The organism is Arthrobacter sp. ov118 (assembly GCF_900116495.1).
GTDB lineage: Bacteria > Actinomycetota > Actinomycetes > Actinomycetales > Micrococcaceae > Arthrobacter.
Window position 1 is genome coordinate 115343 of sequence record NZ_FPAY01000001.1, and the last position, 113877, is coordinate 229219.

General features: G+C 67.2%; 100 protein-coding genes, 2 tRNA genes, 4 pseudogenes and 1 riboswitch (1 of these 107 running past the window's edge). Of the genes and pseudogenes, 44 read left to right on the forward strand and 62 right to left on the reverse strand.

From position 1 onward, the window contains the following. A protein-coding gene (locus BM372_RS00490) for a DMT family transporter (protein ID WP_090950448.1) crosses the window boundary here: on the forward strand, positions 1-55 show its 3' portion. Its footprint begins 854 nt before the window's first position; 55 of the gene's 909 nt are visible here — the last part of the coding sequence; the start codon falls outside the window, past its left edge; the stop codon is at positions 53-55. A gap of 20 nt (positions 56-75) precedes the next feature. On the opposite strand, the gene BM372_RS00495 is transcribed toward BM372_RS00490, so the two are convergent. Then, positions 76-852, reverse strand: a complete 777-nt coding sequence (locus BM372_RS00495) for a helix-turn-helix transcriptional regulator (protein WP_090950451.1) — start codon at positions 850-852, stop codon at positions 76-78. Between the two features lie 94 nt (positions 853-946). Between BM372_RS00495 and BM372_RS00500 the strand changes: the two genes are divergently transcribed. The 5 genes from BM372_RS00500 to BM372_RS00520 all read left to right on the forward strand — a co-directional run bounded on the left by BM372_RS00500 (position 947) and on the right by BM372_RS00520 (position 4814). Further along, positions 947-1390 carry a hypothetical protein gene (locus BM372_RS00500; protein WP_090950454.1) on the forward strand — a complete coding sequence of 148 codons (444 nt, stop codon included), beginning with the start codon at positions 947-949 and terminating at the stop codon, positions 1388-1390. A 208-nt stretch (positions 1391-1598) separates the two neighbouring features. Further along, positions 1599-2579 (forward strand): J domain-containing protein, encoded by a 981-nt coding sequence (locus tag BM372_RS00505; RefSeq protein WP_090950457.1) that lies wholly within the window; start codon positions 1599-1601, stop codon positions 2577-2579. A 29-nt stretch (positions 2580-2608) separates the two neighbouring features. Continuing rightward, complete coding sequence (locus tag BM372_RS00510) at positions 2609-3076, forward strand: tRNA (cytidine(34)-2'-O)-methyltransferase (RefSeq protein WP_090950459.1); 468 nt, start codon at positions 2609-2611, stop codon at positions 3074-3076. A gap of 237 nt (positions 3077-3313) precedes the next feature. After that, complete coding sequence (gene sigK / locus BM372_RS00515; RefSeq protein ID WP_090950462.1) at positions 3314-3919, forward strand: ECF RNA polymerase sigma factor SigK; 606 nt, start codon at positions 3314-3316, stop codon at positions 3917-3919. 10 nt (positions 3920-3929) lie between these two features. After that, a complete protein-coding gene (locus tag BM372_RS00520; RefSeq protein ID WP_090952797.1) occupies positions 3930-4814 on the forward strand; it encodes an anti-sigma factor in 885 nt (294 codons plus the stop codon). A 159-nt stretch (positions 4815-4973) separates the two neighbouring features. On the opposite strand, the gene BM372_RS00525 is transcribed toward BM372_RS00520, so the two are convergent. The 6 genes from BM372_RS00525 to BM372_RS00550 form a co-directional block, all read right to left on the reverse strand. Continuing rightward, on the reverse strand, positions 4974-6377 hold the full coding sequence (locus BM372_RS00525; protein ID WP_090952799.1) for a GntT/GntP/DsdX family permease: 1404 nt from the start codon (positions 6375-6377) through the stop codon (positions 4974-4976). Positions 6378-6419: 42 nt separating this feature from the next. Then, positions 6420-6950: a gluconokinase gene (locus BM372_RS00530; RefSeq protein ID WP_090950466.1), complete on the reverse strand. Its 531-nt coding sequence runs from the start codon at positions 6948-6950 to the stop codon at positions 6420-6422. A 75-nt stretch (positions 6951-7025) separates the two neighbouring features. Further along, on the reverse strand, positions 7026-7787 hold the full coding sequence (locus tag BM372_RS00535) for a PIG-L deacetylase family protein (RefSeq protein WP_090952801.1): 762 nt from the start codon (positions 7785-7787) through the stop codon (positions 7026-7028). Between the two features lie 22 nt (positions 7788-7809). Next, positions 7810-8763, reverse strand: a complete 954-nt coding sequence (locus BM372_RS00540; RefSeq protein WP_090950468.1) for an electron transfer flavoprotein subunit alpha/FixB family protein — start codon at positions 8761-8763, stop codon at positions 7810-7812. 15 nt (positions 8764-8778) lie between these two features. Next, positions 8779-9579 (reverse strand): electron transfer flavoprotein subunit beta/FixA family protein, encoded by an 801-nt coding sequence (locus tag BM372_RS00545; protein WP_090952803.1) that lies wholly within the window; start codon positions 9577-9579, stop codon positions 8779-8781. A gap of 221 nt (positions 9580-9800) precedes the next feature. Next, a complete protein-coding gene (locus BM372_RS00550) occupies positions 9801-11381 on the reverse strand; it encodes a S1C family serine protease (protein WP_090950471.1) in 1581 nt (526 codons plus the stop codon). A 298-nt stretch (positions 11382-11679) separates the two neighbouring features. On the opposite strand from BM372_RS00550, the gene BM372_RS00555 reads away from it, so the two are divergent. The 3 genes from BM372_RS00555 to BM372_RS00565 all read left to right on the forward strand — a co-directional run bounded on the left by BM372_RS00555 (position 11680) and on the right by BM372_RS00565 (position 16283). Next, positions 11680-13752: a TPM domain-containing protein gene (locus tag BM372_RS00555; RefSeq protein ID WP_090950474.1), complete on the forward strand. Its 2073-nt coding sequence runs from the start codon at positions 11680-11682 to the stop codon at positions 13750-13752. Between the two features lie 125 nt (positions 13753-13877). Continuing rightward, a complete protein-coding gene (locus BM372_RS00560) occupies positions 13878-14669 on the forward strand; it encodes a PspA/IM30 family protein (protein WP_090950477.1) in 792 nt (263 codons plus the stop codon). A gap of 189 nt (positions 14670-14858) precedes the next feature. Further along, complete coding sequence (locus tag BM372_RS00565) at positions 14859-16283, forward strand: cryptochrome/photolyase family protein (protein WP_090950479.1); 1425 nt, start codon at positions 14859-14861, stop codon at positions 16281-16283. Positions 16284-16340: 57 nt separating this feature from the next. Here the strand turns inward: BM372_RS00565 and BM372_RS00570 are convergent. The 4 genes from BM372_RS00570 to BM372_RS00585 all read right to left on the reverse strand — a co-directional run bounded on the left by BM372_RS00570 (position 16341) and on the right by BM372_RS00585 (position 21109). Further along, positions 16341-16417, reverse strand: a tRNA-Met gene (locus BM372_RS00570). 168 nt (positions 16418-16585) lie between these two features. Then, positions 16586-16659: transfer RNA gene (locus BM372_RS00575), tRNA-Met, on the reverse strand. A gap of 195 nt (positions 16660-16854) precedes the next feature. Beyond that, positions 16855-19863, reverse strand: a complete 3009-nt coding sequence (locus BM372_RS00580; protein ID WP_090950482.1) for a UPF0182 family membrane protein — start codon at positions 19861-19863, stop codon at positions 16855-16857. Positions 19864-19960: 97 nt separating this feature from the next. After that, a complete protein-coding gene (locus BM372_RS00585; protein WP_090950484.1) occupies positions 19961-21109 on the reverse strand; it encodes a YlbL family protein in 1149 nt (382 codons plus the stop codon). A 158-nt stretch (positions 21110-21267) separates the two neighbouring features. Here BM372_RS00585 and BM372_RS00590 point away from each other — a divergent pair, with 158 nt between their 5' ends. Beyond that, a complete protein-coding gene (locus tag BM372_RS00590; RefSeq protein WP_090950487.1) occupies positions 21268-22743 on the forward strand; it encodes a zinc-dependent metalloprotease in 1476 nt (491 codons plus the stop codon). A gap of 44 nt (positions 22744-22787) precedes the next feature. On the opposite strand, the gene BM372_RS00595 is transcribed toward BM372_RS00590, so the two are convergent. The 3 genes from BM372_RS00595 to nudC form a co-directional block, all read right to left on the reverse strand. Continuing rightward, the gene (locus BM372_RS00595; RefSeq protein WP_256213969.1) at positions 22788-23498 is read right to left on the reverse strand and encodes a M48 metallopeptidase family protein; all 711 of its coding nucleotides are present in this window, start codon (positions 23496-23498) and stop codon (positions 22788-22790) included. Continuing rightward, a complete protein-coding gene (locus BM372_RS00600; RefSeq protein ID WP_090952807.1) occupies positions 23498-25636 on the reverse strand; it encodes an ATP-dependent DNA helicase UvrD2 in 2139 nt (712 codons plus the stop codon). The genes BM372_RS00595 and BM372_RS00600 overlap by 1 nt, the downstream gene beginning before the upstream one ends. 128 nt (positions 25637-25764) lie before the next feature. Continuing rightward, positions 25765-26838, reverse strand: coding sequence for an NAD(+) diphosphatase (gene nudC / locus BM372_RS00605; RefSeq protein ID WP_256213970.1), 1074 nt, complete (start codon positions 26836-26838; stop codon positions 25765-25767). 176 nt (positions 26839-27014) lie between these two features. Between nudC and BM372_RS00610 the strand changes: the two are divergent. Next, a pseudogene (locus BM372_RS00610) lies at positions 27015-27986 on the forward strand (macrolide 2'-phosphotransferase); the annotation flags it as partial. A 639-nt stretch (positions 27987-28625) separates the two neighbouring features. Here the strand turns inward: BM372_RS00610 and BM372_RS00615 are convergent. The 3 genes from BM372_RS00615 to BM372_RS00625 are packed head-to-tail and all read right to left on the reverse strand — an operon-like array spanning position 28626 to position 36000. Next, positions 28626-32153 (reverse strand): ATP-dependent helicase, encoded by a 3528-nt coding sequence (locus BM372_RS00615; RefSeq protein ID WP_090950493.1) that lies wholly within the window; start codon positions 32151-32153, stop codon positions 28626-28628. After that, positions 32150-35560, reverse strand: a complete 3411-nt coding sequence (locus tag BM372_RS00620; RefSeq protein ID WP_371261699.1) for an ATP-dependent helicase — start codon at positions 35558-35560, stop codon at positions 32150-32152. The genes BM372_RS00615 and BM372_RS00620 overlap by 4 nt, the downstream gene beginning before the upstream one ends. Positions 35561-35583: 23 nt before the next feature. Continuing rightward, positions 35584-36000 (reverse strand): MGMT family protein, encoded by a 417-nt coding sequence (locus BM372_RS00625; RefSeq protein ID WP_090950495.1) that lies wholly within the window; start codon positions 35998-36000, stop codon positions 35584-35586. Between the two features lie 139 nt (positions 36001-36139). Between BM372_RS00625 and BM372_RS00630 the strand changes: the two genes are divergently transcribed. The 4 genes from BM372_RS00630 (at position 36140) to BM372_RS00645 (ending at position 39714) form a co-directional block, all read left to right on the forward strand. Further along, the gene (locus tag BM372_RS00630) at positions 36140-36850 is read left to right on the forward strand and encodes a 3'-5' exonuclease (protein WP_090950497.1); all 711 of its coding nucleotides are present in this window, start codon (positions 36140-36142) and stop codon (positions 36848-36850) included. Positions 36851-37276: 426 nt separating this feature from the next. After that, complete coding sequence (locus tag BM372_RS00635) at positions 37277-38212, forward strand: ABC transporter substrate-binding protein (RefSeq protein ID WP_090950498.1); 936 nt, start codon at positions 37277-37279, stop codon at positions 38210-38212. A gap of 3 nt (positions 38213-38215) precedes the next feature. Further along, entirely contained in the window at positions 38216-38980 is a 765-nt protein-coding gene (locus tag BM372_RS00640; protein WP_090950501.1) for an amino acid ABC transporter permease, read from the forward strand. Further along, complete coding sequence (locus tag BM372_RS00645) at positions 38977-39714, forward strand: amino acid ABC transporter ATP-binding protein (protein WP_090950504.1); 738 nt, start codon at positions 38977-38979, stop codon at positions 39712-39714. Before BM372_RS00640 ends, BM372_RS00645 begins: the two co-directional genes overlap by 4 nt. Positions 39715-39792: 78 nt before the next feature. On the opposite strand, the gene hemL is transcribed toward BM372_RS00645, so the two are convergent. From hemL to hemQ, 7 genes are read right to left on the reverse strand one after another with little or no spacing between them, the layout of a single operon-like run. Next, on the reverse strand, positions 39793-41124 hold the full coding sequence (hemL, locus tag BM372_RS00650) for a glutamate-1-semialdehyde 2,1-aminomutase (protein WP_090950506.1): 1332 nt from the start codon (positions 41122-41124) through the stop codon (positions 39793-39795). A 29-nt stretch (positions 41125-41153) separates the two neighbouring features. Then, positions 41154-42242 (reverse strand): LLM class flavin-dependent oxidoreductase, encoded by a 1089-nt coding sequence (locus tag BM372_RS00655; protein ID WP_090950514.1) that lies wholly within the window; start codon positions 42240-42242, stop codon positions 41154-41156. Continuing rightward, the gene (gene hemB, locus BM372_RS00660; protein WP_090950517.1) at positions 42239-43222 is read right to left on the reverse strand and encodes a porphobilinogen synthase; all 984 of its coding nucleotides are present in this window, start codon (positions 43220-43222) and stop codon (positions 42239-42241) included. The genes BM372_RS00655 and hemB overlap by 4 nt, the downstream gene beginning before the upstream one ends. Further along, positions 43219-44319 carry a uroporphyrinogen-III synthase gene (locus tag BM372_RS00665; protein ID WP_256213971.1) on the reverse strand — a complete coding sequence of 367 codons (1101 nt, stop codon included), beginning with the start codon at positions 44317-44319 and terminating at the stop codon, positions 43219-43221. The genes hemB and BM372_RS00665 overlap by 4 nt, the downstream gene beginning before the upstream one ends. A 19-nt stretch (positions 44320-44338) precedes the next feature. Continuing rightward, entirely contained in the window at positions 44339-45337 is a 999-nt protein-coding gene (gene hemC / locus BM372_RS00670) for a hydroxymethylbilane synthase (protein ID WP_090950519.1), read from the reverse strand. Beyond that, complete coding sequence (locus BM372_RS00675) at positions 45334-46620, reverse strand: ferrochelatase (RefSeq protein WP_090950521.1); 1287 nt, start codon at positions 46618-46620, stop codon at positions 45334-45336. Before BM372_RS00675 ends, hemC begins: the two co-directional genes overlap by 4 nt. Beyond that, positions 46617-47363: a hydrogen peroxide-dependent heme synthase gene (gene hemQ, locus BM372_RS00680; protein ID WP_090950523.1), complete on the reverse strand. Its 747-nt coding sequence runs from the start codon at positions 47361-47363 to the stop codon at positions 46617-46619. Before hemQ ends, BM372_RS00675 begins: the two co-directional genes overlap by 4 nt. A gap of 167 nt (positions 47364-47530) precedes the next feature. Here hemQ and BM372_RS00685 point away from each other — a divergent pair, with 167 nt between their 5' ends. Next, positions 47531-48079, forward strand: a complete 549-nt coding sequence (locus tag BM372_RS00685; protein ID WP_143111404.1) for a hypothetical protein — start codon at positions 47531-47533, stop codon at positions 48077-48079. A 495-nt stretch (positions 48080-48574) separates the two neighbouring features. Here BM372_RS00685 and hemG read toward each other — a convergent pair whose 3' ends face one another. Beyond that, on the reverse strand, positions 48575-50101 hold the full coding sequence (gene hemG / locus BM372_RS00690) for a protoporphyrinogen oxidase (protein WP_090950526.1): 1527 nt from the start codon (positions 50099-50101) through the stop codon (positions 48575-48577). Between the two features lie 4 nt (positions 50102-50105). Then, positions 50106-51254, reverse strand: a complete 1149-nt coding sequence (gene hemE, locus BM372_RS00695) for a uroporphyrinogen decarboxylase (protein WP_090950528.1) — start codon at positions 51252-51254, stop codon at positions 50106-50108. 158 nt (positions 51255-51412) lie between these two features. Here hemE and BM372_RS00700 point away from each other — a divergent pair, with 158 nt between their 5' ends. After that, positions 51413-52774, forward strand: coding sequence for a glutamyl-tRNA reductase (locus BM372_RS00700; RefSeq protein WP_090950529.1), 1362 nt, complete (start codon positions 51413-51415; stop codon positions 52772-52774). 48 nt (positions 52775-52822) lie between these two features. Here the strand turns inward: BM372_RS00700 and moeB are convergent, their stop codons facing one another. Continuing rightward, on the reverse strand, positions 52823-54046 hold the full coding sequence (gene moeB / locus BM372_RS00705; protein WP_256213972.1) for a molybdopterin-synthase adenylyltransferase MoeB: 1224 nt from the start codon (positions 54044-54046) through the stop codon (positions 52823-52825). A gap of 246 nt (positions 54047-54292) precedes the next feature. Here moeB and BM372_RS00710 point away from each other — a divergent pair, with 246 nt between their 5' ends. The 3 genes from BM372_RS00710 to BM372_RS00720 all read left to right on the forward strand — a co-directional run bounded on the left by BM372_RS00710 (position 54293) and on the right by BM372_RS00720 (position 55594). Continuing rightward, positions 54293-54940, forward strand: coding sequence for a TetR/AcrR family transcriptional regulator (locus BM372_RS00710; protein ID WP_090952816.1), 648 nt, complete (start codon positions 54293-54295; stop codon positions 54938-54940). 58 nt (positions 54941-54998) lie between these two features. Beyond that, positions 54999-55223, forward strand: a complete 225-nt coding sequence (locus BM372_RS00715) for a DUF3107 domain-containing protein (protein WP_090950532.1) — start codon at positions 54999-55001, stop codon at positions 55221-55223. Between the two features lie 68 nt (positions 55224-55291). Continuing rightward, positions 55292-55594, forward strand: a complete 303-nt coding sequence (locus BM372_RS00720) for a hypothetical protein (protein ID WP_090950536.1) — start codon at positions 55292-55294, stop codon at positions 55592-55594. A gap of 20 nt (positions 55595-55614) precedes the next feature. Here the strand turns inward: BM372_RS00720 and BM372_RS00725 are convergent, their stop codons facing one another. The 4 genes from BM372_RS00725 to thiO form a co-directional block, all read right to left on the reverse strand. Beyond that, positions 55615-56301, reverse strand: a complete 687-nt coding sequence (locus BM372_RS00725) for a 4a-hydroxytetrahydrobiopterin dehydratase (protein WP_090950538.1) — start codon at positions 56299-56301, stop codon at positions 55615-55617. 81 nt (positions 56302-56382) lie between these two features. Further along, complete coding sequence (locus BM372_RS00730) at positions 56383-57222, reverse strand: thiazole synthase (protein WP_256213973.1); 840 nt, start codon at positions 57220-57222, stop codon at positions 56383-56385. A 5-nt stretch (positions 57223-57227) separates the two neighbouring features. Next, positions 57228-57464, reverse strand: a complete 237-nt coding sequence (thiS, locus tag BM372_RS00735; protein WP_090950541.1) for a sulfur carrier protein ThiS — start codon at positions 57462-57464, stop codon at positions 57228-57230. Beyond that, positions 57461-58810 carry a glycine oxidase ThiO gene (gene thiO, locus BM372_RS00740; protein WP_090950542.1) on the reverse strand — a complete coding sequence of 450 codons (1350 nt, stop codon included), beginning with the start codon at positions 58808-58810 and terminating at the stop codon, positions 57461-57463. The genes thiS and thiO overlap by 4 nt, the downstream gene beginning before the upstream one ends. Further along, positions 58804-58926: riboswitch (TPP riboswitch) on the reverse strand. Its footprint overlaps the gene before it by 7 nt. A gap of 26 nt (positions 58927-58952) precedes the next feature. Here thiO and thiE point away from each other — a divergent pair. The 4 genes from thiE (at position 58953) to BM372_RS00760 (ending at position 64165) form a co-directional block, all read left to right on the forward strand. After that, on the forward strand, positions 58953-59648 hold the full coding sequence (gene thiE, locus BM372_RS00745; RefSeq protein ID WP_090950544.1) for a thiamine phosphate synthase: 696 nt from the start codon (positions 58953-58955) through the stop codon (positions 59646-59648). Between the two features lie 77 nt (positions 59649-59725). Further along, positions 59726-61234 (forward strand): RNB domain-containing ribonuclease, encoded by a 1509-nt coding sequence (locus tag BM372_RS00750; protein ID WP_090950547.1) that lies wholly within the window; start codon positions 59726-59728, stop codon positions 61232-61234. Positions 61235-61537: 303 nt separating this feature from the next. Further along, on the forward strand, positions 61538-63283 hold the full coding sequence (locus BM372_RS00755) for a DEAD/DEAH box helicase (RefSeq protein ID WP_090950549.1): 1746 nt from the start codon (positions 61538-61540) through the stop codon (positions 63281-63283). A 9-nt stretch (positions 63284-63292) separates the two neighbouring features. After that, positions 63293-64165 (forward strand): DNA-methyltransferase, encoded by an 873-nt coding sequence (locus BM372_RS00760; RefSeq protein ID WP_090950552.1) that lies wholly within the window; start codon positions 63293-63295, stop codon positions 64163-64165. A gap of 107 nt (positions 64166-64272) precedes the next feature. Here BM372_RS00760 and BM372_RS00765 read toward each other — a convergent pair whose 3' ends face one another. Then, positions 64273-65118: a PHP domain-containing protein gene (locus BM372_RS00765; protein WP_090950554.1), complete on the reverse strand. Its 846-nt coding sequence runs from the start codon at positions 65116-65118 to the stop codon at positions 64273-64275. A gap of 124 nt (positions 65119-65242) precedes the next feature. Between BM372_RS00765 and BM372_RS00770 the strand changes: the two genes are divergently transcribed. After that, complete coding sequence (locus BM372_RS00770) at positions 65243-66826, forward strand: aminopeptidase P family protein (protein WP_090950557.1); 1584 nt, start codon at positions 65243-65245, stop codon at positions 66824-66826. Between the two features lie 120 nt (positions 66827-66946). Here the strand turns inward: BM372_RS00770 and BM372_RS00775 are convergent, their stop codons facing one another. Next, entirely contained in the window at positions 66947-67831 is an 885-nt protein-coding gene (locus BM372_RS00775) for a YflT domain-containing protein (protein WP_090950559.1), read from the reverse strand. Positions 67832-67908: 77 nt separating this feature from the next. Here BM372_RS00775 and BM372_RS00780 point away from each other — a divergent pair, with 77 nt between their 5' ends. From BM372_RS00780 to BM372_RS00790, 3 genes are read left to right on the forward strand one after another with little or no spacing between them, the layout of a single operon-like run. Next, positions 67909-69192, forward strand: coding sequence for a magnesium transporter MgtE N-terminal domain-containing protein (locus tag BM372_RS00780; RefSeq protein WP_090950561.1), 1284 nt, complete (start codon positions 67909-67911; stop codon positions 69190-69192). A 1-nt stretch (position 69193) separates the two neighbouring features. Continuing rightward, positions 69194-69949 (forward strand): DUF1003 domain-containing protein, encoded by a 756-nt coding sequence (locus BM372_RS00785; protein ID WP_090950563.1) that lies wholly within the window; start codon positions 69194-69196, stop codon positions 69947-69949. Between the two features lie 11 nt (positions 69950-69960). Beyond that, complete coding sequence (locus BM372_RS00790) at positions 69961-71088, forward strand: Mrp/NBP35 family ATP-binding protein (RefSeq protein WP_090950564.1); 1128 nt, start codon at positions 69961-69963, stop codon at positions 71086-71088. A gap of 2 nt (positions 71089-71090) precedes the next feature. On the opposite strand, the gene BM372_RS00795 is transcribed toward BM372_RS00790, so the two are convergent. The 3 genes from BM372_RS00795 to sigE all read right to left on the reverse strand — a co-directional run bounded on the left by BM372_RS00795 (position 71091) and on the right by sigE (position 73441). After that, positions 71091-71501, reverse strand: a complete 411-nt coding sequence (locus tag BM372_RS00795) for a twin-arginine translocase TatA/TatE family subunit (protein WP_090950568.1) — start codon at positions 71499-71501, stop codon at positions 71091-71093. 81 nt (positions 71502-71582) lie between these two features. Next, on the reverse strand, positions 71583-72701 hold the full coding sequence (locus BM372_RS20575; RefSeq protein ID WP_090950571.1) for a hypothetical protein: 1119 nt from the start codon (positions 72699-72701) through the stop codon (positions 71583-71585). 86 nt (positions 72702-72787) lie between these two features. Next, on the reverse strand, positions 72788-73441 hold the full coding sequence (sigE, locus tag BM372_RS00805) for an RNA polymerase sigma factor SigE (protein ID WP_090950573.1): 654 nt from the start codon (positions 73439-73441) through the stop codon (positions 72788-72790). 283 nt (positions 73442-73724) lie between these two features. Here sigE and BM372_RS00810 point away from each other — a divergent pair, with 283 nt between their 5' ends. Continuing rightward, positions 73725-74357, forward strand: a complete 633-nt coding sequence (locus BM372_RS00810) for an O-methyltransferase (protein ID WP_090950576.1) — start codon at positions 73725-73727, stop codon at positions 74355-74357. 122 nt (positions 74358-74479) lie between these two features. Here BM372_RS00810 and BM372_RS00815 read toward each other — a convergent pair whose 3' ends face one another. The 4 genes from BM372_RS00815 to BM372_RS00830 all read right to left on the reverse strand — a co-directional run bounded on the left by BM372_RS00815 (position 74480) and on the right by BM372_RS00830 (position 77441). After that, positions 74480-74647, reverse strand: a complete 168-nt coding sequence (locus BM372_RS00815; protein ID WP_081710118.1) for a DUF3117 domain-containing protein — start codon at positions 74645-74647, stop codon at positions 74480-74482. A gap of 261 nt (positions 74648-74908) precedes the next feature. Beyond that, positions 74909-76141 carry a glycosyltransferase family 39 protein gene (locus BM372_RS00820; RefSeq protein WP_090952821.1) on the reverse strand — a complete coding sequence of 411 codons (1233 nt, stop codon included), beginning with the start codon at positions 76139-76141 and terminating at the stop codon, positions 74909-74911. Positions 76142-76191: 50 nt separating this feature from the next. Beyond that, complete coding sequence (locus BM372_RS00825; RefSeq protein WP_090950579.1) at positions 76192-76548, reverse strand: DivIVA domain-containing protein; 357 nt, start codon at positions 76546-76548, stop codon at positions 76192-76194. Between the two features lie 35 nt (positions 76549-76583). After that, complete coding sequence (locus BM372_RS00830) at positions 76584-77441, reverse strand: LOG family protein (protein WP_371261681.1); 858 nt, start codon at positions 77439-77441, stop codon at positions 76584-76586. Positions 77442-77653: 212 nt separating this feature from the next. Here BM372_RS00830 and BM372_RS00835 point away from each other — a divergent pair, with 212 nt between their 5' ends. The 4 genes from BM372_RS00835 (at position 77654) to BM372_RS00850 (ending at position 80934) form a co-directional block, all read left to right on the forward strand. Beyond that, entirely contained in the window at positions 77654-78409 is a 756-nt protein-coding gene (locus BM372_RS00835) for an amino acid ABC transporter ATP-binding protein (RefSeq protein WP_090950582.1), read from the forward strand. Between the two features lie 58 nt (positions 78410-78467). After that, complete coding sequence (locus BM372_RS00840; RefSeq protein ID WP_090950585.1) at positions 78468-79352, forward strand: glutamate ABC transporter substrate-binding protein; 885 nt, start codon at positions 78468-78470, stop codon at positions 79350-79352. A 98-nt stretch (positions 79353-79450) separates the two neighbouring features. Continuing rightward, positions 79451-80101 carry an amino acid ABC transporter permease gene (locus BM372_RS00845; protein WP_090950588.1) on the forward strand — a complete coding sequence of 217 codons (651 nt, stop codon included), beginning with the start codon at positions 79451-79453 and terminating at the stop codon, positions 80099-80101. Continuing rightward, the gene (locus BM372_RS00850; RefSeq protein ID WP_090950590.1) at positions 80098-80934 is read left to right on the forward strand and encodes an amino acid ABC transporter permease; all 837 of its coding nucleotides are present in this window, start codon (positions 80098-80100) and stop codon (positions 80932-80934) included. Before BM372_RS00845 ends, BM372_RS00850 begins: the two co-directional genes overlap by 4 nt. 86 nt (positions 80935-81020) lie before the next feature. On the opposite strand, the gene dapE is transcribed toward BM372_RS00850, so the two are convergent. Beyond that, on the reverse strand, positions 81021-82223 hold the full coding sequence (gene dapE, locus BM372_RS00855; RefSeq protein WP_256213976.1) for a succinyl-diaminopimelate desuccinylase: 1203 nt from the start codon (positions 82221-82223) through the stop codon (positions 81021-81023). 129 nt (positions 82224-82352) lie between these two features. Here dapE and dapD point away from each other — a divergent pair, with 129 nt between their 5' ends. Both dapD and BM372_RS00865 read left to right on the forward strand, forming a co-directional pair. Then, entirely contained in the window at positions 82353-83375 is a 1023-nt protein-coding gene (dapD, locus tag BM372_RS00860) for a 2,3,4,5-tetrahydropyridine-2,6-dicarboxylate N-succinyltransferase (RefSeq protein WP_090950593.1), read from the forward strand. Positions 83376-83474: 99 nt separating this feature from the next. Beyond that, positions 83475-84326: a hypothetical protein gene (locus tag BM372_RS00865; RefSeq protein WP_371261682.1), complete on the forward strand. Its 852-nt coding sequence runs from the start codon at positions 83475-83477 to the stop codon at positions 84324-84326. Between the two features lie 58 nt (positions 84327-84384). Here BM372_RS00865 and BM372_RS00870 read toward each other — a convergent pair whose 3' ends face one another. The 5 genes from BM372_RS00870 to fdxA form a co-directional block, all read right to left on the reverse strand. Next, positions 84385-84996, reverse strand: coding sequence for a hypothetical protein (locus BM372_RS00870; protein WP_090950596.1), 612 nt, complete (start codon positions 84994-84996; stop codon positions 84385-84387). Between the two features lie 58 nt (positions 84997-85054). Continuing rightward, on the reverse strand, positions 85055-85720 hold the full coding sequence (locus tag BM372_RS00875) for a TetR/AcrR family transcriptional regulator (protein ID WP_090950598.1): 666 nt from the start codon (positions 85718-85720) through the stop codon (positions 85055-85057). Between the two features lie 172 nt (positions 85721-85892). Next, a complete protein-coding gene (locus BM372_RS00880; protein ID WP_090950600.1) occupies positions 85893-87176 on the reverse strand; it encodes a citrate synthase in 1284 nt (427 codons plus the stop codon). A 228-nt stretch (positions 87177-87404) separates the two neighbouring features. Then, on the reverse strand, positions 87405-88553 hold the full coding sequence (gene dapC, locus BM372_RS00885; protein WP_090950603.1) for a succinyldiaminopimelate transaminase: 1149 nt from the start codon (positions 88551-88553) through the stop codon (positions 87405-87407). A gap of 11 nt (positions 88554-88564) precedes the next feature. Then, positions 88565-88891, reverse strand: a complete 327-nt coding sequence (gene fdxA, locus BM372_RS00890; RefSeq protein ID WP_090950606.1) for a ferredoxin — start codon at positions 88889-88891, stop codon at positions 88565-88567. A gap of 151 nt (positions 88892-89042) precedes the next feature. On the opposite strand from fdxA, the gene BM372_RS00895 reads away from it, so the two are divergent. Then, entirely contained in the window at positions 89043-89291 is a 249-nt protein-coding gene (locus BM372_RS00895; protein ID WP_090950608.1) for a putative acetyltransferase, read from the forward strand. A 510-nt stretch (positions 89292-89801) separates the two neighbouring features. Here BM372_RS00895 and BM372_RS00900 read toward each other — a convergent pair. From BM372_RS00900 to typA, 3 genes are all read right to left on the reverse strand, one after another. Further along, positions 89802-90611 carry a type IV toxin-antitoxin system AbiEi family antitoxin domain-containing protein gene (locus BM372_RS00900; protein WP_090950611.1) on the reverse strand — a complete coding sequence of 270 codons (810 nt, stop codon included), beginning with the start codon at positions 90609-90611 and terminating at the stop codon, positions 89802-89804. 284 nt (positions 90612-90895) lie between these two features. Further along, positions 90896-91273, reverse strand: a complete 378-nt coding sequence (locus tag BM372_RS00905) for a hypothetical protein (protein WP_256213977.1) — start codon at positions 91271-91273, stop codon at positions 90896-90898. Between the two features lie 28 nt (positions 91274-91301). Next, positions 91302-93230, reverse strand: coding sequence for a translational GTPase TypA (gene typA / locus BM372_RS00910; RefSeq protein ID WP_090950615.1), 1929 nt, complete (start codon positions 93228-93230; stop codon positions 91302-91304). A 292-nt stretch (positions 93231-93522) separates the two neighbouring features. On the opposite strand from typA, the gene BM372_RS00915 reads away from it, so the two are divergent. Beyond that, positions 93523-94416, forward strand: coding sequence for an SGNH/GDSL hydrolase family protein (locus BM372_RS00915; protein ID WP_090950618.1), 894 nt, complete (start codon positions 93523-93525; stop codon positions 94414-94416). 191 nt (positions 94417-94607) lie between these two features. Here BM372_RS00915 and BM372_RS00920 read toward each other — a convergent pair whose 3' ends face one another. The 5 genes from BM372_RS00920 to BM372_RS00940 form a co-directional block, all read right to left on the reverse strand. Next, a complete protein-coding gene (locus BM372_RS00920) occupies positions 94608-96323 on the reverse strand; it encodes an ABC transporter ATP-binding protein (protein ID WP_177235842.1) in 1716 nt (571 codons plus the stop codon). An 11-nt stretch (positions 96324-96334) separates the two neighbouring features. Beyond that, on the reverse strand, positions 96335-97330 hold the full coding sequence (locus BM372_RS00925; RefSeq protein ID WP_090950626.1) for an ABC transporter permease: 996 nt from the start codon (positions 97328-97330) through the stop codon (positions 96335-96337). Continuing rightward, positions 97320-98249 carry an ABC transporter permease gene (locus tag BM372_RS00930; protein WP_090950629.1) on the reverse strand — a complete coding sequence of 310 codons (930 nt, stop codon included), beginning with the start codon at positions 98247-98249 and terminating at the stop codon, positions 97320-97322. Before BM372_RS00930 ends, BM372_RS00925 begins: the two co-directional genes overlap by 11 nt. Positions 98250-98466: 217 nt before the next feature. After that, positions 98467-100107 carry a peptide ABC transporter substrate-binding protein gene (locus tag BM372_RS00935; RefSeq protein WP_090950631.1) on the reverse strand — a complete coding sequence of 547 codons (1641 nt, stop codon included), beginning with the start codon at positions 100105-100107 and terminating at the stop codon, positions 98467-98469. A gap of 313 nt (positions 100108-100420) precedes the next feature. After that, positions 100421-102247 carry an ABC transporter ATP-binding protein gene (locus tag BM372_RS00940; protein ID WP_090950634.1) on the reverse strand — a complete coding sequence of 609 codons (1827 nt, stop codon included), beginning with the start codon at positions 102245-102247 and terminating at the stop codon, positions 100421-100423. 79 nt (positions 102248-102326) lie between these two features. Between BM372_RS00940 and BM372_RS00945 the strand changes: the two genes are divergently transcribed. Then, positions 102327-102956 carry a PH domain-containing protein gene (locus BM372_RS00945; RefSeq protein ID WP_090950637.1) on the forward strand — a complete coding sequence of 210 codons (630 nt, stop codon included), beginning with the start codon at positions 102327-102329 and terminating at the stop codon, positions 102954-102956. A gap of 24 nt (positions 102957-102980) precedes the next feature. On the opposite strand, the gene BM372_RS00950 is transcribed toward BM372_RS00945, so the two are convergent. The 4 genes from BM372_RS00950 to BM372_RS00965 form a co-directional block, all read right to left on the reverse strand. Further along, the gene (locus tag BM372_RS00950; RefSeq protein ID WP_256214048.1) at positions 102981-104138 is read right to left on the reverse strand and encodes an ABC transporter permease; all 1158 of its coding nucleotides are present in this window, start codon (positions 104136-104138) and stop codon (positions 102981-102983) included. Between the two features lie 26 nt (positions 104139-104164). Next, a complete protein-coding gene (locus BM372_RS00955) occupies positions 104165-105706 on the reverse strand; it encodes an ABC transporter permease (RefSeq protein ID WP_090952827.1) in 1542 nt (513 codons plus the stop codon). A gap of 179 nt (positions 105707-105885) precedes the next feature. Next, positions 105886-107667: an ABC transporter family substrate-binding protein gene (locus BM372_RS00960; protein ID WP_090950640.1), complete on the reverse strand. Its 1782-nt coding sequence runs from the start codon at positions 107665-107667 to the stop codon at positions 105886-105888. Between the two features lie 314 nt (positions 107668-107981). Beyond that, a complete protein-coding gene (locus BM372_RS00965; protein ID WP_090950643.1) occupies positions 107982-108587 on the reverse strand; it encodes a TetR/AcrR family transcriptional regulator in 606 nt (201 codons plus the stop codon). Between the two features lie 54 nt (positions 108588-108641). Between BM372_RS00965 and BM372_RS00970 the strand changes: the two genes are divergently transcribed. Then, positions 108642-109145 (forward strand): DUF4188 domain-containing protein, encoded by a 504-nt coding sequence (locus BM372_RS00970; protein WP_090950646.1) that lies wholly within the window; start codon positions 108642-108644, stop codon positions 109143-109145. 234 nt (positions 109146-109379) lie between these two features. Here the strand turns inward: BM372_RS00970 and BM372_RS00975 are convergent, their stop codons facing one another. From BM372_RS00975 to BM372_RS00985, 3 genes are all read right to left on the reverse strand, one after another. Beyond that, complete coding sequence (locus BM372_RS00975) at positions 109380-109835, reverse strand: SRPBCC family protein (RefSeq protein WP_090950649.1); 456 nt, start codon at positions 109833-109835, stop codon at positions 109380-109382. Between the two features lie 153 nt (positions 109836-109988). After that, entirely contained in the window at positions 109989-110261 is a 273-nt protein-coding gene (locus BM372_RS00980; protein WP_090950652.1) for a DNA gyrase subunit A, read from the reverse strand. A gap of 70 nt (positions 110262-110331) precedes the next feature. Continuing rightward, positions 110332-110586: a hypothetical protein gene (locus BM372_RS00985; RefSeq protein WP_090950655.1), complete on the reverse strand. Its 255-nt coding sequence runs from the start codon at positions 110584-110586 to the stop codon at positions 110332-110334. 134 nt (positions 110587-110720) lie between these two features. Between BM372_RS00985 and BM372_RS00990 the strand changes: the two genes are divergently transcribed. Then, positions 110721-111023 (forward strand): antibiotic biosynthesis monooxygenase family protein, encoded by a 303-nt coding sequence (locus tag BM372_RS00990; RefSeq protein WP_090950658.1) that lies wholly within the window; start codon positions 110721-110723, stop codon positions 111021-111023. A gap of 63 nt (positions 111024-111086) precedes the next feature. Here the strand turns inward: BM372_RS00990 and BM372_RS21185 are convergent, their stop codons facing one another. Then, a complete protein-coding gene (locus BM372_RS21185; protein WP_371261683.1) occupies positions 111087-111395 on the reverse strand; it encodes a nuclease-related domain-containing protein in 309 nt (102 codons plus the stop codon). A gap of 484 nt (positions 111396-111879) precedes the next feature. Between BM372_RS21185 and BM372_RS20920 the strand changes: the two are divergent. From BM372_RS20920 to BM372_RS01010, 4 genes and pseudogenes are all read left to right on the forward strand, one after another. Then, positions 111880-112027, forward strand: a pseudogene (locus BM372_RS20920) (IS110 family transposase); the annotation flags it as partial. Between the two features lie 493 nt (positions 112028-112520). Continuing rightward, positions 112521-113015, forward strand: a pseudogene (locus BM372_RS01000) (MSMEG_4193 family putative phosphomutase); the annotation flags it as partial. Positions 113016-113024: 9 nt separating this feature from the next. Further along, entirely contained in the window at positions 113025-113579 is a 555-nt protein-coding gene (locus BM372_RS01005) for a DUF3090 domain-containing protein (RefSeq protein ID WP_090950662.1), read from the forward strand. Beyond that, positions 113579-113827, forward strand: a pseudogene (locus BM372_RS01010) (phosphatidylinositol kinase); the annotation flags it as partial. The gene BM372_RS01005 and the pseudogene BM372_RS01010, both read left to right, overlap by 1 nt. Positions 113828-113877 lie beyond the last annotated feature (50 nt).

Consider the following 113877-nt stretch of genomic DNA (forward strand, 5'->3'; position numbering starts at 1 on the left):
GCCCAGGCCCGCGCCGCCGGCCACCTTTTGGGCAGCGCCCGGGCGGGGCCGGTAGCCCAACCCAGAGCCGCCCGGTCAGGGTCGCGAAGGCAGGATCCGGGCGCAGCACTGTCCGGCCCGCGCACTCCCCTGCTCCCTGAGCGCTTCAATGTCGAGCGCTTCCACCCGCCCCGGGTCGACCCCCAAAGCGGCCGAAGCCCCGCCGAGGAAGGCCCCGTTCATGGCGCAAACCACGTCCGCGTGGCCGGCGGCGAGGCGGTGGAAGGGGCAGTTCAGCAGCAGCAGGCCGCCGCCGCCGTCGTCGGCCGGGCAGTAGCCCTGGCCGGCCAGGAAGTCCGCAAAGGGGGCCGTCCCGTCCGCGCCGCCGGCGGTTCCGGGGGCCGCCGGCCCGGCAGTTTCGGCCTGGGCCCGTCCGGTTCCGCGGACTGCCGCCTCAGCCGCCGAGCGCCCCTTGGCACGGGCGGCGAGGAGCAGGGCATCGCGGGGCGAGCCGCCGTCTGCGGACGCAGCTTCGATTGCGGAAACCAGCAGTTCGCCGGCGAGATCGTAATGGCGCTCTGGGACCGATGCGGCCACCTCGTCCATAGCCGTCCGGTACAACTTGGCCGGCCGGCCCGAGCCCGGGCCCTCCCGGCCGCCCAGCTTGCGGAACTCCACGGCCAGCAGGCCGTCCTTCACGAGCCTGTCCAGATGGAACGAGGCCGTGCTCCGCGCCAGGCCCAGGGCGCCGGCCGCGTCGTCCCTGCCGACGGCGCCTGCCGCGGACGCAACGAAGTCGAACAGCTTCCTGCGGTTCTCATCGCCCAGCGACGCGACCGCCGCGAGCCGCCGGTTCCACGCAACTTTGGTCATGAGCCAAGGATATCTCTAAAAACAAGAACCATTGCTTAATCCTCGGGACCGGTTCTAAAATTTGATTATCCATTTTTAGAAACAGGAGCGTGCCATGAAAGCTTCCCCAGTCCTCTCCACTCCGGCACCACAGCTCGAGGCCGCCCGGCACCGCCAGGCCTTCCTGCTGCTGCGGACCGTCTTTGTGGTTGCGCCGATCCTTTTCGGCCTGGACAAGTTCACCAACCTGCTGACCGACTGGACCATGTATCTCGCCCCCGTGGCGACCTCGGTGGTCCCGCTGCCGGCCCAGACCATCATGTACATCGTCGGCGTGGTGGAAATCGGCGCCGGCGTGGTGGTGGCAGTGCGTCCCCGCATTGGGTCGGCAATCGTCGCCCTCTGGCTGCTGGGCATCATCATTAACCTGATCGTCCTGGGCAGCTTCTACGACGTCGCGCTGCGTGACTTCGGACTGCTCGTGGGCGCCCTGGCGCTCAACAGGCTCTGCCCGGTGCGGCTGTCCCCGAACGTACCGGCACCGCGCAAGGCCGCGTAGGCCGCTACCCCCGTCCGCTGCCAGTCCGCCGGCAGGCGAACTGGCAGCGGACGCCTTGCCCGTATTCGCCGCAGAATCCTCCCTCCAGCCGGGAACCATCCAGGCCACGGCAGTCGTTATTGCTTCAGCCGGTTAAACTGGCCACACCGGGCGCCCGCGAACGGTCCGGCCCTTCACGGCCGGCACTTTCGACGAAAAGGATTTCTGTTTGACGCAGGGCAGCAGCTCGCATTACCAGGTCCTCAGGATCCCTGTGACGGCGACGGAGAAGGAAATCAAGGTGGCGTACCGCAAGGCCGCCCGGCTTGCCCACCCGGACCACGGCGGCGATCCTGCGGCGTTTCGGCGTGTCACCCTCGCCTACGAGACACTCATTGACGCAAAGCGCCGCGCGGACTACGACCGCTCCTACGGCAGCGCCTCCGGCGCCCCGTACTCGACTCCCGCCGACGGCGGCGCCCACTTCGACGCCCCGCCCGCCGGCAGCCGGGCCTCGGCCAACGTGCGCCGCCCGAACACGCCACGGAACACTGCCGCGGACGCGCCCGTCTACGTGCCGCCTTTCGAGCAGTTCGACGGCGGCGCCGGGGTGCCGCTGATTCCCGCCGACGTCGCCCGACAGCAGGTCCACGGCATGCCCCGCAAACGCGGGATCTTCGGGGCCGAGGCCCGGATCCAGCGCGAAATGCGCACCGTGCAGCTGATCAGCAGGCAGATCCTCACGGCGATTCCTGCCGCACGGCTGGTCAACGGGCTGCAGTCCCCGGCGGACAACAGCCACATCGACCACGCACTCCTTGCCGGGTACCGGCTTGCCATCGTCGGCTCCATGCTGTTGCCGCCGGGCGCCTATGCCTGGAACGGCAGCACGTTGACGCACGGCGGGCGCTCCGTCGCCCCGCCCCAGCTGGCCCACGTTGTGCGCCGCATGCAGGACATCTTTCCCGAGCTCAATGTCACCGGCTGGGTTGTTGTCCACAGCACGGACGGCAACCTGCACCAACCCGTCATCGACCGGCACCGCCGCCCGGCCGGTGCGGGCCGTGGGGACGGCGAGGGCTCCGGACTGGTTGAGGTGGTCAACGCCGTCGGCCTGGTCCGCGGCCTCAAACTATTTCTCGGAACAGGTCCCGCCCCCAACACCGTCAACGTTCCCGTGCTCGCCCGGCTGCTGCGCGGAATGCATTAGGCTGCCGGCCGGCTCGCTAGGATGGCATAGTGTTCCGCATCCTCTTCCACACCCCCGAGATTCCCGGCAATACGGGAAACGCCATCCGGCTGGCAGCCATCACGGGCGCCGAACTGCATCTGGTGGAGCCCCTCGGCTTTGATTTTTCCGACGCCAAGCTCAAGCGGGCCGGCCTGGATTACCACGACCTCGCCGTCGTCACCGTCCACCCGGACATCAACGCGGCCTGGGCGGCCCTGAAACCGGAGCGGGTGTTTGCCTTCACCTCCGACGGCGAGACCACCTATACGGACATCAGCTACCGGGCGGGGGACGTCCTGCTGTTTGGTCCTGAATCCGTCGGCCTGCCGGAGGACATCAAACATGCTCCCCAGGTAACGTCGCGTGTCCGGCTGCCGATGCTGCCGGCCCTGCGGTCGCTGAACCTGGCCAACGCAGCGTCCATAGCCGTCTACGAGGCCTGGCGGCAGAACGGGTTCGCCGGAGCCAAGCTGTAGGAATCCAGCAATTGCGCCCATCCAGCTTGCCGTTTGCGCCGAATCCCTTCTGAAAGGCGGGCCCATTGGGTCGCCGCCTCAAGCCATCACGGCCAGAAAACGGAAGGGAGCGAGGAGCGGCGGGTGAGCACAGCAGATCTGGATAGGCGCCCCGCCCAAGCCGAAGGCGCTGGTTTCGCGCCGCGTGCAGGGCCCCATGGCCCGCGTCCGGCGGCAGGCGCCCTATGCTTGGGAGTGATGGAAACTCCCAATGCCCCGAACCCCGGGAGCGCCGCCCCCGCAGGCACCGCAGCCGACGTCAACGGCCGGCTCGGCAGTCTGCTCGGACTGATAGCCCAGGGCGATCAGGCAGCTTTCGCAGAATTTTACAGTCTGACCTCGAGGCGGGTCTTCGGCATGGCCCGCCGGGTCCTGATTGATGCCGAGCTGAGTGAGGACACCACCCAGGAAGTCTTCCTGCAGGTGTGGCAGAACGCCGCCAAGTTCGATGCCGCGGCCGGCAGCCCGCTCGCCTGGCTCATGACCATCTCCCACCGCCGCGCCGTGGACAGGGTCCGGTCCTCCCAATCCGCCACTGACCGCGAAGCCAAGTACGGCGCCAGCAGCCAGGAGATCGACCACGATTCCGTCTCGGACGAGGTCGGCAGCCGGCTCGAGGCCGAGGCCGTGGTCCGGTGCCTGGCGACGCTGACCGAAACACAACAGGAGTCCGTTCGGCTGGCATACTACGGCGGCCTCACGTACCGGGAAGTGGCCGAGCGGCTCAATGCCGCCGTGCCCACCATCAAGTCCCGCATCCGCGATGGACTGATCCGACTGAAGACCTGCCTGGGGGTGAGCTGAATTGACCGACATGAACGCACCTGAGAACAGCCGCCTGCCCGGCGGCTTCACGGCAGACATCGCCGCCGACCTCGCGTCGGGCAGGGTCGTGGACCTTGCGGAGGTGTACGCGCTCAACGCCGTCGACGACGTCGAACGTGCCGCGATCGAGCACTTCCTGGCCTCAGCACCCGTCTCAGATCGGAACGCTTTCAATGAGCGCGTCCGGCAGGCCCGGGAAACGCTGGCCATGAGCTTCACCGCCGAGGAAGAGCCACCCGCCGGGCTGTTGGACCGGATCATGTCCTCCCTGCCGGCCCAGGCGGCCGGGCAGCCCCCGGCCGCCGTGCCGCTCCCCAGCAGCGGGCAGCAGATCGCACCGGACCTGGCCCCACCGGCCCGCGAAGGCACCGAGCCCGTGGCCACCGACGAGCTTGCCGCGGCCCGCATGCGCAAGGAAGAACGGCGCCGCCCGCACGGCACGCGGAACTGGCTTGTCGGCGTCGCCGCGGCGGCCGTCATCGCCCTGGGCGGCGTGGGTGTCGGCGCGTACGTGGCAAACCAGAACGACCCCCTGAACCAGGTAATGCAGGCCGGCGACGTCCGGCGGGCCACCGTCGACGTCACTGGTGGCGGCACGGCCACCGTGACGGTCTCCCAGGCCAGGGACGCCGCCGTCGTCCAGATGAACGGCGTCCCGGCGCCGCCGCCGGGCAAGGTCTACCAGATGTGGCTGATCCCCAAGGACGGCTCGGCGCCGGTGTCCCAAGGCCTGATGGACGCCGAAGCCCTGTCCAAGCCGGCAGTGGTCAAGGGCATCGACTCCGCCGCGGCCCTGGGCATCACGGTGGAACCGACAGGCGGGTCGGCGTCACCGACCCTGCCGACAGTCGCCGCGGCGCCGCTGGGCGCCTAGCCGTCCAGGACCGGCGCCCGGGAATGCTTTGTCCGCAGGCAAAAGCGCAAGCAAAAAAGCCGCCCGGCCTTGCCTCCTTCTCGTTGAAGGGGACAAAGGCCGGGCGGCTTCCTGCGTTGAGCGCGGCAGCACACTGACCGCACCGGGTTTTTCTCCGCGCTATATGACGAGCGAGAGCAGCATGACCAGGCCGAAGCTCACCACGGAGATCAGTGTCTCCATGACGGACCAGGTCTTGAACGTCTGGCCCACGGTCAGTCCGAACAGCTCCTTGACGAGCCAGAAGCCGGCGTCGTTCACGTGCGAGAGGAACAGCGAGCCTGCGCCGATGGCGAGGGCCAGCAGTGCGGCGTGGGTCGGCGTCAGCGAGCTGGCGAGCGGTGCCACGATGCCGGCGGCAGTCACGGTGGCGACTGTGGCCGATCCGGTCGCCAGGCGCAGGGCGACGGCCACGATGAAGCCGAGCACCAGGACGGACATGTTGGTGCTCTCGGCCCAGGACTTCACGGAGTCGCCCACGCCGGCACCGATCAGCGTCTGCTTGAAGCCGCCGCCGGCGCCGACGATCAGCAGGATGGCGGCGATCGGGCCCAGGCTGACACCGAGTTTCTTCGTAATCAAGGCGCCGTTGAGCCCCACGGTGTAGCCGAAGGTCACCATGGCCAGCAGGACCGCGAGCGTCATGGCGACCAGCGGCTGCCCGACGAAGTCGAAGAACGTGCGGATGGCCGGGGCTGTCTTGGGGTCGGGCCAGATGATGTCCATGACGGCCTTGAGCAGCATGAGCACCACCGGGAAAAGAATGGTCATCAGCGTGACAATGAAGCTTGGCGGGCGCTTGACGCCCTCCAGGTCAGCACCGTGCACGGTGTCGACGCCGCCGGCCACGGCGGGAGCGCCCACGGGCACCCACCGGGCTGCCAGGCGCGAGAAGAGCGGGCCACAGATGATGACTGTGGGGATGGCGACCAGGATGCCGAGGGCCAGGGTGGTGCCTAGTTCGGCCTTGACGGCGCTGATCGCGATCAGCGGGCCGGGGTGCGGCGGCACGAGTCCGTGCAGCACGGACAGGCCGGCCAGCGCCGGGATTGCGATGCGCATGAGCGGCATCTTGGAGCGCTGGGTGACCAGGACGATCACCGGCAGCAGCAGGACAAGCCCGATCTCGAAGAACATCGGCAGGCCGATGATCACGGCGACGAGCGTGATGGACCAGACCAGCTTGTTTCCGGTGGCTTTGGCCAGCAGGGTGTCGACCACCTTGTTGGCGCCGCCGGAGTCCGCGAGCAGTTTGCCCAGCATGGCGCCGAGGGCGATCAGCAGGCCGACTTCCTTCAGGACGCCGCCCACCCCGTCCTCGAAGTTGGTGATCACCTTCGCTGGTTCCACGCCGGCGGCGAGGCCCACGAACCCGGAGCCCAAGATGAGGGCCAGGAACGGGTGGAACTTGAACTTGGCGATCAGTACCACGATCAGGGCGATGCCCAGGCCGGCCACGATCAGCAGCTGGGTGTTGACGCCGTCGGTGGCCTCAGCGGCAGCTGGAAGCTGCGTTGCTATCAGAGAATTCAAAACGTTTTCCTTGGTGCGCTACGGTTCGCGGGCTCAGGGCCGGGCGTCGGTGGCGACGAGACTAAGTCGATCGATGATTTCTTGTGCTTCTTCCGACGGCGACGCGGAGACACACAGGCTTATGAAGTTTTCGTCCTCGGTGGGCGCTTCGAGCGCCTCGAACTGGGACTCCAGCAGGGCCGGGGGCATGAAGTGTCCGTGACGGGATGCCAGCCGGTCGGAGATGCGGTCCTTGCTGCCCTCAAGGAACACAAACACCACGCCTTCGCCGCGGAGGATGTCCCGGTAGCGCTTCTTCAGCGCCGAACAGGTCACGATACCCGGGGTCCCTGCGGCCGTGTGGGCCCGGATCCAGTCGGCGATGCTCTCAAGCCAGGGCCACCGGTCCTCGTCGGTCAGCGGCAGGCCCGCGTGCATCTTCGCCACGTTGGACTCGGGGTGCAGGTCGTCGCCTTCGGCAAGGTCCCAGCCCAGGCGGCCGGCCAGTAGCCCGGCCACGGTCGATTTGCCGGAGCCGGACACGCCCATGATCACCAGGACGGGGTGCTGCGCAGTCTTCGCCATCAAAGTCTGCCTTTCATAAAATAAATATGATTTAAACAGACTCCAGCATATGACACGGGTTACATCACGGCAACATCAGAAGCCCGCGATGGTGCCCGGCCCGTTCACCGCCACGACATGAAAGGCCTCAGCACTGCGCCCGGCAGGCAGCCCGGCACGTTCCCCGACCTCCAGCATGAGTCCGCGGACGGTGCGGTCCATGGCCGCCACATCGGGATGCTGGCTGGTGTGGATGTGGATGGCGGCGAGCTTGCTTCCGACGTGGTCCGTCACGTCCACGAAGTGGTTCTCGCGTTCCTCCGGCCCGGCGAAGAGCCAGAGCCACCGAAGCTTGTAGGCGGCCAGTCCGGCCGCGGCCAGTTCCGGGTAGGCAAAGGGGTTCTCCAGCGCCGGATACACCGCACGGGTCACCGCCTCCCCCACCGCGAGGTGGTCCGGATGGCTCTTCTGGATCCGGTTCCAGTTCCGTTCCGGATGCATGGACAGCACGACGTCGGGGCGCAGTTGCCGGATCAGCCGCACGACGTCACGCATCACCTCGTGCGAGGGTTCGAGATACCCGTCGCGCTGGTGCAGATAGTGGATCTCGGTCACGCCGACGAGCGCGGCGGCGCGCTGCTGTTCGGCGGTGCGCAGCCGCACGATCTCCTCGCGCTGCGCGGGATCGAAGCCGCCGGCGTCGCCATCGGTCATGATGCAGTAGCTGACCTGCACCCCGGCGCGGGTCCAGGCCGCAACGGTGCCGGCGGCGCCGAAATCGATGTCGTCGGGGTGGGCGGTGAAACAAAGCACCCGCTCGATCCGGGACGTTTCCGGATCGAACGGGCTTTGCGCCATGGGGGCGTCGGTGCTCACGCGGTCAGCCTCTGCGTTTCTTGATCTCTTCAGTTGCCTGCGGCAGCACCTTGAAGAGGTCGCCCACAATGCCGAAGTCCGCGATCTCGAAAACCGGCGACTCGGCGTCCTTGTTCACCGCGACAATGACCTTGGCCGTCTGCATGCCGGCCTTTTGCTGGATGGCGCCGGAGATCCCGGCGGAAATGAACAGCTGGGGCGAGACCGTCTTGCCGGTCTGGCCCACCTGGGCGTCATGGCCGATCCAGCCGGCGTCGGTGGCCGCCCGCGAGGCGCCGACGGCCGCTCCCAGGACGTCGGCGAGTTCCTCGAGCGGGCCGAAGTCACCATCCACGCCGCGGCCGCCGGCTACGACGATCCTCGCCTCGGTCAGGTCCGGACGCCCGCTGGCAGGCTTGTCGTTGCGGGCCGTAATGCGCGCAGAGGCGGCGGTGGCCGTCTCCGGGACCTCGATCGTGGTGGTCGCCGGCGCCGTGCCGGTAACGGCTGGTTCCGGTGTGATGCTGTTGGGCTTGACGGTGAGTACCGCCACGGGCGTGGTGGCCTTCGCCGTGCTGGTGTACGAGCCAGCGAGGACGGATTTGTGCGCCGTTCCGTCCGGCTCCACGCCTACGACGTCGGTGATGACGCCCGCGCCAAGCTTGATGCCGAGCCGGGCGGCGATTTCCTTGCCCTCGGCCGAATTTTCGGCGAGGACGACGGTGGCTCCGGAGGTCTGCACCGCGGCCGCCAAATAGGACGCCTTGGGGCCGACGAGGTAGTCGTCGAGGTCGTCGGCCGAGGGGCGGTAGAGTGCCTGCGCGCCGTATTCACCCAGGGAGCGGGCGACGTCGTCGTGCAGTTCGCCATTGAAGGCGACGGCCGGTTCCCCGAGGGAACGGGCGATGGTCAGCAGCTCCAGGCTGGACTTCTTCAGCACCTGGCCGGGGTTGTCGATGAAAACAAGTACTTTTGGCATGTTCGGATAATCCCCTTAGAGCAGCTTCTGGGCGGCCAGGAACTCGACCAGCTGGATGCCGGCGTCGCCTTCGTCGGTGATGATGGTGCCGGCCGTGCGCGGCGGGCGGGCCTCTGCGGTTTCGACCGCGGTCCAGGAACCGGCCCTGCCCACCTGCGAGGCGTCCACGCCGATGTCGGCGAGGGACAGCGTGGTGATGGTCTTCTTCTTGGCCGCCATGATGCCCTTGAAGTTGGGGTACCGGGGGTCGTTGATCTGGTCGGTGACCGAGACGACGGCCGGCAGCGGGGCCTCGATGGTGTCCGAGTGGGAGTCGCCGTCGCGGCGGGCGGTGAGCTTGCCGCCGTCGAGCTCCAGCGACGCCGCGAACGTCACCTGCGGAAGACCCAGGCGTTCGGCGAGTTGTGCCGGGACCAGGGAGGTCTCGCCGTCGGTGGAGGCCATGCCGGTGAGGATCAGGTCCGCGGGGGTCTCCGCGCCGAGGTGCCTGATCGCCGCGGCCAGTGCCAGGGATGTTGCTGCGGCGTCCGAACCGGCCAGGGCGTCGTCGCTGAGGTGCACGCCTTCCGTGGCGCCGATCTGCAGGGATTTCTTCACCGCGTTGACTGCCCCGGCCGGGCCCATGCTCAGGGCAATGACTTTGTTGCCGGCCGCTTCTCCGCCGCGGGCCTCGATCAGTTGCAGGGCCGCTTCCAAGGCGTATTCATCCAGTTCGGAGAGGATGCTTTCGGAGCGGTCCGTGGTGTGGCCCTCGCCAGTGAGATGGCGGTCGAACTGCGCATCCGGGACGTGCTTGACCAGCACAATGATTTTCAGAGTCTCTTCCACTGTGTCTACAGCAGCCTTCCATGCGGGTGGATAGCCGCCCCTGGCGGGGTCATGGCCACGGAACGCCCGTAGCCGGGCTGTTCCTAGCTAACCATATAGCCGCCACGGGACGCGGCCTGGGTTAACGCCTGTGTCAGGGCCCTGTCCCGGGCACGGCAAAGGCCGGGCCGCACCGGTTGGTGCTGCCCGGCCTTGCTACTGCACTGCTTCTACTGTTCGGCAGCAGTGCCGAGGGTTACATCGACTTCCTTCTGCTGGCCGCCGCGAAGGACCGTGACCTTGACCGTGGACCCGGCGGCCCGTTCCCGCACCGCGGCGGTCAACTGGTTGGGATCACTGATGGTCAGATCCTGGAACTTCGTGACGACGTCGCCGACCTTGATGCCGGCCTTGTCAGCGGCGGAACCGGACTCGACAGTTGCGACCTCGGCGCCCACCGAGAATCCGGAGGTCGAGGAGCCTGCGGCCTTGGGCTTGACGCTGACGCCGAACTGCGCGTGCGTGGCCTTGCCGCTGGCGATGATCTCCTGGGCCACACGCTTGGCGTGGTTGATCGGGATGCTGAAGCCCACACCGATGTTGCCGCTGCTGCTGCCGGTGGCCGAGTCTCCTCCGGCGGAGGCGATGGCGACGTTGACGCCGATGATTTCGCCCTTCGTGTTGACCAGCGCGCCGCCGGAGTTGCCCGGGTTGATGGCCGCGTCGGTCTGGATGACGTTGATGGAGATGGATCCCTGGTCCGCCGTGCTCTGGGCCTGGCCGCCGCCGGGGGGCGCGAACTGGAAGCCCTGGTCACCGCCCTGCGAGTTGTCCTCACCGTTCTTCGGCGCGGCCGAGGACGCCACGCTGATGGTGCGGTTCAGGGTGGAGACGATGCCGTCAGTGACCGTGCCGGTGAGTCCGAGCGGCGAGCCGATGGCGACGGCGGTGTCGCCGACGTTCAGCTTGCTCGAGTCACCCAGGGTTGCGGGGACCAGTCCGGAGGGATTGTCGATCTTGATCACGGCGAGGTCGGAAAGCGGGTCGGTGCCGACGATCTTCGCGGAGTACACCTTGCCGTCGCTCGTCCGGACCTCCATGGTGGCGTTCGCGGTCTTGCCGTCGAGCGTCACCACGTGGGTATTGGTGAGGACGTGTCCGTCGGCATCGAGGATGATGCCGCTGCCCGTGCCGCCGTCGCTGCCGCTGGTGGCCTTGATGGTAACAACGCTCGGGGACGCCTTGAGGGCGGCCGCGGAGATGGCGTTAACCTCTTCTCTGTTGTTGACGATCACGGGTCCGGCCTGGGTGGTGCTGCTCGTCGAGGCTGCGGAGGGGCGGTCCACCAGCAGGGCATTGCTTCCGGCGACCACGCCGCCGCCGATTAGGCCCGCCGCCACCATGCTGGCCACGAGGGTCGGGACGCCGAAGGCCGCCTTGCGCTTGGGTGCGTTCGCAGGGTTGTTGGCAAAGGAAGAGCTGGAAGCGTAGGACGGACCTGTCGGCGGCTGGCCACCGGAGTGCGCCCCGTAGGGGGCCTGCCCGTACTGGAACTGCCCGTACTGGGACTGGCCGGGCTGGGAGGGCTGATGCTGCGGATAGACAGGACGCGGCGCGCCGTCCTCGGCGCGGTCCAGCCGCAGGGTGGGGTTGCCGGGCGCAGGAGTACCGGGGGCCGCCTCCGGCTGCGCCGAATCATGCGGTTGCGCTGAGACGTGAGGCTCCGCCTGGGCGCCGCCTTGCGCTCCTGCCGGATCCTGATTCGGTGGTGTCGGCTTCGGTGATGCACCCGGCACTGGGTTCTCAGTCATGGGACTTCCTTTCATCCTCTTCTGCCTATTAACTATGGACGCCCTGACTGATACTAGAGCGGACGTTTGCTGGGAGGTTCCTGAACAAACGGACGGCACGCTGCGGGCAGGTGTTTTCCCTTCTTAAGCGCGTTTCGCTGGTGGCATATTCCCGTAGATGGACTGCCAATTGGGTGCAACATAGAATCAAATGGAATTGCCACAGCGACCTGCGGCTTTACATCTGCGTGGGGGCGCTGCTGCATTCTGGAACGACTGGTTCGACCGAACCGGTCGCAGAAGTGCTGAAGGGTTGCACATGCGGTCTAAGTTGAATCGTTTCCTCGCCGTCCTTGGCGTGGCCGGATTGCTGGCGCTTCCCGCCGCTCCGGCTATGGCCGAAGATCCGGTCACCATCCCGTCGGGGCAGAACATCGTGGACAGCGGAAACCTGCTTGGCGGCCGCAAGGGCGAAGTCCAGGACGCCATCCAGACGCTCCTGAAGGACCACAAGTACAACCTCTACGTCATCACGGCCAAAAGGTTTGAGAACCCCACAGACCCCAAGGCGTGGGCCCAGGCGGTCGCCACGAACAAGGGCATGGGCAAGGCCGACGTCATCCTCACCATGTCCGATGACGGCCACTACTACTTCTCCCCCAGCTCGGCCAGCGCCATCTATTCCAAGACGAGCAACATCGCGCAGAACGCAATCGTTCCAAACCTTGCCGGCGGAAAGCGCGACTTCGCGCAGGCGGCCATTGACACCGCCGCCGCCGTGGGTGACGCGGCCGGCGGCGGCAGCGGGACCGTGCCGTCCGGCGCCGGAGCGGGCAGCGCCGTCCTCGTGGGGGTCGGCGTCGTGGCCGCAGGCGGGGCCGGAGCCTACCTGTACCTCCGCAACCGCCGGAAGAAGGCCGCCCAAGGCGCTGGGGCCACACACGGGTCTGAAGCCGGGCAGCCGGACCCCCTGGCGGGACTCAGCGTGGCGGAGCTGCGCCGGAAGAGCGATTCGTTGTTGATCGAGGCCGACGACGCTATCAAGTCCAGCGAGCAGGAACTGGGATTCGCCCAGGCCCAGTACGGCGACTCGGCGGTCGGCAACTTCACCAAGGCGCTGCAGGAGGCCAAGGGCCACATGACGGAGTCGTTCAAGCTGCAGCAGCAGCTCGACGACCACATTCCCGACACCGAGGAGCAGCAACGGAGCTGGCTCGGAGAAATTATCCGCCGCTCCGAAGCCGCCCTGGCATCGCTGCAGGAGCAGAAAGCGGACTTCGATTCTCTCCGGGAGCTGGAGAAGAACGCGCCGCAGGCCCTGGCCGCCGTCGGCACCGGAGCCGCGGACGCCCAGGCCAAGATTGCCAGCGCGGAACGTTCGCTCACTGAGCTGCGCGCCAAGTACGCCGAGAGCGCGCTGGTCCCGGTGGCGGACAACATCAAGCAGGCGAAGGAACGCCTCGACTTCGTGCAGAACGCCTCCGCTGCGGCGAAGGAAAAGCTTGCCACGGGCGAGAACAGCCTGGCCGCGGTGGCCGTGCGTGCCGCTGAGGAAAGCCTGCACCAGACGAACGTGCTGATCGGCGCGATCACCAAGGTGGCCGGCAGCCTCGACGAAGCGCGCAACGGCCTGGAAGCCGCCGTCGTCGACACAGCACAGGACCTGGCCCAGGCGAAGGCGATGCTCCAGTCCGGCGCCCATCCTGAACTTTCCGGCCCGGTGGCCGCCGGGGAAGCGGCGCTGGCGCAGGTCAGGGCCGAGATCCAGGGCGGCAAGATCGATCCCATCGCCACCCTGGAACGGATCGCGACGGCGCACCAGACGCTCGACCAGTCGCTGGCTGGAATCCGCGACCAACAGGAACAGGCGCGCCGCGCCCAGGCTTCGCTGCAGCAGACCATCATGTCGGCCCAGGCGCAGATCAGTGCGACGTCGGACTACATCACCGCCCGCCGCGGCGGCGTGGGTACTGAGGCCCGCACGCGCTTGGCGGAAGCCCAGCGGAACCTGGACTACGCTCTCTCCATCTCCCGCACCGACCCGGTCACGGCCGTGCAGTACGCGCAGCAGGCGTACTCGCTGGCCGCACAGGCCGCACAGCTGGCCCAGTCCGATGTTGACCACTTCGACGGCTACGCCAACCAGGGTTACGGCCGTGGCGGGATGTTCGGCGGCAGCGGCGGCGGAGGGCTCGGCGGCGCCATCCTCGGCGGTATCCTTATCAACTCGATCCTCCACGGCGGAGGCGGCGGAGGCTGGGGCGGCGGTGGCGGCTGGGGCGGCGACGACTCCGGCGGAGGATGGGGCGGCGGCGACTCCGGCGGAGGATGGGGCGGCGGCGACTTCGGCGGGGGCGGTGACTTCGGCGGCGGCGACTCGGGCAGTTTCTAGCCTGCGCGCGCCGCACGGAAACATTCCAGACCACGCGCCGGCTCAAACGCGCCGGTTGCAGGGAGAAGCGATACATCTGTTCACTGGAATCAGTGAGACAACTGAGCAGGACGAAAGGTAACACCATGGTTAAGCAGTCCATTTTCGGCCGCATGGCGCAGCTGGCGAAGGCCAACATCAACTCGTTGCTGGACCAGGCGGAGGATCCTCAGAAAATGCTGGACCAGATGGTCCGTGACTACTCGAACAACATTGCCGAGGCTGAGTCCGCCGTCGCCCAGACCATCGGCAACCTGCGAATGCTCCAGGACGACTACAACGAGGACATCCGCAACGCCCAGGACTGGGGCAACAAGGCCCTCGCCGCGTCCCGCAAGGCCGACGAATACCGGGCCAAGGGCGACTCCGGTGATGCGGTGAAGTTCGATAACCTGGCCAAGGTTGCGCTGCAGCGCCAGATCGCCTCTGAGAATGAGGCAAGGGCCGCCGAGCCGAGCATCGCATCCCAGACCGAAGTGGTGGACAAGCTCAAGCAGGGCCTTGACCAGATGAAGGGCAAGCTCAACGAACTGACCAGCAAGCGCAATGAGCTGGTGGCCCGGTCTAAGACCGCCGCGGCGCAGAGCCAGGTGCACGACGCCCTCAAGAGCATCAACATCATGGACCCCACCTCCGAGGTGGGCCGTTTCGAAGAGAAGATCCGCCGGGAGGAAGCCAAGGTCCGGGGCCAGCAGGAGCTCGCTGCCTCGAGCCTGGACGCCCAGTTCGAGTCGCTGGAGGATCTGGGCGAGCAGACCGAGATCGAAGCCCGGCTGGCGGCGCTGAAGTCCGGCGGCTCCCCCGCGGCCATCGGTACCGGCGACCGGGCCGCCGCGTCCAACTCCACGGTTGAGGAAGCCGACTTCGACAAGCTCTAAACGGCCCGCGGTTCCGGAGACCGGGGTCCGAACCCCGATTCGGGCCCCGGTTCCCCATCATGGCCGGGTTTCCGCGGTCCGCCTGAGATTCCAGGCGCACCGCAGAAGCCCGGCCTTTGTTGTGCCGTGCCTTTCTTGTGCCGGCCTTTGTTGTGCCGTGCCTCCGAACCGCGCGTGTACCGTGGATCCATGTCTGCGACCCTTGTCTGGCTCCGCGACGACCTCCGGCTGGATGACAATCCTGCGCTGGCCGAGGCCGCCGCTTTGGGCACTTCCCTGACCGTTGTCTATGTCCTCGACGAGGAATCGCCGGGCGTCCGGCCGCTGGGCGGTGCCGTGAAGTGGTGGCTGCACCACTCCCTGGCCCGGCTCGGGGCCGCCCTGGAGGCCGCGGGCTCGCGGCTGGTGCTCCGCCGCGGCCCGGCGGCGCGCATCATCAAGGACCTCGCCACGGAGACGTCTGCCGACACCCTGCTGTGGAACCGCCGTTACGGCGGCCCCGAGCGCACCGTCGATGCCGGGCTGAAGAAATGGGCCACTGCCGCGGGCATCAGCACCACGAGCTACCAGGCCAACCTCATGTTCGAGCCGTGGACGGTGCGGACGGGCGGCGGCGGGCCCTACAAGGTCTACACGCCGTTCTGGAGGGCCTGCCTTGCGGGCGCCGAGCCGCGCTTACCAGTGGCCGCCCCGGACCGCCTGCCGGCCCCGGCGCACACCTCGGCGGGAGCCCCGCCCGCGAGCGAACCGCTCGAAAGCTGGGGTCTGCTCCCCCGCAATCCCGACTGGAGTGCCGGGCTGGCAGGCACCTGGACGCCGGGCGAAGCCGGCGCCCATAACCGACTGGCGGACTTCGTGGACGGGCCGGCAGCCCAATACGGCAGCGGACGCGATATCCCCGGCGTCGAAGGCACCAGCCGGCTGTCGCCCCATCTGCGGTTTGGCGAGATCAGCCCGTTCCGGATCTGGCACACGCTCCGGGAACACTACGGACCGGGGGCGCCGCCCGACGTCGGGATCTTCCGTTCCGAACTCGGCTGGCGCGAGTTTTGCTGGCAGCTGCTGTACGAGAACCCGGACCTGGCGACGCAGAACTACCGGCCGGAGTTCGACCGCTTTCAGTGGCAAACCCCGTTGGCAACCGAGCTGGCAGCCTGGCAGCAGGGCCGCACGGGCTTCCCGCTGGTCGACGCGGGCATGCGCCAGCTCTGGCAGACCGGCTGGATGCACAACCGGGTGCGGATGGCGGCGGCGTCATTTCTGGTGAAGAACCTGCTGGCGGACTGGCGGGTGGGCGAGGCGTGGTTTTGGGACACGCTGGTCGATGCTGATGCCGCAAGCAACCCGGCCAACTGGCAGTGGGTGGCCGGTTCCGGGGCCGACGCCTCACCGTATTTTCGGATCTTCAACCCGGTTACGCAGAGCAAGAAGTTCGACGCCGCCGGACGTTACCTGCGCGCGTACGTTCAAGAACTGGCCGCACTGGATGACAAGTCCGTCCACGAGCCCTGGAAGGCCGACGGCGGCGCCCCAGGCTACCCTGCACCCATTGTGGACCTGGCCGAGTCCCGGGCGCGTGCGCTGGTGACCTACCAGCGGCTTAAGGACGGCTGAGAACAGGAAAGGCCCGGATCAACAGATCCGGGCCTTTCTGGTACTGCTGGTGTTTTCTGGTTGCGGGGACAGGATTTGAACCTGTGACCTCTGGGTTATGAGCCCAGCGAGCTACCGAACTGCTCCACCCCGCGTCGCTCGATCAACAATACCCTACTTTCGGGGCCGCCATGACCACCACCGCTTCCGGGCCGACTCCGGCGCTTACCGGGATGCGGCCTGGCACTTGTCGGGATGCGGCCGGGCGCTTAACGCAGAAAGTCCGGAACGCTGTTTCCAGTGTTCCGGACTTTCTTCTCCAGTTGCGGGGACAGGATTTGAACCTGTGACCTCTGGGTTATGAGCCCAGCGAGCTACCGAACTGCTCCACCCCGCGTCGCACTAACAACTCTACCCGGCGGGGAACATGAGGCCAAATCGAGGTGGCGTGATGTGCGTCTCCCCGCCGGAGCCCTCCGCCGCCCGCCCGGGAAGCGAACAGGCCGGGCTTGCCGCTCCATGGAGGGCAAACCCGGCCTGTGGCTACCAGAAGGGAACTGCGCCCGATCCTGCGCCTGGTCCTACGGCTGCATCAGCTGCCGGCTGTCGCTGACGGAGTGGGCGAAGGCGTCGGAGCGGCAGTACCCGACGGTGCCGGGGCGGCCGGAGCCCCCAGCTTCGCTTCCGCCTCAAGGGCCTTCTGCAGGGCCGCTGCGAGCTTCTTTTGCTGGTCGCCGTACGTTGCAAAGTCGCCCTTGGCGAGGGCGTCCTGGCCGGCCTTGATCGCGGCGTTGGCCTCATCGAGGGCGGCCTTCAGCTCAGCCTTCGCGTCGGTGGGGCCAGGCGCTGCCGGTGTACCCCCCGGGGTGGTGGGTGCGGCGGGCGTTTGTCCCTTGTTCGACTTGTCCCCTGCCGCGGCCCCCGAATTTCCACCGAACAACTGGTTCAGCGCCTCATCCAGGGTGGGCGCGAATCCGATCTTGTCGCCAAAGGCCACCAGGACCCGCTGCAGCGTCGGATAGGACGTTTCACCCGTGGACCGCAGGTAGACAGGCTGGACGTACGCCATGCCGCCACCGACCGGAAGCGTCAGGAGGTTGCCGTTGAGCACTGCCGACGCGCCTTGGCGGAGAAGGTTGAGGGCCTGCGAGACGGTGGGGTCGGAGTTGAACTTGTTCTGTGCCTGGCCGGGCCCGGGGACCTGGGTTTCCGGCGGGATCTGCAGGAGCCTGAGCTGGCCGTAACTCTCAGCCTTGACACCCTTCTTGTTGCCGGCGTCGGAGTCTGCAGCCAGGTAGCCGTAGAGGACGTTGCGGGCATTTCCGTTGACCACCTGCGGGATGAACGACGAGGTCAGCTGGAACGCCGGCTTGTCCTGGTCCGGCATCTTCAAAGACATGTAATACGGCGGCTGCTTGACCTCGTCCTGGACTGTGGGGTCATTCGGAACAGACCAGGCGTCAATGTTTGTGTAGAAGCTGTCGGGATTAGTGACGTGGTACCGGCCGAGAAGCTCGCGCTGGACCTTGAACAGGTCCTCCGGGTAGCGCACGTGACTCATGAGCGCGCCGGACATCTCGGTATACGGCTTCAGGGACGTGGGGAAAACCTTTTGCCAAGCCTTCAGCACGGGGTCCTGGTCATCCCAGGCGTAGAGCGTTACGGACCCGTCATAGGCATCCACTGTGGCCTTCACCGAGTTCCGGATGTAGTTCACCGAGTTGTTCGGCAGCGCCACCGTCCGGTTCGCGGCGGTCTGCGAGTCCGCTGTCGCGGCAGAGAGCTGCTCCTGCTGGGAGTACGGGAAGTAGGGACTCGTGGTGTAACCGTCCACGATCCACTTCACCCGGCCGTCGACGATGGCGGGGTAGGCATTGCCGTCCACGGTCAGGTACGGCGCGACCTTCTCGACGCGTTCGCGCGGGTTGCGCTCATAGAGGATCTGCGAGTCGGCGTTCACGCCGTCGGAAAGCAGCAGGTCCGAGGACTGGAACTTGATCGCGTAGAGGATCTTGTTGAAGAAGCTGCCGACGTTCGGGCCGCCGTTGCCGGTGAAGGTGTACTGCGTTTCGCCGTCGCCTTCCTTGGCCGCGGGCCGGTCCTGCTCACGGTGCGGGGCGCCGTCCGGGGCACCGACGATCGAGTAGTCAGGGGAGTTCTCGCCGAAGTAGACGCGGGGCTGGTAGGTCGTATCGTTGCCCAGGGCCCCCGTGGACGGGATACCGGCCTGCAGGAAGTCCGGTTTGCCGTCCACCGTGAACTTGTTGCCCTTGGCCGCGACGACGCCGTATCCGTGGGTGTAGACCACGTGCCGGTTCAGCCAGGACTGCTGGTTCGTGGCGAGTCCGTCCGGGTTCAGTTCACGGACCGCGATGACCGTGTCCTGGATTTTGCCGTCAATCTGGTAACGGTCCACGTTCAGGGCTTTGGGGAACTGGTAGTAGGGCCGGTACTGCTCAAGCTGCGAGAACGCATCGGAGATCAGGTTCGGGTCCAGCAGCCGGATGTTGGCGGTGGTCTGCGCATCCGGGGCCAGGGCGCCGGTGGTCGCGTTGGTGGTGGCGTTGTACCGTTTTTCCTGGACCTTATCGAGCCCGTAGGCGGCCCGGGTCATGGCGATGTTCCGCTTGATGTACTCGTTTTCCAGCGTCTGTTCCGAGGGCCGGACCTGGAACTGCTGGATGACCCAGGGGTAGACCCCGCCAGCGAGTATGGCCGTGATGACCAGCATGGCGGTGCCGATCACCGGAAGCCGCCACTTGCCGATCACGGCAGCGACGATGAACAGCACGGCGACGATGGCCGCGGCCACGGCCAGGATTGCCTTGGTCGGGATGACTGCGTTGACGTCCGTGTACAGTGCACCGGCCCAGCGTCCGCCGTTGCTCTGCACCGTGGAATAGCGGTCCAGCCAGAAGTTGATGCCAAGCAGCAGCAGGAAGGCAGCGCCCGTGACGGCCAGGTGGATCTGCGCGGCGCGGCTGGTGAAAATCCCGCGTTCCATGATCCGGATGCTGCCGTAGAGGTAGTGGGTGAGGATTCCCGCGAGCCCGGCGACTATGGTGACGCTGATGAGGAACCCCGTGATAAAGCCGAGGAAGGGAAGGGTCATCAGGTAAAAGCTGATATCGAGGCCGAACTGCGGATCGTTCTGGCCGAAGGGTTCCTGGTTGAAGAACAGCAGGACTTTCTGCCACTGGCTGGCAGCGGCGCTTCCGGCGAAAAGGCCGAAGAGGATGGGAATCCCGATCATGACGACGCGTCGGACGGGTTCAAGCTGGGCCTGGTAACGGTTCAGGTTGTCCCGGATGTCCGAATCGGGGGCGTAGACCGGCCGCGCATGGTAGGCAATCCGGATGGCGTAGAAGACGGCGAAAAACATGACGGCGAAGCCGGTCAGGAACGTCAGCATCCTGGCCAGGTTCTCCGTCAGGAACACTTCGAAGAAGCCCAGCTGCTGGTACCAGAGGACATCCGTCCAGACGTTGGCGAAGAAGATGAATCCGACCACGATCAGGGCCACGATGATCAACGTCGGCGTCAGGGCACCGCGTCGTGTCTTGGGTCTTCCTGGCGGGACAGTGCTGGCGGGACGGGACAAACTCGGTACCTCATAGCTGGTCGTCTACTGCTGGTTTCTAGTTATTAATCGCTCATTAGTGCCACGAGCGAGGCGAGTGCTTAGTTCCGCGGTCAGTCTAGTTGCTCGTGCAGACAGGAAGGCCAGATATGTCGCCGCCTGACGCGGCGAGTTCAACCGCTTTGCGCGCCTCGGTGAGGTTTTCCACCCGGACGACCCGCAGTCCGTCCGGAACATGACCGACGACGTCGTCACAGTTCGCCGCCGGCGCCAGGAACAAGGTGGCCCCGCCAGACCTCGCCCCCTGCATTTTCTGGGCGATTCCGCCGATCGGTCCCACGGCGCCGTCCGGGGCGATGGTTCCGGTCCCCGCGACGTGTTTGCCGCCAGTCAGGTCACCGGGCGTGAGGGTGTCCAGGATGCCCAGGGCGAACATCATTCCAGCGCTGGGGCCGCCGACCTGGTCGAGGGAGATCTTGACGTCGAATGGGAAGGTGAACTTGTACTGCAGCAGGACGCCAAGAATGTAGCGGCCCGTGCTGCTCTTGGCCGGGGTGATGGTGGCGGTCACCGGACTGCCTGCCCGTTTCACGGACACACTGACCGGTTTGCCGTTGCCGGCGGCCAGTTCCGCCTGGACGACGCCGAGGGCCGTGATGGGCTTGTCATTGATGGAGACCAGAACGTCGCCCGTCTGCAGCACCCCCTTGGAGGCGGAGTCGTCCGGGAGGCCGGCGACCTCCATTTTCTGCTCGAACGGGATATTCATTTCCTTCAGCGCCGCGGCTACGGCGTTTTCCTGGGAAGTGGTCATCGCGGTGGCGCTTTCCTGCTGGGACTGCTCCTTCGTCACGCCGGCGGGGAACAGCAGTTCCTGCGGGTAGACGGCCTTGCTCCCGTTAAGCCAGGCCGAGAATGCCTCGAAGACGCTGACCGGGCCGTTGGGGCCGCCGTCGACATAGACCGTGGTGAGGTCCAGGTTGCCCTTGGCGGGGAAGGTTTCGTGGCCTGTAACGCTGATGACCGGTTTGCCGCTGTCCTGCCCGATGGTATTGAAGATGGGTCCGGGAGCTTCGACCACGTAGGGCACCGGCAGGCTCACAGCAGTGATCCCCAAGGTCAGAGCCAGCAGGCCGGAGACGAGCATCGCCGATGACCGGTTCGCCAGCTTCCGGGGGCCGCCGGCGCCCGCCAGACGGGCTCTTCTCCCCCGGACCGGGCCGGCCGCCGGGTCGCTGGCGGGCTGCTCACCTTGGGTGATTGTCATTGAACGACCTCTCCATATTCCAACTTCCAAGACTACGCGCTTGGCGGCCCGGACCGCTCTTTGCCTACAGCGAACGTGGCGCAGTTTCGGCAGACAGCCCCTCTTGCCGAGGGGTACCGTGAAGTTGAATAACAGCCACACCGACGATCGGCGGGACCATGACTTCCAACCCACTCAACCCGTCCAATGGCGACGAGGAACCCAAGGATCCCCTGGCAGAAATGCTCAAGAATCTGATGGGCGGTCAGGGCATGGGCAACATCGACCCCGCTGAACTCGCCAAGGCCGCAGGCCTCCCGGACGATCCAAACCTTCTGGCGCAGATGTTCTCGCAGGTGCAGGCGATGATGAACGCTCCCTCCGAGGGGCCCGTCAATTGGCAGCTGGCGCATGAGAACGCCCGGCGCGTGGCCGCCAGCGGATCCGACCCCTCGGTCACGTCCCACCAGTCCCGGGAGGTCGACGAGGCCCTGCGGCTGGCCGAGCTCTGGCTCGACCAGGTCACCGGGCTTCCGGCCACGGGACTGATTGGCCGGGCGTGGTCCCGGGCCGAATGGGTCGAGGAGACCCTCGGAACCTGGAAACGGCTGACCGAGCCCGTGGCCAACAGCATCGCCAATGCCCTCTCCGCCGCGATGACCGAGCAGATGCCCGAGGAGATGAAGGCCATGATGGGCGGCGCCTCCTCGATGATCCAGAACATGGGCGGGGCGATCTTCGGCATGCAGCTGGGCCAGGCGATCGGTGCCCTGTCCGCCGAAGTAGTCAGCTCGACGGACATCGGTGTGCCCCTGGCAGACCTCGAAATGGCGCTTTTGCCGGCCAACGTGGCGAAATTCGGTGAGGGCCTCAGCCTGCCCGAGAATGACATCCGCCTGTTCCTCGCCGTGCGCGAGGCGGCCCACGCCCGCCTGTTCGTCCAGGTCCCCTGGCTGCGGGGCCATCTGCTCAGCGCGATCGAGGACTACGCGCGCGGTATCCACATCGACACTTCCAAGATCGAGGAACTGGCGCGGGAGATCGATCCCAGTAACCCCGAAGGCATCCAGGAGGCGCTCTCCCAGGGCGTCTTCATGCCGCAGCGCACACCCGCCCAGGAGCAGGCGCTCGAAAAACTCGAGACGGCCCTCGCTTTGGTGGAAGGCTGGGTGGACGAACTCACCTGGGGTGCGACGGAGAAGCTGCTGCCCTCCGCCGCCGCACTGCGTGAGACGGTCCGGCGTCGCCGGGCGACCGGAGGCCCGGCGGAGCACGCGTTCTCGTCCCTAGTGGGACTCGAACTGCGGCCGCGCCGGCTCCGCGAGGCCGCCACACTTTGGGCGTCGCTGAAGGTCGAGCGCGGGGTCGAGGGCCGCGATGCCGTCTGGAAGCATCCCGATCTGCTGCCCACCGCCGAGGATCTGGACGATCCTCAGGGCTTCAGCGAACGCCGGAAGCTGGCCGAGGCCAGCGACAGCGAGGTTGATGACGCCCTGCAGAAGCTGCTGAGCGGAGGCTTCGACGAGCCCGCTGACACCGGTGCGGCGGACACCGAAGGCACTGCGGAGTCCGGCGGGTCCGGTCAGGAACCGCCTGCGGCCAACGACGACGACCGCGAGGAGGGCGGGACGAACGACGGCGGCCCCAAGGCGTAGGCCTTGAACGCCAGCTGCCGCGCGACGCCGGGCTGGTTAGAACGCTAGTTGGCCCCGGCCGGGATTTCGGTTCCGTCCGGGGCTTCGTCGTATCCGCCGCCGGGCCCTAGGCCTCGGGAGGTCGCGAACGAGACCCCCTCCAAAAAAGCCTTGGCGCGCTCTGTCTCCGGATAAGCAGCCAGCAGCCGCCAGAAGGCGGCGTCGTGACCGGCCACCAAGAGGTGGGCGAGCTCGTGGAGCAGCACATAGTCGATCACCCACTGCGGCATGGGCTGAAGCTTCGTCGAGAGCCTGATGGTTCCTTCGGACGGTGTGGCCGAACCCCAGCGTGAGTTCTGGTTGGTGACCCAGCGGACCGACGACGGCACCGCCCGGCCGCCGAGGTACTTCGCTGACAATACGGCGGCGTGGGCTGCCAGATCGGCGTCACTGCGGGGCCGCCGCCGGCCGGAGCCGCGCGGGCCGCGGGCCCCCTGGAGCCGGAGTTTTTCCAGCATGCGGTGCACCCATTCCCGTTCCTGGGCCCTGCTGAAGGAGGCGGGAATGGCGACCACGGCGGTGCCGTCTTCCCAGAACGCGGCGACTGTCCGGCGTCGGCGGGCGGACCGGCGCACCACGACAGGGGCGCCGTCGGCCGTGGTCAGCGGCGTTACCGCCGGCACGGCACCGGGGGCCCCGCCCGGCCGGCGGCCTCCGGAATTCCCGGCGCTGGTGCTGTCGCTGTTGTTGTCGCTGTTGTTGTTTCGGGCGGCCATCAGTGCCCCGAATTCTCGGCTAAGACCGTCAGGACGGCCTCGCCGTACTTTTCCAGCTTGGAGGGGCCCACTCCGGCGAGTTTGGCCAACTGCTCCAGCGAATCCGGGCGGGCCTCGGCGATGGCGGTCAATGTGGCGTCGGTAAACACCACAAACGCCGGGACGTCGGCCTCCAGCGCGGTGTTTTTCCGCCATTGCCTCAGCGCGTTGAACGTCTGTTCCTCGTAGCTGGGCGGGCACTGGTTGCAGCGCCCCACCTTGCGTTCCGCGCCGCTGGAGAGCATGCTGCCGCAGACCCGGCACGACGCCGGGACAGCAGCCTTGCGGCGTGGCGGCGCTCCCTTGCCCCTGAGGTGTGAGCTGGCCACGGAGTCGGGGCGCAGACCGTCCAGGAAGCGTGAGGGTTTGCGGTTGGCCCGACCGCCCGGTGTCCGTGCGGTCGACCAGGACAGGGAGAGATATTCCCGGGCGCGGGTGATGCCGACGTAAAGGAGCCGGCGTTCCTCATCCACCGCTGAAGGGGTGTCCGCGAACGAGATCGGCATGAGTCCCTCGCTGAGGCCCACAAGGAACACTGCGTCCCATTCCAGTCCCTTGGCGGCGTGCAGCGACGCGAGGGTGACGCCCTGGACGGTCGGTGCGTGCTGCGCCAGGGACCGTTCCTGAAGTTCGTTGACGAAGTCCCCGAGCGTGAATTGCGGTCCCCTGCTGACTACGAGTTCGTCGGCAAGGGCAACCAGGGCAGCCAGCGATTCCCAGCGTTCCCGAAGCGCGCCACCATTGTGCGGTGCCGCGTCGGTGTAGCCGAGCGAGGCAACGATGTCGCGGACCAGCTGCCCGAGGGGCTCAGGCGTGGCGGTTTCGGCCACGGCCCGGGTGGCGGCCCGGAGCTGCAGGATCGCGTCCCGGACTTCCTTCCGCGCAAAGAACCGCTCCCCGCCGCGCAGCTGGTAACCGATCCCGGCCGAGGCCAGGGCCTGCTCGTAGGCTTCAGACTGACCGTTGGTGCGGAAGAGCACGGCGACCTGGCTGGCCGGCGTGCCGGCGTCGAGCAGCTCGCGGATCCGGGCGGCGACCGTGGCGGCCTCGGCCTCGTCGTCGGAGCACTCGGTGAACTGGGGAGCCGGACCGGCCGGCCGCTGCGCGATGAGCTGCAGCGGCGTGGCCCAGGCGGCGTCCGCCGCGGGACCGCCGCTGCGCCGGCCCGCGAGGAGGTCGTTGGCGAGCCGGACCACCTGCGGGGTGGAACGGTAGTCCCGGATTAGCTTGACCACGTGGGCCTCGGGGTACACGGCCTTGAATCCAAGCAGGTGCTTCGGCGAGGCGCCGGTAAAGGAGTAGATGGTCTGGCTGGCATCGCCCACGACGCAGAGGTCCTCGCGGCCGCCAAGCCACAGCTCCAGGAGCCGCTGCTGCAGGGGCGAAACGTCCTGGTACTCGTCGACGACGAAGTGCCGGTACTGCTCCCGGACGGTCGCCGCCACCTTCGGATCCTCCTGCAGGATGCCCACGGTGATCAGCAGCACGTCCTCGAAGTCGATGACGTTGCGGTCGGTCTTGACGTCCTCGTAGGACTGGAAGACCCGTGCGACGGCGGTCAGGTCAAAGCCACCGGGAGTGCCCCGGCCCTGGGCGTTTTCCAGATAGTTCGCCGGGGTCAGCATGGAGACCTTGGCCCACTCGATTTCAGAGGCGAGGTCGCGGATGGACGCGCGGTCCGTGCTGAGCCGGAGCCGCCGCGCGGCCTCGGCGATCATCTGGGCTTTGTGGTCCAGCAGATTGGGCAGCGTGCCGCCGACCGCCTGCGGCCAGAAAAACTGCAACTGGCGCAGGGCCGCGGCGTGGAAAGTGCGCGCCTGGACGTTGCCGACCCCCAGGTCCCGGAGCCTGCTGCGCATCTCCGCAGCGGCGCGGGCCGTGAACGTGACGGCCAGGAGCCGTTGCGGGCTGTACACGCCCGAGTGCACGCCATAGGCGATCCGGTGCGTAATGGCACGTGTCTTGCCCGTTCCGGCGCCGGCCAGCACACACATCGGTCCCTGCAGGGTGCTGGCGACCTCGCGCTGCTCGGCGTCAAGGCCGCCGAGGATGCGTTCCTCCAGCGAGCGCGTGTCCGGTGCGGGACCGCCGTCGGGCATGTGCCCGGCCACCGCCTCCCCGGCCCCGGCGGACCCGTCACCGAGGATGGTGCTGAAGTTCAATTTCTCTGTGGTCACTTTTGCTGCTCAGTCAGTAGTGGTTGTCCTGCGGATGGAGTCAGGCCGTGTCAGGCGGCCGCGTCCTGAATGACGCCGCCGTACCAGTGTTCGATAAGGGACCTGGCGATTGAGAGCCGGCTGGAAATGACGATCTCGCCGCTCAGGACGGCCTCCTGCAGCTCGCTCCGGCTGAACCAGCGGGCCCTGGTGACCTCGACGCCGTCGGGCCGGGCTTCGGTGTCCGCCGTGGTGGCCGTGAAGCCAAGCATCAGCGAAGCGGGGAACGGCCAGGACTGCGACCCCAGGTACTGCGAGGCGGTGACGCGGACCCCGACTTCCTCGCCGATCTCCCGCTGCACCGCCTGTTCCAGGGACTCCCCCGGCTCGACGAAGCCGGCGAGCGTCGAATAGTTCCGGGCGTCGAGCGGGCCGCCGCCGCCCAGCAGGATCCGCCCGTCCGGTCCCACCACGGTCACGATGATGGCCGGGTCCGTCCGGGGAAAGTGCTCGGAGTTATCGGTCGGACAGCGGCGGACCCAGCCGCCGGCCTCCACCTGCGTGGGCGTGCCGCAACGCGGGCAATGGGTGTGGGTGGCGTGCCAGTTGGCGATGGCGCTGGCTTCGATGAACAGGGCCGTGTCCGTGGCGTTCAGCCGTGCGGCGACATCGCGGAAACCAGCCCACTGGGCATCGGCGGGGATGCCGGCGACGTGGGGTTCGAACTCCTCGGCCCGGACTTCAAACTGGACCGGCAGGACAAAGAGGACGACCTCGGTGCCGGCCTCGAGGTCTGAACCGGGCAGGGCCGACCCCAGGTAGATCACGTGCTCCGGAGCGTAGGGGCTGTTCGCCAAGTGCTCGGCGAGCTCGGCCGCGTCCAGGAATACGAGGCCGTCGCCGCTGACCAGGGCCTGCCGGCCGGAGAGGACGAGGGCCCGCGCCGAGCCTGAGTCGAGCAACTCCGCCAGCATTCCGGGTTTTTGCCGGGCCGCGGATCCGCGGTCGATCAGCGCCGGGTGCACCGGCAGCACCGTGTCAATCAGGTGGTTTGCCGGCAGCCGCCGCACCGCAGGCGCCCCGCCATCGGGCGCCGTGGCATCAGCGGGCGTTTTCCCGGATGTCGGATTCTCCGCAAGACTCATACACCCACCGTACTGACTCGGGCAGACAATTTACATTTGCCGCCCCCGCCGCCGGGCCCTCGCGGACGCGGGCGCGAGGGCCCACTTGTCTCGGAATCGGCCCTGATTTGGCCTTGATCTCAAGACTCGCCGAAGTGCATCGCTGTCTTGGGCGCCGGTGACTCTACCGTGGAAGGGTGAGAAGGAAACCAATCGAACTGGCAGCTGTAGCAACTGCGGCGGTACCAGGCCTGAGCCCGACCGCCGTCAGCTCTGCGCCCGACGATCCGGCAGACTTCGATGCGGCCCTCCTGCTGGATTCCGAGGGCAAGCGGTGGCGCGTCCGGTCCCCCCGGCACGCCGAAGCCAGCGCCCGGCTGGAGACCGAATTCCTGGTTCTGCGGGCCTTCGCTCCCGGCATCCGGGCCGAACTGCCGTTCCTTATGCCCACGGTGGCGGGAACTGTCCGGCAGGGACAGCTCAGCACCTTCGTATACTCCCATCTGGCCGGCGCGACCCGCTCCCTCGACGACCTCAGCGACGGCCCGCCGGCCTTGGCCCGGGAGATCGGGGCGGCACTGGCCGCCATCCATGACCTCCCGCGGTCGATCGTGAGCAATGCCGATCTTCCCAGCTACACCCCCAACGAGTTCCGCCAGCGCCGCCTGAACGAACTGGACCAGGCCGCCACCACCGGAAAAATCCCGCCGCTGCTGCTGCGGCGCTGGGAACACGCGATGGAAGACGTCTCCCTCTGGCGCTTCAATCCCTGCGTCGTCCACGGCGACCTCCATGAGGACAACCTGCTGGTCGACGGCGACCGGGTAACCGCCGTGACGGGCTGGACCGACCTGCGCATCGGCGACCCGGCGGACGATATGGCCTGGCTGGTCGCCTCGAACGAGCAGGACTTCGTCAGCGCGGTGCTGGAACACTACACCTCCACCCGGCGTGACGTACCCGACGCCCATCTTCTCCGGCGGGCGGCGCTGTCAGCCGAATTCGCCCTGGCCCAGTACCTGGTCAAGGGGCTGGCCGCGGGCAACGGAGACATGATCGACGAGGCCGAGTCCATGCTGGCCACCCTTGCCGATGACGTCGCAGAACACGGCGGCCAGCCCATCAGCGTGGAACCCCTGCCCCTGCCGGTCGCGGCACCCGCGCCTGGCTCCGAGGACGCGGCCGGCCTCCCGGAGGCACCCGTCCGCCCACCCGTCTCCCCCGATGCACCCCCGGCAGCCGCTCAGGCGGTTCCACCCGTAGCCTCGGTACCTGCCGGGGGCAAGGTCACCCTGGTTCCTTTGGACCCGGTACCAGGTCCGGACCCCACTCTGGCGCCGGCCGCGGTTCCGGAGGTCAATGCCCGGCCCGCGGTGCAAGTTGCGCCCATCCCCCGCGATGAGGAAGCCGATGCCGCGAAGGCTGCCCCGGGCGGCACGGACCGGAACGACGAAGGTGCGCCTGAAGACGGGGCGCTCGACGACGGCCCGGCGGCCGACCAGCCGACAGTGGATGACGCGAAGTCCGGCGGCGGCGCGGCGGAGGCCACGCAGGCAGGTGCAGTCCACGCCGAGGTAACGCAGCCCGATGGAACGCAGCCCGATGACGCGGAAGTCGATGTCACCTCGGCCGCGGCACCTGCCCCCAACGACACCGCAACGCAGTCAATCGCCGTCGTGCAGCCCGGTGCCGACAAGCGGCCGGAGCCTGGTGACCACACGTCGACCGCCGCCATCACGGTGGTCGACGCCCAAACCCGGTAGGCCGGCGGCCGGAACTGCACGCCTGTCCCGGCTGCCGGGTTCCGCTTAGGAGCCCCCGGCCGCCGCCGTCCTTCCCAGCGCCGCGGCCACAATTGCCTCGAGCTGCTCCGCCGATCCGAGGTCGTGCGGACGGACAACCTGGTTGTCGGTCACGTAGTAGAACGCTGCCCGGACGTCCTCCAGCGGGACCCCCTTGAGCCGGGCCCAGGCCAGGCGGTAGACGGCAAGCTGGACCGCCTTCACCGTCAGCTGGGACGCTGAGGGGCGGCGCCCCGTCTTCCAGTCCACAAGGTCCCAGCCGCCGTCGGCGTCGCGGAACACGGCATCGATCCTGCCCCGGACCACGACGTCGCCGATCCGCGTCTCGACCGGGACCTCGACGTGTACGGGGGCGCGGTGTGCCCATTCGGACTGGCGGAAGGTCTCCACCATGGAATCCAGGCCGTAGGCCTCGTCGATGTGGTCGTCAGCGCCTGCGGCCTCGCCGAGGTCCAGCATGCCGGCGGCGCCGAAGTATTCTTCGACCCAGGCGTGGAAAGCCGTGCCCTTGCGGGCCGACATTCCCGGTTCGCGCGGGACCGGCCGGCGCAGTCGGGCCACGACGGAGTCCGGGTCATCTTCCAGGTCCACGAGGGTAGACGCCGAGATATGGCCTGGCAGGTGCACGTCCTGGACGACCGAACGCCGGGACCGGCGTTCCAGCAAGGTGGCTGCTTCCTTTGCCCACCCGGCCGCCGGGCCGCGCAGGACAGGTTTCCGTTCGTGGTCCCCGCCGGAATGCATCGCCGCCAGGACGCGGGCCGCAGCTGCTTCCATGGCCGCACGGCGGCCCGGGACAAGCCTCAGCCGTTTGCCCGTCCGCGGGTCATACGGTCCTTCCAGGGGATCGTAGGGCCACCCGGCGACTTCGAGTTCGGAGGTGAGGGGGCTTTCGGCCGGCAGCGCGTCTTCGCTGACGGACAGGGGGTGGATTTCGGCTCCTCCTCCGGCGGTGAGGCCCTCCAGCTCGGCAAGAAAGGGCGACATCTCAGCGAGCCCGGCGCGTGACCCGACCCACGCCGCACTCGAGATCCAGAGCACGTGTTTGGCGCGCGTGTACGCCACATAGGCCAGGCGCCGTTCTTCGGCTTCGCCGTGTACCTGGACGGCGGACTTGAACTCCTTCTCGGCGTCGAGCCAGCCCTTCTGGTCCGGCTGGTCCAGGTCCCACTGGGGCAGGTCGGCGCGGTCGCCGCGCAGCGGCCACGGCAGGGCCGCGCTTCCGCTGCTCCACCGCGAGTCCCTGCTGCTGGGGAACGCGCCGGCGTTCAGCCCGGGAACGAACACCACGTCCCATTCCAGGCCCTTGGACGCGTGCACGGTCAGTAGCTGCACTGCCTCGTGGTTCACCTCCGGCGCCGCGGCATCGAGGCCGTTTTCCTCAGCCGCCGCCGCTTCCAGCCAGGCGAGGAACGCCAGGACGTCGACCCGGTGGGAGGTGTGCAGGAATCCTGCGGCGGCGTCCTGGAACGCGTCCAGATTGCGGCGCGCCTGGTGGATGCTGATCCCGGGCCGCGCCGCGACCTCGATGTCCAGGAGCATTGCCCGTTCGACCTCGCCCAGCAAGGTGGTGAGGTCATCCCCCATAAAGGTGCGCAACTGCCGGAGCTCGTCCGAGAGCCGTTGCAAACGGCCGCGGGCCTCGGGGCTGAGCCTGCGGCCGTGCGCGGAGGTCCAGCCGTCGCGGGGCAGCCAGTCGAGGGCTTCGACCAGGCTGGCGGCGTCGGTGATGTCGCCTTCTATGACGGCGTCGTCGCCGGCTGCGTCGTCGCCGTCGTCGTCGGTGCTGCCGGGGCGGCCCCGGCGCCGGGCGAGGTGGCTGGACCAGTCCCTCAGGGCCATCAGGTCCGCCGGCCCGATCCGCCACCGGGCCCCGGCCAGCAGGCGCATGAGGGAGTCCGAGCGGCCGGGGTCAGCCAAGACCCGGAGCGTGGCGACAAGATCGATGATTTCCGGGGTGTCCAGCAGGCCGCCGAGCCCGACGATCTCATAAGGGATGCCGCGCACTTCGAACTCGCGCCGGATGCACTCCATCTGGGCCCGCCGCCGGCAGAGCACGGCCATGGCCGGGGGCGCCGCGTCGGCGGCCTGGCCGGCGTCGAAGTCCGTCACACGGAACTTCAGCACGTCCCCGGCGATCGCCGCGGCCTCGGCCTCGTCCGTGGCGAACCGTCCCATCACCACCCTGCCCTGGACCGCGGCCGGGCTGGGCTGCAGGGGCGGGACCTCGACGGCGTCGGCGGTTTCCCTGGCCCCGGCGGCACCCCGGCCCGCCGCCGCCTTGCTCAGCGGAGCCGAAATAAGGTTGGCCGTGGCAAGGATGTTGCGCCCGTTCCGCCACGCGGTGGTCAGGTACGACGTCGGCGCCACGGCAAAGCGGGTGGCCATCTCTGCCGGTCCGGTACTTTCGCCGCCGGCGTTTTTTCCACTGGTACTCTCGCTGCTGACGCGGACCGGGAATTCGCGGACGAAGTGGAAAAGCTGCCCTGCGGACGCCCCCCGGAAGCCGTAGATGGACTGGTTCGGGTCCCCCACCGCGGTGACGGCATGGCCATCGCCGAAGAGCCTGGAGAAGAGCACCAGCTGGGCGTGCGAGGTGTCCTGGAACTCATCCAGCAGCACAACTTTGTAGCGTTGGCGCTCTGTCTGGGCGGCCACCGGAATCTCGTCGGCCACGCGCGCCGCCAGGGCCACGAGGTCGCCAAAGTCGAGGGCGCCGCGGGCCCGCTTCGCCTCGGAATAGCGGCCCACCATCTCCGCGACGCTCGCCCGGGTGCGCAGCATCGCGTTGAGGTCGCCCGCCGCCTGGGTGGAATTCTTCTTGGCGTCCGCAACGTACGGAAGGGATTCAAAGGCCGCGATCCGTTCCAGCAGCCAGCCCCGGACCTGGGCCGGGTCCTGCAGGTGCTCCGCGCACTCCCCTGCCAGCTGGATCACGGCCTTGACGAGGGTCGATTTGGCGGACCGGAAGTGTTCGTAGTCGCCGTCGAAGGCCTCTACGACCTCGCTGGCGAGCTGAAACGACTGGGCGCCGCCAAGCAGCACGACGTCACGTTCGACGCCCAGGCGGAGGCCGTAGTCGGAGACAATGCCGCTCGCGTATGAGTGGTAGGTGGAGACCTTGGGTTCGAGGGCATCCGTGCTGAGCAGCCCGGCAGGGAAGACGGCGTTTTCGGTGTCGGCAGCGGCGATGCGCTGCAGCGCGGCCAGCTTGGCCCGGATTCGGGTGGCGAGTTCCCCGGCGGCTTTCCGGGTGAAGGTGACGCCGAGGACTTCCTCCGGCCGGACCCAGCCGTTGGCCACGAGCCATACCACCCGGTCCGCCATGGTGGCAGTTTTCCCCGAACCGGCCCCGGCGATCACGAGCCGCGGCGTGAGGGGTGAGGAAATGATCAGGGACTGCTCGGCAGTGGGGCTGTTCTTCTCCCCCAGCATGGCCGAGAGCTCCTCCGGAGTAAACCGCGGATCGGGCAGGGGCCCGGCGTTCGCCGCCGGCGGGACAGCCTGGCCGGTCGCGGGTGCCTCGGGGGTCATTCAGTAACCTGCTTTCCCCGCACACACAGCGGGCACACTTCGGGGAGCCTGCAGCCATGGCCGCCGTGTCCTCCCTTGGACGGATCATGCCGGGCCTGGAAGGTACTGCCGGACATCACCCGGGCGGCGTCGCCGACCATCTCCAGCGCCCAATTATCGTGCGGCTCCAGCGGGGCCTGGGCCTGGATGCCGGGGCTCTTGGTGGTGGTGCCCAGCTGGGCCAGGACGGCACCGCCTGGCAGCGGCGGCGGCCCGTCATCGGAACCTGCAAAGCCCCCGGCCAGCACGGCCGCCTGGTAGGCGCCGAGCTGCGGATGGCGCTCCAGATCCGCCTTGCCGGGCTGGCGCTTGCCGGTCTTGAGGTCCACGACCACCAGCCGGCCCTCGGCGTCGATCTCCAACCGGTCCACCTGGCCGCGGAGGACTGCGGGCCGCGCGGGCCCGGCGCTTTCGTTCTCGCCCGACTCGGGTCCGGCCGTTCCGGCGGCCGCCTCCGCCGGCAGATCCGGCAGTTTCACCTCGAAGTCCTGCTCGACGCCGACGAGGCTCCTGCCTTCGCTGCGCATCACGAGGACATACTGGGCGAGCTTGCGCACCATGGACTCAGCGCGCTGGAAGTCCAGCTTGCCTTCCCAGTTGTCTTTCATCCCCAGTGTGGGCCAGCGCCGGACCAGTTCGGCGACATATTCGCTTCCCGAGGCATCCGGGAAGTCCTGCGCGATGGCGTGGACCAAGGTTCCCAGGCTGCGGGCAAAATCCGTGGCCGCTTCTCCGCCGGCGGCCTGGACGAACCAGTCCAGCGGGGATTTCTGCACCGTTTCGACCTTCGAAGGCGACACGAAAACGGTGCCGCCCGGTGGAACCACCGGCTCGGCGGAGGACAAGCCGGCCAGGCCCCACCAGCTCGCCGGGTGGGCGCCCGGAACCGGCGGCTGCGCGGTGGCCAGGACGCCCAGCACGGCGGCCGCTTCGGCCGATTCGGCGGCTCCTGGGTCGAGCTGGGCATGCTGGCGCAGTTCTGCCACGAGGGCCCGGAGCGTCAGCGGACGCTCAACCGGGGTGAAGCCCCGGCGGTCCTGCCCCGGGCGCAACGGAGAGACATAGTCCAGAAAGGAGGACGGCTGTTCGTCCTCGGAGGACACCGCCGTGCAAATCAGCACTTCGCGGGCGCGGGACACTGCTGTGGAGAAACTCCGGAGTTCGTCGTAGCGGATTTCGCGTAGCCGGCTGAGCGGGTCCAGCTGCAGGGCATACTCCACGCCGTGTTCGACGGCATCGGCAAACAGGGTGCTGCCGAGCAGCTCGCCGCGCAGCCGGGTGTTGGGCCACACACCTTCCTGGAGGCCCGGCACGATCACCATAGGCCACTCCCGTCCGGCGGCACTGGCAGGCGTCATGAGCTCCACGGCGTCTTCCAGCTGTGCCCTGGCGGCCAGGGTGTCCATCGGGAGCTCCTGGCTTAGCAGGTATTCAAGGAACTGCTCCGGGCCGGAACCGGGCAGTTGGTCGACGAAGCGTTCCGCGGTGTGGAACAACGCCATCATGGCATCGAGGTCACGGTCAGCCCGGGCACCGGCCGACCCTCCGGCCAAGGCGGCCTCAGTCCATCGCCCGGCCAGTCCGGTGGAATGCCAGAGCGCCCAGAGCACTGTCTCGGCGTTGCCCCCGGGAGCCGCGGCGGCCTCCCGTCCGGCCCGGATCATTCTCGCGACACGGCGGGCCGAGTGTCCCTCGATACCGAGTGTCGCCAGTCCGCCCGGCTCCAGCAGGGCCTCGACCAGGAGTGTGTCGCTGGTGCGTCCGCCACCGCCCAGGAGTTCCTCACGCCGGAGCGACTGCCGCAACCTGCGTAGTTCAATGGAGGTGGCGCCGCCGATCCGGGAGGTCAACAAGGACACGGCGGACTCGGGCGTCAGCGCGGCCGGGTCCAGGGTCACGGCGTAGGCATCGAGCAGTGGACGAACCGCGACCTCGTCCCGGACCGCAGATTCGGCCACGGGAATCCGGACTGGAATGCCCTGGCCGGCCAGATACCGCTGCAGTTGGCTGAGCTGGCCGCCGTTGCGCACGATTACGGCAATGTCCCCTAGGTCCCGGGCGTCGTTCAGCTGGGCCTCGAGGATCCGCTGGGCCACATACCGCAGCTCATGGACCGGGGATGGCAGCAGGTGCGCCTCGACTATCCCCGAACGGTTCTCGGCCGTGCGGGGCGGCACGTCCGGCGCCGGCGCCGGTCCGGGCTGGACCCGTCCGGTCTGGACCGGTTGGGGATGGTCCAGCCGGCGTGCGTCCTGTCCTCCGGACCGGCGGGAGATGCGCCCGGCCACTGAGAGCCACGATTCCGCCACGGCGGGTGCGTGCCGATGCGCGGTCCGGAGCGGACGCTCCATGATGGCCCCGTCTGCGGCCAGGAGGCGGGGAAGCTCGGCAACCAGATCGGGCCGTGCGCCGCGGAAGCCCTGGACCACGGTATCCGGTGAGGCCGTGATGATGGCGTCTTTGCCGGCTGCGATATCTGCCAGCAGCTCAAAGACCGCCGGGTTCGCCTCCTGGATGTCGTCGACGAGGATCAGCTGCAGACGCTCGCGCTCTGCGGCGAGGAAATCAGGTGCGTCCTGGAAGATCTGGCGGGCCGCGGTGATAATGCCCGCCGGGTCGAAGGCCTCGGGCATGCGCAGGTCCAGGACATCCCGGTATTCGGAGTACAGCGCGGCGGCCGGAACCCAGTCCGGCCGGCCGCACCGCCGGGCCAGGGTCACGAGGTCTTCGGCCGTCCGTCCGGATTCAATGATCCGGTCAAAGAGCTGGCGCACTTCCTGCCGGAAACCGCGGGTCTGCAGGGCGGCATTCAGATCCTCCGGCCACGGCAGTTCGAGGCCTGGCAGCGTATGTCCTTCGAGCAGCTCCTTGATGATCAGGTCCTGCTCGGGGCCGGAGAGCAGCTTCGGCGGGCGTGGAAGCGGCAAGATACCTTCCGCCTTGGCGCGGCGGATCAGGTCGAACGCATACGACGCCCAGGTGCGGGCCGGCGTCGTGCTTAGGCTCCGGTCCAGGCGGGCGGTGAAGCGGTCGCGGAGCGTATCAGCGGCGAGCCTCCCGGGAGCCAGGATGAGCATCCGTTCCGGGTCGAGGCCGTCGCGTTGGGTGCGGCGGACGGCGGCTTCGACGAGGACGGTCGATTTCCCTGTGCCTGGCGCCCCAGCCACGAGTACGGGACCCGATCCGGGCGGAACGTCGAGCACGGCGAGCTGGTCCGACGACAGCACCGGGACCGCGCCGTGGTGGGTCCGTGGGGGCAGCAGGCGCAGCCCCGGACCCGGCGCCTGCCTCGTCCCCGGCGGGGGAAGCGGGCTGTCTGCCCGCAGGCTGGGGTCGGGGCTTTCCGGGTGTTGCACATGTTGCTGCATTTGCTGGCTGAGGCTGGGGGTACTCACACGGTCATTTCATCATCGGGCACCGACAATTTATGCGACTCCCGGTCGAGCCGCTCGGCGATGGCATCAATGCGGTCGAAGTCGGCGTCGGTGGGCGCCCACCGGCCAGAGTCCAGATCTACCCGCCAGCGTCCCTGGCCCGTCCGGAGGAAGTCGTTGTACCGGCCCAGCAGCGGGGTGCCTTCCCGCAGGTAGAGGGCGAGGGCCGCGTGCTCGTGGCCCTGGGGCGCCTCTCCGCTGGACTTCAGCACCCGCCACCAGGGCACATCGCTGCCATAGTGGCTCATCACGGAGCCGACCTGGCGGGGGCCGCCGGAACCCAGGAGTTCGGCAACGTCTCCGTAGGCCACTGCGGTACCGGCGGGGATCAACGCCACCAGCTCCAGCACCGCCTCCACATACTCCGTCCGCATCGATCCAGCCTAGCCGCTGGAAACAGCAACGCGGGGTCACTTGCGGTCCAATGCACGGCCCGGATTGGGCCGTAAGTGACCCCGCGTGGTGGTGTGGCGGTGGCGCTTGGTTGTCGGAGCCAGCAGGTAGCGTTGACGCATGAGCACCTGGAACAGCCTTCCCCGCGCAGCCTTCGACCTCGAAACGACGGGACGCAACTCCCGTTCGGCGCGGATCGTCACAGCCTCCGTCACCGTCGTGGACACCCACGGCGAAGTGATCAAAGAACACGAATGGCTGGCCGACCCCGGCGTTGAGATCCCCACCGAGGCCAGTGACGTCCACGGCATCACCACCGAGCAGGCCCGCCGCGACGGCCGGCCAGCGGCCGAAGTGACGCGCGAGCTTGCCGCCGTACTCCAGGAACTGTTCGACGCCGACGTGCCCGTTATTGCCTTCAACGCCAGCTACGATTTCACCGTCCTCGCCGCCGAGTCGGCCCGCTACGGTGTCCCCCAGTTGAGCCGCTTCCCCGTCCTTGACCCGTACATCATGAACAAGCAGGTGGACCGGTACCGCAAGGGAAAGCGCACGCTCACCGCCCTCTGCGAGGAATACGGCGTGATCCTGGACAATGCCCACACCTCGGCGGCGGACGCCCTGGCCACCCTGCGTGTGCTCGATGCCATGGCCGGAAAATTTCCGAAGCTCAGGATGCCGGCGGGCAACCTGCACCAGCTCCAGATTGAATGGGCGTCGGCCCAGGCCGCGGATTTCCAAAGCTATCTGCGCAAGTCAAAGCCGGCCGCTGTGATCGAAGGCGATTGGCCTGTCCTGCCGCCGGAGGACGCGAGCCGCGGCGACTTCTAAGCACGGGACTCCCCGATTCCGGACTTCCCAAGCTCCGGAATCGGGTCGGAGGACTTGGTGGGAGGGCTTCTTAATACGAAACGTTGCCGCCACAAAGCGTTAACTAGACCCCAGCGGCACTCAATTCCAGTGATTGGGATGCAGGTCACATGGCCCGCGGCTTCACCAGGCGGAGTCGTGGCGCGTCGATGATTCCGTTACGGCCCGCTACCGCGGGGCAGGATCACTGCCGATTCCCGGGAAACCTGAAGATGCTTCGCATCCACGCCGCCGCAACGGCCGAATAATTCGGATTGAAGGCCCATCCGGGTGTGATGACACAATTAACTTTCGCGGCTTGCCTGCCCTACCGGCGCCCAAGCCGGCAGCCGGGACCCGACGAGGCTCCCCGCGACCCACTGAACTTCAGACGAAAGTGATTGCGTGATGAAAAGCAAAGCCTTGAAGTGGCTGACAACCGTTCCGGTGGCCATCGCCATGGCGGTCTCCCTTGCAGCGTGCGGCGGCGGGTCGGCGCAGACCACGGCGTCAACGACCGATGCCCTCCAGGGCAGCGATCAGAAATCCCTGGACAAGTACACGACCAAGGACGTCACTCCCCTGGACAAGATTGACAAGTCCAAGCTTGGCCTGATCAGCGAGGGAACCCTGACTGTGGGAACCCTCTCGGACGCCCCGCCGAACATCTACATCGACAAGTCCGGCAAATTCACCGGCTACGACAACGAACTCCTGCGCGCCATTGCGGACAAGCTGGGCCTCAAGGTGGAGTTCAAGGCGACCGGCTTCGCCTCGCTGCTCGCCCAGGTCCAGAACAAGCAGTTCGACCTCGGTTCCTCCTCGATTTCCACCACTGACGCGCGCCGCAAGACCGTGGGCTTCACCAACGGTTACGACTTCGGCTACATGGCCGTGGTCGCCAAGAAGGACTCCAACATCAAGGGCTTCAAGGACCTGACCAAGGACACCCGCATCGCCGTGGTCCAGGGCACGGTGCAGGATGACTACGTCACCAACACCCTCCAGATCGAGCCCGTCCGCTTCGAGGACTACAACACCGCCTACGCCAACTTGAAGAACGGCCAGGTCGACGCCTGGGTGGCTCCGTCCCAGCAGGCCACCGGCCAGGTCAAGGAAGGCGACGGCACGGTCATCGCCGAGTCGGTGGTGAACACCCAGAACTTCACCGCGTACGCCGTGAACAAGGAAAACCAGCCGCTGATCGACGCGCTGAACTCCGGCCTCGACGCCGTGATTGCCGACGGCACCTGGTCCAAGCTGACCAAGGAATGGTACCCGGACCGCGAGACCCCGGCCACATGGTCCCCGGGTTCCAAGGCTGTCACCGTTCCGAAGTCCTAGTCCATGGATGCACTCGATCAACTCGTAAAGACCTTCTTTGACTGGGAGGCGATGGCAGCCGTCCTACCGAAAATGATTACGGTCGGCCTGCCCAACACCCTGATTTTGGCGGTTTCCGCGGGCGTGCTCGGGTGCATCCTGGGCATGGTCCTGGCCGTCATGGGCACGTCCCGCTTGACGCCGCTACGTTGGCTCTCCCGGATTTACACGGATATCTTCCGCGGCGTCCCGGCTATTGTGATCATCCTCCTCATCGGCCTCGGTCTAGGACCCGTGGTCCGGGTAACGACCGGATCCACGAACCCGTTCCCGCTCGCCATCTTCGCCCTGACGCTCATGGCAGCGGCCTATATCGGGGAGATCTTCCGCTCAGGCATCCAGAGCGTGGAGAAGGGCCAGTTGGAGGCGTCCCGTGCCCTGGGTTTCAGCTATGGGTCCTCCATGCGCCTCGTGGTGATTCCGCAGGGCATCCGCCGGGTGCTCCCGGCCCTGGTCAACCAGTTCATCGCGCTGATCAAGGACTCGTCCCTGATCTATCTGCTGGGCCTGATCGCCAGCCAGCGCGAGATCTTCCGCATCGGTAACGACGCTGCGGCCAACACGGGGAACCTTTCGCCGCTGGTTGCCGCGGCGTTCATGTACCTGCTGCTGACCGTTCCGCTCACGCACTTGGTCAACTACATCGACAACCGCCTGCGCACCGGCCGTCCGGAGAAACGGCAGCCGGACGACGCCGCAGCCCTGATCGGGAAGGGGGCACAGCAATGAGCGAATTTGCCGCCGGCTCGCTGACCGGCAAGAACCTGCACCTGTCCTTCGGCTCCAACCATGTCCTGCGCGGCATCGACCTGCACGTCGAGCAGGGCACCACCGCCTCGGTGATCGGCCCCTCCGGCTCCGGGAAGTCCACCCTGCTGCGGGTCATGAACCGCCTGATTGAACCGGACCAGGGCGACATCCTGCTCGACGGCCGTTCGGTGCTGAAGGACAACCCGGATGAGCTGCGCCAGCGGATCGGCATGGTGTTCCAGCAGTTCAACCTGTTCCCGCACAAGACGGTGGCAGAGAACGTCTCGCTCGCGCTGCGGAAGCTGCGCAAGCTGCCGGCCGAGCAGGCCCGGGCCGAAGCGCTCGAGCAGCTCGACCTCGTGGGACTCAGGCACAAGGCCGACGCACGTCCGGCAAACCTCTCCGGGGGCCAGCAGCAGCGCGTCGCCATTGCCCGGGCGCTGGCCATGAAGCCGGAGGTGATGTTCTTCGACGAGGCCACCTCCGCCCTCGACCCGGAGCTCGTCAAGGGCGTGCTGGCACTGATGACCGACCTCGCCAGGGACGGCATGACCATGGTGGTGGTGACCCACGAGATGGGCTTCTCCCGCAACGTCTCGGACACCGTCACGTTCATGGACGGCGGCGTCGTCGTGGAATCCGGTCCGCCGGAACAGATCTTCACCGACCCGCAGACCGAACGGCTTCAGGGCTTCCTCTCGGACGTTCTCTAGTTCGCCGCCGCTGCGGCAGGATTAACGACTGATGGCACCCGCCGCTGCGGGTGCCATCAGTCGTTAACCGCCTGCAGGCTAGGGCTTCGCGGCCGCGGCCGCCTTCGCCGCGGCCGGCAGGGCATCGAAGATCCGGTTCATCGCGGCGTCGTCGTGCGCGGCGGAGAGGAACCAGGCCTCGAAGACCGACGGCGGAAGGTAAACCCCTGAGTCCAGCATCGAGTGGAAGAACGGGGCGTAGCGGAACACTTCCTGGCCCTGGGCGTCGTCGTAATTGTGCACGCCCCGGGCGCCTGTGCCGAAGGCCACGGAGAACAGGTTGCCGGCGCGCTGGATGGAATGGTCCACCCCGGCCGCATCGAGGGCAGAAGTCAGGGCCGCGGAGAGTTCCAGGGAGCGGGCGTCCACGAAGGAGTATACGTCGGGCGTGGCGTGGGTCAGGGTCGCGACGCCCGCGGCCATGGCCACCGGGTTACCGGACAGCGTGCCTGCCTGGTAAACCGGCCCCATGGGCGCGAGGTAGTCCATGACCTCGGCGCGGCCGCCGAGGGCCGCCGTCGGCATGCCGCCGCCGATCACCTTGCCGAACGTCAGGAGGTCCGGTGCCCACGGCTCGGCGGCATCGACCGCCCCGCCGGTCAGGCCCCAGTAGCCGGAGTAGCCGGTCCGGAAGCCGGTCAGGACCTCGTCGAGGATCAGCAGGGCGCCGTGCTCGCGGGTGATCCGGGCCAGGCCTGCGTTGAAGCCGTCGCCGGGGGTCACCACGCCCATGTTGGCGGGAGCGGCTTCGGTGATGACGGCGGCAATGCTGTCGCCGTGCTTGGCGAAGGCGGCTTCGACGGCGTCGAGATCGTTGTAGGGCAGCACGAGGGTCTCGGCAGCAGTCGCGGCGGTGACGCCGGCCGAGCCGGGCAGCGCAAGAGTCGCCAGGCCGGAGCCCGCGGCGGCGAGGAGTCCGTCGAGGTGGCCGTGATAGCAGCCGGCGAACTTGATGATGAGGTTCCGCCCGGTGAAGCCGCGGGCCAGCCGGACGGCCGTCATGGTCGCCTCGGTGCCGGTGGAGACCATCCGGACGCGTTCGGTGGCCGGGACGCGCTCCTTGACGATGGCGGCGAGGTTAGCCTCGTCCGGCGTGGAGGCGCCGAAGGACAGTCCGCGGTCGACGGCGGCATGCACGGCGGCGAGGACCGCCGGGTGGGCGTGTCCCAGCAGCGCCGGGCCCCAGGAGCAGACAAGGTCGACGTAGTCGGCGCCGTCGGCGTCGGTCAGGTAGGCACCCTTGGCGGACACCATGAACCGCGGCGTCCCGCCCACGGAGCCGAAGGCGCGGACGGGTGAGTTCACGCCGCCCGGCATCAACTGGCGGGCGCGGTCAAAGAGTTCCTCGTTGCGAGGCATGCTGGAAGTCATGATTCCTATTCTTTCAGTTCGCGGCCAGGTCAGTGCGCGGCCAGCAGCGCGGCCACGCGGGGCGCCACGTCGGTGCCGAAGAGTTCGATGGAGCGCATCATGGCCGCGTGCGGCAGGGTCCCGTTGCTGTATTTGAGATCAAAGCGGTCCACGCCCAGGTTCTTCTTGAGCAGGGCGATCTTCGCGGCGACGGTTTCCGGCGAGCCGACGTACAGGGCTCCCTCAGGCATGCACATCGCATCGAACTCGCCCCTGCTGGCCGGACCCCAGCCGCGTTCGGCCCCGATCCTGTTGCGCTGCTCGAGCCAGTGCGGGAAGAACTCCTCGCGTGCTTCCTCATCCGTGGCGGCAACGTGGCCGGGTGAATGCGTGGCCATCTGCTGCATCGGGTGCCCGTACTTGGCTATGGCCTCACGGTAGAGGTTGGCCAGCGGCGCGAAGGACCGCGGCTGGCCGCCGATGATCGCAAAGATGATCGGGTAGCCGTATTCGGCGCAGCGCAGCACCGATTCGGGGGTGCCGCCGACGCCGATCCAGGCCGGCAGCATGTGGTGTTCCAGCGGCGGATAGACGCTCAGGCCGTTGATGGCCGGCCGGGTGCGTCCCTCCCAGTGGACCGGTTTCTGGGCCCGGACCTTGTCGAAGAGCTCGAGCTTTTCCTCGAAGAGGACCTCGTAGTCGGCCAGGTCGAGGCCGAACAGCGGGAAGGATTCGATGAAGGACCCGCGGCCCAGCATGACCTCGGCCCGACCGCCGGAGATGGCGTCCACGGTGGCGAAGCGCTGGAAGACCCGGATCGGGTCATCAGAGCTGAGGACCGTCACGGCGGAGCCGAGCCGGATGTTCTTGGTGCGGGCGGCCGCGGCGGCCAGGAAGACCTCCGGGGCGGAGACCGCGAAGTCGCGGCGGTGGTGCTCCCCCACTGCGAAGGCGTGCAGGCCGACCTCGTCCGCGAGTTCGGCCTGTTCCAGGAGCTGCCGCAGCACCTGGGCGTGCGGGACGGGGTGGCCGTCCGGGAAGACGCCGACGTCGCCGAAGGTGTTCAGGCCGAGGAGGATGCGGTCAGGCCCGACCGGTGCCGTGGGGGAAGAGCTTAGGGGCTCGGGGGCCGCGTTCACCGGGATTCCTTCAGCCAGCCGGCGAGCTCGCTCGCCCAGTAGGTCAGCACCATGTTGGCGCCGGCGCGCTTGATGCCCAGGACGGACTCGGTGATGGCGGCCCGGCGGTCGATCCAGCCGTTCGCGGCGGCGGCCTCGATCATCGAGTACTCACCGGAAATCTGGTAGGCGGCCACGGGGACGGGGCTCATGGCGGCGACGTCGGCGAGGATGTCCAGGTAGCTCATCGCAGGCTTCACCATGACCATGTCTGCGCCTTCGGCCAGGTCCAGGTCCACCTCCAAGATCGCCTCCCGGCGGTTCGCGGCGTCCATCTGGTAGGTGCGGCGGTCGCCGGTCAGCTGCGAGTCGACGGCCTCGCGGAACGGGCCGTAGAACGCGGAGGCATATTTCGCGGCGTAGGCCACGATGGCGGTGTTGGCGTGCCCGGCGTCCTCGAGGGCCTGCCGGATCACGGCGACCTGGCCGTCCATCATGCCCGACGGGCCCAGGACGTGGGCGCCGGCCTCGGCCTGCGCGACCGCCATCTGGCCGTAGATCTCCAGGGTCGCATCGTTGTCGACGTAGCCGTTGGCGTCCAGGACGCCGCAGTGGCCGTGGTCGGTGAATTCGTCGAGGCAGACGTCGCTCATGACCACGAGTTCGTCGCCGACCTCGGCCCGGACGTCCCTGATGGCCCTGTTCAGCACACCGTCGGGGTCCAGAGAGGCGGAGCCGCGCGCATCACGGACGGCGGGGATGCCGAACAGCATGATGGCGCCAACGCCGAGCTGCACGGCCTCGGCTGCGGCACGCTTGAGCGAATCGGTTGTGTGCTGCTGCACGCCGGGCATCGAGGCAATCGGGTTGGGCTCGGTGAGGCCTTCACGGATGAAGGCCGGAAGGATCAGCTCAGCGGCGGAGAGCCGGTGTTCAGCGGTGAGCCGCCGCATGGCGGGGGTGGTGCGGAGTCGGCGGGGCCGGTGGGTCGGAAAGCTCATATGTTGTCCTTCGCTGGATGCTCTGCTGATACCGGATCAGCCGGTAACCGGTCTTCGGGGAAATGTTCTACGGGTGCATGGCCGGACGCCAGCCCGGCGGGCGAACTTCCCCGGGTTGACGGAGGCGGCGGCTGCGGCGATTGGGAGCGGACGACGGCGGCGACGAGGCCTGAGGCGGTCGGGGCTTCGGCGACGGCGGCGACCGCGAGTCCAAGCGTGGCGGCCGCCCCCGCCGTTGAACGCCCGATCGCCACGAAGCGGCAGTCACCAAGCGGGGCGAGCTCCGTGTGGATGCGCCGCGCGGCACTCGGGGATGCGGCGACGACGGCGTGGAGCCGTCCGGCCTCGATCTGCCGTTTTGCTTCCGCGGTTGTCAGAACTTCGGCCGGAGGCGCGGCGTCGGCCTTTTCCAGCGGGGGCCGGTATGCCGGAAGGCTGAGAGCCGGATCCGCCGGATAATCCACGGTCCGGTAGGCGATGACGGCCTGCACCGACGCACCGAGGGCCTCCAGGCCGCGGCGGAGCCGGGAATCGGCGATGTCCGCCTGCGGCAGCAGAACACTGTAGCGGCCTTCGGGCCAGACACCGAGGAGCCCGGTCCCGGACTGCAGCGCCGTGGGCGCGAGGTCCACGCTCACACCCCGGGACTGGAGGACGTGTCGGGTGGCCGGGCCGATCGTGGCCACCTGGACATGGCCGGGCAGCCATGCGCCCAGCGTGGAGCCCCGCTCCGCGGCCATCGCCTCGAGCACCTGGACGGTGGTCACACTACTGATCACGAGCCAGTCGTAGGCCCCGGCGCCGAGGGCATCGAAGGCGACGTCCAGGGAGTGTTGGTCCGGTGCCACTTCGAAGTCGATCAGCGGCAAGAGCACGGGCTCGGCCCCCACCCGGCGCAGGGCAGCGACGAGGTCGCCGGCACGGTCCGGGCTGCGGGCAATCAGGATCCGGGCGCCCCGCAGGGCACCCGCGATGTGGTCGTCCGGCCCGCCGCCGGCTTGGTTGCGGGCAATGTCCCGCGCCGAGGCACTGTCCCGCCCCATGACATCGTCACGTCCCATGACATCGTCACGTCCCATGACATCGTCACGTCCCATGATGCGCTGGATCCCGGGTTCAGGAAGCGGTCAGGTCCGCGATGTCCGCGGCGCCTTGGGCCAGCAGGACCTCGGCCAGCTCGATTCCCAGCAGGGTCGCCCCGACCTCGGTGAGGCCGTCGGTCGCCTTCCGTTCCCGGACGCTTGCTGTGCCGTCCACGGCGCAGACCACGGCTTCGAGGTGCAGCATGCTTCCCTTGCGGTAGGCGTAGGCGCCCACCGGGGCGGCGCAGCCGGCCTCGAGGCGGGCCAGGAGGGCCCGTTCTGCGGTGACGGCGAGCCGGGTATCGGGGTCGTCGAGGGCTGCGAGGGCCTGGGCGAGGACGCCCTCGGACCCTTCGGTGGACCCTGCTTTGCGCGGCGCGTCGGCCGTACGGCATTCGATCGCCAGGGACCCCTGCCCCGCAGCGGGCAGCATGATGTCCGTCTCGAGGTACTCGCTGACCGCGTCGAGCCGGCCGATCCGGTGCAGGCCGGCGGCGGCGAGGACAACGGCGTCGAGATCGCAGGATTTGCCGTCCACGACGGCGTCGGTCGGGTTGCCGGGCAGTCCGGGGACCCGTCCGAGCCGGGTGTCGACGTTGCCGCGGATATCCCGGATTTTTAGGTCGGGCCGGGCGGCGCGCAGCTGGGCCGCGCGGCGCGGGGAACCGGTGCCGACAGTGGCCCCCGCGGGAAGGTCCGCGAGTTTCAGGCCGTCCCGGGCGCAGAGGACGTCGCGGACGTCGACGCGCTTGGGCGTCGCGGCGAGGGTCAACCCGAGAGCCGGTCCGGTGGGCAGGTCCTTGAGCGAATGCACCGCCACATCACACACGTCCCGGAGCAGGGCGTCGCGCAGCGCCGCCACGAACACTCCCGTGCCGCCCATTTGGGACAGCGAGCCGGTGAGGACGTCGCCGTCGGTCCGGATGTGGACGAGCTCCACGGCGAAGCCACCGAGGGCGGCCAGCTGGTCCGCGGCCTGCTGGGTCTGGGTGAGGGCCAGCGTGCTGGCGCGGGTTCCGATCCGGACGGTCACAGCGTCGCCCGTCCGGTTGCCGGGGCCGTCATATCCGCGGCCGCGGGTGCCGCGGCCGGGTAGGGATCGTGTCCAGTCCCGACGCTTGTGTCCGCGCCCGCGATGGTGGGCTTTTCGCCGCGGAAGTTGGCGCAGCAGCCTGGCCGGCAGACGTCGAACCAGGGGCCGAGCGTGGTCAGGTGCGGCCGGTCGGCGATGTTGTTCGCCGCGGTCCGCTCGCAGATCAAGTCCACCACACCGGCCACGAACTTGCGGTGCGTTCCGGGCGTGGGGACACGGGTGGCCATGATGCCCAGCTTGGCGCACGTCTCCAGCGCCTCGGTGTCCAGGTCCCACACAACTTCCATGTGGTCGCTGACGAAGCCCAGCGGCACAATCACGACGCCCTTGACGCCCTGGCCGGCGAGGTCCTCGATGGCGTCGTTGATGTCGGGTTCCAGCCACGGCACGTGCGGGGCGCCGGACCGGGACTGGTAGACGAGGGACCACGGGGCGGTCAGCCCAGCCTCGGCTTCAACACGACGGATGACCTCGGCTCCCGCGGCCAGGTGCTGGGCCACGTAGGCGGAGTCTTCCTCGAAGCGGCGGGGCTCGCCCTCGGAGCGGCCGGCGGCCTCGGCGTCACGGGTCGGGATGGAGTGCGTGGCGAACAGGATGTGGACCGGGGCATCGGCGATGCCGGCTGCGGCGAGCCGGGCGCGGACCTCGGCCAGGCCGGCGGCGGTGCCCTCAACGAAAGGCTCCACAAAGCCTGGGTGGTCAAAGTACTGGCGCACCTTGTCCACTTCGAGTTTCCCGTCCAGCCCTGAATCGGTCAGCGCCACGCCGATGTCCTCACGGTACTGCCGGCAGCTGGAGTAGCAGGAATACGCGCTCGTGGTGATCATGAGGACCTTGCGGTGCCCGGCGTCGTACATCTCCTGGAGCGTCTGCGGGATGAAGGGGTCCCAGTTCCGGTTGCCCCAAAAGACCGGCAGCTCGATGCCGCGGGCCGCGAGCTCGGCCTCCATTGCGGCCTTGAACGCGCGGTTCTGCCCGTTGATGGGACTGATGCCGCCGTTGGCGCGGTAGTGGTGCGAGACCTCTTCTAGCCGCTCGTCCGGGATGCCGCGGCCCCGGGTGACGTTGCGCAGGAACGGGATGACGTCTTCCTGTCCTTCCGGACCGCCGAAGGAGGCGAGGAGGACGGCGTCGTATTCCTTCGGAGCCATCCGGCCGGCTTCAGTGACGGGATTCACGGCCGTGACAGCGGCGGCGTTCTCTCGGGGATCCAGGGGGCTCATGCAAGGACCTCCGCGACCTCGGCGGCACTCACGCGCCGGCCGGTGTAGAAGGGGACTTCCTCGCGGACGTGGTGGCGCGCTTCGGTAGCGCGCAGGTGCCGCATCAGGTCCACGAGGTCCACGAGCTCGGGTGCCTCCAGGCCCAGGATCCATTCCCAGTCGCCCAACGCGAAGGAAGAGACGGTATTGGAGATGACCTGCGGGAAATCGCGGCCCAGGAGGCCGTGGTCGCGGAGCATCGCGCCTCGCTCGGCGTCCGGCAGGAGGTACCACTCGTAGGAGCGGACGAACGGGTAGACACACAGCCACTCGGCCGGTTCCACTCCACGGGAGTACGCCGGCGTGTGGTTCTTGGCGAATTCCGCCTCGCGGTGCACGCCCATGGCGGACCAGACGATCTCGGTGCCGGTGAAGAGCTTGCTGCGGCGGATGTCCCGGACCGCCCGCTGCAGGGCCTCGGGCTTCGGCCCGTGCAGCCAGACCATGATGTCGGCGTCCGCGCGCATGGCGGAAACGTCGTAGCTGCCGCGGTGGACCACGCCGTCGCCGGCCAGACGTGCCAGAAGGGACTCGAAGTCCTCGGCTGCTTCGGCATCGCGGGCGACGTCAGCGGACCGCTTGAAAACGGTCCACAGGGTGAAGAACTGCTCGGTTGAATCCTGGGGCGCCGATGCCCCGGCGACTGACTCTCCGGGGGTGGGCATTCCGGTTTTAGTGACAGATTCGGCAGAAGTGTGGCTCATGCATACCAGTCTGCCTCCTCTGTTCAGCTAAGTCGAAATAAAGCAGTTCTACAAGACGTAGAAGTGCTCGATTTCACATGCCCGGGCTCGCCATCCGGCGGGGGCGTCAGCTCCTGCGCATCCGCACAACGGCGACGCCGGCTCCGGCCGACAGTGCCACCAGGCCGATGCCCCAGCCAATCAGCGGAGACATCCCCTCGGGTTCCACCTCCGAGGCCTGCAGCGACGTGCTGCCGGAGTGGCCCTTGACGGCCGCGGTCCTGGTTGAACCGCCAGGGGAAGAGGTTGCAGCACCCGACGGCGACGCCGGCGCGCCGGTTCCTGCGGGAGCCGCCTCTCCGGACTGCGGCTCCACCGCCGGGCTGGCGCCGCCCGTGCCGGATTGGCCGGGGGCCCCTCCGGTACCCGGAGCGGACGAAGCCGGCGCGGTTCCGTTCGCGGACGCGCCCGGCGCCGGGGCGGCAGGCGTCGTGCCGGGGCTTTGCGGCGCGGAGGGCTGGGCACGGTTGGCAGTCGGGGTGCCCGACGGGGTGGCGGACGGCGGGTTGCTGGTGCGCGGAGTGGTGGGCTCGGGGCTCGTGGGTCTGCTCGGCTCAGGATCGGTCGGCTCAGGGTCGCTGGGCTCAGGGTCGCTGGGTTCCGGATCGCTGGGTTCACTGGTCCTGCCGGACTCGGGGCTCGTGGGCTCCGGGGTGCTGGTGCGGACCGGCGCCTGAGTCGGCGCGCTGGATCCGGAGGACGGCGACGGACTCGGTGTGTGCGAGGAGCCGAACAGCGTGTCCAGCACGTTGTCCAGGCTGAGAGTGAGAGAGCCCTGGGCGGACCGCGGGGTGGACGCCGCCGCCGACAGTCCCGTGGATGCGTGCGCGGCGGGAACCCCTGCCGTCACAGCCAGAACTGCCCCTAGCGCGGCGGCTGCTGCTCCGCGCCGAAGGCCCCTATCGCGTCCGATCTTCTTTGTTGCCGCGTTGGACCTGAAAATAAACATGATTATCGAGCCTAGCGGGAATCGGGTGGCATGAAAAACCGGCTGGAAACCGGGGAATAGCGGCCCGCGGCCGACGTGATTGCAGGGACGGGGAGGCCGCTGGGGCCTATGTGATTGATGTGACTCCTGGGGGTTCCGGTGGCGGGCAAACCGCCCTACGGAGGCATGACTCAGAGCTCCCTAGGCCAGTTCCACTGGGCCTGGGAGATCCTGGAGGCGCCGCTCAGGCCAGCAGCGGTCGGATGTGCGGCGCGGTGTCAGCGACGATCGCGGCCAGGCCGTTGCCGGACAGCCATCCGCCCACGACGGCGAGCGTTCCGTCGGCAGCACAGGCGCTGCGGACAGCGGCGACGCGCTGTTTGTGCCCGAGGGAGGCAAAGGGCAGCGCCCCGGCCCAGCGAACCACGTCCCAGCCCACCACATCCCCGGCGGTGACGGGGACCGAGAGCAGGGCGGAGGCGTCGGCGAGCGCTGCGCGGAACAGTTCCTCGTCCGAGCGCGGCACCGCGGCCGCCCCACCCTTGCGGGATTTCGGTGCGGCGCCTGGGCCTTCTGCGCGGCCGTAAGAGAGCCGGAGGACATGCCTGCCCGGTCCGGTCCGCTCGGCCAGCCAGGCCCACTTGGCGGTGCCGTGCGTCAGGGCCTTGGCCTGCACGCCGGGACTCTGCGGCGCGACGAGCACGCCGGTGCCGCGCGGCGCCGCATCCAGCGCCGGGAGGTCCACCACGAGGGTGACCAGGCTGACGTCGGGTCCGGGGTCCGGGCGCAGGTCAGCGATGTCCTGCAGGGAACCTTCGAGCAGCCCGACGGCGGCCGGCCCCTCGACCGCAACCGCCAGCAGGCCGGCGTCGTACGTGGCCCCGTCCGTAGTGACGTGCCAGCCGGTTGCCGTGCGCTGCACGGACCGGGCACGGGTGCCGCCGAGCAGGGTGACGCCCTGCCGGCGCAGGTCGGCCAGCAGTGCTGTCACGAGGGTGTGTATCCCGCCACGCAGGCCGGCGACGGAGGAGCCGGCCTTTTGCAGCCCGGCGGTCCGTCCGGGTGCGGGGCCCGAGGGCCCGGCTGTTTGGGCCGCCGCTCCCCTGCGCTGGGCAGCGACGGCGGCGGCGAGCGAGCCGTGCTGGCGGATGCCGGCCCGCAGTCCGGGGGCCACCATGTCGACGTCCAGCACTGCGGGATCGGCAGAGTGGACGCCGCCAACCACCGGGGCCACGAGCCGGTCCAGCACCCGCCTGCCCATTCGTCGCCGCACCAGCGACGCCACACTCGTGACCCCGGCAGCGGTGCCCAGCCTGGCCGGCAGGGCGGCGTCAACGGAGGCGCGGAGGCAGCCAAGCAGGCCAAGGGAACGGCGGACTTCCGGGTCCCAAGGGTTGGCCGGGATGCCCAGCACCCCGGTCTTGGGCAGTTCGCGCGGGCCGTCGGGCAGTTGGACCCAGGCGCCGCCGGGATTCGGCGCGACGATCTCGCCGTCGAGCCCCAACTCTGCGGCCAGGTCGGCTACCGCGGAGGTGCGGGTGGCGAAGGACTCCGCCCCGCTGTCCAGGGTCAGTCCGGCCACGGTGTGGCTGCCGACGCAGCCGCCCCAGGCATCGGTGGCTTCAAGGACTGTGGTGTGGACGCCGGCCCGGGCGAACTCCCGGGCCGCCAGCAGGCCCGAGATGCCTCCCCCGATCACCACGGCCGTCCCCGGCCCTCCGGTGCCAGCCGAGGCGCCCGGCGCGGGTGTTGCGGCGGCGCCTGCGTTCATGCCCCTACTCCGGGGAGATGGAGTGGATGAGTTCGACGACGCGCGTCAGCACCTCGGGGTCGGTTTCCGGGGGCACGCCGTGGCCAAGGTTCAGGACGTGGCCGGGCGCCGCCGAGCCGGCCGCGATCACGTCGCGGACATGCGCTTCCAGGATTTCCCAGGGTGCCGCGAGCAGCGCGGGGTCGATGTTGCCCTGCAGCGGAACGCTCCCGCCCAGGCGGCGGTTAGCTTCGTCCAGCGGCAGCCGGTAGTCGACCCCCACGACGTCGACGCCGACGTCGCGCATGGCGACGAGCAGCTCCGAGGTGCCCGTGCCGAAGTGGATGAGCGGTGCGCCGAGGTGGCGGACATGGTCCAAGGCACGGGAGGAAGCCGGCGCCACATAGCGCTGGTAGTCGGCCAGGCCCAGCGAACCGGCCCAGGAGTCAAAGAGCTGGCCGGCAGAGGCGCCGGCTTCCAGCTGCGCCCGAAGGAACATGCCGGAGGCGTCGGCGGCCCAGTTGGCCAGCGCTGTCCAGGTTTCCGGATCGGCGTGCATCATGGTGCGGGGGCCAAGGTGGTCGCGGGAGGGTTTGCCTTCCACCATGTACGCGGCGAGGGTAAACGGCGCGCCGGCGAAGCCGATCAGTGGGGTGCTGCCAAGCTCGGCCACTGTCAGCCGGACGGCTTCGCGGATGGGTTCCAGGGCCTCCCACGTCAGGCGCGGCAGGGCGGCGACGTCCGCGGCCGTGCGGACCGGCACGTCCAGGACGGGGCCGACGCCCGGCACGATGTCCACGCCGACGCCGGCCAGTTTGAGTGGGATGACGATGTCGGAAAAGAAGATGGCGGCATCAACGTCGTGGCGGCGGACCGGCTGCAGGGTGATCTCCGAAGCCAGTTCCGGCCGGAGGCACGAGTCCAGCATGGCCACGCCTTCCCGGACCTTGAGGTATTCGGGCAGCGAGCGGCCGGCCTGGCGCATGAACCAGACGGGACGGCGGGAAGGCTTGCCACCGCGGTACGCGGCGATCAGCGGGGAGCCTGCGGTCCGGCCGTCCATCAGCGGGTGTCCGGCGTCGAGGCCGTCCGCGCCGCTTGCTGCTGCGCCGTTGCCGCGTTCGGACGGGCTGAAATTTGTGGCGCCGGCACTTGCCGCAGAGCTTCGAGTCATGACTTCGATTGTGCCCAAATTTGTGCCCAAAAGATAACGACAGCCTGTCAGCCGCCCCGTCCGGCGAAGCGGCGTGGCGGGGATCACGGACCAGGGTGCCTGAGGCCACGTCCGATAGTTGTTCTACGCGGACGCGAAAAAGCTATGATGGTCGTGCTGTGGTTCTTTTCTCATTGGTGGCTACACACGCCGACATCGACCTCGAAACCGTTGCTCAACTGAGCACCGGCGCTTCCGGGCTTGCCACGTCCGCCCTCGCCGGATCGCCGGCTGTGGCGGGTGCCGTTGTCCTTTCTACCTGCAACCGCTTTGAAATCTACGGTGAAGCCCCCCATCCGGATGCGGTCGACGCGGCCCGGGCGGCCCTGATTACCCAGATCAGCGGAGCAAGCGGACTGGGTGACCAGCTCGTCTCGCGGGCTTTCAGTACCCGCACGGGCGCCGAGGTCAGCCAGCATCTCTTCGCGGTCAGTTCCGGGCTGGACTCGGCCGTCGTGGGCGAACGCGAAATCGCCGGTCAGGTCCGCCGCGCCCTGATCACGGCCCAGCACGAGGGCACGGCCAGTTCCGGCCTGGTGCGGCTGTTTCAGGCCGCGTCCAAGACCGCCAAGGACGTCGGCGCGCAGACGGCACTCGGATCCCGGGGCCTCTCCATCGTCTCCGTGGCGCTGGATCTGGCCACTGACCTGTCGGAAAACCCGGACTGGTCCACCAAGAAGGCCGTCGTCTTCGGAACCGGCGCGTACGCCGGCGCCACCATGTCGCTGCTGCGCGAACGCGGCTGCACGGACGTTTCTGTCTATTCCTCCTCCGGCCGGGCACCCGGCTTCGTCGCCACCCGGGGTGGCACGGCACTGGACGAGGACACTCTTCCGGGCGCCATTGCTGCAGCCGATGTGATGATCGGCTGCAGCGGTTCGGACAGCAGGGTTGAAGCCGAGGACCTCGCCCGGATCCGGGCCACGGCTCCCCAGCCGCTCATCGCGATCGACCTCGCTCTGACCCACGACTTCGACCCCGCAGTGGGCGAGCTCGAAGGCGTTGAGCTCCTCACGCTGGAATCCGTCCGGCTCGCCGCTCCTCAGGAGCAGGCCGAGTCACTCGCGCAGGCCAGCGCCATTGTGTCCGGCGCGGCCAGCGCTTTCGAGCAGGAGCGCGAGGCACGCTCCGTGGACTCGGCGATAGTGGCCCTGCGCCGCCACACGATGAACGTCCTGGACGCGGAAATGGAAAAGGTCCGTGCCCGGCATGGCTGCACCGCTGCCGCCGAGGAGGTCGAATTCGCCCTGCGCCGCATGGTGAAGCAACTGCTCCACATCCCCACCGTCCGGGCGCGGGAACTGGCCGCCAACGGACAGCAAGACGACTACGTCGCCGGCCTTGAGGCGCTCTATGGCATCACGGTTGAGCCCTCCCCCGCCGCGGGCGCCTTGGGTCCCGCGGGTTCCGAGGCTGCCTGCCCCGTGGAGCATGCGCCGGCCAACCCCGGCCCCGCCGGCGACATCCGCGAAACCGCGTAGGCCCAAAGCCGCGCGGGACTCATCTAGACCCTCCGCACACCCAGACCCTCAGTACACCGGCTTCCCGGGTTCCACGTCGCGGACCCAGGCGAGGATGCCGCCGTCGAGGTGGCTGACGCGCTCGTACCCGGCGGCGCGGGCAGCGGACAGGACGGCGGCCGACCGTGTGCCGGCCTTGCAGTGGAAGACGATGTCGGCATCCTGGGGAAGATCCTGCCACGCTTCCCCGGCCAGGATGCGGCCCTGCGGGATCAGCACCGATCCGTCGATATGGACAATGTCGTATTCTCCGCTCTCCCGGACGTCCACGAGGTGGAAGTCCCGAAGTCCTGCCTTGCGCGAGGCAAGCATGGTGGCGAGCTGGGTAGCCGTCACGGTGTGTTCGGTTCCGGCGTCAGCCACGGGGGCAATGCCGCAAAACGCCTCGTAGTCGGTAAGTTCCGTGATCCGCTCGGCCGCAGGGTCCCGGGTCACTTTGATCTCGCGCCAGGTACCGCCCAGCGCGTCATAGAGCGCCAGCCTTCCCAGCAGGGACCGCCCGACACCGGTGATCAGTTTGACGGCCTCGGTCACCATCATCGATCCGACGGCGGCACACAGCATGCCGAACACGCCGCCTTCACCGCAGGAGGGCACGGATCCGGCCGGCGGGGCTTCCGGGTAAAGGTCCCGGTAGGTGGGCCCGTGCTGTTCCCAAAAGACGCTGACCTGGCCGTCGAAGCGGAAGATCGATCCCCAGACGTACGGCTTGCCGAGGATCGCGGCGGCGTCGTTGACGAGGTAGCGGGTGGCGAAGTTGTCTGCGCCATCGAGGATGAGATCGTAGCCGGCAAAGAGTTCCAGGGCGTTGGACGCGTCGAGGCGGACATTGTGGAGCCGGACGTCCACGAGCGGGTTCAGCGCCGAGATCGCATCGCGGGCGGACTCGATCTTGGGCCGGCCCACGTCTGCGACGCCATGGATGATTTGCCGTTGAAGGTTGCTCAGGTCGACGTCGTCGTCATCGACGATGCCCAGGGTGCCCACCCCGGCGGCGGCGAGGTAAAGCAGCGCGGGAGAACCGAGGCCCCCGGCGCCGATCACCAGGACTTTGGCGTTCTTGAGCCGGCGCTGGCCGACCGCGCCGATCTCCGGAATGATGAGGTGGCGTGAATAGCGTTCCATCTCGTCGGGGCTAAGGTCCGGCGCCGGGTCAACCAGCGGCCCGGGCCGCGGATCACGCTGCGGCTCGGCGGTTGCGGGGGCGGCTGTTGCGGTGAACTTGGAAGCCATACTTCAATCTATGCCCGAAGATACTGCCAGGTCATATTACCCGCGCGTAGAGTGGGGTTCAGTGCAATATCGTTGAGTCTGCACTGTTGTTAAGTTTTGCGCTGTTATTGGGGCTTGCAACGGTGCTGGGATTTGCACTGGTGTTGAGATTTGCACTGTTATCCAGTTCCGTAATGCCGTGGAATCTCACATACATGCAATCGTGCGAAGAGGGAAAGAAGGCCGACAGTGGTCCATCAGGCGCCGTTGGAGCGGGACGAGACCGGCAAGCGGTCGGCCGGGCAGACCAGGAGCGGTCAGCGCTCAGCACGCCTACCCCGTGACGAACGACGGGCGCAGCTCCTGGCAGCCGCGCATGAAGTCTTCGTGGCCAATGGCTACCACGGTGCCGCCATGGATGAGATCGCCGAGACCGCCCACGTCAGCAAGCCGGTGCTATACCAGCATTTCCCGTCAAAGCGGGACCTGTACCTGGCTTTGCTGGACAGCCATCTCAGCACGCTGATCGACCTCCTGCTGGGCGCCCTGAATTCCACCACCGACAACGACGAGCGCGTCCAGGCGGTCATGCGGGCCTACTTCCGGTTCATCGCCAATGATGACCAGGCGCACCGGCTCGTCTTCGAGTCGGACCTGATCAACGACGTCGACGTCAGTGCCCGGCTGGAAGCATTCAACAAGACCTTCGCCGACGCCGTCGCTCGCGTTATCGCGGAAGACACCAAGCTGCCGGAGCTGGAGGCGCAGCTACTGGGCCGCGGACTCGCCGGACTGGCCCAGGTAAGCGCGCGGTACTGGCTGGAAACGGACGGAAACCTGGATCTCGATGTGGCCAGCGACCTCATCTACCGTTTAGCTTGGCGCGGAATCTCCCGCTTCCCCAAGGAGACCTAGGCTACAAATAGAGATTGACAGACATTTCTTAGACGTTGACTGGCTGGGAGGCCTTGCTGTGGAAGTAAAGATTGGTATTCAGAACGTTGGCCGCGAAATTGTGCTCGAATCGGCCCAGGACGCCGACGCCGTCGCCAAGGTAGTGGGCGAGGCGATCGCCAAGGGCAGCGAACTGCGACTGAAGGACGACAAGGGCCGCCTGGTGATCGTCCCCGCCAGTGTTCTGGGCTACGTGGAAATCGGGGCGGAAGAAGCACGGCGCGTCGGCTTCGGCGCCCTCTAGTCCGGCCTCCGCCCAACTCCGCAGCCGTTTCTTTGAGTCGTTTCCTTCCCTATCGCGAGGTGCCCTGAATGCTTTCCCTGATTGTGGTCGCCCTGGTGACCGTTGCTGCGGGCTTTGTGGTGTGGGCCAACGACAAGCGGCACACGAAATACGGCATCAGCGTCCCGGCGGGGGTCGCCGCCTTCGTCGGCATGCTGAGCTGGATCATCTTCATGGCGGCCGGGTTCGGCTACCAGCCGGGCCTGACGTGGATTCCGTGGATCCTGCCGATGCTCCTGGGCTCGGCAGCCGCCGTCGCAGCCGCGGGTTATCTCGGCAAGACCCGGACCCGGCAGGACACCGAAAAGCTCACCGCCATCCTGAGGCTCTAGCGGTCAACCCGCTCTAGGGATCAGCCCTGCGGCGCCTGTTCCGGAAGGTCCGGCTCGTGGTTTTCCTCGGTGCACAGGCACAGCCGGTTTCCCTGCGCATCCGTGACCACCACCCAGTCGGGTGCGTGGTCACGGTTCATTAACGCCCCCGTGGCCGCCGTCTTGTCCAAAACGACGGCGGATTCGGCCTTGCTCCGGTGGACGTCCAGGTGGAGGCGGTTGACGTTCGGCGTGCTGGTTTCCTGGAACCAAAGCCCGGGCCCGCGCCCGTAGGGGTCCACAAGATCCCCGAACCTGCCCTTTCGATAACCGAGGGCCACCCGCCAGACCTCCGAAATCGCCGCGGGGTCATCCGTATCGATGCCGATCTCGACCGACCGGTACAGCCCCGGCTCCGCGGCGGCGCCGGCCTCCGCGGCGGCGGCGGTGGCCGCCGTCGCCGCACGGACGTCCCGGGCTGTGACCTCCGAACCGGCGTCGTGCGAGGTGAATCGCAGGAACACCCGGTTGTAGCGCCAGTCCAGGTCAGGGTGGTGGTCCAGTTCCTCGGCGACGCGCCCGACGGCGGCGATCAGCTCCAGCGCCGCCGCCGACGTCGCTGTTTTATACACCGTCACCAGCCCGCCCAGCCGGTACCTCCAGTCCGGGAGACCCGCGAGGGCGTCGTCGATCTGCGGCCGGGTGAGGACGGGGTCCGTGGCTGCCACTGGAGGCTCCTTGCTATGTGACGTGCTCTGTGGCCGGATCAACCGGCCGCACCAACCGACCGAATCACACGGCCCGTCGGCCTAAAGGAACTCGGCCCTGCCTTCCATGGCCGAGGACGCCAACGCGTGTTCGCGACGCGGGATTCTGCCCGCTTTTTTTGCCAGCCTACCGGCCAGGACGGCGTGTTTGAAGGCCTCTCCCATCAGCGCGGGATCCTGGGCCCGGGTCACGGCAGTGGCCAGCAGCACCGCGTCGCAGCCGAGTTCCATCGCCAGCGCCGCGTCCGAGGCAGTGCCGATTCCGGCGTCGAGCACCACGGGCACGGATGCCCGCGCGACAATCAGTTCGATGTTGTGCGGGTTCAGGATGCCCAGGCCGGTGCCGATCGGCGCGCCCAGCGGCATCACGGCCGTCGCCCCGAGGTTTTCCAGCCGGAGGGCCAGCACGGGGTCGTCGTTGGTGTAGGCGAAGACCTTGAAGCCGCGCGCCACGAGTTGCTCCGTTGCTTCCACGAGTTCGACGGCGTCCGGCAGCAGGGTGTGCTCGTCGGCGATGACTTCAAGCTTGACCCAGTCCGTTTCGAGGGCCTCCCGGGCCAGCTCTGCGGTGAGGACGGCGTCTCTGGCGGTGAAGCAGCCGGCCGTGTTGGGCAGCACCCTGATGTTGTGGTCCACGAGCAGCTGGAACAGTGAGCCCGTCTCCGCCGGCGAGTACCGGCGCATCGCCACAGTGGTCAGTTCCGTCCCGGAGGCCACGAGCGCCGCCCCCAGTCCGTCCAGGCTCGGCGCGCCGCCGGTGCCCATGATGAGGCGGGAGCCGAGCGTCACGCCGTCGACCACGAAAGGATCGGCCGGCGCCCCGGCGGCCGCAGCGGCGGCAACAACGTCCGGGGCGGCTGGATTCAGGGTTGTCTCGTTCATGCCGGTCATCCTCCCTGGACTGCCGTGACAAGTTCGACGTCGTCGCCGTCGGCGAGCGCGGTGGCGTGCCACTGGCTGCGGGGCACCACTTCGGCGTTGCGGGCCACCGCGACTCCAAGCTTGAGCCCGTCGGCGGCCCGGCCGTCGGGACCGATGCTCCGGCCGGTGAGCTGGCTGACGAGCGTGCTGACGGAGGCGCCGTCGACGACGCTCTGCTCCGTTCCGTTGAGTCTGATGTTCATGCTGCTTCCTTGTTGTGGCTGTCACCGGACGTACCGGGGACGCGGGAAAAACGGTCAGGACGGAATCCGTCCCAGCGCGGGTCGGCTGTACCGTCCATGAGCTGCCGGGAGACGGCGGCCGCAGCGGGGGTCAGCTGCACGCCGTGCCGGAAGAAACCTGTGGCGATGATGAGCCCCGGCACGTCCCCGCCGTCCGCTGCCGCGACCCGCCCCAGCAGCGGGGCGTTGTCCGGCGTGCCGGGCCGGGCCCGCGCCGTGGCTTCGAGCAGTTCCAGCTCCGCCACCGCGGGCACCAGCTGCTGCGCGTCGCGGAGCAGCTGGTAGATGCCGCCGGCGGACACGGCGTTCGGATCGGCCGGGCCGTCCTCGCGCTGGGTGGCACCAATTACCACCGTGCCGTCCTGCCGGGGCACGATGTACACCGGCACGCCGCGCACCATGCCACGCACAGTGGCCGTGAGCAGCGGCCGCAGGTGCCCGGGCACACGGAGCCGGAGGATGTCACCGTAGACCGGCCGCAGCGGCAGCACCAGTTCCGGGGGCAGCCCGTCGAGCGCGGAGGCGCCAAGCCCGTTGGCGACCACGGTTTCCGCGGCCCGCACGGAACCGCCGCCGGCCAGCCGGACCCCGGCGACGCGGCCGTCTTCCCACAGCAGCCCGGCCGCGCGCCGGCGGACGCAGCTGTTGCCCTCGGCGTCGAGCAATTCGGCGAGCCGGGCGATCAGCAGTCTCGGGTCCACCTGGTGGTCGGCAGGGATGTCGAAGGCACAGGAGATGCCGGGGCTCAGCAACGGCTCGCGGCCGCGTGCCTCGCGCACTGTCAGGGGTTCCACGGTGAGGCCGCAGGCCTGCTGGGCCTGCCTGAGGTCAGTGAGCGCGCGCCGGTCCGCGGCGTCGGCCCCGACGGCGAGGGTCGGCGTCGTCAGGTAGCCGGTACCGGCCCCGGATGCCGTTCCGGCGGGACCGGTTTTTACGCAGGCGGCGCCGGCGTCGATCGCTGCTGCGAAGCCTGGCCAGAGCCGGGAGGACTCCAGCATCAGCTCCAGGAGCTGTTCCTCCTGGTAGTGCAGTTCGCTGACGGGGGCCAGCATGCCGGCCGCGGCCCAGCTGGCTCCGCTGCCCGGTGCGTCATCTATCAGGACCACGGACCGGCCGGCACGGCTGGCCTCGAAGGCAATCCCGTGGCCGATCACGCCGCCGCCGATCACGGCAACGTCGGCGGTGATGTCCCCTGCGGCGCTGATGTCCTCCGGGGTGCTGTCCTCGCAGCTGCCCCGCCTGCCGCCACAATCCCGGGAGGCGGCGCCATTTGCGGCTTCGGCTTCATGGCTGGCTCTTGCGCCCATGAAAAATTCCTTCCCTACGCCGGTACTAGCCGGATCAGGTCAAGCGGTCGGCTCTGACGCCCTCTCAGCCGCGCAGCGCCGACATGGGCGCTGCGGGGGCTCCCGCGGTATTCGCCCAGTTTAGAGGAACTAGGCTGGTGCCATGAGCCAGGACACCCTCCACACGACTGCCCGCCTCTACCTGTGCACCGACGCCAGGCGCGACCGCGGTGACTTCGCAGACTTCGTGGACGCCGCCTTCGCCGGCGGCGTGGACATCATCCAGCTGCGCGACAAGTCGCTCGAGGCGGCCGAGGAGCTGGAGCTCCTGGAGGTTCTGCACGCCGCGGCGGCGCGCCACGGCCGGCTGTGGGCCGTCAATGACCGTGCGGACATTGCATCGCTGTCCGGCGCGCCGGTGTTCCACATCGGGCAGAAGGACATTTCCCTCGCCGCGGCCCGCGGCCTGCTCGGCAAGCACACCGTGGTCGGCCTGTCCACGCACAGCCCGGAGCAGGTGGACGCCGCCATCGCATCCTCGCCGGGCCGCAAAGGCCTCGACTACTTCTGCGTGGGACCCGTATGGGCCACTCCCACCAAGCCCGGACGTGCCGCCGTCGGCCTCGACCTGGTGCGTTACGCCGCGCAGGCGATCAGCCGGGCGGACGCGGAGGGGACCGGGAAGGTCGAGGGCGTCGTGCCCTGGTTCGCCATCGGCGGGATCGACCTCGGGAACGTGGAGCAGGTGGTCGACGCCGGGGCCCGGCGGATCGTCGTGGTCAGGGCCATTACGGACGCGGATGATCCGGCCCATGCCGCCGGCGCACTGCTGGCGGCACTGGACGCCGCTGATTCCTGAGCAGGTTTGGCGGGCGCCGTCCGGGACCGGGCTCCTGATCCAAGACTATTGGCGGAAATCGGGCTAACCTGATTTTCGTGTCCCATCATCGCCTGACCCCGAGCGTTCACGAGCAAAAGAACCAGCTCGCCGGAGCGCTCAAGGCGCTGCGCACCGAGCTCGAGCTGCCGGGCCCGTTCCCCCAGGACGTGCTCCGCGACGCGGAGGCGGCGGTCGCCGAGCACAAGCTTCCGGACCTGGATTTGACGCATGTCGAGTTCGTGACCATCGATCCGGCATCCTCCACCGACCTGGACCAGGCGCTGCACATTGAGCGCTCCGACGGCGGCTACAAGGTCTTGTATGCCATCGCGGACGTTCCCTCGTTTGTCGCCCCGGGCGGGGCCCTCGACGCCGAGACCCGCCGCCGCGGCCAGACTTTCTACACGCCGGACGGGCGGATCCCGCTGCATCCCGAGGTCATCAGCGAAGCCGCAGGCAGCCTCCTGGCGGACCAGCTGTGCGCCGCGTTCGTCTGGGAGTTCGACCTCGACGCCGCGGCGGAGGTGACCTCGGTGCTCGTGCGGCGCGCGCAGGTCCGCAGCCGCGCGAAGCTCAGCTACAAGGGTGTGCAGGCAGAGCTCGACGCCGGCACCGCGGCGCCCGTGCTGCAGCTCTTAAAGGAGGTGGGCATCAAGCGGGTGGAACTGGAACGGCTCCGCGGCGGTGCGAGCCTGAACATGCCGGAACAGGAGATCCAGCAGCTGCCCGACGGCGGCTACCGGATTGTGGCGGTCCCGCCGCTGCCGGTGGAGGACTGGAACGCCCAGATTTCGCTCATGACCGGGATGGCGGCCGCGCGGCTGATGCTCCAGGGCAAGGTCGGTATCCTGCGCACCATGCCCGCCCCGGATGAGGCGTCACTGCGCCACTTCCACCGCCAGACCCACGCACTCGGCAAGCCCTGGGACGGAGAGATGCGCTACGGCGAATACCTGCGGACCCTGGATCCCATGGATCCCCGGCAGCTGGCCATCGTGCATTCTGCCGGCATGCTCTTCCGCGGCGCCGGTTACACGCACTTCGACGGCACCGTGCCGCAAGCCGCCGTCCAGTCCGCCATCGGCGCGGCGTACGCCCATTCCACGGCGCCGCTGCGTCGGCTGGTTGACCGGTTCGTGCTGGTGATCTGCGAGGCCCTGAGCAACGGCACCGAGGTTCCGGCCTGGGCGCGGGCGGCCCTGCCGTCCCTTCCGGCCATCATGGCAACGTCGGACCAACTGGCCGCCAAGCTGGAGCGGCTCGCCCTGGACACCGTGGAGGCAGCGCTGCTGGTCAACCACATCGGCCAGGAATTCGACGCCGTCGTCCTCTCCGGCCCGAAGCCGGCCAAGGGCAGCAATGGCGGCAGCAACGGCAACGGGAACGGGGGGATGTCCGGGAAGGCCAACGGCAACGGGAACGGGCCGTCCGGGATGGTCCAGATCGCCGAGCCCGCGGTGACCGCCCGGTGCCCCGGCGAGCTCGAACCAGGCACGCAGGTCCGGGTCCGGGTGGTGGCTTCGGACATCGCCACACGCGAAATCCGACTCGAACTCGTGGGCTGACGCACCGCGGCAGGGGCGCTCCGGCGGCGCGGTTGGGCCCAAGTCGAGGATCCGGGCCCCGTACAGCTAGACTGGAGAGGTAGAAATGGATGCCCGGTCGTTGATTTCCATGATTTTCGAATTCAACAAGCCCGCCCCTACGCGATCTTGAGATACACCCGCTGGTCCCCAGTGCCAGCATTTAGATAGCCCGCGATCGGCTTCCACTGGACTTGCTTGCGCGCCCGAGCGTGCTCCGGAACGGCCACCACGGCCGGCCCGTTGAGCAAGCAGCGCAGCCCAAATGAATAAGGAAACTCCCCTGTGAGTGAATTGCACACGCACCAGCTTCTGACCGATGAGTCCGGCACGGAGACCATCGAGCCTGAAGAAACCATCATCTCAGACGAAAAACCGCACGAGATTGCCGAAAAGACGTTTGCCGACTACAACGTCCGCGCCGACATCGTCGCGTCCCTTGCCGACGCCGGCATCACCCACCCTTTCCCGATCCAGGCAATGACGCTGCCGGTCGCGCTGTCCGGTCATGACATCATCGGCCAGGCCAAGACCGGTACCGGCAAAACCCTTGGCTTCGGCATCCCGGCGCTGCAGCGCGTCGTCGGCCGTGACGACGCGGGGTTCGAGAAGCTGGCCGTTCCGGGCGCCCCGCAGGCCCTCGTGATCGTGCCCACCCGCGAACTCGCCGTCCAGGTGGCCGCCGACCTCGAGACCGCTGCCCGCAAGCGCAACGCCCGTATCGCCACCATCTACGGCGGCCGGGCCTACGAGCCGCAGGTCGAGGCGCTGAAGAACGGCGTCGAAGTTGTCGTCGGCACCCCCGGGCGCCTGATTGACCTCTACAAGCAGAAGCACCTGAGCCTGAAAAACGTCAAGATCGTCATCCTCGACGAGGCCGACGAAATGCTGGACCTCGGGTTCCTGCCCGACGTCGAAACGCTGATCGCCGCCACCCCGGCCGTCCGCCAGACGCTGCTGTTCTCGGCCACCATGCCCGGCCCGGTCATCGCCATGGCCCGCCGCTATATGAGCCAGCCGACCCACATCCGCGCCGCGGACCCGGACGACGAAGGCCTGACCAAGCGCGACATCCGCCAGCTGATCTACCGTGCCCACAGCATGGACAAGGTGGAGGTAGTCGCCCGCATCCTGCAGGCCCGCGGACGCGGCCGCACCATCATCTTCACCAAGACCAAGCGCACCGCCGCGAAGGTGGCGGAGGAACTCGTGGACCGCGGCTTCGCAGCGGCCGCTATCCACGGCGACCTCGGCCAGGGCGCCCGTGAACAGGCACTGCGTGCCTTCCGCAACAACAAGGTCGACGTCCTCGTGGCCACCGACGTCGCCGCCCGCGGGATCGACGTCGACGACGTCACGCACGTCATCAACTACCAGTGCGTTGAAGACGAGAAGATCTACCTGCACCGCGTCGGCCGCACCGGCCGCGCCGGCAACAAGGGCACCGCCGTGACGTTTGTCGACTGGGACGACATGCCGCGCTGGGGCCTGATCAACAAGGCCCTGGGCCTGAGCGTCCCCGAGCCGGTGGAGACGTACTCCTCCTCGCCGCACCTCTTTGAGGAACTGGACATTCCCGAAGGCACCAAGGGCCGCCTGCCCCGCGACAAGCGCGTGCTGGCCGGCGTCGATGCCGAAGTCCTCGAAGACCTGGGCGAGACCGGCAAGAAGACCCCGCGCGCCGGCGCAAAGGACACCGGACGTGACAGCAGCCGCAGCAGCGGTCGCGAAGGAACCCGCGAAGGCAGCCGCACCGGTGGCCGCGACGCGCGCCGCAGCGGCTCCGAGGCCGGCGGACGGTCCGGCGGCCGCCGTCGCCGTCCCGCCGACGCCGGCGCCAGCACCGAGGTACCAGCCGCGGCCTCCGCCGCCGGCGGTCAGGGCCCGGACGCTGCCGCAGGCGCTGCGCCGTCGAAGGCTCCGACTGAGGTCGACCGGGCAACCCGTGCCCGCCGGCGCACCCGCACTCGCCGCCGTAACGGCGAGGTGGTGGCCGGCGGCGACGCGCAGCCGAGCGGCGCCGAGGCCTAATCCCTGACGATGACTGACACCGTCTGGGCGCCGGACGGCAGCAACCTGGTGGTTCACGCGGACAACGCGGAGTACCTCCCCACGCTGCCGGACGGCGCCTTCACACTGATTTACGTGGACCCGCCATTCAACACCGGGCGGGTCCAACGGCGCCAGGAAACTAAAATGGTGCTCAATGCCGGGGGCGAGGGCGACCGGGTGGGGTTCAAGGGCAGGTCCTACGACACCATCAAGGGCGCACTGCACAGCTACGACGACGCCTTCAGCGATTACTGGTCCTTCCTCGAGCCCCGGCTCGTGGAGGCCTGGCGGCTCCTCGCCGATGACGGGACTCTGTACCTGCACCTGGACTACCGCGAGGTGCACTACGCGAAGGTCATGCTGGACGCGATCTTCGGCCGTGAGTGCTTCCTGAACGAGATCATTTGGGCCTACGACTACGGTGCGCGGGCCAAGTACCGCTGGCCCACGAAGCACGACAACATCCTCGTCTACGTCAAGAACCCGGCGAAGTATCACTTCGACAGCGCCGAGGTGGACCGTGAGCCGTACATGGCGCCCGGGCTCGTCACCCCCGCCAAGCGCGAGCTCGGCAAGCTCCCCACGGACGTGTGGTGGCACACGATCGTCTCCCCCACCGGCCGGGAGAAAACCGGCTACCCGACGCAAAAACCCGAGGGCCTGATCCGGCGCGTGGTCGCGGCGTCGAGCCGGCCCGGCGACTGGTGCCTGGACTTCTTCGCCGGCTCCGGCACGCTCGGCGCCGTAGCCGCGAAACTGGACCGGAAATTCGTGTGCGTGGACCAGAACCAGGCCGCCGTCGACGTCATGTCCAAGCGCCTGGCCCGGCACGCCACCTTCACCGCCCCACCGCCCGCCTAGCTCCTCCACCCCGTTGCGCTATCACTTGTGGCGGCTATTCCGGCCTGATGGGGACCAAAACTGATAGCGCAACGGGGGGCGGGCGGCCTTCTGCTCCGTCAGCGGGGTCAGCGGACCACGGATGAGCCGGTGCCGAGTTCCTCGATCCGGGCCAGGACCTCCGCCGAGGTCAGGTTCTCCCCCAGCAGGTTCGGCTTCCCGGCGCCGTGGTAGTCGGACGAGCCGGTGACCAGCAGGCCGTACCGTTCGGCCAGGCGGCGGAGGAACGTCCGGCCCTCCTCCGGGTTGTCGCGGTGATAGATTTCCAGCCCGGCCAGCCCGGCGTCGATCATCTCCCGGTAGGTCTCCTCCCCCACGATCCGGCCGCGGGCAGACGCAACGGGGTGCGCAAAGACCGGAACCCCGCCGGCTGCACGGACCAGTTCGACGGCGATCGCCGGCTCCGGCGCGTAGTGCTGGACCCAGTAGCGCGAACGCGAGGTGAGGATGGAGCTGAAGGCCTCGGTCCGGTCCTCCACCACACCTGCGGCGACGAGCGCGTCGGCGATATGCGGACGGCCGAGGGTGGCGCCAGGGGCGACATGGTGGATCACGTCGTCCCAGGTCAGCGGATAGTCCTCGGACAGCAGAGTGACCATCTTTTGGGCCCGCGTGTGCCGGGCGTCCTTGGCCTTGGTGATTTCCTCGAGCAGCCCCGGGTGGGCGGGGTCGTGGAGGTAGCTCAGCAGGTGGACGCTGATGCCTTCGGCGGTCCGGCAGGAGATCTCCATACCGGGGACCAGGGCCACGCCTGATTTCCGGGCCGCGGCGGCAGCCTCCACCCACCCGTCGGTAGAGTCGTGGTCCGTCAGGGCGACGACGTCGAGCCCCGCAGCTGCGGCGGACTCCATGACGTCGGCCGGCGCCTGGGTGCCGTCGGAAACGTTCGAGTGCGCATGCAGGTCAATCCTCACCTCACCAGCCTAGTAGATGCCCGGATCCAAAGCCCGCCCGCGTCCTGACCCGCGTCCTGACCCGTCGCCTGGGCACGGGGCGCGCCGTTGGCCTAAGCCGCGGCGCTGGTGAGACGATGGGACCGTGAACGATGCAGATAGCACCCAAGTCTCCGCTTCCCAGCCCCTCGAAGAGCGCGTCAACAACCGCTCTCAGCGTCCCAGCTCCGATGCCTTCAAGGCCTTTATGGCCAGCAACTGGGCACCGGCCACGCAGCAGCTCCCCGAACGGGACGCCGTCGCAGGCCACGCCGCAGCCCGGCGGCGCGCCATTTCAGTGCAGTTCAAAGGTGAACGCCTGGTCATCCCCGCAGGCCCGCTGAAGGTCCGTTCGAACGACTGCGATTACCGCTTCCGGCCGCACTCGGCCTTCGCGCACCTCACCGGCCTCGGCCTGGACCACGAACCGGATGCGGTCCTGATCCTGGAGCCGGTGGCGGAGGGCGCGGGCGACGACGGCGGAAACCACCACGCCACGCTGTACTTCCGGCCGCTGGCCGGCCGCGACACCGAGCAGTTTTACGCCGACTCCCGCTCCGGCGAATTCTGGATCGGTGCCCGCCCCACCCTCGCCGAATTCAAGGCCAGGCTTGGACTGGACACCGCGGACATCCGGGAACTCGAACTGGCCATCACCAAGAACGTCGGCGCTCCGGAGATCGGCGGCATCTCCGTAAGGCTGGTCCGCAAGGTTGACGAGAACATCGACGCCCTCGTGGACACCGCCCGCTACAACACGGCCAAGGATCCGGACAACCTGGACCTGAGCGTCCTGGACGCCTTGGACGACAAGCTCGCCGAGGCCCTCTCCGAACTCCGTCTGCTCAAGGACGAGTGGGAAATCGAACAGATGAAGGTCGCCGTCGACTCCACCGTGGCAGGATTCACGGAGGTCGTGAAGGCACTGCCGCGGGCGCTGACCCACGAGCGCGGCGAGCGCGTCGTGGAGGGGGCGTTCTTTGCCCGTGCCCGCGAGGAAGGCAACGAGCTCGGCTACGACACCATCGCCGCCTCCGGCAACAACGCCACTGTGCTGCACTGGACGCGGAACACCGGCAGGGTCAATGCCGGGGAGCTCCTGCTCCTGGACGCGGGCGTGGAAGCCGACTCCCTGTACACGGCGGACGTCACCCGCACCCTGCCGGCCAACGGCCAGTTCTCCGAAATCCAGCGGAAGGTCTACGAGGCAGTGCTCGACGCCGCCGACGCCGGCTTTGCCGCCGCCCAGCCCGGGACCCGGTTCCGGGACATCCACACGGCGGCCACCACGGTGCTGGCCGAACGGCTCGCCGAATGGGGCCTCCTGCCGGTCTCCGTGGAGGAAGCCATCAGCCCCGAAGGCCAGCAGCACCGCCGCTGGATGCCGCACGGCACGAGCCACCACCTCGGCCTCGACGTCCACGACTGCGCCCAGGCGAAACGGGAACTCTACCTCGACGGCGTGCTCACGCCCGGCATGGTCTTCACGATCGAACCCGGCCTGTACTTCAAGAACGAGGACATCGGCATCCCCGAGGAATACCGCGGCATCGGCGTCCGGATCGAGGATGACATCCTCATGACCGCCGACGGCCCGGTCAACCTCAGCGCCGCCCTGCCGCGGAAAGCCGCCGACGTCGAATCCTGGATGGCGGGCATCTACCTGGAAGTAGACGCCCAGACACCGTAGACCACGGAGCAGGGCAGAAAAGAGAACAGAAAAGGGAGCGTTCCGGATGTCCGGGACGCTCCCTTTACTGCTGCAATCGGGGCGCCGACACCAGTACTGCTCGATTCAGCGCCGCTAGATTCAGTGCTGCTGGCCGTCCTGGCCCGGGGCGGGCTTGTCGGCGTCGGTGACCCTGACGCCGTACTGCGGGCGGCCGTCCGGAAGGTCCGGGTAAGTCACGCCCGAGATGCGGCCGGGCTGCCGGGCGGCCTCCTCGGCGGTGCCGGGCGCGGCCGGGGCGTGGCTCGGCTCGCTGGCCTGATCACTGCCGGGCTGCTCATTGCCGGCAGCAGGCGTCCTCTGGCCGTACGGGTCATTCCAACCCGCGGGGCGCTGGGGTGCCCCGCCCTGCTGTCCCGGCTGCTGGGGAAAGTGCTCCTGGGCTTGGGGCTGCTGCGGCTGGCCGTGCCGGTAGTCGTGCTGCGGGTAACCGGAAGCGGCGGCACCGGACGCGTCATGCGGCGTCATCGGCAGCTGGTGGAGCAGGCGCCGGGCCTCCCCCGCGGCCTCGAAGGAGACCACGACGTCGTAGTTGCTCGCCACCACCTGGCTGGTTGAGGTGAAGTCACGCTTGCCGCGCTGCATGGCGTACGTGACGATGCCAAACAGCATGAAGAACGCTGCACCCATCAGCACGGACGTCACGATCGAGAAATACCCCGGGGTCGTGGAGAAAAAGGACAACATGACGCCGACGAACAGGCCGAACCACATGCCGCTGAGCGCGCCGGACAAAGCGACACGCGGGTAGGTGAGCCTGCCGGTCACCCGTTCCACCATCTTCAGCTCGTTGCCCACGATCGAAACCATCTGCACGGGGAACTGCTGATCTGCCAGGTAGTCCACCGCCTTCTGGGCGTCCAGGTATGAGTTGTAGGAACCGACGACGTCACCTTTCGGGACGGCGCGGGCCTCGTCCGGGCCATTGGGGGCACCGGCCCTGGGGGCACCAAAAATGTTTGACATATGCCCATTCTCACCCATCCGGCTGGTGTGCGGCTGGAAATTCAGCTAAAAGAGAGCAGACTCGGTAGCCTGTATGAGTGAGCACGAATCTTTCGCGGGTGTTTGTCGCGCGCCTCCTCGGACTGGACGTCTTCGACCCATTGGGCGACCGTCTGGGCCGGCTGCGCGACGTCGTGGTGCTCTCCCGCGGGACCAGGGGCGCCCCGCACGTGGTGGGCATCGTCGTCGAGGTTCCGGGCAAGAAGCGCGTATTCGTGCCGATGACGCGGATTACCTCCATCGACCAGACGCAGGTCATCTGCACCGGGCTGGTCAATCTGCGCCGGTTTGAACAGCGCGGCGCGGAAACCCTGGTGGTCGCGGAACTGTTCGACCGGCGGGTCACCCTCGCGGACGGCAGCGGGGACGCCACCATCGAGGACATCGCCATGGACCGGCACCGCTCGGGCGACTGGTTCGTCAGCAAGCTCTTCGTCCGCCGCGGCCACTCCCTTTCACCACTGAGCCGGCTGCGCCGCAACGAAACCCTGATCATCGACTGGGCGGACGCCCGGCAGGGGGCCAAGACCGAGCCGCAGGCCGCCACCCAGTTCGTGGCCACCCATGAGGACCTCAAACCGGCCGACTTCGCCGAAGCCCTTCAGGAGATGAGCGACAAGCGTCGCTTCGAGGTCGCGAGTGAACTCCAGGACGAGCGGCTCGCCGACGTCCTGCAGGAGATGCCCGAAGGCGACCAGGTGGAGATCCTCTCCGCCTTGGACGTCAACCGCGCCGCCGACGTCCTGGAGGAAATGGATCCCGACGACGCCGCCGACCTCCTCGCCGAACTCCCCAGCGCCCAGGCCGAGGAACTCCTGCAGCTGATGGAGCCCGAGGGCGCCGAGGACGTCCGCCGCCTGCTCGAATACGACGAGGACACCGCCGGCGGTCTTATGACGCCGGTTCCGGTCATCCTCCCGCCGGAAGCAACCGTGGCCGAAGCCCTGGCCCACGTCCGCCGGGAAGAGCTCTCCCCGGCGCTGGCGTCCTCGATCTTCATTGCCCGGCCGCCGCTGGAGACACCGACGGGGCGCTTCCTCGGCGTCGTCCACATCCAGCAGCTCCTGCGTTACCCGCCGCCGGAGCCGCTGGGCAACCTTGTGGACAAGAACCTGGAACCGGTCTCCGACCAGGCCCACATCAGCGAGGTGGCCCGGGCCCTGGCGACGTACAACCTCAATTCCCTCCCTGTGGTCAACGACGACGGACGGCTTGTGGGGGCGGTGACTGTTGACGACGTGCTGGATCACCTGCTGCCAGATGACTGGCGCGCCCACGAGGACGACGCCCCGATAAGGAAACTTGGAGGCCGCATTGGCTGATATGAGCACACCCCGGGGTTCCGGCAACACCCGCCCAGGCGGCAAGGCCTCCGGCGGCCTGGACACGCCGCTGAGCGGCCGGCAGCGGATCCTGCCGAAGTTCTCGCCCAACCCGGATGCCTTCGGCCACGCCACCGAAGGCTTCGCCCGGTTCATGGGCACGCCGCAGTTCCTGCTCTACATGAGCGTGTTCTGCATCTTCTGGCTGGGCTGGAACACGTGGGCGCCGGTGGAATGGCAGTTCGACTCGCGGGCGCTGGGCTTCACGCTGCTGACCCTCATGCTGTCGCTGCAGGCCTCGTACGCCGCGCCCCTGCTGCTGCTGGCCCAGAACCGGCAGGATGACCGCGACAAAGTCTCGCTCCAGCAGGACCGCCAGCGGGCCGAACGCAACCTCTCGGACACTGAATACCTGACCCGGGAACTGGCATCCCTGCGCATCGCTCTGCGCGAGGTCGCCACCCGCGACTACGTCCGCGCCGAACTGCGCAGCCTGCTGGAGGACATGCTCGAGGCCCAGGAGGAACTGCGCGCGCATGATCCGTCGGCCGGCTCCCATGAGACACCGCGGGACAAGGTCAAGGAAAAGCTGAAGGATCGGCGCGACAAGCAGCGCGGCCCGCGGACCCAGCAGATCCCCCGCGTCAAGCCTGGCGGCAAGCGGGGCGTCCCGCCGGCGGATGCCCCGGCGACCCCCTCCCGGGCGGACGCCGACCCCGGCCGCCTGCCTGCACACCGCACCTCCCCCGAAAGCTGAGCATCGCCCGCATGAGCACCCCGCTGGAACAGGCAGTGCACACGGCACTGGCCACCGTGATCGACCCTGAACTCCGCCGGCCTATCACCGAACTCGGCATGGTGGAGTCCGTGGAGATTTCCGGCAGCGGCAGGGTGCGGATCGTGGTCCTGTTGACCATCGCAGGCTGCCCGTTGCGCGGCACCATCACCGCAGACACCGAGGCCGCGCTGTCCACCGTGCCGGGTGTCACCGGCGTCGAGGTTGACTTGAAGGTGATGACGCAGGCGCAGCGGGACGCCCTCAAGGAGATGCTGCGCGGCTCCGGCGGCCAGCGCGGCATCCCCTTCAATGCGCCCGGCTCGCTGACCAAGGTGTACGCCGTGGCCAGCGGCAAGGGCGGCGTGGGCAAGTCGTCGGTGACGGTCAACCTGGCGTGCGCCTTGGCTGCCCAGGGGCTCCGTGTGGGGATCGTGGACGCGGATGTGTACGGGTTCTCCGTTCCGGGGCTGATGGGCATCAGCCAGGCGCCCACGCGGGTGGACGACATGATCCTGCCGCCGGTGGCCTACGGGGTCAAGGTCATCTCCATCGGCATGTTCGTCACCGGGAACCAGCCTGTGGCTTGGCGCGGCCCGATGCTGCACCGGGCGCTGGAGCAGTTCCTGACGGACGTCTACTTCGGCGACCTCGATGCCCTTTTCCTGGACCTCCCGCCGGGCACCGGCGACATCGCGATTTCGGTCGCGCAGCTGCTGCCCAAGGCGCAGATCCTGGTCGTGACCACCCCGCAGGCGGCCGCGGCCGATGTTGCGGAGCGGGCCGGGGCCATCGCCACCCAGACCGGGCAGACCCTGGCCGGCGTCGTGGAAAACATGTCCTACCTTGAACTACCCGACGGCGGCAGGATGGAACTGTTCGGCAGCGGCGGCGGCGCTGTGCTCGCCGAGCGCCTCTCGGCCACGGTGGGAGAGGACGTGCCGTTACTGGGCCAGATTCCGCTCGAAGTCCTGCTGCGTGAGGGCGGGGACGCGGGCGTGCCCCTGGTGCTGGGTCGTCCGGAGACACCGGCGGCGGTGGCCCTGGCCGGGATCGCCGGAAAGCTGGCGGCGGTTCCCCGCGGGCTCAAGGGCAAGCACCTGGGCCTGCAGCCCCGCTGAACCTAGGTCGCCTCTGCGTCGAAGGGCGCAGGTTCACCCTCGGGCAGCCGCTCGACCGGGCGGGCCGGGCGGTGCTCCGCAACGGCCGTCGCCGCCGCAGCCGTTGACACCGCAGCCGTTGACACCGCGGCGGGTGCTCCCGTGCTGACCGGCTTGGTGTCGTCCTCCAGGAGGGCTTCCTTGATGATCCGGCGCGGATCGTACTGCCGGGGATCGTACTTCTTCCAGTCGACCTCATCGATATCGATGCCGACTTCTTCCTTGATCTGTTCCCGCGCCCCGGACGCCATGCGGCGCACTTCCTTGACGATATTCGCAAGTTTCTGGGTATATTCGGGCAACCTGCTGGGACCAATCACCAGAAGGCCGATGATCAGCAGAAGTAAGAACTCCGGTCCATTGATTCCAAGCACTTTAGGAAGATTACCCTCTCGTTCGGGCTGGCGACGACTTCGCGAAGCCCTGGTGCCGAGGCTGTCGGGTCCGTCCGCGCCTCACGGGGCCAGGCGCGCCAGGATGCGGCTCAGCCCGCGCTCCATCCGTTCCGCGATCCCGTCGCGGGACACCGATACCGGGGCCGCACCCGAGGTGCCGTCGCCGGCCCGCGCAAGGGCGGTTACGGCGTCGCCAGCCTGTTCGGCCGGCTGGTCCGTGACATACGTAAAGGTGGCTCCCGCGGTCTGGTAAATGGCCCGGAAGGGCGGTCCGGGGTTGACCCAGAGCGCGCCGTCCCGGGCGGCCGGGACGGCCGTCGACGCGCCGGCCCGGCCGGGAGTGAAGCCATCCGCCACGGCGGTGTGGCCGGTAAGGACGTTGGTCGGCGAAGTGTCTGCCGCCCGCCCCGGAACCGCGCCCGGCGCCAACGGCGTGCGGGGGACGTGCTGACCGGACGCGTGCTGGTCGGGTGCATGCTGTTCGAGGACCGTGGCGAAATTCCGGCCGTCTGTGAGGCGCAGCTCCAAAACCTCGTCCCCGGACAGGGCACCTGCGCGGGCCCAGACCAGATGGAAGCCGAGCTCCCGCAGTTCCGGACACGCCCATCCCTGCGAGCGGAACGCGGCAAGTTGACCGGCGCTGAGGGCCCCGGCCGGAATGGAGGCGGGCTCGCCGCCCAGGCCGAACCCGATCCGCGCCCCACTGCCCGCCTCCCCCGCGGCGCGGGGGACGCCGTCACCTGCCGCACCAAGCTGGTCCTCCGGGACGAGCGGCTCGGCGATCTCCGACCGCGAGAGGGCAGCGGCCTCTGTTGCGTCTGCCGGGACCCCGGCGTCGCTTCCCATGAGGTAGGCGGTACCAGCCATGAGGACAAGCGCCGCAACGGCACCGCCTGCCGCCAGAGCCGGCGGCAGCAAGCCGGCGCCGTGCTCCGGGTCCGCTGCTGGGGTGGCGAGCGGCGCTGTATCGGTCGGTTGTTGGTCGGGCCGCGGTGACCCGTGCCGTTCAGCGGCCAGCTGCTCGGTCCGCGCCAGGAGCCGTGCCGTCAGGTCGTCGCTGGCCTCGGGCACGGCGGCGCTGTGGAGCCTCTCGAGATACTGCCGCTCCCGCTGTTGCCGGCCGCGGCACTCGGGACACGACTCCACGTGCTCATGACGGTCGGCGGAGCGCTGCCGCATAGAGCGGATGCGGCCCCGGCCGGTCCGTTGGGAGAACCTGCACCCAGAGCCTCCCAGTAAACGTTGCAGCAGACCCATTGACCGGATCAGAGCAGACCGGCGATGCGGGGCATCTTGAGCCGCGGCTTGAGGGACTGCTTGGCCGCCTGTGCCGGGCGCGGATCGCGGTGCGCGAGCTTTTCACGCAGCATTGTCCGGCCGCGGTGGATCCGGGACCTGACGGTCCCCAGTTTGATGTCGAGCGCCGCGGCGACTTCGTCGTAGGACAGACCCTCGAGATCGCACAGCACGACGGCGGCGCGGAAGTCGGGGGGAAGCTCTTCGAGCGCCGCCTGAACGTCGATGTCGAGGTTGTTTAATTCGAAGCTTTGCTCCGGACCGGGCTCCCGGCCCGGAATCCTCGACTCGGCGTCGTCGGCCAGGGCGTCAAAGCGGATCCGGCTCTTGCGCCGCGCCTGGTCCAGGAACAGGTTAGTGGTGATGCGGTGCAGCCAACCGTCCAGCGTGCCGGGCTTGAAGTTCTCCAACGAACGGAACACCCGGACGAACACCTCCTGGGTGAGGTCTTCGGCGTCGTACTTGTTCCCGGTCAGCCGGTACGCGAGGCGGTAGACCTTGGCGGAGTGGTTGGTCACCACTTCCTCCCACGTGGGGCGTACCCATTCGGCTTCCGCCGCGGTCCGCGACCCGGCGGTTGGATCAGATTCCTCAGTTGCCGGGACAGGTGTCAGAACCGACATCGTCCGCTCCCCTCATGGATGGTACCTACGCCTGAACGGTGCCCGTTTACACGGGTTCCTGCACCCTTCATTCGACGCCGATCACCACGCGGATGAGCGGATAACCATCATTTCAAAATAATCTGGGAATTTCCTGACGCCAAGCACTCTTCCGCCCAAGGCGGAACGCCCCCGCTCCGGCGTGGCCCCGGCGGGCCGCGGCGCTGCCCGCCTCCGTGTCCCGTCCCGCCTGACACAGTACGCTGTAGGGAGAACTCCCCTGCCGCCCAGAAAGCGATTACCCATGAGCGCCGATAAGTCCACGAGCTGGTCCTACGCAGAAGATCTGCCTGCCGAGGATGAGGTCCTGTTGCACGCGCGCGAACGGTCCTTCGAGCTTGGCGTGACGCCGATCGGTCCGGGCGTGGGTGCCGTCCTCACGGTGCTGGCGGCAGCGTCCAAGGCGCAGACCGCGGTGGAGATCGGCACGGGCGCCGGGGTGTCCGGTGTGTGCATCCTGCGCGGCCTCGGTCCGCAGGCCGTCCTGACCACGATCGACGTCGACGTCGAACACCTCAGGGCGGCGCGCGAAGCGTTCCAGGAAGCCGGCAGCCCGGCCAACCGCACCCGCACCATTTCGGGCCGCGCCGGCGACGTGCTGCCGCGGCTGACCGACGGGGCCTACGATCTCGTCTTCATTGACGCCGACAAGCCGAACTACCCCAGCTACGTGGAGCAGGCCGTCCGGCTGCTCAAGTCCGGCGGCCTGTTAGTCGTTAACGACGCCCTCGACAAGGACCGGGTGGCGAACCCTGCGGCCCGGGACGCCACCACCGTGGTCCTGCGCCAGATCGGCAAGTCCATCCGCGACGACGACCGCCTGGCCTCCGCCATGCTGCCCACCGGGGACGGCCTCCTAATCGCAGTCAAAAAGTAGCAGCCAAGAAGTAGCAGTCAAGAAGGAGCAGCCAGAGACGGCAGCGGAGCGCAACGGAAAAAGGGCGGGGCCCGCAGCCTGTGGCTGGGACCCCGCCCTTTTGCGAAGCTCTTGGTGTGAAGCTATTCGGTGACGCCGACGAGGCATTCCTTGAGGTTGCTCGCCTCAGCAGCATTGAGTTCGACCACCAGCCGCCCCCCGCCTTCGAGCGGAACACGCATGATTAAGCTTCGTCCCTCTTTCGTCACTTCCATAGGGCCGTCGCCGGTGCGTGGTTTCATTGCCGCCATAAGGAATATCCCCTCCATTAGTCCCTGACATACCAGCCCGGCCGGGCTGCGTCCGCTTAGCCAATTAAGTCGCCCGGCAACACCCCGGGAGGCGGCCGGGACAGACTCGCCCACAAATTAAGTCAGTGTGCGTCTTAAGTCAGTGTGCTTCTTGTCCTTGCTTATCCTCTATTATCGCGTAACAGTGCGCCCGGAGCTAATCGTTGGACTTTCCAGCGCGCCCCGCAAAGCCGGGCCGCGACCGGGAATTGGTGTTGCAGGTCACGGCGGATAGTCTCCTCCACCGGGCAGTTGCGCCCACGCCCACAACCAGACAATCCAGACGATCTGCAGCAGAACGAACATGACCACCACGGTCCCGCGGTAGGCGCGGGAGCGTGAGACCAGGGCGGTGCTGAGGGCGAGCGGGAACAGCGGCAGCAGCATCCGGAACGTGCTGGTCTGGGGATGCAGGAACACCAACAGGTAGCCCATGTAGCAGCAGCACCAAAGCCTCAGTTCAGTGCCCAGTGCCACGACGGGCCGGGACATCATCAGCAGGGTGAAGGCGGCAACGAAAAGGAACGGCGCCAGCACGCCGAACATCGGCCCAAAGAGCAGAATGCCGGTATCGAACCATGGTTTGAACGGCACCAGGTCATCGCCGCGCCAGGCGGTTTCTGTCTTGGTATAGGCTCCCGGATCGCCGGTCACCGCCCAGGCAACGGCCGGCCACACAAGCGCATCGATCCCGCTCACGGCGGTCAGCCCGCCCAGGGACCAGAGCTGGGCGTTGCCATGGACGGGAACTGAATCGCCGGGCTTCGCGGCGACGCGCTGCCAGAGTCGGTAGAGGAACAACACGCCCATCATGACGGCGAACGGAACGCCGGTGGGCCGGGACAAGCACATCAGGAGCACCGCGGGCATGGCCCACACGTACCGGCGCTCCAGGACGAGCAGGAGCACGGCCCCCAGCAGCAGCAGGTTGAGGGATTCGGCGTAGGGCACCTGCAGCACCGGCGCCACCGGGAACACCGAGAGGAACACGGTCCCCCAAAGCGCTGTCCGGTGGGTGGTCCGGTGCCGGAAGATCCTGTACGCAACGAGGGCAGCAGCGGCCCCGCAGACCAGCGCGATGGCCGTCAGCGACCACGCCGGCCCGGTGCCCGTGAGCCCGGACAGGACCCGCCCCAGCACGGGAAACAGCGGGTAGAAGGCCCACGCGTTCTCTTGGACGGTGCCGGAGGCATCGGTCGGCAGCAGCGCCGGATACCCGTTCTGCAGCGCTTCGGCATACCAGCGGGCGTCCCAGATATTGATGAAGTTCCAGTAGTCAGGCTTGGCGGGAAACCATGGATTTACCCCCTGGTGCAGGGCGGCCGCCATGAAGATGCAGGCGCTGACCAGCCGTGCGGCGATATAAATGCCGGCCACCTGGGTCCACCAGGGCCACCGCGACATCCGGGCGCCGGCGGCGGCAATTCGGTTCCACGCCGCGGCATTTAATCCCATCGGCCCCCGTGTGGCGGGCGCGGCAATGGTCTCCGGGTCTTCCGCGTGGCTCACGAGGGCTGCTCTGTCGGCGGACGGAGTCGTTCCAGCTCCTCCCCGAGTGCCTGGATCTTCTGGTCTTTGGCGATGATCTGGTCGCGCAGGTCATCAAGGACCTGGTCCACCTGGTCCATCCGGTAGCCGCGGAGGCCTACGGCGAAGCGCAGATGGTCGATGTCCGCGGCGCCGGCCTGCTCGGGCAGGAGGACCGGCGGCAGGGAGGCGACCGGTTCATCGAAGCCGTCCTCAAAGGCGGCGCCGGCACCGCCGGTCCGACCCCGCCGAAAAACTTTCGGCACCAGGCCGGTACCCAGGAGGACGGCGACGCCGACCAGCACAATCGCCACGAAAACGAGGAAGAGACTCACTACACCATCGTGCCAGACGCGGGCGGCCGGGCGCTTCAGCCCCGCGTTCCGCTGCCGTTTGCGCCATTCGGGTTCCGGTGCCGGGCAGCGCCCGCCACGATGAGTTCGACGGCCAGCGCGGGGTCGTCTACCACCTGCAGGAGGTCCAGGTCTTCCGCGGAAACCATCCCCTCCGCGACGAGGGTGTCCCGGACCCAATCCAGCATCGGGCTCCAGAAGGCGGTCCCCATCAGCACGATCGGGAACGACGTCACCTTGTGGGTCTGCACCAGGACCATGGCTTCGAAGAGTTCGTCCAGGGTGCCCAGGCCGCCGGGGAGCACGATGAAGCCTTGGGCGTACTTGACGAACATGGTCTTGCGGGCGAAGAAGTACCGGAAGTTGATGCCCAGGTCGACCCACTGGTTCATGCCCTGCTCGAAGGGCAGCTCGATTCCGAGCCCCACCGAGACGCCGTTGCCCTGCACGGCGCCCTTGTTCGCGGCCTCCATCGATCCGGGGCCGCCGCCTGTAATCACGGCCAGTCCCGCCTCAGCCAGTTTGCGTCCCACCTCGACGCCAAGCTCGTAGTTCGGACTGCCCGGCACGGTGCGTGCGGAGCCGAAAACGCTGACCGCCGGACCGAGATCGGCGAGCGCCCCGAATCCTTCCACGAACTCGCTCTGGATCCGCAGGACGCGCCAGGGGTCGGTGTGGACGAACTGGCCAGCACCCGTCGTGTCCAGCAAGGTCTGGTCCGACATCGTCACCTTCGCGGCTTTGCGGCGCAGCTCAAGCGGGCCCTTGTGGCGGATTCCGTTGGCCGCCGGGGTGCTGCGGAGTTCACGGGACGGCTTTCCGGCCGGGTTCTGGTCGGCGTTCTCTTCAGGGCCGTGCTGCGGATCGGTACTCATCCCCATAGGCTAGCGCGGAACGCCGCCACTGCCGCTCCGGCGCGTCGGGACCACGCGGCCGCCAGGCGGTACCACGGCCTGCAATTCTGGGGCAGCGCGGGGCTGGCCGCGGCCCGACGGGGACTCTGACGTGCAGGTATCTCTTGAATTACGATCCGCAGTAATGACAGTGATTGCGGTCATATTGCGTCAATCTTCGCTAGATTCTTTCTATGACTACTCAAGTGCCCGGCGATGCCCTCGTCTCCCTGAAGGCCGTGAACAAGCATTACGGCCAGTTGCACGTCCTGAAGGACATCAACCTGAACGTCCGCAAGGGTGAGGTTGTTGTTGTCATCGGCCCCTCGGGTTCCGGCAAGTCGACGCTCTGCCGCGCCATCAACCGTCTTGAGACCATCGACGACGGCGACATCAAGATCGATGGCGTGGAACTGCCCGCAGAGGGCAAGGAACTGGCCAAACTGCGCGCCGACGTCGGCATGGTCTTCCAGTCCTTCAACCTGTTCGCCCACAAGACCATCCTGGAAAACATCACCCTCGGCCCCATCAAGGTCAAGGGCGTCTCCAAGGGCGAGGCCGACAAGGACGCCATGGCGCTGCTGGAGCGCGTCGGCGTCGGGCAGCAGGCCCCCAAACTTCCGGCCCAGCTCTCCGGTGGCCAGCAGCAGCGTGTTGCAATCGCCCGCGCCCTGGCCATGAAGCCAAAGGTGATGCTCTTCGACGAGCCCACCTCGGCACTCGACCCGGAAATGATCAACGAGGTCCTGGACGTCATGGTCCAACTTGCCAAGGAAGGCATGACCATGATCGTGGTCACCCACGAGATGGGCTTCGCCCGCAAGGCGGCCGACCGCGTCGTGTTCATGGCTGACGGCCAGATCGTCGAGGACGCAACCCCCGAGGAATTCTTCACCAACCCCAAGAGCAGCCGGGCCAAGGACTTCCTGTCCAAGCTGCTGACACACTGACCGACTACGAATTCGTACTCTGGCCGCCGGACGGCGGCCGCCCAATGAAAGGAATGTCATGAAGGCATTTTTGACCCGAAGGAAATCCCTTCTGGTTGCAGCATCCGCAGCACTGGCGCTCAGCCTGAGTGCCTGTGGCGGCAGCTCCCCCACGACCACCAACCCGCCCGTAGCGGAGAAGCCGAGCTTTGCCGCCGATTCCACCATGGCCAAGCTTGCGTCCGCCGGGAAGATCACCATCGGCACCAAGTTTGACCAGCCTCTCTTCGGCCAGAAGGGCCTCGACGGCAAGCCGGTTGGCTTCGACGTCGAAATCGGCAAGCTGATTGCCGCCAAGCTGGGCATCCCCGCCGACAAGATCGAGTGGGTTGAAACTGTCTCCGCCAACCGCGAGCAGTTCATCAAGCAGGGCAAGGTGGACATGATCGTCGCCACGTACACGATCAACGACAAGCGCAAAAAAGAAGTCGACTTCGCCGGACCGTACTACGAGGCCGGTCAGGCCCTCATGGTGAACAAGGACAACAACACCATCACCAAGCCCGAGGACGTCAAGGGCAAGAACGTCTGCTCCGTGACCGGATCCACTCCTGCCTCCACGATCGTCGAGAAGTATGGAGCTGTCCTGGTGCCGGCTGCGACCTATTCCGCCTGCCTGGAGCCGCTGCGGAACAAGCAGGTTGAAGCGATCACCACCGACAACGTCATCCTGGCCGGTTTCGTGGCCAAGGAGCCGGACGCCTTCAAGCTGGCCTCGGAGGAGACCTTCACCAAGGAGCCCTACGGCATCGGACTGAAGAAGGACGACACCGCCTTCCGCATGTGGATCAATGACCAGCTGGAGGCCTTCGACAAGGACGGGTCCTACAAGAAGGCCTGGGAAGACACCGCCGGCACGGTCATCAAGACCGCGCCCGCGCTCCCCACGATCGACCGTTACTAGCCGGCTGTGGCGGCCGCCGGGCGTCGGATCTTCCGCAGCCCGGCGGCCGCCACTTCCGTCTTTCGCCTGAAATCCCCTCAACGCAGCTGAAGGAACCTATGGACGTCATTATTGAAAACCTCCCCCAGTATTGGGACGGTTTTCTCCGAACCCTCTTCCTGTCCGTGGTCTCGGGGATTATCGCCTTGATCTTCGGCACCGTACTCGCGGCGGCCCGCGTCTCGCCCATCGCCGCGCTGCGCGGCTTCAGCATGGCGTACGTCGAGATCGTCCGGAACACCCCGCTGACCATCGCGTTCTTTTTCGCCGCAGTGGTTCTGCCCCGCCTCGGCGTCACGTTCCAGCAATTCGAGGTCGCCGCCATCATCGCGCTGAGCGCCTACACCTCGGCCTTCATCGCCGAGGCCGTCCGCTCCGGCGTGAACAGCGTCCCGGTCGGCCAGGCGGAGGCCGCCCGCAGCATCGGCATGAAGTTCAGCCAGGTGCTCTCCCTGATCATCCTGCCGCAGGCCCTGCGCACCGTGATCCCGCCGCTGATCAACATTCTGATCGCCCTGGTCAAGAACTCCTCGGTGGCCGGCGCGTTCTATGTGCTGGAACTCTTCGGCCAGGGCAAGCAGCTGGCCAACGCCAACGGCGACGTCGTCATGTGGGTTCTGGTCGGCGTCGCATTCTTCTACCTGCTGATAACCATCCCGCTTGGCTACCTCGCCAGCGTCGTTGAACGAAAGGTGGCGATCGCACGATGAGCTCTGTTCTCTATGACGTCCCCGGCCCCAAAGCCCGCCGGGTTTCGCTGATCGGCTCCATCATCGGCGTGATCGTGATCGGCGGCCTCCTCGTCCTGGCAGTTACGACCCTCGCCCAGCAGGGAATCTTCGACGCCAAACGCTGGGCGGTCTTCCAGCTTCCCGACGTCTGGGCCCTGATCGCCGCCGGCATCGGCGCCACGCTAGCCGCCGCGGCCGTATCGGCCGTGATTGCCTTCCCGCTGGGCCTGCTCCTGTGCCTGATGCGCATCTCGGACAACGCCTGGATCCGGGTGCCCACCAGGATCGTGCTGGAATTCCTGCGCGGCATGCCCGTGGTGCTCATGATGCTGTTCGTGCTGCTCGTCTTTGCCACCAGCTCGTTCATCGCTGTGGTGGCCGGGCTGGTGCTGTACAACTCGGCGATCTTTGCCGAGATCATCCGCGCCGGCGTCCAGTCGCTGCCCAAGGGCCAGCGCGAGGCCGGCCTGGCGATCGGCCTCACCAGCTTCCAGTCCCGGCTGACCATCGAACTGCCGCAGGCCATCAGGCGTATGCTGCCCTCCCTGGTCGCGCAGCTCGTGGTGCTGCTGAAGGACACCTCGCTCGGCTACATCGTCGCCTACGGCGAGCTGCTCCGGGCCGTCCAGGTCATGGCCGACTTCCTCGGCCCACAGTACCTGTTCCCGGTGTTCTTCGTGGCAGCGGCCATCTACATCGCGATCGACCTGGCGGTCTCCCGCCTGGCCATCTGGCTCGAACGCCGCGGCTCCAAGCGGGCCGCCGGGGGCGTGGCGCACGTGCCGGTCGCGGGTATTCCGGCCGCCAAGTAAGCCGTCCCACCAAAAAGGGTCCGGAACCTCTCGAAAGTTCCGGACCCTTTGTGCGTTGCGCGCTGTGTCTTTTGCGGTGTGTCTTGCTAGGCGCTGAGCCAGGTCCGGAGCGCCCGCAGGCATTCCCGGATCGCGTCCGCCTCGACGTGCTCGTTGTCCTTGTGGGCCAGCAGCGCGTCGCCGGGCCCAAAGTTCACCGCGGGGATCCCCAGTTCGCTGAACCGCGCGACGTCGGTCCAGCCGTATTTGGGCTTCGGCTCAGCGCCAACGGCGGCGACGAACGACGCGGCGGCCGGGTGGTTCAGTCCCGGCCGCGCACCGGCGGCACCGTCCGTGCGGACGACGTCGAATCCGTCCAGCAGGTCCCGCACATGCGCCTCGGCCCCGTCCGGTGACTTGTCCGGCGCGAAGCGGTAGTTGATTTCGACGACGCATTTGTCGGGGATGACGTTTCCGGCCGTGCCGCCGTGAATCTTCACGGCGTTGAGGCTTTCGCGGTAGTCGAGGCCGTCAACCGTCACGGTCTGCGGCTCGTACGCCGCCAGCCGGTCCAGGATGGGGGCCGCGGCGTGGATCGCGTTGCTGCCCATCCAGGCCCGGGCCGAGTGGGCTGCCTCGCCGAGGGTGGTCACCTCGAAGCGGATGGTGCCGTTGCAGCCTCCCTCCACCGTCCCGTCGGTCGGCTCGAGCAGGATCGCGAAGTCCCCGCCCAGCAGCGATCCGTGGTTGCGGACCAGCCGGCCCAGTCCGCTCTTCACCGCCTCGACTTCCTCGTGGTCGTAAAAAACGAACGTGACGTCCTTGTCCGGCTCCGCCCCGCCGTCGAACATCGTTGCAGCCAGCGCCAGCTGCACGGCGACGCCACCCTTCATGTCCGTGGCGCCGCGGCCGTACAGGATGCCCTCCCCCGGCGCACCGGAGGGCCAATAGGTTGGGACGGTCCCGAGGGAGCCTTCGGTGGTGGGGAGCGGGACCGTGTCCAGGTGCCCGGCGAGGATCACCCGCTCGGCGCGGCCGAGGTTAGTGCGGGCGATGATCGAGTCGCCGTCGCGGACCAGCTCCAGTTGCGGCAGCATGCTGAGGGCTTGCTCCACGGCATCGGCCAGGACCTTCTCATTGCCGGACACGCTGTTGACGTCGATCAGGGCCGCCGTGAGCAGGGCGACGTCCTGGCGAAGGTCAAGGTGGACGGCGCTGGAGGCCGCGCTGGCGGCGGTGGAGACGGCGGCGCTGGAGGCCGTGCGGACGGTGTCGGCGCCGGTGGGGGTGCGGGGGTTCGTCGGGGTCACCGTTCCACTGTATCCCTCCCCCGCAGCTGCCCGGCGCCCTCCCACTGAGGCGTCATGGCGGCCCCGCTGCGACTCAGTTGGGCTGTCATGAGTTTCAGCCCGCGCGGACGCCCTCGTTAGACTTGGAGCATGACTGAAACTGCTGCTTCCGCTGTGCCCGCCGACGCCCGCCCCGACGCCCGTTCTGCCTTCGGCTATGGGGTGGCCACCGTGTCCACCCGCAACGGTGAAGCCACCGTGCTGGACGTCTGGTTTCCGGCACCGGCCCTCGGAATCGCGGCCGAGCATCTGCGCGACGTGGCGAATGCGGACCAGTCGCTGATCGACGTCGCCGCGAACGGCACCGACCCGGACCGCGGCACGGAGCAGCAGGTCGTGTTCGCCCAGATCAACCTCGACGAGGCACCGGCAGACACGGCGGACGCCTACCTTCGCCTGCACCTGCTCTCGCACCGGCTCGTCCAGCCCAACAGCATCAACCTGGACGGCATCTTCGGCAAGCTCCCCAACGTGGTGTGGACCAACTTCGGCCCCGCGGCCGTGGAGGACTTCGAGCTCACCCGTGCACGCCTGCGCAAGCGCGGGGCCGTCACCGTCTTCGGCGTCGACAAGTTCCCCCGCATGGTGGACTACGTAGTGCCCTCCGGTGTCCGGATCGCCGACGCCGGCCGGGTCCGGCTCGGCGCGCACCTTGCCGAAGGCACCACGGTCATGCACGAGGGCTTTGTGAACTTCAACGCCGGAACGCTGGGCACCTCCATGGTCGAGGGCCGGATCTCGGCTGGCGTCGTCGCCGGCGACGGGTCCGACGTCGGCGGTGGTGCCTCGATCATGGGCACCCTCTCCGGCGGCGGCAAGGAGAAGATCGCCATCGGGGAGCGGGTCCTGCTGGGCGCCAACTCCGGCGTGGGCATCAGCCTGGGCGATGATTCCGTGGTGGAGGCCGGCCTGTACGTCACCGCGGGCACCCGCGTGCGTGTCATCGGCCCGCGGGATGCCGAGGGCGAGGACACCAGCCAGGTGGTGAAGGCCGTGGAGCTTTCCGGGGTTCCCAACCTGCTGTTCCGCCGCAACTCCACCACCGGCGCCGTCGAAGCGCTGCCGCGCAAGGGCCAGACCGTGGAACTCAACGCGGACCTGCACGCCAACTGACCGTACCGGCTGGTACGGTATGGCGGGCGGTGAGAACCGCCCGCCAGGGACAGTCCCGACGATGTAGCAGCCCGAAAGGGCCTGAGGGAGTTAGTTTTCGTGGCACGACGAGGGAGCTGGCGGCGCCGGATCGTCCTTCTGCTGACCCTTGCGATGGTCGCCGGCGCGGTCTACACCGCGGTGGCGTTCCTGCAGCGCTCGGAGACGCTGGTCACCGAACGCTGCACGGCCGCCGGCAGCGGAGGCGATGACCTCGCGACAGACCAGGCGGCCAATGCTGCTCTCATCACTGCCGTGGCGGTCCGGCGAGGGCTTCCTGCCCGGGCCGCCAGCATCGCACTGGCCACCTCGATGCAGGAATCCAAGCTGCGCAACATCGGCCATGGGGACCAGGCCGGCCCCGACTCGCGCGGGCTGTTCCAGCAGCGGCCCTCGCAGGGCTGGGGGACGACGGCGCAGGTGATGGACCCCTACCACGCAAGCAATGCCTTTTACGATGCACTCGTGGAGATTTCGGGCTACCAGACGCTGGACATCACCGACGCCGCCCAGCAGGTCCAGCATTCGGCCTTCCCGGCCGCCTATGCCCGGCATGAGGAAATGGCGCGTGCGTTCGCCTCTGCCCTCAGCGGCCAAACGCCGGCGGGCCTGGACTGCTCGCTGCGTTCCCCCGACTCCGCCGGCGATCCGGCCACTGTCACGGAGGAAATGACCGCAGCGCTCGGCGTCGTCCCCACGTCCACCGACGGCAGGACCGTGCTGGTGGAGGCTTCAGGCACCCGGGCCTGGTCGGTGGCCCAGTGGGCCGTGGCCAACGCCAAAGCGCTCTCCATCACCAGGATCGACGTCGAAGGCCAATCCTGGAACAGGCAGTCCCGCAAAGGCTGGCAGCCCGCGCAGGTCCCCGCCGGGCTGGTCCGGGTGACGGTCGCCGACGCGCCCGGCAACTAGCCGCTTTCCCCTGGCGTCCAGCCGCCGACTGCAACGCGGCCCCGAGCACCGAAGCGGCTCACACGAGAAGATCCACCACCGGCTGCACGTAGCTGCGGAACAGCTCCCGCTCCGATAACAGCTCGTGGCTCATGATCATCTTGTCCGGCTCGAGGTACCAGGCCCGCGGCTCGGCCAGCGGGAGTTCGATAATTGTCAGGCTGAAATCCCTGGCGGGGCGGCCAACATCCAGCAGTCGGTCCTCCACCATGTCCGCCAGCAGCTGGTTGTTGCTGTTGGCTTCGCGTTCCGCTTCCAGGGCCACGTATTCCCCGCGGCGTTCCCGTGCCCACGTCAGGGCGGCGCCGAAGTGCGCCTGCAGCACCCGGCGGAGCGCCGGTGAATTGCTGAACGCGCGGAAACCCGGCGGAGAAAGCTCCGGCGACATGTCCGGATGGGCCTTCAGGAGCTGATCCCACCACGCCTCCCACTCGGTCCTGAGCGCGGCGGCCCCGCCCACCTCGCCGATCAGATGCGTATGGTCCGCCGCCCGGATCTTCGGCGCGACGTGACAGAGTGCCGGGTGCCCCGCGGTGTCCAGTCCGGCGGCGTCACGGACATAAAGGGCAATGAGCATGGGACCAGAAGTATCCATGGTGATCCGCCAGCCAGGTCCGCCGGTGTGATGCATCCAATTGCCTCCCTTGGCAAGACGTACGTTCCCAGTCTAATCCTGATGTTATTGCACGTTAACGGGTGGTCGGCCCGCCAGCCACCCTTCGGTTTAGGCCTTCCAGATGGGCCTCCAGCACGTCCCTGCACATCGCGGCTGTCATCCATTCCGGCTGCAGGAGGGCGTGCATCGTCAGCCCGTCGAGGATGGCCAGCAACAGTTCGGCTTCCGTGACGAGCACCTGCTGATCGACGCCGCCCGCGGCATCCCCGGCGGCGTCGGCGCCGCCCGCGGCCAGGCCCAGGATGAGGCCGCCCACCACCGCTGCCACCGCGCGATGGCTTCGATCGGCCTCCGCGGCCAACAACGGCTTTGTCCTGGCGGCATTCTTGAACGCCATCCAGACGCAGGCATCGACCGCCCGTTCCTCATCCAGCGGGAGAAACTCCTCCAGAAGCCCCATCACGGCGCTGTGGTGTTCCGCCGACCGTGGCGTCAGGTCGGCCAGCCGGGAGTCCGCGGCGGCGAGGCGACCGGTGATCCGGTCCACCACCACCGCGAAGGCATGGGAGAGCAGCTCGTCGCTGCTGGCGAAATAGTGCCGCACCGAGCCGACGGCCAGTTGCGCCTCATCGGCGACTTCCCGCAGGGAGGCCCGCTCGAGACCGTCGGCAGCGACGATCCTGAAGACCGCGTCAACTACTTCCTGGCGCCGGATTGCGGCGTCGACAAATTTGGGCACTGGTCTTTTTTAGCATGTTCGTGTCACTGCCGCGCCGGGGCGCACCGGCGCCCCCAGGGGGCGTCGCGCACATCACAGGGGCACGGGTGGACGACGCCGGCCGCGCACCTCAGCGGAGGTGCGCGGCCGACGTCGTGCTCGCTGTGCTGCGGGGCCGTGAAACGGCTGCGCGCTAGAGCGAGGGGTAGTTGCGTTCCGGTTCGCCGATGTACAGCTGGCGCGGGCGGCCGATCTTGGTGTTGGGGTCGCTGATCATCTCGCGCCACTGGGCGATCCAGCCCGGCAGGCGTCCGATGGCGAACAGCACCGTGAACATCTTTTCCGGGAAGCCCATGGCCTTGTAGATCAGGCCGGTGTAGAAGTCCACGTTGGGGTAGAGCTTGCGCTGGATGAAGTAATCATCGCCCAGGGCCTTCTCTTCCAGGCGCATGGCGATGTCCAGGAGCTCGTCGTTGCCGCCAAGCTTGCTGAGGACTTCGTGCGCCGTGGCCTTGATGATCTTGGCGCGGGGATCGTAGTTCTTGTAGACACGGTGCCCGAAGCCCATGAGGCGGACGCCGTCTTCCTTGTTCTTGACCTTCTCCATGTAGTCCTCGGGCTTGACGCCGTCGGACTGGATCTGGCGCAGCATCTTCAGGACCGCCTCGTTGGCGCCGCCGTGCGCGGGGCCGAAGAGGGCGTTGATGCCGGCGGAGACGGACGCAAACAGGTTGGCGTTCGAGGAGCCGACCAGGCGGACCGTGGAGGTGGAACAGTTCTGCTCGTGGTCAGCGTGCAGGATCAGCAGCAGGTCCAGAGCCTTGGCGATGACCGGGTCGACCTCGTACTGCTCGGCCGGCAGACCGAAGCTCAGGCGCAGGAAGTTCTCCACGAGGTTCATCGAGTTGTCCGGGTACAGCATGGGCTGGCCGATGGACTTCTTGTGGGCGTATGCGGCAATGACCGGCATCTTGGCCATGAGGCGGATGGTGGATACTTCCACCTGCTCGGCGTTGAACGGATCCAGCGAGTCCTGGTAGAACGTCGAGAGCGCGGACACGGCCGAGGACAGGACCGGCATCGGGTGCGCGTCGCGGGGGAAGCCGCTGAAGAAGCCCTTGAGTTCTTCGTGCAGCAGGGTGTGGTGGCGGATCCGCTGGTCGAAGGATTCCAGCTCGGCCGGGGTCGGCAGGTTGCCGTAGATCAGCAGGTAGGAAACTTCCAGGAAGCTCGAGTGCTGGGCCAGCTGCTCGATCGGGTAGCCGCGGTAGCGCAGGATGCCCGCGTCACCGTCAATGTAGGTGATGGCCGAGGTGGTGGCCGCGGTGTTCATGAAACCGGGGTCGAACGCGACGGCGCCGGTCTGCTTCAGCAGCTTGGAAACGTCGTAGCCTTCGTTCCCCTCTACAACCTGGATGCGCGGGAGTTCGAGTTCGCCGCCGGCATGGCGCAGGGTTGCGCTGGTGGTTTCAGTCATGGAGTCTCCTCATGAGGCTTCGGGGCCTCTGTCGAAAGCTGGTCCAACATCTGGTGAAGCTGCCCGCGGCTCCTGCATGGACAGGATTTCCAAAGGCTGCGCTGCCTTCTTGTGGAAAGCCACCATTGATCGTCAGTTAAAAAGTACCTTTAGTTCGCGGGTGGCACTAATCCGAGGGTCCGCAAAAACGCCGAAACTGCGCCACATGTGGCACTCGTCACAGCATTGTTACGTTGCTGAGGCCAGGCGAGATACGGCGGCGTCGATCCGCTCATCGCTTGCGGTCAGCGCCACCCGGACGAAGCCGTGGCCGGCATCGCCGTAGAAGACCCCGGGCCCGACGACGATCCCGCGGTCCGCGAGCCGGCCCACGGTGTCCCAGGTGCCTTCGCCGGCGCTGGCCCACAGATAGAGGCCAGCCCGGGACTCGTGGATGGTGAGTCCAAAGCCCTCCAGCGCCGGCACGATGCGTTCCCGCCGACCCCGGTACAGATCCTTCTGCACCAGGACGTGGGCGTCGTCGCCAAGTGCGACGCGCATGGCTTCCTGGACCGGATAGGGAACGATCATCCCGGCATGCTTGCGGCTGTTCACCAGGTTGGCCATGATCACCGGATCGCCGGCCACGAATGCCGCCCGGTAGCCCGCCACGTTGGACTGCTTGCTGAGCGAATAGACGGCGAGCAGGCCATCGTGGGACCCCTCGGCGACCTGCGGGTCCAGGATGCTGGGGACCGGTGTCCCGCCGCGCTGGGCGTCCCACTCCCCCCAGCCGAGTTCGGCGTAACATTCGTCGGAGGCGACGACGGCGCCGATCTCCCGGGCCTGCCGGACGATGCTCCGCAGCGAAGCGACGTCCCGTACGCTGCCGGTGGGGTTGGCCGGTGAATTGACCCAGACCAGGCGCACGCGGGCACGGGTGCCGGCGTCGAGCTCGTCAAGGTCATCGGCGGCGATCTGCTCCGCACCGGCGAACGTGGCGCCGATGTCATAGGTGGGGTAGGCCACTGTGGGGCGCACGACGACGTCGCCCGGCTTCAGGCCCAGCAGGAACGGCAGCCACGCGACGAGTTCCTTGGAACCCACCGTCGGCATCACGTTCTGCGGGTCCAGCCCGGGCACGCCGCGGCGGCGCGCAAACCAGCCCGCAACGGCTTCGCGCAGGGCCGGCGTGCCGTGGACCGTGGGGTAGCCGGGGGCGTCCGCGGCGACGCGCAGCGCGTCCTGGATCAGCGCCGGCGTCGGGTCCACCGGCGTTCCGATGGAAAGATTGACGGCTCCTGCCGGATGCCGGGCCGCCGTGGCGGCATACGGCGCCATGGCCTCCCACGGGTAGTCGGGCAGGCTCAAGCCGAAAGTGCGCACCGCAGAAGTCACCCTGGTGCGTCCTAGTTGTCTTGGTTCTGCGGCGGCAGGGCGGCGATCATGGGGTGGTCCATGTGGGTGTTCCCGACCTTCGCGGCGCCGCCCGGCGAACCGAGTTCATCGAAGAACTCGACGTTGGCCTTGTAGTAGTCCGCCCACTCTTCGGGGGTGTCATCCTCGTAGTAGATCGCCTCCACCGGGCAGACCGGCTCGCAGGCACCGCAGTCCACGCACTCGTCCGGGTGGATGTACAGGGAACGCTCACCCTCGTAGATGCAATCGACGGGGCACTCCTCGATGCATGCCTTATCTTTGACATCTACACACGGCTGCGCGATTACGTACGTCACGTCCCTGGCCTCTCCACGTTGGTTCCGGCGACCGGCCGGATGGTTGTGCCGGCCTAAGCGCCGGGCTACTGACTTCTGAGCCTATTATCTCCCAGCCGGTTACCGCGACCTAGCCGGACGTCATACACGGTCCGCGTTTTACTATGATTTGGTGAGCCCGCCATTGCCCCCGCCCCAGCAGTTTCTCTCCGACGCCCCGCTGGGCACGCGGGTTGTGGTCCGGTACCGGATCGACGGAGGCCTGACGGACGCGCTCGGCGAGCTCGTGGAACGCACCGGTGCCGAGTGCACCGTCCGTACCCGCCGGTCCGACGTCGTCATCGCGCTCCCCCTGGTGGTGGCCGCCAAGGCGGTTCCACCGGCGCCGCCACGCCGGACGCCGCGCATGCAGGCCTCCTGACCTGCGACTTCCCGCGGCGGGCGAGGCGGGCCTCCCGGGGGCGTCGATGCCGGACATGCGCTTTCCTGCGCACGAGCAATGGACATACCCTCCCGAGCCGCCCGCCACCGATGGCCATGTCCACCCCGACCGGCAGTCAACGGACATGCCCACGCCTGCCGCCCGCCACCGATGGACATGCCCTCCCCTGCCGACAGGCAGCGGACATGCGCTCTCCTGCGCACGAGCTATGGACATACCCTCCCGAGCCACCCGCCACCGATGGACATGTCCACCCCGACCGGCAGTCAACGGACATGCCCACCTCGGCCGAGCGGCACCGATGGACATGCCCTCCCCTTGCTTCGAGCGACGGACATTTCAGTGATATGTCCATCGCTGATGGGGCGCGCAGGACATGTCCAGTGGTGGATCAACACAGCGCAGGACATGTCCAGTGGTGGATGACCCTCGAGGGCGCATGAGAGGCACAGCGCGAGGGGCCTGCCTACGGAAGAAGGCCGCGTCCGTTTATGCGGCGGCTGAAAGCCTGTTCAGCGTTTCACGGACCATGGAGACAAATTCCTCAGGATGGTCCCTTAGCAGCGGATAGGTCACGACCAGTGTCGGTATCCCCCTGCGCGTGGTGACGTTCCAACGGCGTCGGTCTTCCTGGAAGCTGGTTCTGTCCATGTGGAACTCGGCACCGTCCGTCTCTATGCCCAGGCGGCCATCGACCATCAGGTCCAGGTGTCCGAGGCCCGGGACGTTTACCTGCGACTCGACATGAAAGCCGGCGCGCCGGAGAAGAAACCGGGCCAGGCACTCGATAAGCGACTGCGACTGCGGGACAATTCCCGACACGATCCGGCGCTCCCGTGCATCGTTCCGGCCATCGAGCCGCCGGCGCAAAGCGTTCAGCGGTAGACCCTTAAGCACGACGGCGGACTCGGCAATGATCAGCCCGTCTGGTTCGGGCAAGCAGCGCAGGCACTGGACAACGGTGTCCAAGAGAGTCGGGGGCGTGGAAGACCTGTGACAGACAAAGCCTTTGTAGCTCCTGCTGTGCGTCTGGGCCACGTGCGGCTGCGCCGGGGCGTGGAGGACCCACAGCCCGCCGAAATGGGCCGCAGTGATGCAGCCCGGTTCTGCCGGCAGCGAGCGAATGGAGATCAGCTGCGCGTCGGCACCGGGCAAGGCGTAGACACCGCGGGCCACCCGGGACACGGTTCCCGCGGCCATAGCGGACTTGAGTTGGTTGTCGGAGACGCCCGCCGCGGCGATGTACTTGGCGCGGGTGACGCCGTCGTACTTGGAGAGAACGTCGATGATGTTGGCCATTCACTCATGCTGGGGTCGTACGCCGCGGTCTGGTAGTCAGATTCCGCGCTATGTGGAAAACCGCGGCCCCGATTGTCGGCCGGCGTTGACTCCAAAACGAGTGTGGATGGGCATGTCCTGGAGCCGGAGCGGGGACCGGACATGTCCACGGGTGAGGAATGGACATGTTCCGCGCATGGGTAGTGCGCAGGACATGATGCCACCATGTCCACCCGAGGAACCCAAAAATGGACATGTCCCCCCGGGGGGTGGGCCGGGACGTGCCTGAGGTAGAACGGGCCGGCCTAGCCTGCGGGGAATCGGTACCGGCGACACCAGGCGAGCATGGCGACGGTGATGCCCGCGATGCCGAAGACCCAGATGTTTCCCGCGGCGTCGCCGATGACCAGGCGCCTGCCCGTTTCCAGGGTGGACCACCAGCCGGCCAGCGCATAGCAGAGGGCGCCGCACACCGCCGTCGGGATGACGGAGCGGAAGGCCGCGGCCAGCCACAGCTCGGCCGAGCCCAGCAGGAGCAGGGCCGCCGCCGCTCCCCAGGGAATCTGCACGCCGCCGAGCACCATATCGTGGCGGTGCAGCGCCGTGCCGGCCAGGGCAACAAAAAGAGCTGCCGGCACGGCGGCGGCAATGCCGCCTGCCGTGCCGGCAGCTCTCCTAGTCACGTTTCAGCCAAGAACCCGGAGGCCGGGATCAGACCTTGGCGCGGGCGCGGTTGGCCTTGGCACGCTCGTTGGTGTCCAGGATGACCTTGCGGATGCGGATGGCGTCCGGGGTGACCTCGACGCACTCGTCCTCGCGGGCGAATTCGAGGGACTCTTCGAGGGTCAGATCGCGCGGCGGCGTCAGGTTCTCGAAGGTGTCCGAGGAGGCTGCACGCATGTTGGTGAGCTTCTTTTCCTTCGTGATGTTGACGTCCATGTCGTCGGCGCGGGAGTTCTCGCCCACGATCATGCCTTCGTAAACCTCGGAGGTGGGCTTGACGAAGAAGGAGCCGCGCTCCTGGAGGTTGATCATCGCGAACGGGGTCACCACACCGGCGCGGTCGGCGATCATCGAACCGTTGGTGCGGTATTCGATGGGGCCTGCCCACGGTTCGTAGCCTTCGGAGATGGAGGCTGCGATGCCGGCGCCGCGGGTGTCCGTGAGGAACTTGGTGCGGAACCCGATCAGGCCACGGGCCGGAACGATGAACTCCATGCGGCACCAGCCGGTGCCGTGGTTGGCCATGTTGGTCATGCGGCCCTTACGGGCAGCCATGAGCTGGGTGACGGCGCCGAGATATTCTTCCGGCACGTCGATGGTCATGTGCTCCATCGGCTCGTGCACCTTGCCGTCGATCGTCTTGGTGACAACCTGCGGCTTGCCCACGGTCAGCTCGAAGCCTTCGCGACGCATCTGCTCGACGAGGATGGCCAGCGCGAGCTCGCCACGGCCCTGGACTTCCCAGGCGTCAGGACGCTCGGTGGGGAGCACCTTGATGGAGACGTTGCCGATCAGTTCCTTGTCCAGGCGGTCCTTGACCTGGCGGGCCGTGACCTTGGCACCCTTGACCTTGCCGGCCAGCGGGGAGGTGTTGATACCGATGGTCATGGAGATGGCCGGGTCATCAACGGTGATCAGCGGCAGCGGCTGCGGGTTCTCGACGTCGGTCAAGGTCTCACCGATGGTGATTTCCTCGATGCCGGCGACGGCGACGATCTCGCCGGGACCGGCCGATTCGGCCGGAACGCGGTCCAGCGCCTTGGTGGCCAGCAGTTCGGTGATCTTCACGCTCTTGAGCTCGCCGTTAGCGCGGGCCCAGGCCACGGTCTGGCCCTTGCGCAGGGTGCCGTTGTAGATGCGCAGCAGCGCGAGGCGGCCGAGGAACGGGGAGGCGTCCAGGTTGGTGACGTGCGCCTGCAGGACACCTTCCGGGTTGTAGGTCGGAGCCGGGATGTGCTCGATGATGGCGTTGAAGAGCGGCTCGAGGTCTTCGTTCTCCGGGGCGGTGCCGTCGGCGGGCTGCTCCAAGGATGCGCGGCCGACCTTGGCGGCGGCGTAAACGACCGGAACGTTGAGGATCTTGTCCAGGTCCAGGTCCGGAACTTCGTCCGCGAGGTCGGAGGCCAGGCCCAGGAGCAGGTCCATGGACTCGTGGACAACTTCTTCGATTCGCGCGTCAGGGCGGTCGGTCTTGTTCACCAGCAGGATCACCGGCAGGTGCGCGGCAAGGGCCTTACGCAGCACGAAGCGGGTCTGCGGCAGCGGGCCTTCGGACGCGTCGACGAGGAGGACAACGCCGTCCACCATTGACAGACCGCGCTCCACCTCACCGCCGAAGTCGGCGTGGCCGGGGGTGTCGATCACGTTGATGGTGATCGTTTCGCCCTTGGAGGACGGTCCGTTGTAGGCCACGGTGGTGTTCTTGGCCAGGATGGTGATGCCCTTTTCGCGCTCCAGGTCACCGGAGTCCATGACGCGGTCTTCGAGGTGGTTGTGCTCGGCAAAGGAGTTGGTCTGCTTGAGCATGGCGTCGACCAGAGTGGTCTTGCCGTGGTCCACGTGGGCCACGATCGCGACGTTGCGCAGGTCACTGCGCGATGCAGTGGCTACCGCAGTGTTGGTGGTGGTTTCAGACATGCGTTAGTGCTCGATTCAGTGGTGAAGTCAGCTGTGGTATCGCGACATTTCCAACCGGAACGCACGACGGATGCACCCATTCGACACAGGGCGCCTGATACAAGTCTAAGGGCTAGGCCATTTATTGGCCTAAAATCCACACCGCCGGCTTGGATGCACCGACCCTCCCATCGTGACCGGCGGCGGGAGGACAGAGCGAAACGAATTATTACCTGTGAGTAAAGTCACTGGTTTTTCCGCCGCCCATGCCCCATCATTGCTCTGATAGCAGCAAGCAAGCCCGGAGACATTCATGCGAACCGCCTCGGCCCTGTCCCGCTTTGTCGCAACGATGGTCGCCGTAGGCGTTACTCTTGGCGGCTGCGGGCAGTACCCTTCTTCATCTGCGCCGGACGCGGATTATTCGGCCGTGCCCTTGACCGCCAACCAGGTTGGCAGCGTCCCGGCCATCGGCGCCGGTGGGGCGGTCGCCGCAGGGTCCGCGGCGACGACGCGGATTGGTCCCGACGTCGATCCCGCCGGCCTGCCGGCCGGCTCCGTCTACCGCAATCCTGCCAACGGCCGCAATGAGGTGATCGTTAAGGACACGAGCAGTACGGCCGTGCTGATTGGCGACTCCCAGTCGGAGCCGTCCTATGGGTGGCCCAGGCAGGGTCTGGCCGCGGCTGGTTACAAGGTCTTCTTCTGCGGACGGGGCGGCACGGGCTTCGTGGCGTCGAACGGCCAGACCGGCAATTACATCGATGCGCTCCAGCGCGGCGACTGGAACCTCCCGTACGGCACCCCACCGCTCGTGGTGATCGAAGGCGGCGGGAATGACGCCGGACGGGGCGCCTCCGACGCGCAAATCGTGGCCAACGCCGACCGGCTGATCGCCAGCATCCGGCAGCGGTATCCCGCCGCCCGACTGCTCATGGTCGGCACGCTCGCGCGCGGGGCCCAGTACGGCGGCGGCCGGCGGACCGAGGTGGACGCACTTTTGGGCCGGGTCGCCGACCGGCAGGGGCTGCCGTTCGTCAGCGCCGGGGACTGGCTCACCCGGTATGACCTCACGGGTTCCATGGCGGACGGGGTGCACTTGAACAAGCAAGGGCACGCGGCACTCGGCGTCATCTTCGGCCAGCGGCTGGAGTCGATGGCGCTTGATTACCGGGCCACCGGCACGGCCTCCGACCCGTCCCGCTAGGACCTTGGGACCCGGCCCCGAGTGGCGGCGAACCGCGAACGGGGAACCGCGGACAGGGAACCAAGCAAAGGAACCAAGCAAGGGAACCAAGCACAGGGAACCAAATACCAAAAAGAGCCGGTGTCCGCCCGTTGTGGGCGGACACCGGCTCCTTATTTGCCATGTGGCGGCTGATCGCTTCTCCCGGCCGTCTAGGCCACTTCCGGCGGCAGCATGAGGCCGGCACCGGGGATGGCGTTGAGCAGTGCCTTGGTGTAGTCCTGCTGGGGGGCATCGAAGACGTCGTCCGTGGACCCGGCCTCCACCAGCCTGCCCTTCTGCATGACGCACACGTGGTCGGCGATCTGCCGGACCACTGCGAGGTCGTGGGTGATGAACAGGTAGGTCAGGCCGAGGCGGGACTGCAGGTCAGCGAGCAGGTTCAGCACCTGCGCCTGCACCAGCACGTCCAGAGCCGAGACTGCCTCGTCGCAGATGATCACCTCGGGGTCCAGGGCCAGGGCACGGGCGATCGCAACACGCTGGCGCTGGCCGCCGGAGAGCTCATTCGGGTACCGCTGCATGGTGGACTGCGGCAGCGCCACCTGGTCCAGCAGTTCCCGGACCTTCTTCTCGCGGCTGGTTTTGTCCCCGATCTTGTGGGTCCGCAGGGGTTCCTCGATGGTCCGGAAAATGTTGTACATCGGGTCCAGGGAACCGTACGGGTCCTGGAAGATCGGCTGCACCCGGCGCCGGAAGGCGAAGATCTCCTTGCTGTTCAACGTGGAGGTGTCGACGCCGTCGAAGACGATCTTGCCGGAAGTCGGCGTCAGGAGGTTCAGGACCATCTGTGCCACCGTGGACTTTCCGGACCCCGACTCCCCCACGATCGCCGTCGTGGTTCCCCGCTTGACGCTGAAGGAGACGTCGTCAACGGCGGTGAAGTCCGTGGACTTGCCAAAGCCCGAGCGCAGCTTGAAGACCTTCCGAAGGTTCTGGATCTGCAGGACCTCGTCAGGCGCGGATGACTGAACGGCCGCGGTTTCGGCGGGGGCGAGCATGTCGTCAGTTTCCACACCCAGTTCCTTGGCGGCCTGGATGCGGCGGGACGCCAGCGACGGCGCCGAGGCGACCAGCCGCTGGGTGTAAGGGTGCTGCGGGTTCTGCAGCAGCTCCAGCGAGGGTCCTGATTCGACGACCTGGCCGCGGTACATGACCACCACCTGGTCCGCGCGTTCGGCGGCGAGGCCGAGGTCGTGCGTGATCAGCAGCACCGCGGTGCCCAGTTCCGTGGTCATCTTGTCCAGGTGATCGAGGATCTGGCGTTGCACGGTGACGTCGAGCGCCGAGGTGGGTTCGTCCGCGATGAGCAGCCGTGGCTGGCACGAGAGCCCGATCGCGATCAGCGCGCGCTGGCGCATGCCGCCGGAGAACTCGTGCGGGTACTGCTTCGCCCGGCTGGCGGCGTCCGGCAGCCCCGCCTGGGACAGGACCTTCGCGACGTCGTCGGGGCCGCTGGGCAGGCTGTTCGCCTTCAGCGTCTCGCGGACCTGGTCGCCGATTTTCCACACCGGGTTCAGGTTGGACATCGGGTCCTGCGGGACCATGCCGATGCTGTTGCCGCGCAGTTCGATCATCCGCTTCTCGCCCGCGCTGGAGATGTCTTCGCCGTCGAACAGGATCTGCCCTGCCGAGACGCGGCCGTTGCCCGGGAGCAGGCCGATGGCGGCCAGCGCGGTGGTGGACTTGCCGGATCCCGACTCGCCCACAATCGCCACGGTTTCGCCCGGCATGATGGTCAGGTGGGCATTGCGGACGGCGTTGACCTCGCCGTTGCTGGTGGTGAACCCGATGGCCAGGTTCCTGATTTCAAGCAGCGGGCGCTCAGTGGCGTACTCAGCTTCCTGGAAGTCAACAGAGGCGCTCATGGTGTCCCCTTTCATCGCTTGCGGGCTTTGGGATCGAGGGCATCACGCAAGGCATCGCCCAGCATGATGAAGCTCAGGACGGTGATGGACAGCGCGATGGCCGGGTAGAGCAGCGGCATCGGATTGGACCGGAGGGAGGCCTGTGCCGCCTGGATGTCATTGCCCCAGGACATGACGCTGGGCGGCAGCCCGATGCCGAGGAAGGACAGCGTGGATTCGGCCACGATGAACGTGCCCAGGGAGATGGTGGCCACGACGATGATCGGGGCCAGCGAGTTAGGCATCACGTGGCGCATGAGGGCACCGAACTTCGACACGCCGAGCGACCGGGCTGCCGTGACGAAGTCGGCGTTCCGGACCTCGATGACGGCGCCGCGCGTGATGCGTGCGATCTGCGGCCATCCGAAGATGATCAGGATGAGCACCAGCGTCCCCACCGTCTTGTTCGCCCGGAGCATCGGCAGCTGCATGAGCACGATCGCGCCCAGGATCAGCGGCAGCGCGAAGAAGATGTCATTGATGCGCGCCAGGACGGAGTCGATCCAGCCGCCGTAGTACCCGGCCACGGCGCCCAGGATGCCGCCGATCAGCAGCACGCCGATGGTGGTGAACAGGCCAACTGTCACCGAGGAGCGTGTGCCGAAGATGACGCGGGCGTAGACGTCGCAGCCCTGCTGGGTAAAGCCCAGCGGGTGGCCCGCGGCGGGACCGGCGTCGGAATTGGCCAGCTGGCACGCCTCCGACGTCGGGTCGATCGGCGAGAACAGCCCTGGGAAGAGGGAGACCGCCACGACCACCAGGATCAGGAACGCGGAGATGAGGAAGAGCGGCTGCCTGCGCAGGTTCTTCCAGGCCTCGCCCCAAAGGCTCAGCGGTGCGGCTTCGTCCTTAACCCGGTCCGTCACCTGGAGCGGGGTCTCGGAGACATCGGCCACGAAGTGCGCGGTCCGGGGGGCCGGGCGGCGGGAATCGGCGTGCCGTGCGGTGGTGGTGTTATCAGGAGTCATAACGGATCCTCGGGTCAAGCCAGCCGTAAAGCAGGTCAACGAGCAGGTTGGAGAGGCAGTAAATCAGCACCAAGACAGTGACGATCGAGACCACTGTGGGCCCTTCACCGGACAGCACGGCCCGATAGAGCCGGTTGCCTACGCCCGGAACGTTGAAAATTCCTTCCGTGACGATTGCACCGCCCATCAGGGCACCGAGGTCGGCGCCCAGGAACGTAATGACGGGAATCAGGGAGTTGCGCAGGATGTGGACGCGGACCACCTGGAACCGGGACAGGCCCTTGGCGGTGGCGGTGCGCACGTAGTCGGCGTTCATATTTTCGATGACGGACGTGCGGGTCAGGCGCAGGACGTAGGCGAAGGATCCCAGTCCCAGCACGATCGCCGGCAGGATGAGGTCCGGAACGGTCGCGGCGGAGCTGACGGTCGGTTTGGCCCAGCCCAGCTGCACGCCGATGGTGAACTGCAGCAGGAAGCCCAGGACGAAGATCGGGATGCCGATCACGACCAGCGATGCGACCAGGACCGTGGCGTCGAAGAACTTGCCTTTGCGCAGGCCTGCGATGAGGCCGAAGACGATGCCGAAGACTCCCTCGAAGATCAGCGCCATGATGGCCAGCCGGGCCGTGACGGGGAAGACCTCGCCGAGCACCGCGGCGATGGGGCGTCCGGAGAAGTCCTGGCCGAGGTCGAACGTGAAGATGCTCTTGAGGTACAGCAGGTATTGCATCCAGAAGGGCTGGTCAAGGTTGTACTGCGCCCGCAGCTTCGCTGCCACGGCCTCATTGACCGGCTTGTCGCCGAACAGTGCCACGATGGGGTCGCCGGGCAGGCTGAAGACCAGGAAGTACACCAGCAGTGTTGCGCCCAGGAAGACGGGAATCAGTTGCAGGAAACGCTTGAGGATGTATGTCGGCATCAGCGAGTCACACCCTCGTTGGCAGGCATCCTGTCCAGGGATGCGGCGGAGTTGTTCATCAAAGAACCTTTTCACTATGGAGGCAGGCCGGCGCCGGTTCGCTCACGGCGGCAGGGCTGCGAAAAGTTCGCCCGAAGAGCCGGGCATGTAGAGAAGTGGGGGAAGCACGACGACGGCGGAGGCCCCAGTGTGGGCGGCCCCCGCCGTCGCCGAGTGGTTACTTACCGGTGATGTTGTAGTACAGCGGGACGCCGTCCCAGCCGTAGTCAACGTTGGTGACCTTGTCGCTCCAGCCGCCCTGAGCAACCTGGTACCACAGGGGGATGGCCGGAAGGTCCGTCAGGAGGATCTCCTGGGCCTTGTTCATGGCCTTGTTGCCGTCGCTGACCGACGCGGCGTTCAGGCCGTCGGAGATGGCCTTGTCGAACGCCGGGTTCGCGTAGTTGGCGTCGTTGGAGCCGGCACCGGTCTTGTAGATCGGGCCGAGGAAGTTGTACAGCGACGGGTAGTCAGCCTGCCAGCCGGCGCGGATGGAGCCGGTGAGGGTCTTGGCGGTGGCGTCGTTGCGGGCTTCCTTGAAGGTGGCGTACGGCTTGCCTTCAACCTTGATGCCGAGGGTGTTCTTGAGCTGGTTGACGACAGCTTCGACCCAGGCCTTGTGGCCGCCCTTGTCGGCGTTGTAGGCAATGGTGAAGGTCTCGTTGGAGTCCCACTTCTTGATCGCGTCGGCCTTGGCCCAAGCTTCCTTGGCTTTGTCGGCGTTGAACGTCAGGTTCTCGGCACCGGGGATCGAGTCGCTGTAGCCGTCAAGCACGGGAGCCGTGAAGTCCTTGGCGGGCTGGCGTGCACCGTTGAAGATCACCTTGGTGATCTCGTCGCGGTTGATCGCCATGGAGATGGCCTGGCGGCGGAGCTTGCCGGCCTCGCCGCTCCATTCCGGCAGGTACTCCGGGATGGCGATGGTCTGGTTGCCGGCGTACGGCTTGTTGATGGTCCGGTCGCCGAGGTCAGACTTGAAGGTCTTCAGCGCGCTGGTCGGGATGGTCTGCAGGATGTCCAGGTTGTTGGACAGCAGGTCCTGGTAGGCGGCGTCATCGTTCTGGAAGATCTTGAAGGTCACGCCGGCGTTCTTGGCCTTGCGCGGGCCGTTGTAGTCCGGGTTCGGAACGAGCTGGATCTGCACGTTGTGCTGCCAGCCGCCGTCCGCGAGCTTGTACGGGCCGTTGCCGACCGGCTTCTCGCCGAAGCCCTTCGGGTCCTTCAGGGCGCCGGAGGGAACCGGGACAAACGCGGTGTAGCCCAGGCGAAGCGGCCAGTCAGATTCCGGCTGCTTCAGTTCGACGGTGAACGTCTGGTCGTCAACGACCTTCAGCCCGGACATGGTCTCGACCTTGGAGCCTTCTGCGCTGGCTTCGTCGTAGCCCTTGATGCTTTCGAAGAAACCGCCGCTGAGCTGGGCGTTCTTGGCTGCGGCGCCGAAGTTCCAGGAATCGACGAAGGTCTTGGCCGTGATGGCCTCGCCGTTCGTGAACTTCTGGTCCTTCTTGACCTTGATGGTGAAGTGCTGGCCGTCCTTGCCCTCGATCGACTCGGCGAGTTCGTTGACCGGCTTGCCGCTGGGGTCATAGCTGACCAGGCCCGCGAAGATCATGTCGATGACCTTGCCGCCACCGACCTCGTTGGTGTCGGCCGGCATGAGGGGACGCTGGGGCTCGGAGCCGTCGGCGAGGATCACCTTGCTGGTGTCTCCGCCGGTGCTGCCGCTACCGGTGGCGGAGCCGCTGGCCCCGCATCCGGTCAGGGCGAGGGCGGCGATAGCCACCACGCCCAGTGCTTTGGAAGTGCGCGCAAAACGCATTCCGCCTCCTATGAGTTGTGGGAGTTCATGAGGGAAAAACTTGTGCTTCCCCATAAGCAGGCACAGGGGTATCCCCTGTGACGTGGCCTACATTCGAAGTAGCCTAGCCCCAAAGAGTCCAAATGTTGGAACTCTGTTGCCAAACCGTGATCCGACAAACTGATGACGGCTAACGTCAAGCGCACAGCATTACAGGTCACACACTACTGGCTGGTAGTATTCGCGCCCACCGGCATCCCGGTTACCCTGAATTAACTGAAAACCCGCTGTTTTCGCCCCTGTTTCCGCCCTGTTTTTGCCCTCCGGGCAAGCCTCAGCTGGCACCGGAAAGCAGCTGCGCGCGCAGTTCGCGGCGCTCGCGCTGCTTGTCCGGATCCGGCAGCGGAACCGCTGCCAGGAGCCGTTGCGTGTAGGGCTCCTGGGGGTTGCGGAGGATCTGGTCCCGGGTCCCCTGTTCCACGATCCGGCCGCGCTGCATGACGCAGATCCGGTCGGCGAGCACGTCCACCACGGCGAGGTCATGAGTAACGAACAGGCAGGCGAACCCCAGCTCCTTCTGCAGGTTCTGGAACAGATCGAGCACCTTGGCCTGGACGGAGACGTCCAGGGCAGAGGTGGGCTCGTCGGCGACCATCAGCTTCGGCTTGAGCGAGAGTGCCCGGGCGATGCCCACACGCTGCTTCTGGCCGCCGGAGAGCTCGTGGGGGTAGCGGTTGCGGTAGTCCCGCGGCAGCTCTACCTGGTCCAGGAGCGCCTCGATCCGGCGCTGCAGCTCGGCACCCTTCGCCACGGAGGCGAGAAACATCGGCTCGCCGATGCTTTCGCCGATGGGCAGCCGGGGGTTCAGCGACGAGGACGGATCCTGGAACACCATGCCGACGTGCCGTCGCATGTCGCGCAGCTGCCGGCCGTTCTTCTTGGCCGCGGAAATGTCCTGCCCAACGACACGCATGGTGCCTGAAGCCACCGGCAGGAGGCCGACTGCGGCCCGGCCGATGGTGGTCTTGCCCGATCCTGATTCGCCGACGAGGCCGACGACCTGTCCGGGGTAGATGGCCAGGTTGGCGCCTTCCACGGCGCGGAAAGCCGGCACCCGGCCCTGCTTCGGGTACTCGATGGCGACGTCGCGGAGCTCCAGGACCGGGTCACCCTTCGGCCTGGCTGCCTCGGCCGCGGCCAGGGCGGCGGCGTTCTCCCGCTCCCGCGCGATCAGCTCGTCTTCGGGGATGGAGCGGATTTCGGCGTGTGTGGCGGCGGCGAGGGCGGCGGTGACATCCACGTCGGCCGAGGTCTCCCCACCGCCCTGACCCAGGTGCGGCACCGCGGCGAGCAACGCCCGCGTGTATTCGTGCTGCGGGCTGTGGAAGATCTGTGCGGCCGTCCCGGTCTCCACGATGACGCCCTTGCGCATGACGGCGATCCGGTCGGCGAGGTCGGCCACTACGCCCATGTCGTGCGTGATGAGCACGATGGCGCTGTCCAGCTTGTTCCGCAAGTTGCGCATGAGGTCCAGGATCTCGGCTTGGACGGTCACATCGAGGGCCGTGGTGGGCTCATCGGCGATCAGCAGCTTCGGGTCGCAGGAGAGCGACTGGGCGATCATGGCGCGCTGGCGCTGCCCGCCGGAAAGCTGGTGCGGGTAGGACCGGAAGGCCTTCTCAGGATCGGGCAGTTCCACAAGGTCCAGCATGTGCAGGGCACGGAGCCGGGCCTCGTCTGGCGAGACCTCATTGTGCAGACGCACAGTTTCGATGATCTGCAACCCCACCGTATAAACCGGGTTCAGGGCCGTCATCGGCTCCTGGAAGATCACCGCGACGTCCTTGCCGCGCACGGCCCGGATATTGGTCTCATTGGTTCCCAGCAGCTCCCGGCCGGCCAGCTTGACACTTCCTGTCACGCGGCTGTTACTGGGCAGAAGGCCCAGGAGTGCCATCGAACTGGCGCTCTTCCCGGACCCGGACTCCCCCACGATGGCGAGCACTTCACCGGCCCGCACCTCGTAGTTGAGGCCGATCGCGGCCGGGACCCACTTCTTGTCCACGCCGAAATCCACGCTGAGGTCCCGGACCTCCAGGACCGTGTCACCTCTGCCGGGCGCGGGTGCCGCCGGCGGATCGAGGGTGATGAAGTCAGTCATGGTGGGTCCATCCTTCCGCCCGGGCCGCCGGTGCACCGGGGATTAGTGCTGCGGCTCGGAATACTGAATTATTAGGGGCATGAGCTCTGCGCCGCACGCCGGAAATGTTGAAGTGTTCAAGGCACGAACAAATAAATGGTTCGCGTTGCTCGCCTGGGCGGTGGCCGCGTTCGGTGTCGTGGCCACGGTTGCCGCGGCAGGTCCGGGAGCACTGGGAGGCGCCGCCCCGCTGCTGCTCATTGCCTTTCTGGGCTGGCTGCTGTTCTGGATGCCGTCCGTGGTGGTGCACGACGCCGGCGTCACGCTGGAAAATCCGTTCCGCTCGATCAAGGTCCCGTGGGGTGCGCTGGTGCACGTCGACACGCGCTTCGCCCTCACCCTGGTCACTGCAGAAAAGAGCTACGCGTCCTGGGCTGCGCCCGCCCCCGGAATCTGGGGTGGCCGCCATGCCCGCCCGGAAGACCTCCAGGGCCTGCCGGCAACCACCTACGGGCCCGGCAGGTCGGTCCGTCCCGGCGACCTGAAGACCACGGACTCCGGCCAGGCCGCCATGCTGGTGCGGGCGCGCTGGCATGAACTGGTGGAAAGCGGGCAGCTCGCGGCCGGCGAGGCTGCCGCCCCTGCCGCGACCGTCACGGTCCGCTGGGTGGCGATCGGCGCCGTCGTACTTCTCCTGGCGGCGAGCTACCTGGCAGTCACGGCCGGCTAGCACCGGCCTGCAGGGGGCCGGCATCTACTGGCCCCGGGTTCCGTCTGCGGTTCCGTCGGCAGATCCGTCAGGGCGGAAGTCGTCATGCTGGAAGCCATTTCGCTCTGGCTCGTCCAGGGCGGTGACCGCGCTGGTCTGTACGGATGTTTGGGCCGCGGCCCCGGGATGCTCCGTTGCCTTCTTGGCATTGAATTTCTTCTGCCGGGGATCAAAGGCGTCCCGCAGTCCGTCGCCGATGAAGTTGATACTCAGGCAAATCAGGACAATGAACATGCCCGGGAACCAGAACAGCCACGGCCGCGTGGCGAAGGCCTCCTGGTTCTGCGAGATCAGCAGCCCCAGCGAGGTGTCGGGAGCCTTGACGCCGACGCCCAGGTAGCTCAGCGCCGTCTCGGTCAGGATCGCCGCGGACATTGTCAGGGTCACGTTCACGATCAGGACGCCGACGGCGTTGGGCAGGATGTGCTTGAAGATAATGCGCGCGTTGCTGGCGCCAGAGATCCGGGCCGCATCCACGAACTCGCGTTCGCGCAGGGACAGGAATTCGCCGCGCATCAGGCGCGCCAGGCTGACCCAGCTGATCAGGCCCAGGAATATCCCAAGGGCCAGGACCCCGTTGGTGCTGGCGAACGAGGCGAACCAGCTGCCCTGGTCCCGGCGGCCTGCCATCTGCGCCATGACGGCGGCCAGCAGCAGGGCGGGAATGATGATGATGATGTCGGTCAGCCGCATCAGGACAGCCTCGAGCCAGCCCCGGAAATAGCCGGCGAGGGCCCCGACGACGACGCCGATCAGGCCGGCGATGAGGCCGATCACGATCATGATGGTGATCGACTGCTGGGCCCCGCGCATGGTCATGGCGAACAGGTCGCGGCCGATCCGGTCCTGGCCGAACGGATGTTCGCCCCAAGCCGGCAGCCAGAGGGAGGCGGTGGGGGCGCCGCCGTTGACCAGCGGCGAGACCTCCGTGTGGCTGTACTTCCACCAGCCAGGGATGCCCATGTAGCCCACTGAAGTGAATGCCACGACAAAGATGAGGGCGAAGACGACGAGGCCAATGATGGCCCCGGAGTGTCCAAGGAACCGCTTCCGGACGATCTGTCCCTGGCTGAGGCCCTTGGCTTCAAGGACCGGCTCGATGCCGGCTGCGGCCCATGTCCGCGAGCCGGCGTCTTCTGCCATGATTTCTTCCTGCTGACTTGGCTGGCTCATGCTTTTACCCTTACGCGCGGATCCAGTGCGGAGTAGGCAAGGTCCGCAATGAGGTTGAAGACCATGGCGGTGATCGCCACACAGATGAAGACGCCCATGACCGGATTGGGATCGACATGTTCGATCCCGTCCAGGAAGAGGAAGCCCATGCCGCGGACCGAGAAGACTGTTTCGGTGATCACGGCGCCGCCGATGAGTGCCCCGATGTCGAAGGCCACGATCGTGGCAATCGGGATCAGGGCGTTGCGGAAGGCGTGGCGCATGACGACGGTCCGCTCGCTCAGGCCCTTGGCCCGGGCGGTGCGGATGTAGTCCATGTTCATGATTTCCAGCATGGAGGCCCGGGTGAACCGCGTGTAGCTGGCCAGCGAAATGAGGATCAGGGCCAGGGTGGGCAGGATCAGGTGGGTAAAGGAGTCAAGGCCCAGGACCCAGAAGTCGCCTTGGATATTCGGCGTGCTGGCACCGATGGTCGCGATCGGCCGGCCGCGCACACGGCTGTTGTTGAAGTAGGTGGGCCACGCCTGCATGAATCGGTCCAGCAGGATCAGGAAGCCGACGAGGAACGAGGTGATCGCCGCGGCCCGCATGGACTGTCCGCGGTCATAGCCGCCCATCAGGTAGCCGATGGCAAGGCCGATCAGGACGAACGCGACCGCCAACAGCACGATCATCAGGAACGTGGCCTCGTTGAGCAGGGGCTGAAGGAGGAAGTACAGCACGACGCCGACACCGACGGCGATCAGGGCCGACTGCAGGGCCTTGCGGTTTTTAAGCCCGGCGGAGAGCAGGGTGACGGCAAAGGCGATGCCCGCACCGGCGATGGCGATGAGCACCGGGCCCAGACCCGGCTTCTTGAACCATTCGGTCGCGGAGAAATAGATGAGCACCGCGGTGACGAACGCGAAGGCGACAGCGCCCGCCAGCAGCCGCCGCTTCAGGGGCCCGCCCGCCGCTACGGCCGTCAGCGCTCCGGCGACGACGCCGATGCCTAACGACGCGGACAGCGGCACCTCGGGATTTCGCAGGAAGTTGTTGAAGCCGATGGCACCGAATTCCTTGAGCAGGACGGCCACCCAGAAGATCGGCAGGGAGAAGAAGAGGAAGGCCATGAAGGTTACGCCGTAGTCCAGGGTGCTGTACTGCCGCAGGGCGGTGATGATGCCAAGGGTGATGCCGATCAGGATGGCGAGCACCGTCGCGCCTGTGACCAGGGTCAGGGTCTGCACGAGTGCGGCACCGAGGGCATCCGTGATGGGCTGGCCCGCGATGTTTTTCCCGAGGTCACAGGAGTTGGCGAAGGGGACCAGGCACTGGACCGCGCCGCCGAACCATTTGAAGTACCGCAGCGGCGCGGGAGTGTCCAGCTGCAGGAGCTCGGTCCTCGCGTCCATGAGCTGTTGCTTCTGCGGCGTGGGGTTGGCGCGGAACTGTTCCAGGGGATCGCCGGACGCCGCTGTCAGGAGATACACGAAGTAGGATGCGCCGAGAAGGATGAGGGCAGCGGTCACGAGCCGCCGGAAGATGTAGGTCACCATGTGGAACAGCACCTCGGATGTTCAGGCCTGGGGATCGCCCGGGCCGGTCGCGGAGTTTGGCCGGTCCCGCCGATGTGGTGGCAAGACCACGGCATCGTCAGGATATCGCCAGAAAGGCGTCGGGACCGGAGAAACTTTGGTCCCGACGCCTTTCCAGCAGTGTTACTTGCGGTCGCGGGCTACTTTTGCGCCCATTCCCAGAAGTTCCACCAAACGCCGGTCTGGTTCGGCATGTACTTCACGCCGGTGATGCGGTCGCTGTACGCGTCCACGCCGACCGACTGGAACAGCGGCAGGCCGTAGGCGGAATCCCAGATCATCTTGTCGATCTGCTGGATGAGCTCATCCTGCTTGCTCTTGTCGGTGGTGACAATCAGTTCGTCCATGAGCTTGTCGGCTGCCGGGTCGCTGAACTTGTTGAAGTTGGAGTCATTGCCGGACTTGAAGATCTGCGGGACGCCGGACACGCCGACACCGGAGTTGGTCCAGCCGAAGATGGTCGCGTCGTAGGTGCCGTCTCCAAGGGCCTTGCCCCAGTCAGACTTGCCGAGGCCGCCGTCGACGATCTTGAAGCCGGCCTTGGTGGCGGACTCGCTGATCAGGGAGTAGGCGTCGACACGGTTGGGGTTGTCCTTGTTGTACATAATGCGGACTTCGGGGGTGGCACCGTTGAGGAGCTTCTTGGCGCCCTCGATGTCCACACCCTGGTAGGCGGAGGAACCGTTGTTCTTGACCGAGTCGGCGTAGGGGGCCTGGTCCGGAACGAAGAGCTGCGAATCGAGCGGGGCAGCCTTCGGGTCCAGCTTCTTGACGATCTTGTCAACGATGTCCGCACGCGGCACGGCCTTCATGAATGCCTCGCGGACGTTCTTGTCGGCAAACGGGCCCGAGTAGTTCAGGTCGATGTGGTCGTACGCGAGCTGGTTGCCGACGTCGACGCTCACGCCCTGGCTCTCCAGCGCCTTGAGCTGCTCCACGGTGTCGGCGGATGCCTGCGGGGCGATGATGTCGGCTTCACCGTTCTTCAGTGCCTGCACCTGGGCGGGCGCCTCGCCGATGTAGCGGACGGTGATTTCGTCCAGCTGGGCTTCCGGACCCCAGTTGTAGTCCTTGTTCTTGACCATGGTCAGGGACTGGTCCTGGTTCAGGCTCTTGACGATGAAGGGACCGTTGGAGAGGTAGAGGTTCGGATCGGCCGGCAGAGTCTTGGTGTCAAAACCCGTGTTCCACATGTCCGCCATGGCCTTCAGCTGCGTGTTCACCGGCTTGGGCGCCTTGGCGTCACCGCGGGGCATGCCCTTGAGGAGGTCGATGAATGCCTTGGTGTCCGCCAGCCCTGCCTTCTTGGCCAGGACGTGGGCGGGGATGTCGATGCCTGGTCCGCCCAGAGCGATTTCCCAGTCAGCGAAAGGCTTGGAGTACTTCAGGGTCATGGTGCGGCCGTCGTCGCCGAGTTCCGGGAAGTCGGTGAGTGCGATACCTGTGGGATCACCGGCGTAGGAGAAGTAGGACGTGCCGGTCTTGGCTTCCGCATTGGCGTCATTGTAGTAGCCGGAGAAGGCGGCCCACTGCAGCACAAGATCGGCCGCGGTGACGGGCGTGCCGTCTGACCACTTCACGCCGTCGTTGATGGTGTATTTGACCGTCAGGGGGTCGTCCGAGACCTTTTCCATCTTGCCGAACTTTTCATTGCGGACGACGTTGAGCTTGTTGTCGATGTAGAAAAACCCCGAGTGCGTGGCGTAGCTGACCTTCGAGTTGATGTCAGTGTTTCCGTCGGCCGTGTTCGGGTTGAACGTGTTGAACGCGTTCACCTCTACTACGGTTGCCGACCCGCCTTGCTTGCTTGCTGCGGCTGCAGTGGACGGGGTTGTCCCCCCGCTGTTGCCCGCGCAGGCGCTGAGGGCGATGGCAGCTGCTGCCGCCACGCCGACTGCTTTGGAAATACGACCCAAGCGCATTCCGCCTCCTTGTTTCTGTGGTGTGGGTGAGACCCGACGCCGACAGCGCCGGCCAGACGTCCACGCTCCCCCAGCGGCAGTGTGGGACGTCTCACATGGCATGAGCGTAAACCCCAAATGCTGGTATGGGCCACCAAAGTTGACTCACCGTAAAGTTCGTTACCGAGCTGCAACATTGGAGAGGTTCCGCTAGGACTCGCGTGCACAGAAAACGTTGGCGGCCCGGGTACGCCGGGCGAAAAGAACCGCAACACAGGAAAAGCCCCGATTCGAAAATCGGGGCCTTCCAGTTAATCAGTTATTACTCGGCCCGATCACGCCGGCCCGCCGGCTGCTTGAGGACTGATCTTCCCTAGTCCCAGCGAGCGGCCAATCTGCCGGATGGCGGCATCATAGGTCGCATCCCAGGTCCAGCCAGCCGCCGGTGCACCGGCCAGCTCCAGTGACACCAGCCCGTGGACTTGGCCCCACACAACGCCGACCATCGCGGCGATCTCGTCATCGGCTGCTCCGGGCAGCGCTGCGGCAACCGCGGCGAACAGCGGCGCGATCGATGGCCCGGCGGCACCCGGAGTCGGCTGGCACGGCACCTGGCCGGCCAGTGAGCCGCTGAACATCAGGCCGTAGAGGACCCGATGCTCCAGCGCCCAGGTTCGGTAGGCCCGGCCCAATGCTTCGAGGCCGGCAGCGGCGGCCTCTTGTTGGGATGCAGTAAAGGAAGCGAAGCCGTCGTCGAGCACGGCAGTCAACAGTTCCGCCTTGCCCCCGAAGAGTGAGTACACCGCCGTCGTCGACGTCCCAGCGGTAGCGGCAATACTGCGCAGCGATACGGAGGCGGCGCCGTCGCGGGCAATTAGGGAGGCTGCGGTGTCGAGCAGCCTGCGACGCAGGGTCTCATCGTGGACTATGGGTCTTGCCATAGGACCAGTATTGCATAACACTGTTCTGTAACAACGTTATGAAAGGAGAAGCGCATGTCGGAACAAGTGCACACAGGACGTTTCACTGCCGATCCCGGGGGCGGCCCGGTGACAGTCTTCCTGATCGGGATGCGCGCCAACCGGTGGTGGAAGTTCGGGAAGGTGGCACGGGTGGGGGCGGCCATGCCCAAGATGCTTGCCCACCTGGCCAAGACGCCGGAGGCCGGGTTGCTGGGCTACCAGCAATGGTTCGGGCGGACGACCATCATGGTCAGCTACTGGAAGAGCCCGGAGCATCTGCAGCGGTTCGCGGCCGACCGGTCGGCGCCGCACCTTGAGCCCTGGCGCCGGTTCATGCGCGAATCGGCCGGCACTGGTGACGTCGGCGTATGGCACGAAACCTACGAGACGATGCCGGGCGGCAGGGAAAGCGTGTATAGCGATATGCCGGTCTTCGGGCTGGCAGCGGCTACCGGCCACGTACCGGTGGGAGCGGGACTGAACACCGCACGCCAGCGTTTGGAGGCAGACGGGGCCAGCCGGGGTCTGTCCGAATGAGCCGTCTCAGCTGAGGCTCGCGGACCAACTCCCAGCACAGTGAACATCCGGCAACCAGGCATTACAGGCAAAGCAGCTGTGCAGTAGACGCCGAGTTAGATTGCAGTTCTCAGGAACACGTGCCGGGCGGGGGTCGAGTCGGGCTTGCGAGGGTGAGCGGAAGTGGCAAAAATGAGCAGCCCATTGGCAGGGTACCGTCACGACGCTATCGGGGTTGTCGCCATTCCTGACCGGTCAGGATTTCGTCGACCTAGGCCGCTCTGCCAGCTGTTTGATCGTGACGATCGCCTCCGACCACATGCCGCGCATGTCTTCGGCCCACTCGTCGGGCACTTCGAGCTCGACGACGAGAGTCGTCACCCCGTCAGTCTCGCTGAACGAATAGCTCTCGTGCAGCCCGACGGCGGGCCCTTCGCGATTCTCGACGTCGTTCTCGATATCGCCGAGATAGCGGATCGACACGAATTCGTGAGGCCGACTCTCGACGATGGTGCCGAAGAGACCGCTCGCCGTGCCGTCGTCGTTCGGACCGAGGAAGCGAATCTCGTCGCCCTCGTTCCAGCCGCCCTCGTAGGTCGATCCCTCGTGGAAGGCGCCCGTCCATACACGGTAGGAGTCGAGGTCGAGCATGACGTTCCAGACGTGCTGCGCGGGAGCATCGACGTCGACGCTGAATCGAAGATTCTCCATGCGCGATTGTAGAACCGAGGCACGCTGGCGGCGCAAGACCGCCTACAGGTCCGGTTCGTCGACGAGCGCGGCAACCCGGCGGTGTGGATTGGGGCGATGTACGTTGTCCGAGACTTCCGGCGGGCTGGCAGGTTCCTTGACCGCGCGACCATTTCAGTGCCCATCGGGCAGCCTTGATCTAAGTTCTTCTGCACGGGAAGCGATGGCCTGACGCTGGTCTCGGGTGAATCTTCTGACCTGCAGGTCGAGGACAAACCGGCTGGCCAGCTCTCCCACGCCCAACAGTTGACCCACGCGACGGATTGCTTCGTCCACGTCCTCTGAATCGTCAATCACCTGGAAGACCTCGTCGCGCCGATCCATCGCCTGCACCAGAGCCTCGAGGATCATCAATTCGTCCCTCGTCTGCCGGTCATCCTCATCCATGCCGCGATTCTTGCACGACCGGCAGTCCTTGGGGCCCTTCCGTCCAGTTGGGGGATCCTTTCCAGAACACCTATTCTGGCGGCGCCGTCGGCTGACGTTCCTGCCCACGTGCCTTCCGCTCACCGAGCCATTCATTCCGGTACGCGTCAACTTTCGCAGCCTTCTTATTACCGAAATAGGCCCCAATCAAGGGGCCGAGTCCAGCCCCAAGACCAATAAAGGAGTACTGCCACCCCTGGATCAGGCCGATGGCCACACCAAGGACGGCCGAGAGCCCGAGCGCGAAGAGAAGCGACTTGCCAGTAACGGTCCGGTTCTGAGCCATCTGTACATAATGCGGTTCGCCTGCACGGCGAACAACGGCATGCCCGGTAAAGGATCGTCGAGCGGTACCCCGGACGGCCCAAAAACCGGTCTCGTTTGGGGAACCCTCAAACGGGAATCTGCAAGACTTTCCCTATGATTACCGAACACGCGCTGCTGCCCGTCATTTCCGGCCAGGAAGAAGACTTTGAGGCAGCATTCGATCGCGCTCGTTTGATTATTGCGTCAATGCCCGGCTTTGCCTCTTTATCGCTCTCGCGCTCGATCGAAACTCCCAACACGTACTTACTTCTCGTGCAGTGGGACAGTTTGGAGGACCACACCGTTGGCTTCAGGGGATCCCCCCAGTATCAGCAGTGGCGGGAGATACTGCACAAGTTCTACGAGCCGTTTCCTTTAGTCGAACACTACGAGCTCGTGAACTCTGCTCCTCGGTAGAGCGCTCATAGGCTGGCCGTCGTCCCGGAAGGGGATACCTATTCGGGCATGATGGCCGACCGGCTAGCGGGCAGTCGCGCGGGATGATGCGAGCCCAGGCATACCGGTAGTGGAGGCGCCCGAGTGGGGAAGACGGGTCGTCCGGCTTTGGGAACCGTCCCGAATTTTGCCCAGTGGCCGCTGCAGACGTGAAGTCCCTCTACGACGTCGCGTTTCCCGTACCGGTATAAGAGCCAAACGTGAATGTCGGCCAGTGGCGGGTTCAATTCCGTCGGCATGTTGCCCGGCGTGGTTCTTGGTATTGAGGGTGAATACGCCGGCCGGACCTATCAGCACGTGGTCTACGTCGGACGCGCCCGCACCCACGGGCACGGCGTGCAGGATCGTCCACTCAGGACCAGCCGCTCGAGGATCTGCCCTACTGCTATCTCCCCGAGAGCACCCTTGTACCAGGGGTAATTGTCGGAGTCAGCGGGTCGGCGCCGAAAACACGACCGATGCGGCAAACCCTCCCGATCGGTCAGGAGCTTCTCGATCACAGCATGTCCAGCGACCCGATCGTTCACCCCGACGCGTCTAACGGTGTCATCTCTCCCTGACCCAACCGGACGTCGGGAAAATCGTTGGGGCGACCCGAGCCACCGTGTATCGGTGCCCGAGCATGGAATCCTGAGGCGACCGAGTCACCCGCCCCGAAGAGTGACGCATAGTTTTCTTGGAGACCCCTTCTCCCTTCCGGAGCCGACTGCATCAAGTACTCCGAACCCACGGGCCTGCACGCCGCGGGGCCGGTCTAACGTGCTGCGCTGGGCCAGAAACCACAGCCGAAAGGACCCCGTGAACCTCATCGAGGCGGTCTTGCGCTTACTACCAAAAGAAACGTACACAGGGAAAGAAACACAAAAGCCACCGTGATCTGCCTGGCCCGGCGCCGCTGCGACGTAATCTACTCGATGCCCAGACACGGCACCTTCTACGACGAGAAGCCCGCCCCCGCCGCTTGACCAAAAGCATAGAGACATCCCCCCACTTGACGTCTTCTTCAAGCAGCGGCGGATTCAACTCGAAGTTGCTTCCGCCTGTCAGTCCGGTGAACCAGTAAGTGACCGACATGTGCCGGTCTCTTACTGGTTTCCCTCTGCGTGAGAAATCTGTGGTGCAGCGTCCGCACTCTAGGGGTAGGTGCTCCTCGATGAGCGTCGCCAGGGACAGAGTCTACCGGCCGCCCCTTATGGCCAGCCGTGAGCATGCCGCCCGAAGACGTGCTCTCAGACACGGGAAAGCCCCTCGGACGAGGGGCTTTCAACGGATAAGTCAGTTGTAGATTGGTCTGGGTCAGCGGTGATCTGCTCCTCCTTCCCGGACGCCTACTGCGTCCATGCCGAACTGTGGACAAAATCCTAGTAATCAATCCCCCGGGTCGTCCAGAGTCAGTAACCCGCGTTTCGTCCTTCCAGACCAAAACCGGCACCTTGTTCGCGATTCCGGCCCAGCTGGGCCGGCACGCCGTACGCGCCGGCCGATCTCGATCTCACCGAGTGCGATTACGGCCAGTGGCAGGGCCGCACGCTCAGTGATCTCGCGACCGAGGATTTGTGGCCGGTGGTGCAGTCGCAACCGTCCGCCGTCGTCTTTCCCGGCGGTGAATCCATGGCCGCGATGCAGGCTCGGTCGGTGGCAGCGATTCGACGCCACGATGCAGCCTTCGAAGCCGAGTACGGGCCAGGGGCCGTGTGGGTGGCGGTGAGTCACGGTGACATCATCAAGTCAGTCCTCGCCGACGCACTCGGCATGCACCTTGACCTGTTCCAGCGCATTAACGTGGGCCCCGCTTCCGTATGGATCGTGGGCTACGGCGCTACTCGGCCGAGCGTCTACGCGACCAACACCGATGCGGGTGATCTGTCGTGGCTGTCGAACGGCATCCACTCTGGCGATGCGCCGGTGGGCGGTGGTGCAGGGCAAAAGGCGCCCTGCACCTCATGTGCCTAAAATACTGACATGCCTACACGTGTTCACGAGTTTGCCTGGCCTGATCGGGTCGTCGTTGGCACCATTGGCCTTCCGGGGGCGCGCACGTTCTACCTGCAGGTGCGCGCAGGGACGCAGATTGTGAGTATTGCCCTGGAGAAGCAGCAGTCGGCTCTGCTCGCGGAGAAGATCGACGAAATTCTCGACCAGCTCATCACCGTCGAGGGCAACCCCTTCAGCGTTCCCACGAGTACTCCCATTGAGCTTGTCGACAATGACCAGCTCGAGGCCGTTCAGGAGCAGTTTCGCACCGGAGCGATGAGCTTAGGGTGGGATCCCGCCACGGCCCAGGTCGTACTTGAGGCCCGCCCCATCACCGATGTCGATGCTGATGACAACGACGAATCCCTTGATGAGGACGGGGCTACGGAGTCCGAAATGCTGCTGGTGCGAATGCCGGTCGGTACCGCCCGCGCATTCGCCAAACGCACCCGGGAAATCGTGGGCGCAGGGCGTCCGACGTGCCCGCTCTGCGGTTACCCCATAGACGCCGACGGGCACATCTGCACCCTTCCCGAGGTCTGATGCCAGCGACGGACCTAGTGACCGCCGAGCTGACTATCACCGGCCGCATCACGACGGCTTCAAACGCTACATTTCTGGACAGCATCGGCGACGAGGTGGTCGTCTATAAGCCGATAACAGGCGAAAGTCCGCTGTGGGATTTTCCCCACGGCACCCTGGCGCACCGGGAGGTGGCCGCCTACCTGGTCTCGCAGACCTTCGGCTGGGACGTCGTGCCGCACAGCTGGCTGCGCGATGGTCCGATGGGCCCCTGAACATGGCGTCAACCAGACTTCCGGACGTGGACAAGCTGCGGCCA

What these genes read in the sequence shown, in the direction of transcription:
- BM372_RS00540 (WP_090950468.1), bottom strand. Translation starts at nt 8,763, where the DNA reads ATGCCAAAAGTACTTGTTTTCATCGACAACCCCGGCCAGGTGCTGAAG.
- BM372_RS00720 (WP_090950536.1), top strand. Translation starts at nt 55,292, where the DNA reads ATGCTTTCCCTGATTGTGGTCGCCCTGGTGACCGTTGCTGCGGGCTTT.
- BM372_RS00940 (WP_090950634.1), bottom strand. Translation starts at nt 102,247, where the DNA reads ATGACTGACTTCATCACCCTCGATCCGCCGGCGGCACCCGCGCCCGGC.
- nudC (WP_256213970.1), bottom strand. Translation starts at nt 26,838, where the DNA reads ATGAGTCTTGCGGAGAATCCGACATCCGGGAAAACGCCCGCTGATGCC.
- BM372_RS00615 (WP_090950493.1), bottom strand. Translation starts at nt 32,153, where the DNA reads ATGACCCCCGAGGCACCCGCGACCGGCCAGGCTGTCCCGCCGGCGGCG.
- BM372_RS00595 (WP_256213969.1), bottom strand. Translation starts at nt 23,498, where the DNA reads ATGGCCGCCCGAAACAACAACAGCGACAACAACAGCGACAGCACCAGC.
- BM372_RS00945 (WP_090950637.1), top strand. Translation starts at nt 102,327, where the DNA reads ATGAGCTCTGCGCCGCACGCCGGAAATGTTGAAGTGTTCAAGGCACGA.
- BM372_RS00675 (WP_090950521.1), bottom strand. Translation starts at nt 46,620, where the DNA reads ATGAGCCCCCTGGATCCCCGAGAGAACGCCGCCGCTGTCACGGCCGTG.
- sigE (WP_090950573.1), bottom strand. Translation starts at nt 73,441, where the DNA reads ATGTCGGTTCTGACACCTGTCCCGGCAACTGAGGAATCTGATCCAACC.
- BM372_RS00935 (WP_090950631.1), bottom strand. Translation starts at nt 100,107, where the DNA reads ATGCGTTTTGCGCGCACTTCCAAAGCACTGGGCGTGGTGGCTATCGCC.
- BM372_RS00555 (WP_090950474.1), top strand. Translation starts at nt 11,680, where the DNA reads ATGCGGTCTAAGTTGAATCGTTTCCTCGCCGTCCTTGGCGTGGCCGGA.
- sigK (WP_090950462.1), top strand. Translation starts at nt 3,314, where the DNA reads ATGGAAACTCCCAATGCCCCGAACCCCGGGAGCGCCGCCCCCGCAGGC.
- BM372_RS00815 (WP_081710118.1), bottom strand. Translation starts at nt 74,647, where the DNA reads ATGGCGGCAATGAAACCACGCACCGGCGACGGCCCTATGGAAGTGACG.
- BM372_RS00495 (WP_090950451.1), bottom strand. Translation starts at nt 852, where the DNA reads ATGACCAAAGTTGCGTGGAACCGGCGGCTCGCGGCGGTCGCGTCGCTG.
- typA (WP_090950615.1), bottom strand. Translation starts at nt 93,230, where the DNA reads ATGTCTGAAACCACCACCAACACTGCGGTAGCCACTGCATCGCGCAGT.
- BM372_RS00600 (WP_090952807.1), bottom strand. Translation starts at nt 25,636, where the DNA reads ATGCCCGACGGCGGTCCCGCACCGGACACGCGCTCGCTGGAGGAACGC.
- BM372_RS00850 (WP_090950590.1), top strand. Translation starts at nt 80,098, where the DNA reads ATGAGCTCTGTTCTCTATGACGTCCCCGGCCCCAAAGCCCGCCGGGTT.
- BM372_RS00990 (WP_090950658.1), top strand. Translation starts at nt 110,721, where the DNA reads ATGATTACCGAACACGCGCTGCTGCCCGTCATTTCCGGCCAGGAAGAA.
- BM372_RS00930 (WP_090950629.1), bottom strand. Translation starts at nt 98,249, where the DNA reads ATGCCGACATACATCCTCAAGCGTTTCCTGCAACTGATTCCCGTCTTC.
- BM372_RS00550 (WP_090950471.1), bottom strand. Translation starts at nt 11,381, where the DNA reads ATGACTGAGAACCCAGTGCCGGGTGCATCACCGAAGCCGACACCACCG.
- BM372_RS00685 (WP_143111404.1), top strand. Translation starts at nt 47,531, where the DNA reads ATGCCCCAGCCAATCAGCGGAGACATCCCCTCGGGTTCCACCTCCGAG.
- BM372_RS00500 (WP_090950454.1), top strand. Translation starts at nt 947, where the DNA reads ATGAAAGCTTCCCCAGTCCTCTCCACTCCGGCACCACAGCTCGAGGCC.
- BM372_RS00920 (WP_177235842.1), bottom strand. Translation starts at nt 96,323, where the DNA reads ATGAGCGCCTCTGTTGACTTCCAGGAAGCTGAGTACGCCACTGAGCGC.
- BM372_RS00955 (WP_090952827.1), bottom strand. Translation starts at nt 105,706, where the DNA reads ATGGTGACCTACATCTTCCGGCGGCTCGTGACCGCTGCCCTCATCCTT.
- BM372_RS00880 (WP_090950600.1), bottom strand. Translation starts at nt 87,176, where the DNA reads ATGACTGAAACCACCAGCGCAACCCTGCGCCATGCCGGCGGCGAACTC.
- BM372_RS00970 (WP_090950646.1), top strand. Translation starts at nt 108,642, where the DNA reads ATGTCGGAACAAGTGCACACAGGACGTTTCACTGCCGATCCCGGGGGC.
- hemQ (WP_090950523.1), bottom strand. Translation starts at nt 47,363, where the DNA reads ATGAGCCACACTTCTGCCGAATCTGTCACTAAAACCGGAATGCCCACC.
- BM372_RS00565 (WP_090950479.1), top strand. Translation starts at nt 14,859, where the DNA reads ATGTCTGCGACCCTTGTCTGGCTCCGCGACGACCTCCGGCTGGATGAC.
- hemE (WP_090950528.1), bottom strand. Translation starts at nt 51,254, where the DNA reads ATGACTCGAAGCTCTGCGGCAAGTGCCGGCGCCACAAATTTCAGCCCG.
- BM372_RS00900 (WP_090950611.1), bottom strand. Translation starts at nt 90,611, where the DNA reads ATGGCCAACATCATCGACGTTCTCTCCAAGTACGACGGCGTCACCCGC.
- BM372_RS20575 (WP_090950571.1), bottom strand. Translation starts at nt 72,701, where the DNA reads ATGCGGCAGCGCTCCGCCGACCGTCATGAGCACGTGGAGTCGTGTCCC.
- BM372_RS00870 (WP_090950596.1), bottom strand. Translation starts at nt 84,996, where the DNA reads ATGCATCACACCGGCGGACCTGGCTGGCGGATCACCATGGATACTTCT.
- dapD (WP_090950593.1), top strand. Translation starts at nt 82,353, where the DNA reads ATGACTGAAACTGCTGCTTCCGCTGTGCCCGCCGACGCCCGCCCCGAC.
- BM372_RS00625 (WP_090950495.1), bottom strand. Translation starts at nt 36,000, where the DNA reads ATGCGGACGGAGTATGTGGAGGCGGTGCTGGAGCTGGTGGCGTTGATC.
- BM372_RS00790 (WP_090950564.1), top strand. Translation starts at nt 69,961, where the DNA reads ATGAGCACCCCGCTGGAACAGGCAGTGCACACGGCACTGGCCACCGTG.
- BM372_RS00775 (WP_090950559.1), bottom strand. Translation starts at nt 67,831, where the DNA reads ATGTCAAACATTTTTGGTGCCCCCAGGGCCGGTGCCCCCAATGGCCCG.
- hemB (WP_090950517.1), bottom strand. Translation starts at nt 43,222, where the DNA reads ATGAGCTTTCCGACCCACCGGCCCCGCCGACTCCGCACCACCCCCGCC.
- BM372_RS00845 (WP_090950588.1), top strand. Translation starts at nt 79,451, where the DNA reads ATGGACGTCATTATTGAAAACCTCCCCCAGTATTGGGACGGTTTTCTC.
- BM372_RS01005 (WP_090950662.1), top strand. Translation starts at nt 113,025, where the DNA reads ATGCCTACACGTGTTCACGAGTTTGCCTGGCCTGATCGGGTCGTCGTT.
- BM372_RS00960 (WP_090950640.1), bottom strand. Translation starts at nt 107,667, where the DNA reads ATGCGCTTGGGTCGTATTTCCAAAGCAGTCGGCGTGGCGGCAGCAGCT.
- BM372_RS00925 (WP_090950626.1), bottom strand. Translation starts at nt 97,330, where the DNA reads ATGACTCCTGATAACACCACCACCGCACGGCACGCCGATTCCCGCCGC.
- thiS (WP_090950541.1), bottom strand. Translation starts at nt 57,464, where the DNA reads ATGAACATCAGACTCAACGGAACGGAGCAGAGCGTCGTCGACGGCGCC.
- BM372_RS00585 (WP_090950484.1), bottom strand. Translation starts at nt 21,109, where the DNA reads ATGACAATCACCCAAGGTGAGCAGCCCGCCAGCGACCCGGCGGCCGGC.
- BM372_RS00730 (WP_256213973.1), bottom strand. Translation starts at nt 57,222, where the DNA reads ATGAACGAGACAACCCTGAATCCAGCCGCCCCGGACGTTGTTGCCGCC.
- BM372_RS00980 (WP_090950652.1), bottom strand. Translation starts at nt 110,261, where the DNA reads ATGGATGAGGATGACCGGCAGACGAGGGACGAATTGATGATCCTCGAG.
- BM372_RS00950 (WP_256214048.1), bottom strand. Translation starts at nt 104,138, where the DNA reads ATGGCAGAAGACGCCGGCTCGCGGACATGGGCCGCAGCCGGCATCGAG.
- BM372_RS00560 (WP_090950477.1), top strand. Translation starts at nt 13,878, where the DNA reads ATGGTTAAGCAGTCCATTTTCGGCCGCATGGCGCAGCTGGCGAAGGCC.
- BM372_RS00530 (WP_090950466.1), bottom strand. Translation starts at nt 6,950, where the DNA reads ATGGCGAAGACTGCGCAGCACCCCGTCCTGGTGATCATGGGCGTGTCC.
- BM372_RS00975 (WP_090950649.1), bottom strand. Translation starts at nt 109,835, where the DNA reads ATGGAGAATCTTCGATTCAGCGTCGACGTCGATGCTCCCGCGCAGCAC.
- BM372_RS00820 (WP_090952821.1), bottom strand. Translation starts at nt 76,141, where the DNA reads ATGGGATTAAATGCCGCGGCGTGGAACCGAATTGCCGCCGCCGGCGCC.
- BM372_RS00840 (WP_090950585.1), top strand. Translation starts at nt 78,468, where the DNA reads ATGAAGGCATTTTTGACCCGAAGGAAATCCCTTCTGGTTGCAGCATCC.
- BM372_RS00665 (WP_256213971.1), bottom strand. Translation starts at nt 44,319, where the DNA reads ATGGGACGTGACGATGTCATGGGACGTGACGATGTCATGGGACGTGAC.
- BM372_RS00785 (WP_090950563.1), top strand. Translation starts at nt 69,194, where the DNA reads ATGAGCACACCCCGGGGTTCCGGCAACACCCGCCCAGGCGGCAAGGCC.
- BM372_RS00645 (WP_090950504.1), top strand. Translation starts at nt 38,977, where the DNA reads ATGAGCGAATTTGCCGCCGGCTCGCTGACCGGCAAGAACCTGCACCTG.
- BM372_RS00630 (WP_090950497.1), top strand. Translation starts at nt 36,140, where the DNA reads ATGAGCACCTGGAACAGCCTTCCCCGCGCAGCCTTCGACCTCGAAACG.
- thiO (WP_090950542.1), bottom strand. Translation starts at nt 58,810, where the DNA reads ATGGGCGCAAGAGCCAGCCATGAAGCCGAAGCCGCAAATGGCGCCGCC.
- hemL (WP_090950506.1), bottom strand. Translation starts at nt 41,124, where the DNA reads ATGACTTCCAGCATGCCTCGCAACGAGGAACTCTTTGACCGCGCCCGC.
- BM372_RS00915 (WP_090950618.1), top strand. Translation starts at nt 93,523, where the DNA reads ATGCGAACCGCCTCGGCCCTGTCCCGCTTTGTCGCAACGATGGTCGCC.
- BM372_RS00640 (WP_090950501.1), top strand. Translation starts at nt 38,216, where the DNA reads ATGGATGCACTCGATCAACTCGTAAAGACCTTCTTTGACTGGGAGGCG.
- BM372_RS00985 (WP_090950655.1), bottom strand. Translation starts at nt 110,586, where the DNA reads ATGGCTCAGAACCGGACCGTTACTGGCAAGTCGCTTCTCTTCGCGCTC.
- BM372_RS00590 (WP_090950487.1), top strand. Translation starts at nt 21,268, where the DNA reads ATGACTTCCAACCCACTCAACCCGTCCAATGGCGACGAGGAACCCAAG.
- BM372_RS00835 (WP_090950582.1), top strand. Translation starts at nt 77,654, where the DNA reads ATGACTACTCAAGTGCCCGGCGATGCCCTCGTCTCCCTGAAGGCCGTG.
- BM372_RS00830 (WP_371261681.1), bottom strand. Translation starts at nt 77,441, where the DNA reads ATGAGTACCGATCCGCAGCACGGCCCTGAAGAGAACGCCGACCAGAAC.
- BM372_RS00520 (WP_090952797.1), top strand. Translation starts at nt 3,930, where the DNA reads ATGAACGCACCTGAGAACAGCCGCCTGCCCGGCGGCTTCACGGCAGAC.
- thiE (WP_090950544.1), top strand. Translation starts at nt 58,953, where the DNA reads ATGAGCCAGGACACCCTCCACACGACTGCCCGCCTCTACCTGTGCACC.
- hemG (WP_090950526.1), bottom strand. Translation starts at nt 50,101, where the DNA reads ATGAACGCAGGCGCCGCCGCAACACCCGCGCCGGGCGCCTCGGCTGGC.
- moeB (WP_256213972.1), bottom strand. Translation starts at nt 54,046, where the DNA reads ATGGCTTCCAAGTTCACCGCAACAGCCGCCCCCGCAACCGCCGAGCCG.
- BM372_RS00635 (WP_090950498.1), top strand. Translation starts at nt 37,277, where the DNA reads ATGAAAAGCAAAGCCTTGAAGTGGCTGACAACCGTTCCGGTGGCCATC.
- BM372_RS00965 (WP_090950643.1), bottom strand. Translation starts at nt 108,587, where the DNA reads ATGGCAAGACCCATAGTCCACGATGAGACCCTGCGTCGCAGGCTGCTC.
- BM372_RS00620 (WP_371261699.1), bottom strand. Translation starts at nt 35,560, where the DNA reads ATGCAGCAACATGTGCAACACCCGGAAAGCCCCGACCCCAGCCTGCGG.
- BM372_RS00535 (WP_090952801.1), bottom strand. Translation starts at nt 7,787, where the DNA reads ATGGCGCAAAGCCCGTTCGATCCGGAAACGTCCCGGATCGAGCGGGTG.
- BM372_RS00810 (WP_090950576.1), top strand. Translation starts at nt 73,725, where the DNA reads ATGAGCGCCGATAAGTCCACGAGCTGGTCCTACGCAGAAGATCTGCCT.
- BM372_RS00760 (WP_090950552.1), top strand. Translation starts at nt 63,293, where the DNA reads ATGACTGACACCGTCTGGGCGCCGGACGGCAGCAACCTGGTGGTTCAC.